Source organism: Paenibacillus aceti, from assembly GCF_003614185.1.
Lineage (GTDB): Bacteria > Bacillota > Bacilli > Paenibacillales > Paenibacillaceae > Fontibacillus > Fontibacillus aceti.
Window position 1 is genome coordinate 3,414,433 of record NZ_KZ987724.1, and the last position, 98,623, is coordinate 3,513,055.

Annotated in this window: 86 protein-coding genes, 4 pseudogenes, 2 riboswitches and 1 other annotated feature; of the genes and pseudogenes, 21 read left to right on the top strand and 69 right to left on the bottom strand. The window is 50.2% G+C overall.

From position 1 onward, the window contains the following. Window positions 1–127: 127 nt before the first annotated feature. Window positions 128–1,012, bottom strand: a sequence feature (16S ribosomal RNA rRNA prediction is too short). A 353-nt stretch (window positions 1,013–1,365) separates the two neighbouring features. Beyond that, window positions 1,366–2,235, bottom strand: coding sequence for a nucleotidyltransferase-like protein (locus tag BFJ94_RS15290; RefSeq protein WP_120463433.1), 870 nt, complete (start codon window positions 2,233–2,235; stop codon window positions 1,366–1,368). Window positions 2,236–2,382: 147 nt separating this feature from the next. Between BFJ94_RS15290 and BFJ94_RS15295 the strand changes: the two genes are divergently transcribed. Beyond that, the gene (locus BFJ94_RS15295) at window positions 2,383–2,760 is read left to right on the top strand and encodes a YgzB family protein (RefSeq protein WP_120463434.1); all 378 of its coding nucleotides are present in this window, start codon (window positions 2,383–2,385) and stop codon (window positions 2,758–2,760) included. 102 nt (window positions 2,761–2,862) lie between these two features. On the opposite strand, the gene BFJ94_RS15300 is transcribed toward BFJ94_RS15295, so the two are convergent. From BFJ94_RS15300 to uptA, 19 genes are all read right to left on the bottom strand, one after another. Next, on the bottom strand, window positions 2,863–4,413 hold the full coding sequence (locus BFJ94_RS15300; protein ID WP_229717191.1) for a glycosyl hydrolase family 18 protein: 1,551 nt from the start codon (window positions 4,411–4,413) through the stop codon (window positions 2,863–2,865). 342 nt (window positions 4,414–4,755) lie between these two features. Beyond that, window positions 4,756–5,184, bottom strand: a complete 429-nt coding sequence (gene perR / locus BFJ94_RS15305; protein WP_120463436.1) for a peroxide-responsive transcriptional repressor PerR — start codon at window positions 5,182–5,184, stop codon at window positions 4,756–4,758. Between the two features lie 157 nt (window positions 5,185–5,341). Beyond that, entirely contained in the window at window positions 5,342–7,165 is a 1,824-nt protein-coding gene (locus tag BFJ94_RS15310) for a DUF4097 family beta strand repeat-containing protein (protein ID WP_120465261.1), read from the bottom strand. A gap of 155 nt (window positions 7,166–7,320) precedes the next feature. Then, window positions 7,321–7,791: a GNAT family N-acetyltransferase gene (locus BFJ94_RS15315; protein WP_120463437.1), complete on the bottom strand. Its 471-nt coding sequence runs from the start codon at window positions 7,789–7,791 to the stop codon at window positions 7,321–7,323. A 76-nt stretch (window positions 7,792–7,867) separates the two neighbouring features. Next, on the bottom strand, window positions 7,868–9,307 hold the full coding sequence (gatB, locus tag BFJ94_RS15320; protein WP_120463438.1) for an Asp-tRNA(Asn)/Glu-tRNA(Gln) amidotransferase subunit GatB: 1,440 nt from the start codon (window positions 9,305–9,307) through the stop codon (window positions 7,868–7,870). A 30-nt stretch (window positions 9,308–9,337) separates the two neighbouring features. After that, a complete protein-coding gene (gene gatA / locus BFJ94_RS15325; protein WP_120463439.1) occupies window positions 9,338–10,792 on the bottom strand; it encodes an Asp-tRNA(Asn)/Glu-tRNA(Gln) amidotransferase subunit GatA in 1,455 nt (484 codons plus the stop codon). Window positions 10,793–10,833: 41 nt separating this feature from the next. Next, window positions 10,834–11,121, bottom strand: a complete 288-nt coding sequence (gene gatC / locus BFJ94_RS15330) for an Asp-tRNA(Asn)/Glu-tRNA(Gln) amidotransferase subunit GatC (protein ID WP_120463440.1) — start codon at window positions 11,119–11,121, stop codon at window positions 10,834–10,836. 133 nt (window positions 11,122–11,254) lie between these two features. Continuing rightward, window positions 11,255–11,638 carry an ATPase gene (locus BFJ94_RS15335; RefSeq protein ID WP_120463441.1) on the bottom strand — a complete coding sequence of 128 codons (384 nt, stop codon included), beginning with the start codon at window positions 11,636–11,638 and terminating at the stop codon, window positions 11,255–11,257. A 133-nt stretch (window positions 11,639–11,771) separates the two neighbouring features. After that, on the bottom strand, window positions 11,772–12,434 hold the full coding sequence (locus BFJ94_RS15340; RefSeq protein WP_438803720.1) for an MgtC/SapB family protein: 663 nt from the start codon (window positions 12,432–12,434) through the stop codon (window positions 11,772–11,774). A gap of 157 nt (window positions 12,435–12,591) precedes the next feature. Next, window positions 12,592–13,371 (bottom strand): ABC transporter permease, encoded by a 780-nt coding sequence (locus BFJ94_RS15345; protein WP_120463442.1) that lies wholly within the window; start codon window positions 13,369–13,371, stop codon window positions 12,592–12,594. After that, window positions 13,368–14,294 (bottom strand): ABC transporter ATP-binding protein, encoded by a 927-nt coding sequence (locus BFJ94_RS15350; RefSeq protein ID WP_188831515.1) that lies wholly within the window; start codon window positions 14,292–14,294, stop codon window positions 13,368–13,370. The genes BFJ94_RS15345 and BFJ94_RS15350 overlap by 4 nt, the downstream gene beginning before the upstream one ends. Then, window positions 14,291–14,491 carry a PLDc N-terminal domain-containing protein gene (locus BFJ94_RS15355; RefSeq protein WP_120463443.1) on the bottom strand — a complete coding sequence of 67 codons (201 nt, stop codon included), beginning with the start codon at window positions 14,489–14,491 and terminating at the stop codon, window positions 14,291–14,293. Before BFJ94_RS15355 ends, BFJ94_RS15350 begins: the two co-directional genes overlap by 4 nt. A 10-nt stretch (window positions 14,492–14,501) precedes the next feature. Then, complete coding sequence (locus BFJ94_RS15360) at window positions 14,502–14,741, bottom strand: sigmaY antisigma factor component (protein ID WP_120463444.1); 240 nt, start codon at window positions 14,739–14,741, stop codon at window positions 14,502–14,504. Further along, entirely contained in the window at window positions 14,738–15,076 is a 339-nt protein-coding gene (locus BFJ94_RS15365; RefSeq protein WP_120463445.1) for a DUF5345 family protein, read from the bottom strand. Before BFJ94_RS15365 ends, BFJ94_RS15360 begins: the two co-directional genes overlap by 4 nt. Then, window positions 15,066–15,596, bottom strand: coding sequence for an RNA polymerase sigma factor SigY (sigY, locus tag BFJ94_RS15370; protein WP_120463446.1), 531 nt, complete (start codon window positions 15,594–15,596; stop codon window positions 15,066–15,068). The genes BFJ94_RS15365 and sigY overlap by 11 nt, the downstream gene beginning before the upstream one ends. A 356-nt stretch (window positions 15,597–15,952) precedes the next feature. Beyond that, window positions 15,953–16,174: a hypothetical protein gene (locus BFJ94_RS15375; protein ID WP_120463447.1), complete on the bottom strand. Its 222-nt coding sequence runs from the start codon at window positions 16,172–16,174 to the stop codon at window positions 15,953–15,955. Window positions 16,175–16,362: 188 nt separating this feature from the next. Further along, window positions 16,363–16,989, bottom strand: a complete 627-nt coding sequence (locus tag BFJ94_RS15380; RefSeq protein WP_438803721.1) for an MBL fold metallo-hydrolase — start codon at window positions 16,987–16,989, stop codon at window positions 16,363–16,365. Between the two features lie 6 nt (window positions 16,990–16,995). Then, entirely contained in the window at window positions 16,996–17,562 is a 567-nt protein-coding gene (locus BFJ94_RS15385) for a thioredoxin family protein (RefSeq protein WP_120463449.1), read from the bottom strand. Continuing rightward, window positions 17,559–18,176 carry an undecaprenyl phosphate transporter UptA gene (gene uptA / locus BFJ94_RS15390; protein ID WP_120463450.1) on the bottom strand — a complete coding sequence of 206 codons (618 nt, stop codon included), beginning with the start codon at window positions 18,174–18,176 and terminating at the stop codon, window positions 17,559–17,561. Before uptA ends, BFJ94_RS15385 begins: the two co-directional genes overlap by 4 nt. Before the next feature lie 150 nt (window positions 18,177–18,326). Between uptA and BFJ94_RS15395 the strand changes: the two genes are divergently transcribed. After that, window positions 18,327–18,644 (top strand): dehydrogenase, encoded by a 318-nt coding sequence (locus BFJ94_RS15395; RefSeq protein WP_120463451.1) that lies wholly within the window; start codon window positions 18,327–18,329, stop codon window positions 18,642–18,644. Here BFJ94_RS15395 and BFJ94_RS15400 read toward each other — a convergent pair. The 5 genes from BFJ94_RS15400 to yyaC form a co-directional block, all read right to left on the bottom strand. Then, complete coding sequence (locus tag BFJ94_RS15400; RefSeq protein ID WP_120463452.1) at window positions 18,641–20,905, bottom strand: O-antigen ligase family protein; 2,265 nt, start codon at window positions 20,903–20,905, stop codon at window positions 18,641–18,643. The two genes, BFJ94_RS15395 and BFJ94_RS15400, sit on opposite strands and share 4 nt — an antisense overlap. Window positions 20,906–21,132: 227 nt before the next feature. Next, window positions 21,133–22,302 (bottom strand): class I SAM-dependent methyltransferase, encoded by a 1,170-nt coding sequence (locus BFJ94_RS15405; RefSeq protein WP_120463453.1) that lies wholly within the window; start codon window positions 22,300–22,302, stop codon window positions 21,133–21,135. Between the two features lie 384 nt (window positions 22,303–22,686). Continuing rightward, window positions 22,687–23,334, bottom strand: a complete 648-nt coding sequence (locus BFJ94_RS15410; RefSeq protein WP_229717193.1) for a DUF6483 family protein — start codon at window positions 23,332–23,334, stop codon at window positions 22,687–22,689. A gap of 100 nt (window positions 23,335–23,434) precedes the next feature. Next, on the bottom strand, window positions 23,435–24,223 hold the full coding sequence (locus BFJ94_RS15415) for an alpha/beta fold hydrolase (protein ID WP_120463454.1): 789 nt from the start codon (window positions 24,221–24,223) through the stop codon (window positions 23,435–23,437). Window positions 24,224–24,257: 34 nt separating this feature from the next. Then, complete coding sequence (yyaC, locus tag BFJ94_RS15420) at window positions 24,258–24,770, bottom strand: spore protease YyaC (protein WP_120465265.1); 513 nt, start codon at window positions 24,768–24,770, stop codon at window positions 24,258–24,260. A 193-nt stretch (window positions 24,771–24,963) separates the two neighbouring features. Here yyaC and BFJ94_RS15425 point away from each other — a divergent pair, with 193 nt between their 5' ends. Continuing rightward, on the top strand, window positions 24,964–25,188 hold the full coding sequence (locus tag BFJ94_RS15425; protein WP_120463455.1) for a hypothetical protein: 225 nt from the start codon (window positions 24,964–24,966) through the stop codon (window positions 25,186–25,188). Window positions 25,189–25,288: 100 nt separating this feature from the next. Here BFJ94_RS15425 and BFJ94_RS15430 read toward each other — a convergent pair whose 3' ends face one another. From BFJ94_RS15430 to BFJ94_RS15445, 4 genes are all read right to left on the bottom strand, one after another. After that, entirely contained in the window at window positions 25,289–25,786 is a 498-nt protein-coding gene (locus BFJ94_RS15430) for a DUF948 domain-containing protein (protein ID WP_120463456.1), read from the bottom strand. A 129-nt stretch (window positions 25,787–25,915) separates the two neighbouring features. Continuing rightward, complete coding sequence (locus tag BFJ94_RS15435) at window positions 25,916–26,488, bottom strand: hypothetical protein (protein ID WP_120463457.1); 573 nt, start codon at window positions 26,486–26,488, stop codon at window positions 25,916–25,918. Window positions 26,489–26,590: 102 nt separating this feature from the next. After that, window positions 26,591–27,595 (bottom strand): C40 family peptidase, encoded by a 1,005-nt coding sequence (locus BFJ94_RS15440; RefSeq protein WP_120463458.1) that lies wholly within the window; start codon window positions 27,593–27,595, stop codon window positions 26,591–26,593. Between the two features lie 441 nt (window positions 27,596–28,036). After that, window positions 28,037–28,936 (bottom strand): cation diffusion facilitator family transporter, encoded by a 900-nt coding sequence (locus BFJ94_RS15445; RefSeq protein ID WP_120463459.1) that lies wholly within the window; start codon window positions 28,934–28,936, stop codon window positions 28,037–28,039. Between the two features lie 257 nt (window positions 28,937–29,193). Here BFJ94_RS15445 and BFJ94_RS15450 point away from each other — a divergent pair, with 257 nt between their 5' ends. After that, window positions 29,194–29,379, top strand: a complete 186-nt coding sequence (locus tag BFJ94_RS15450) for a hypothetical protein (RefSeq protein WP_120463460.1) — start codon at window positions 29,194–29,196, stop codon at window positions 29,377–29,379. A gap of 82 nt (window positions 29,380–29,461) precedes the next feature. On the opposite strand, the gene BFJ94_RS15455 is transcribed toward BFJ94_RS15450, so the two are convergent. The 6 genes from BFJ94_RS15455 to BFJ94_RS15475 all read right to left on the bottom strand — a co-directional run bounded on the left by BFJ94_RS15455 (window position 29,462) and on the right by BFJ94_RS15475 (window position 41,316). After that, window positions 29,462–31,087, bottom strand: coding sequence for an ABC-F family ATP-binding cassette domain-containing protein (locus BFJ94_RS15455; protein ID WP_120463461.1), 1,626 nt, complete (start codon window positions 31,085–31,087; stop codon window positions 29,462–29,464). Between the two features lie 130 nt (window positions 31,088–31,217). Beyond that, window positions 31,218–32,168 carry an MBL fold metallo-hydrolase gene (locus BFJ94_RS15460; RefSeq protein WP_120463462.1) on the bottom strand — a complete coding sequence of 317 codons (951 nt, stop codon included), beginning with the start codon at window positions 32,166–32,168 and terminating at the stop codon, window positions 31,218–31,220. Between the two features lie 113 nt (window positions 32,169–32,281). Further along, entirely contained in the window at window positions 32,282–32,383 is a 102-nt protein-coding gene (gene cydS, locus BFJ94_RS26325; protein WP_438803723.1) for a cytochrome bd oxidase small subunit CydS family protein, read from the bottom strand. Window positions 32,384–32,388: 5 nt separating this feature from the next. Then, entirely contained in the window at window positions 32,389–33,420 is a 1,032-nt protein-coding gene (locus tag BFJ94_RS15465; protein ID WP_120463463.1) for a cytochrome d ubiquinol oxidase subunit II, read from the bottom strand. Next, complete coding sequence (locus BFJ94_RS15470) at window positions 33,417–34,766, bottom strand: cytochrome ubiquinol oxidase subunit I (RefSeq protein WP_120463464.1); 1,350 nt, start codon at window positions 34,764–34,766, stop codon at window positions 33,417–33,419. Before BFJ94_RS15470 ends, BFJ94_RS15465 begins: the two co-directional genes overlap by 4 nt. A 922-nt stretch (window positions 34,767–35,688) precedes the next feature. Next, window positions 35,689–41,316 carry a 5'-nucleotidase C-terminal domain-containing protein gene (locus BFJ94_RS15475; protein ID WP_240431915.1) on the bottom strand — a complete coding sequence of 1,876 codons (5,628 nt, stop codon included), beginning with the start codon at window positions 41,314–41,316 and terminating at the stop codon, window positions 35,689–35,691. A 303-nt stretch (window positions 41,317–41,619) separates the two neighbouring features. On the opposite strand from BFJ94_RS15475, the gene BFJ94_RS15480 reads away from it, so the two are divergent. Next, a complete protein-coding gene (locus BFJ94_RS15480) occupies window positions 41,620–42,921 on the top strand; it encodes an IS1380 family transposase (RefSeq protein ID WP_120463466.1) in 1,302 nt (433 codons plus the stop codon). A gap of 427 nt (window positions 42,922–43,348) precedes the next feature. On the opposite strand, the gene BFJ94_RS15485 is transcribed toward BFJ94_RS15480, so the two are convergent. From BFJ94_RS15485 to BFJ94_RS15500, 4 genes are all read right to left on the bottom strand, one after another. Beyond that, on the bottom strand, window positions 43,349–44,302 hold the full coding sequence (locus BFJ94_RS15485) for an ABC transporter permease (RefSeq protein WP_120463467.1): 954 nt from the start codon (window positions 44,300–44,302) through the stop codon (window positions 43,349–43,351). Further along, a complete protein-coding gene (locus BFJ94_RS15490; protein WP_120463468.1) occupies window positions 44,286–45,362 on the bottom strand; it encodes an ABC transporter permease in 1,077 nt (358 codons plus the stop codon). Before BFJ94_RS15490 ends, BFJ94_RS15485 begins: the two co-directional genes overlap by 17 nt. Then, window positions 45,355–46,887, bottom strand: a complete 1,533-nt coding sequence (locus BFJ94_RS15495; RefSeq protein ID WP_120463469.1) for an ABC transporter ATP-binding protein — start codon at window positions 46,885–46,887, stop codon at window positions 45,355–45,357. The genes BFJ94_RS15490 and BFJ94_RS15495 overlap by 8 nt, the downstream gene beginning before the upstream one ends. Window positions 46,888–47,150: 263 nt before the next feature. Then, window positions 47,151–48,263, bottom strand: coding sequence for a BMP family lipoprotein (locus tag BFJ94_RS15500; protein ID WP_120463470.1), 1,113 nt, complete (start codon window positions 48,261–48,263; stop codon window positions 47,151–47,153). Window positions 48,264–48,552: 289 nt separating this feature from the next. Here BFJ94_RS15500 and BFJ94_RS15505 point away from each other — a divergent pair, with 289 nt between their 5' ends. After that, window positions 48,553–49,686 (top strand): conserved virulence factor C family protein, encoded by a 1,134-nt coding sequence (locus tag BFJ94_RS15505; RefSeq protein WP_120463471.1) that lies wholly within the window; start codon window positions 48,553–48,555, stop codon window positions 49,684–49,686. Between the two features lie 196 nt (window positions 49,687–49,882). Beyond that, window positions 49,883–50,079: riboswitch (Lysine riboswitch) on the top strand. A gap of 209 nt (window positions 50,080–50,288) precedes the next feature. Beyond that, complete coding sequence (locus BFJ94_RS15510; RefSeq protein WP_120463472.1) at window positions 50,289–51,770, top strand: amino acid permease; 1,482 nt, start codon at window positions 50,289–50,291, stop codon at window positions 51,768–51,770. Between the two features lie 57 nt (window positions 51,771–51,827). On the opposite strand, the gene BFJ94_RS15515 is transcribed toward BFJ94_RS15510, so the two are convergent. Further along, window positions 51,828–52,949 (bottom strand): transglutaminase domain-containing protein, encoded by a 1,122-nt coding sequence (locus BFJ94_RS15515; RefSeq protein WP_120463473.1) that lies wholly within the window; start codon window positions 52,947–52,949, stop codon window positions 51,828–51,830. A 285-nt stretch (window positions 52,950–53,234) separates the two neighbouring features. Here BFJ94_RS15515 and BFJ94_RS15520 point away from each other — a divergent pair, with 285 nt between their 5' ends. Beyond that, window positions 53,235–53,432 carry a hypothetical protein gene (locus tag BFJ94_RS15520; protein ID WP_120463474.1) on the top strand — a complete coding sequence of 66 codons (198 nt, stop codon included), beginning with the start codon at window positions 53,235–53,237 and terminating at the stop codon, window positions 53,430–53,432. A gap of 424 nt (window positions 53,433–53,856) precedes the next feature. Here BFJ94_RS15520 and BFJ94_RS15525 read toward each other — a convergent pair whose 3' ends face one another. The 3 genes from BFJ94_RS15525 to BFJ94_RS15535 all read right to left on the bottom strand — a co-directional run bounded on the left by BFJ94_RS15525 (window position 53,857) and on the right by BFJ94_RS15535 (window position 57,512). Further along, on the bottom strand, window positions 53,857–54,192 hold the full coding sequence (locus BFJ94_RS15525) for a BC1872 family protein (protein ID WP_120463475.1): 336 nt from the start codon (window positions 54,190–54,192) through the stop codon (window positions 53,857–53,859). 282 nt (window positions 54,193–54,474) lie between these two features. Next, the gene (trxB, locus tag BFJ94_RS15530) at window positions 54,475–55,425 is read right to left on the bottom strand and encodes a thioredoxin-disulfide reductase (RefSeq protein ID WP_120463476.1); all 951 of its coding nucleotides are present in this window, start codon (window positions 55,423–55,425) and stop codon (window positions 54,475–54,477) included. Window positions 55,426–55,577: 152 nt separating this feature from the next. Further along, entirely contained in the window at window positions 55,578–57,512 is a 1,935-nt protein-coding gene (locus BFJ94_RS15535; protein ID WP_120463477.1) for a heavy metal translocating P-type ATPase, read from the bottom strand. Window positions 57,513–57,838: 326 nt separating this feature from the next. On the opposite strand from BFJ94_RS15535, the pseudogene BFJ94_RS15540 reads away from it, so the two are divergent. From BFJ94_RS15540 to BFJ94_RS15550, 3 genes and pseudogenes are all read left to right on the top strand, one after another. Further along, window positions 57,839–58,147, top strand: a pseudogene (locus BFJ94_RS15540) (PadR family transcriptional regulator); the annotation flags it as partial. A 10-nt stretch (window positions 58,148–58,157) separates the two neighbouring features. Next, complete coding sequence (locus tag BFJ94_RS15545) at window positions 58,158–58,712, top strand: HAAS signaling domain-containing protein (protein ID WP_162944298.1); 555 nt, start codon at window positions 58,158–58,160, stop codon at window positions 58,710–58,712. Next, complete coding sequence (locus tag BFJ94_RS15550; protein WP_120463480.1) at window positions 58,709–59,797, top strand: DUF4097 family beta strand repeat-containing protein; 1,089 nt, start codon at window positions 58,709–58,711, stop codon at window positions 59,795–59,797. The genes BFJ94_RS15545 and BFJ94_RS15550 overlap by 4 nt, the downstream gene beginning before the upstream one ends. 73 nt (window positions 59,798–59,870) lie before the next feature. Here BFJ94_RS15550 and BFJ94_RS15555 read toward each other — a convergent pair whose 3' ends face one another. The 12 genes from BFJ94_RS15555 to BFJ94_RS15610 form a co-directional block, all read right to left on the bottom strand. After that, window positions 59,871–61,163, bottom strand: a complete 1,293-nt coding sequence (locus BFJ94_RS15555) for a homocysteine synthase (RefSeq protein ID WP_120463481.1) — start codon at window positions 61,161–61,163, stop codon at window positions 59,871–59,873. A 146-nt stretch (window positions 61,164–61,309) separates the two neighbouring features. After that, entirely contained in the window at window positions 61,310–62,170 is an 861-nt protein-coding gene (locus BFJ94_RS15560; protein WP_120463482.1) for an ABC transporter ATP-binding protein, read from the bottom strand. After that, window positions 62,157–63,020: a hypothetical protein gene (locus tag BFJ94_RS15565; RefSeq protein WP_120463483.1), complete on the bottom strand. Its 864-nt coding sequence runs from the start codon at window positions 63,018–63,020 to the stop codon at window positions 62,157–62,159. The genes BFJ94_RS15560 and BFJ94_RS15565 overlap by 14 nt, the downstream gene beginning before the upstream one ends. Beyond that, entirely contained in the window at window positions 63,004–63,621 is a 618-nt protein-coding gene (locus tag BFJ94_RS15570) for an RNA polymerase sigma factor (protein ID WP_120463484.1), read from the bottom strand. The genes BFJ94_RS15565 and BFJ94_RS15570 overlap by 17 nt, the downstream gene beginning before the upstream one ends. A gap of 19 nt (window positions 63,622–63,640) precedes the next feature. Next, window positions 63,641–64,363, bottom strand: coding sequence for a hypothetical protein (locus tag BFJ94_RS15575; protein WP_120463485.1), 723 nt, complete (start codon window positions 64,361–64,363; stop codon window positions 63,641–63,643). Next, on the bottom strand, window positions 64,360–66,516 hold the full coding sequence (locus BFJ94_RS15580; RefSeq protein ID WP_120463486.1) for an ABC transporter permease/M1 family aminopeptidase: 2,157 nt from the start codon (window positions 66,514–66,516) through the stop codon (window positions 64,360–64,362). The genes BFJ94_RS15575 and BFJ94_RS15580 overlap by 4 nt, the downstream gene beginning before the upstream one ends. Continuing rightward, complete coding sequence (locus tag BFJ94_RS15585) at window positions 66,509–67,462, bottom strand: ABC transporter ATP-binding protein (protein ID WP_120463487.1); 954 nt, start codon at window positions 67,460–67,462, stop codon at window positions 66,509–66,511. The genes BFJ94_RS15580 and BFJ94_RS15585 overlap by 8 nt, the downstream gene beginning before the upstream one ends. A gap of 329 nt (window positions 67,463–67,791) precedes the next feature. Beyond that, on the bottom strand, window positions 67,792–68,463 hold the full coding sequence (deoC, locus tag BFJ94_RS15590) for a deoxyribose-phosphate aldolase (protein WP_438803711.1): 672 nt from the start codon (window positions 68,461–68,463) through the stop codon (window positions 67,792–67,794). 182 nt (window positions 68,464–68,645) lie between these two features. Then, the gene (def, locus tag BFJ94_RS15595) at window positions 68,646–69,227 is read right to left on the bottom strand and encodes a peptide deformylase (RefSeq protein WP_120463489.1); all 582 of its coding nucleotides are present in this window, start codon (window positions 69,225–69,227) and stop codon (window positions 68,646–68,648) included. A 172-nt stretch (window positions 69,228–69,399) separates the two neighbouring features. Next, on the bottom strand, window positions 69,400–69,657 hold the full coding sequence (locus tag BFJ94_RS15600; protein WP_120463490.1) for a YqkE family protein: 258 nt from the start codon (window positions 69,655–69,657) through the stop codon (window positions 69,400–69,402). A 51-nt stretch (window positions 69,658–69,708) separates the two neighbouring features. Then, window positions 69,709–70,278: a TetR/AcrR family transcriptional regulator gene (locus tag BFJ94_RS15605; RefSeq protein WP_120463491.1), complete on the bottom strand. Its 570-nt coding sequence runs from the start codon at window positions 70,276–70,278 to the stop codon at window positions 69,709–69,711. A 1-nt stretch (window position 70,279) separates the two neighbouring features. Next, window positions 70,280–71,020 carry an MBL fold metallo-hydrolase gene (locus BFJ94_RS15610; protein WP_120463492.1) on the bottom strand — a complete coding sequence of 247 codons (741 nt, stop codon included), beginning with the start codon at window positions 71,018–71,020 and terminating at the stop codon, window positions 70,280–70,282. A gap of 180 nt (window positions 71,021–71,200) precedes the next feature. Between BFJ94_RS15610 and BFJ94_RS15615 the strand changes: the two genes are divergently transcribed. Beyond that, complete coding sequence (locus BFJ94_RS15615; protein WP_120465266.1) at window positions 71,201–71,503, top strand: hypothetical protein; 303 nt, start codon at window positions 71,201–71,203, stop codon at window positions 71,501–71,503. Window positions 71,504–71,600: 97 nt separating this feature from the next. After that, window positions 71,601–72,872 carry an MFS transporter gene (locus BFJ94_RS15620; protein WP_120463493.1) on the top strand — a complete coding sequence of 424 codons (1,272 nt, stop codon included), beginning with the start codon at window positions 71,601–71,603 and terminating at the stop codon, window positions 72,870–72,872. 522 nt (window positions 72,873–73,394) lie between these two features. On the opposite strand, the gene BFJ94_RS15630 is transcribed toward BFJ94_RS15620, so the two are convergent. Continuing rightward, window positions 73,395–74,327, bottom strand: coding sequence for a manganese-dependent inorganic pyrophosphatase (locus BFJ94_RS15630; protein ID WP_120463495.1), 933 nt, complete (start codon window positions 74,325–74,327; stop codon window positions 73,395–73,397). Between the two features lie 207 nt (window positions 74,328–74,534). Between BFJ94_RS15630 and BFJ94_RS15635 the strand changes: the two genes are divergently transcribed. Further along, window positions 74,535–75,221: a response regulator transcription factor gene (locus BFJ94_RS15635; RefSeq protein WP_120463496.1), complete on the top strand. Its 687-nt coding sequence runs from the start codon at window positions 74,535–74,537 to the stop codon at window positions 75,219–75,221. Then, entirely contained in the window at window positions 75,218–76,735 is a 1,518-nt protein-coding gene (locus tag BFJ94_RS15640) for a sensor histidine kinase (RefSeq protein ID WP_188831503.1), read from the top strand. Before BFJ94_RS15635 ends, BFJ94_RS15640 begins: the two co-directional genes overlap by 4 nt. 80 nt (window positions 76,736–76,815) lie before the next feature. Here the strand turns inward: BFJ94_RS15640 and hflX are convergent, their stop codons facing one another. Continuing rightward, window positions 76,816–78,096, bottom strand: coding sequence for a GTPase HflX (gene hflX / locus BFJ94_RS15645; RefSeq protein ID WP_120463497.1), 1,281 nt, complete (start codon window positions 78,094–78,096; stop codon window positions 76,816–76,818). Window positions 78,097–79,075: 979 nt separating this feature from the next. On the opposite strand from hflX, the gene BFJ94_RS15650 reads away from it, so the two are divergent. Then, on the top strand, window positions 79,076–79,504 hold the full coding sequence (locus BFJ94_RS15650; RefSeq protein ID WP_120463498.1) for a DUF2500 domain-containing protein: 429 nt from the start codon (window positions 79,076–79,078) through the stop codon (window positions 79,502–79,504). Between the two features lie 53 nt (window positions 79,505–79,557). On the opposite strand, the gene BFJ94_RS15655 is transcribed toward BFJ94_RS15650, so the two are convergent. Further along, a complete protein-coding gene (locus BFJ94_RS15655) occupies window positions 79,558–79,746 on the bottom strand; it encodes a hypothetical protein (protein WP_120463499.1) in 189 nt (62 codons plus the stop codon). Window positions 79,747–79,952: 206 nt separating this feature from the next. Further along, window positions 79,953–80,126, top strand: a riboswitch (M-box (ykoK) riboswitch). 334 nt (window positions 80,127–80,460) lie between these two features. Between BFJ94_RS15655 and mgtA the strand changes: the two genes are divergently transcribed. Beyond that, window positions 80,461–83,121, top strand: coding sequence for a magnesium-translocating P-type ATPase (gene mgtA, locus BFJ94_RS15660; RefSeq protein ID WP_120463500.1), 2,661 nt, complete (start codon window positions 80,461–80,463; stop codon window positions 83,119–83,121). Window positions 83,122–83,247: 126 nt separating this feature from the next. Here the strand turns inward: mgtA and BFJ94_RS15665 are convergent, their stop codons facing one another. The 3 genes from BFJ94_RS15665 to BFJ94_RS15675 form a co-directional block, all read right to left on the bottom strand. Beyond that, the gene (locus BFJ94_RS15665) at window positions 83,248–85,485 is read right to left on the bottom strand and encodes an ATP-dependent helicase (protein WP_120463501.1); all 2,238 of its coding nucleotides are present in this window, start codon (window positions 85,483–85,485) and stop codon (window positions 83,248–83,250) included. A 173-nt stretch (window positions 85,486–85,658) separates the two neighbouring features. Continuing rightward, window positions 85,659–85,919: a metal-sensitive transcriptional regulator gene (locus tag BFJ94_RS15670; RefSeq protein WP_120463502.1), complete on the bottom strand. Its 261-nt coding sequence runs from the start codon at window positions 85,917–85,919 to the stop codon at window positions 85,659–85,661. Between the two features lie 92 nt (window positions 85,920–86,011). Next, entirely contained in the window at window positions 86,012–86,428 is a 417-nt protein-coding gene (locus BFJ94_RS15675) for a rhodanese-like domain-containing protein (protein ID WP_120463503.1), read from the bottom strand. 268 nt (window positions 86,429–86,696) lie between these two features. On the opposite strand from BFJ94_RS15675, the gene BFJ94_RS15680 reads away from it, so the two are divergent. After that, on the top strand, window positions 86,697–87,695 hold the full coding sequence (locus BFJ94_RS15680) for a ketoacyl-ACP synthase III (RefSeq protein WP_120463504.1): 999 nt from the start codon (window positions 86,697–86,699) through the stop codon (window positions 87,693–87,695). Window positions 87,696–87,759: 64 nt separating this feature from the next. Here BFJ94_RS15680 and BFJ94_RS25435 read toward each other — a convergent pair whose 3' ends face one another. Together BFJ94_RS25435 and BFJ94_RS15685 are read right to left on the bottom strand one after the other, a co-directional pair. After that, window positions 87,760–87,930 (bottom strand): hypothetical protein, encoded by a 171-nt coding sequence (locus BFJ94_RS25435; protein ID WP_162944299.1) that lies wholly within the window; start codon window positions 87,928–87,930, stop codon window positions 87,760–87,762. A gap of 80 nt (window positions 87,931–88,010) precedes the next feature. After that, the gene (locus tag BFJ94_RS15685; RefSeq protein WP_120463505.1) at window positions 88,011–88,556 is read right to left on the bottom strand and encodes a hypothetical protein; all 546 of its coding nucleotides are present in this window, start codon (window positions 88,554–88,556) and stop codon (window positions 88,011–88,013) included. Window positions 88,557–88,699: 143 nt separating this feature from the next. Here BFJ94_RS15685 and BFJ94_RS15690 point away from each other — a divergent pair, with 143 nt between their 5' ends. Continuing rightward, complete coding sequence (locus BFJ94_RS15690; protein ID WP_120463506.1) at window positions 88,700–89,176, top strand: DsrE/DsrF/DrsH-like family protein; 477 nt, start codon at window positions 88,700–88,702, stop codon at window positions 89,174–89,176. Between the two features lie 399 nt (window positions 89,177–89,575). Then, window positions 89,576–91,074: pseudogene (locus BFJ94_RS15695) on the top strand (aminotransferase class V-fold PLP-dependent enzyme). Window positions 91,075–91,108: 34 nt separating this feature from the next. On the opposite strand, the gene BFJ94_RS15700 reads toward BFJ94_RS15695, so the two are convergent. Genes BFJ94_RS15700 through BFJ94_RS15710 form a run of 3 tightly spaced genes read right to left on the bottom strand, consistent with a single transcriptional unit; the run spans window position 91,109 to window position 93,360 of the window. Further along, on the bottom strand, window positions 91,109–91,945 hold the full coding sequence (locus BFJ94_RS15700) for a class I SAM-dependent methyltransferase (RefSeq protein ID WP_120463507.1): 837 nt from the start codon (window positions 91,943–91,945) through the stop codon (window positions 91,109–91,111). Window positions 91,946–91,976: 31 nt separating this feature from the next. After that, a complete protein-coding gene (gene panE, locus BFJ94_RS15705) occupies window positions 91,977–92,900 on the bottom strand; it encodes a 2-dehydropantoate 2-reductase (RefSeq protein ID WP_120463508.1) in 924 nt (307 codons plus the stop codon). Window positions 92,901–92,931: 31 nt separating this feature from the next. Next, window positions 92,932–93,360, bottom strand: a complete 429-nt coding sequence (locus tag BFJ94_RS15710) for a MarR family winged helix-turn-helix transcriptional regulator (RefSeq protein ID WP_120463509.1) — start codon at window positions 93,358–93,360, stop codon at window positions 92,932–92,934. A 155-nt stretch (window positions 93,361–93,515) separates the two neighbouring features. Here BFJ94_RS15710 and BFJ94_RS15715 point away from each other — a divergent pair, with 155 nt between their 5' ends. Next, a complete protein-coding gene (locus tag BFJ94_RS15715; protein WP_120463510.1) occupies window positions 93,516–94,994 on the top strand; it encodes an MFS transporter in 1,479 nt (492 codons plus the stop codon). 92 nt (window positions 94,995–95,086) lie between these two features. Here the strand turns inward: BFJ94_RS15715 and thrS are convergent. The 3 genes and pseudogenes from thrS to BFJ94_RS15730 form a co-directional block, all read right to left on the bottom strand. Then, window positions 95,087–96,814 (bottom strand): annotated as a pseudogene (gene thrS, locus BFJ94_RS15720) (threonine--tRNA ligase); the annotation flags it as partial. 216 nt (window positions 96,815–97,030) lie between these two features. Further along, window positions 97,031–97,171, bottom strand: a pseudogene (locus BFJ94_RS15725) (IS200/IS605 family transposase); the annotation flags it as partial. Window positions 97,172–97,303: 132 nt separating this feature from the next. Next, window positions 97,304–98,497: a transposase gene (locus BFJ94_RS15730; protein WP_016311143.1), complete on the bottom strand. Its 1,194-nt coding sequence runs from the start codon at window positions 98,495–98,497 to the stop codon at window positions 97,304–97,306. Window positions 98,498–98,623: the final 126 nt, after the last annotated feature.

Here is a 98,623-nt window from a genome sequence, read left to right on the forward strand (position 1 = left end):
ACCGGTCATTCAGATGTCAAGACCTGGTAAGGTTCTTCGCGTTGCTTCGAATTAAACCACATACTCCACTGCTTGTGCGGGTCCCCGTCAATTCCTTTGAGTTTCAGTCTTGCGACCGTACTCCCCAGGCGGAATGCTTAATGTGTTTACTTCGGCACCAAGGGTATCGAAACCCCTAACACCTAGCATTCATCGTTTACGGCGTGGACTACCAGGGTATCTAATCCTGTTTGCTCCCCACGCTTTCGCGCCTCAGCGTCAGTTACAGCCCAGAGAGTCGCCTTCGCCACTGGTGTTCCTCCACATCTCTACGCATTTCACCGCTACACGTGGAATTCCACTCTCCTCTTCTGCACTCAAGCTACCCAGTTTCCAATGCGACCCAAGGTTGAGCCTTGGAATTAAACACCAGACTTAAATAGCCGCCTGCGCGCGCTTTACGCCCAATAATTCCGGACAACGCTTGCCCCCTACGTATTACCGCGGCTGCTGGCACGTAGTTAGCCGGGGCTTTCTTCTCAGGTACCGTCACTCCGTTAGCAGTTACTCTAACGGACGTTCTTCCCTGGCAACAGAGCTTTACGATCCGAAAACCTTCATCACTCACGCGGCGTTGCTCCGTCAGACTTTCGTCCATTGCGGAAGATTCCCTACTGCTGCCTCCCGTAGGAGTCTGGGCCGTGTCTCAGTCCCAGTGTGGCCGTTCACCCTCTCAGGTCGGCTACGCATCGTCGCCTTGGTGAGCCATTACCCCACCAACTAGCTAATGCGCCGCAGGCCCATCCGTAAGTGACAGATTGCTCCGTCTTTCATTATCTCCTCATGCGAGAATATAAATTATCCGGTATTAGCTAACGTTTCCGCTAGTTATCCCAGTCTTACAGGCAGGTTGCCTACGTGTTACTCACCCGTCCGCCGCTAACTCTCTGGAGAGCAAGCTCTCCATCAAGTCCGCTCGACTTGCATGTATTAGGCACGCCGCCAGCGTTCGTCCTGAGCCAGGATCAAACTCTCCAATAAAGTTGTTACTCATTGAAAAGAGCGATTAGCTCATTTTGAATCTGACTTATTTCTTAGATTTCACTTGACGTGAAACCCGCTCACTCGTTGTTCAGTTTTCAAAGATCAACTTCATTTTCGGTGTCGCTTTCGTTCTCAGCAGCGACCTTTATAATATATCATGTTCGCCTCGTTTATGTCAAGATGTTTTTTTAGTTTTTTTCGTTTGCCTCACTCAGCAACTTCTTGTTTTTCAGGGGCGAGATATAATTTATCATAGAATTGCCTAGGGCGTCAAGTATTTTATCATATTAATTTTATTGGGAAAACTTTACACTCAATTCAAGGTAATTTTCGCCCGTCAACTTATGCCTTATAACGAATCTCTCTACCCTCTCCATAACCATCCACAGCGGCCAATGTGACCTCTTTGATCAGAGCATGATGTACCAACTTACTAAGTACGAGCGGGAGATCATCGCTAGCATGATTCAGTTCAGGTCGCCGCGCCAGCTCATAGACACTCCAAGTCTCTTTACCGCTCTTTAATACACGTAACAGTGGCGAACAGCAATCCTCCATTTTAGATACGATCGAGAATTCACTCGTTAACAACAACAATTCAATTCTTTGACTCAAGGTCTCCCTGCTATCGGTAAGCTCATGGAACAGTTTATATACGACTGGATTTAGAGAATGCATCTGTTCCCAGGTTACACTCTCCGGCAAGATGCCCTGCTCAATCAGCTCGATATTGGCATAGTGCTTCAGCGCCTGCATAACACTGCAATAGGCATCCATGAAGTCCGAGGCCTGCTCGTGGTACTTCGCTTCAGTATGCGTCCGCAGCAATCTTGAATACTCCTTGAAGAGCCGCCGACTCCGTAGCTCCCCTCTAAATTGAATCAGATCGGAACGAAATTCCGCCAATTCCCCTTCTACATCCCAAATGACGTCCCCCCGCAGGAAACACTGCACAATATCCGAATTATCCCCGGAGACGATGGACCGACGCAAATAGTTCTTACCTACCTGCAATAGTTGATAACGTACTTCTCCATTGATAAAATGCTCGAACCTGACTTCATCATCAAGATCATGGCAAATCGCGATGATCAGTAAATTAAACTCATTAAGCAATGGGGAATGATACTCCCCGTTATGGCGATAACCAACAGCTCCGATTGCCCCAGGGCAATTCTCTGTATCCGGAAAAGAAAAAATGGTCGGCTCCACAATACCCTCCTACCTTGGCGTATCCCTGCCAATTCGATATAATATAGTTCTACACCATATTCAAGTTTCCTTCTTCCTAGAGACGATCGTTTCAAACTCTTTCATCTATATAGTTCAAATTTAAAATAAGAATAGGGGTTGCTGCCTATGTTTTTCAAATCGAGCAAAATTAATGAATTTCGCTTATGGGGCCTGCTTCTGACGATGATTGGAATGGGGCTAATGGTGCTGGGAACGGCAGGCATCGTCTTCTGGGGACAATCCGGCAAGATTATCGCCGGTATAGGTCTGGTCATCGGGCTAATCGCTATGTTGGCCAGTCTGGCGGTCTATTTTTGGGCCGGAATGCTCTCAACATCCGCTGTACAGTTAGAATGCCCAGAATGCCATAAATTAACGAAAATGCTCGGCAAGACTGACCGCTGTATGTTCTGCAAGACGATCCTAACCCTCGATCCTGAGCAAGCCACGATTACGGCAGATGAACTGAAGCAGCAGACGACTGCCGCTACAACTAACAGATAGGCATTTCTCCACTAATTAAGCAACCACCTAGAATCTACATAAAGCAAGGGCCCCAAACTCCACATCTAGTGGAATTTGAGGCCCTTTTTATAAAGCCATATTCTACTTGGAATCAGATACTTCCTTCAATACCTCCCAAGCCTTATCCGAAGCCAAATTACGGTTCCAGGACGCGACTCCCCCAAGCTTAAGTGACTTGACCAGTTCTACTCTCGCTTTTAAGGATACTTCATCCTCCAGCCAGATCCGGTACCGTACGCCATCTTCCTTATACTCTGCATAATTCTGCCCGGTCTCTTCCGAGAACACTGGCTTAAGCTTCTTCTCTTCAATCATTTTCCTTGCTTTGTTCATTCCGATCGCCTTCGACTTCACCTTTACCTTGCCGTCTTCCTGAGTCTCCGACCATACCCGGGTATACATCGGAACAGCAAGAATCAGCTTCTCGGCAGGCACCTGATCCTCGTCGAGAAGCCGTCTCGCCGAAGCCTCAACCCAAGGCAGCGAAGCGACAGAGCCCGCTACCGGGCTCGCCGCCCAATGCTCATCATAAGCCATAAGTATCATGTAATCTACAATCTCGCCAAGCGCTTGACGATCCAGGAAGGCAGACCACATCTCACTGTTCGATTTTGGTGTAACATCAATAGATACGACGAGGCCGTATTCTTGGGCAAGCGGACGCAGTTCCCTCATGAATTGGGTCAGATTATCTCCATCCTTGGTGTGTACATTCTCATAATCGATATTAATGCCATCGAGATCATACAATTTAGCATACTGCAGCATTTGGAGAATCGTCGTCATACGACTCTCGAAGCTGGACAACGCCCCGGAGGTTATATCCGGATCGAAGCCGTTGTTGAACAAGCCCCATACCTGCATACCCCGCCCATGAGCCCATTTCACATAATTGATATCGGCCTTGCTCTTCACGTTTCCCTCACCATCAATCAGCGAGAACCATGTCGGACTTACCACGTTCACCCCAGGCAGTTCACCGATATTCGCTGGCTTGGGCGCTACTTCATATACCGCTTCCCAGGTCAGATTGACCGTCCTCGATTCCCATTTCTGCTTAGCTGGCGACAGATCTTCCTTGGTCTGCGGGATATCTACAGATTCGCCGATCCCCACATGCTTCGCCTTCAGATACCCGGTATAGCCGTTGTCCAATTGCACATGATACCAGCCATCCGCCTCCTGCAGTATACGGAATGTCGTACCTGGCTTCACGTCCGCCACAATCGGCTTATGAATATTCGGCTCTACCCGCAGAGGAAATTTCGTGCTCTCCTTCGGCTTGGCAGGGCCAGACACTTCACCCTTCTGGACACTCTCCCCGGCCGTATACAGCAGCACCGCTCCTGAGGCCGCATCTTCATGGATTTCTATGCCATACAGTTCCTTAAGTAAATGAACAGGCAAATACAGCACTCCGTCCTTCTCTTCAGAAGAGAATCGCAGCTTGATTGGCTTATTGTTCACCTTCGCTGTCTTCTCATCTGTCTTCAGGAAGACCAGCTTCTTAGGCGTCGTTAAAATAACGGATTTACTCTCTTCCTCATAACGGATATGCGGATCAATAATTTCCTGAATCACAGGCAGAGGGAGCTTCAGCGCGTCCTCAGAACCTAATGCGGAATAATCCATAACCTCCCCTTGGTAGAAGATGGGCTTGTCGAATTTCCCTATCCACTCCGGGTCAATATGTTGACGATTGGGTAAAAATTCAGAAGAGACTAAATAAACGCCAACAACAATGAGAATGAGTCCAAATAGCCATTTTATGCCACGCCTCTTTCGCCGCCTGCCTCCGTGATATGCGCTTCTTGTGCTCTTCAAAATAAAAGTACCTCCGTTAACGTTAATAATTCGAATTTAAAAAAGCGGATTATTTGAATTACCTAATCCAGATAAGAGTACCTTATAAAAATAAAAACGTGAAGGATTCCCCCAAGGAACCCCGCACGTTCTCTCAAACATCAGGTGAAATCAATGATTACGACGGCAATCCTTACACACGCCATATAGCTCCAGTCGGTGCCCATGTACTTCAAAACCGGTTATTTCTTCAGCTGTACGCTCCACATCCTCTAACGAGGGGTAATTGAAATCTTCGATTTTTCCACATTTTTCACAAATGATATGATAGTGATTTGAAACATCGGCATCGAAACGGCTTGAGCTATCGCCATACGTCAGCTCTCTGACCAAGCCAGCCTCAATGAACATTTTCAGGTTGTTATAGACCGTAGCCACGCTCATATTCGGAAAACGCGGCTCCAATGCACGATAAATCTCATCCGCAGTAGGATGGCCCATCGTTTCCATAAGATAGCTAAGGATGGCATGACGCTGCGGCGTAATGCGGACACCGTTCATTTTCAGTTGTTCTAACGCATGTTGAACGCGCGAAGCCATTATGTCCACCGCCTTTTTGTTAGTGCAGAAGAACTACCCCTGCAATGTTATTGTACGTTTAGGTTAAAACGTTTGTCAACGCGACTTTCATCGTGTATTCAAAATGTACGATTTTCTATGCAAATTCGGTGCCAACATTTCTCCTGAGCCGCTACAGTCATCTTGTATTCACGAACAGATCGCTATTGCCCTCTACCTGAATCACATGCTCACCCATGCCGACAGTACCTGAGATTTCTTTCCCATTGACCATAAAAGGGAGACTACTTGTAATATTCCCATAACCGCTCGAACCGATAATCATATAATCGCCGGTTTCTGGCAGGGCCAGGTTTATTTCTCCAACAGCACTGTATACATTCCAATCGCCACCGACCATCGCTGATGATATTTGTATTTTACCGTTAAGCGACTCGGCCTTGAGCTTCTCAGGGACAATATCAACCTGTATATTCCCGTTCTTGGTGGACACATCGATATTCCCTTGCGAATTAAACAGTGAAATATTACCGACCATCGTAGAGAGAGCCACATCCCCCGCGATCCCTCGGGCCTTTAAATTACCGCCCTGTGTATCCACATGCACATTGCCGAAGATCCGACTCAGCTCCGCGCCGCCATTCAAGGTTCTGGCCGAAATATCGCCGACGATATTCCAGAACTTGAAGCTGCCGCCTCCCGTCTGCAATTTGAATTGATTCATCGCCTGTAGACCGGTCAATGTAATCGAACCGCTGGTCGTGCTGATATCCAGATCCAAGAAGCGGTTCTGCGGCACGATCACCGTTATATTCACACGCGGATGACGCCGGCCGCTCTCACCGTAGGTATGGTCCTGCACGGATAAATCCAAGTTGCCACCTTCTTTGACCGTGATGGAGGTATCATCAGCAATATCTCTCGCCTCTTCCGTAGAAAGCTGATCGACCCACACTGTCGATTTAACGATCACCTCATTGATCTCCGCACTCTTCACATCGATATCCCCGTTCACCCCGTTAAGAACGATCTTATCCGTATCCAGATCAATCGGAATCTCGATATCCCGCTTATCCTGCCTATACCCTGCTTCACCACTGAACTCAGCCCCCGCCGAGGCTAAATCCAGACTAACCCGGTTCCATAAATGCATGTAATGATCCTGCTGCGTAATCGCAAAGACCGAGGCCGCGATGAATACTGACAGCACTAATCCCTTGAAATCTACACGCAGTCTTCGAAGGGGCCTTAACACTCTCTTACGGCTCCACCATGCCAACGTCAGAATCAACTCTGCTCCACATATCACAAGCAGCAGCGGCCACCATTTAAGCAAGAGCAGCATGTAATCCTGTCCACTGCGGATATCGACCAACATAATCACTGCAACAGTCATTAATAAAATAGCTGCGCTGAAGCGGCCTGTGCGAATACTCCGCCGTCTTCCTTCTCTAATCATCCAGATCAGACCGGTCACCAGCAACACTACCGATACCGCATAGCTGCCATATTGCTGAAACAGCCCTTCCAGCCAGACAGGCTTCATTCTAAGAATGAAAGCAACCATCCCGCCGCTGATCAGAATGATCCCGGATAAGGCGCCCACCTCTGATCCCATATCATCCGCTGCACCCGCAGGCTCCGCCCCCGCGCCGGACTCATTTCTCTTTAGATTGGCATTTACGAAATCCGTAGTTTGAAGAACATCGTAGATGCTGTAAAAGTACACCACCGGAACCAATAGCCCAAGCACAAGCAGCAACGGCAGATTAATCCCCATACGAACCGAAGAGAAATAGACGAGCAAGGCCACATCAATCAGGAAAAAATCTATAAACAGACTGCCTTTCACGAATTTCCTTAAATATAAATGCCCGAAGCCCGGGAATAAAGCCGATAGCAGACAAGCGATGAACTTTCTTTTTCGGCGTCTTGGCTGATAACCTTTAGGGTGAACCTGTACAGGCTCTTCCGGCTGAATCAACGGATTTGAGGGTTCCATCTCGATCATCTCCTCCCCTCTTAGATTCATTGTAACCGATCGCACAGCTCCTGTAATTTGTAATAATTTCACTTTACATAAACCTGACTTCATTTAAAAATAGCACTCCCTGCCCGCTTGCGCGGACAAGTGTGCTATTTGGATCAAAAAGCAATCTAGCGATTAAGATGAAATAGCGTTAAATCGACACCGGCCACAGATTTCATCGTCTCCCCCGGCATAAAGCCGAGTTTCCGGTACAGAGCTACAGCAGGCGTATTCAGCGTCCCTGCCGTCACTGTAAAGCGCCGGATGTCGTCACAGCTGTCTAGCACATATTGAACCAAGGCGGTGCCGATTCCCTCACGTAAATGCTGAGGATGCACCATCAACCGTGTGATAGACAGACTGCCAGACGAATCTGTCGACACGGAGATCACGCCGAGCAACTCCTCGCCGTCCTCCGGCCCATCGGACAGGTACCCATAGAAGCTCTCCTCGCTATTCCTGATCGAATCGAAGGTATCACGCAGAGGCGGGTAAGAGGTAAGTCCCAGCGCCAGCGCTTCAAGACGGTAAGCGATGTGCTGCAAACTCCATATCTGCTCGACCACATCCGGGTCCTGAAGAGATAATAATCTGATCACACCGCTTCCCATCCTTTTCGAGGCCAGAATATTGTTACTTCAATACAACCGACAGCCGACAAGACTGTCTGTCGCTCTATTTCTTCAACACTTCAACCAACAGCTTATTCACCAGGCCAGGGTTAGCTTTGCCCTTGCTCTGCTTCATAACTTGTCCAACGAGGAAGCCGATCGCCTTCTCCTTGCCAGCCTGATAATCCTGAACGGAGGCCGGATTCGCCGCGACTACCTCTTGAACAATGGCCATGATAGCTCCTTCATCGCTAATCTGAACCAAGCCTTGCTCCTCAACGATCTGCTGTGGAAGCTTGCCGCTCTGCAGCATCTCCTTGAAGACCGTCTTGGCGATCTTGGAGCTAATCGTTCCCTTGTCGATCAGATTGATCATCTCGCCCAAGCCCTGTCCAGTCAGCTTAACCTCAGCCAATTCCAGGCCATTGCTGTTCAAATAGCCGAGCAACTCGCCCATCATCCAGTTGGATACCGACTTGGCATCCGATGTATGCTTAAGACTATCCTCGAATAGATCGGCCAGCGGCTTGGAGGACGTAATCACACCGGCGTCATAATCCGGTAGACCGTATTCCTTCGTATACCGCGCTTTGCGGGCATCCGGCAGCTCTGGAATCGTGGACCGAATCCGAGCCTTCCAATCTTCATCGATATACAGTCTAACCAAATCCGGGTCTGGAAAATACCGATAATCATGCGCTTCTTCCTTACCACGCATCGAGAATGTCTTGCCTTGCGCATCATCCCAGCGCCGAGTCTCCTGTATGACTTCCCCGCCCTCGTCCAAAATTTCGGCTTGACGGTACTGTTCATACTCCAGACCGCGCTGTACGCCGCGGAAGGAGTTCATATTCTTCAATTCGGCACGAGTCCCGAATTCCTTCTGTCCATGTGGACGCAGACTGACGTTGGCATCACAGCGCATGGAGCCTTCTTCCATCTTCACATCAGATACATCGCAATACTGCATAATTGCCCGCAGCTTCTCCAGGTAAGCCTTGGCTTCCTCTGGCGAGGAGATTTCCGGCTCCGAGACAATCTCCACGAGCGGAGTACCCACGCGGTTGAAATCGACCAGAGAAGCGTAGCCGCCATCCACATGAGTCAATTTACCCGCATCTTCTTCCAGATGCAGACGGGTAATTCCAATCCGCTTCGTATATCCGTCCACCTCAATATCGATATAGCCGTTCTGGCCGATAGGCTGATCATATTGGGAGATTTGATAAGCTTTTGGTGAATCCGGGTAGAAATAGTTCTTGCGGTCGAACTTGCAGACATCGCCGATCTCGCAATTAAGCGCCATCGCCGCCTTCATCGCATAGTCTACTGCCTGACGATTGAGCACCGGCAATACGCCGGGATGTCCAAGACAGACCGGACAAGTATGGCTGTTAGGCGGTGCGCCAAATTCCGTAGAGCATCCGCAGAAAATCTTCGATTTCGTATGCAGCTCCACATGCACTTCGAGTCCGATCACCGTTTCATATTTAGATGTTGACATATCGATCCTCCTGCTAACTTTAATGTGCCATTACAGCGACGGGCGTTGTTTATGGTGATCCGTATGCGCCTCATAAGCATGAGCCACACGCAGAATCGTGCTCTCGTCAAAAGCCTTACCGATAATTTGCAGGCCGACAGGCATTCCCTCAGCGAAGCCGCAAGGCACGCTCAAGGCAGGAACTCCCGCCAGACTCACCGGAATCGTCAGAATATCGTTAAGATACATCGTCAGCGGATCATCCACCTGCGAGCCCAGCTGGAAGGCTGTTGTCGGAGCAGTAGGCCCGATAATCACATCATATTTCTCAAAGGTTTGGTCAAAATCCTGCTTAATCAAGGTGCGCACCTTCTGCGCCTTCAAATAATAAGCATCGTAATAACCGGAGCTGAGGGCATAAGTCCCGAGCATAATCCGGCGCTTCACTTCCGGCCCGAAGCCTTGGCTGCGTGAATCCAGATACAGATCGAGCAAATTACCGCCTTGCTCCGCGCGTACCCCATAGCGTACCCCGTCAAAGCGCGACAGATTGGAGGAAGCCTCCGAGGAAGCCAGCAAGTAATAAGCAGCAACTGCATATTCCGTATGTGGCAGCGATACTTCCTCCCACTCGGCGCCGAGTCCTTCCAATACCCGCAGCGCCTCTAATATGGAAGCCTTGACCTGAGGATCGACCCCATCCAGATATTCCTTAGGAACCGCGATTTTAAGTCCGGAAATGTCACCGCTCAAAGCACTCACATAGTCAGGAATGTCCACATTCGTCGAAGTGGAATCCTTCGCATCATGCCCCGCAATGGCTTGCAGCACATAAGCCGCGTCCTCGACATTCTTCGTGATTGGTCCGATCTGGTCGAGAGATGAGGCAAAGGCAACCAAGCCGTACCGCGATACAAGCCCATAAGTAGGCTTCAATCCGACCACGCCGCAGTAGGATGCAGGCTGGCGAATTGAGCCACCGGTATCAGATCCGAGTGTGAAGTAAGCTTCCCCTGCTGCAACCGCCGCCGCCGAGCCACCGCTGGAACCGCCGGGAACCCGGCTCAAGTCCCATGGATTACGTACCGGATGGAAGCTTGAATTCTCATTAGAGCCGCCCATGGCGAACTCGTCCATATTCAACTTACCGATCGTCACAGCTTCAGCCTGCTTCAACTTGGTTACGACCGTAGCATCATAGATCGGGTTATAATTGGACAGGAACTGGCTGGCGCAAGTGGTTCTAAGCCCCTCCGTCACCATATTATCCTTAATCCCTACTGGCAGACCGAATAGCAAGCCTTTGGCCTCGTCGCTGCCAAGCTTGTTATCGAGACGAGCTGCTTCAGCACGGGCTCCCTCTTCATTTAACGTCAAATAAGCACCTACGCGCTCATCATGCTCCTTAATTTTGGCGAACGCTTCTCCTACTAAGTCCGTCACGGACAGCTCTTTCTTGTTGAGCTGATTATGTAGTTCCTGTAAGCGCAAATCAAATAGCGTCACTCCATCTTCCTCCTTCCAAAATTCGCAATAATTATCGTCAGTTACTCCAATATAGCTGGAACCTTGAATTGTCCGTCCTCTTCATCCGGCGCATTGCGGAATACTTGCTCCTGTGTCAAGCTCTCATGAACCTGATCCTCCCGCATTACATTACTAAGCGGAAGAACATGAGTCGTCGGCTCCACATTTTCCGTATCCAGCTCATTCAATTTCTCGGCATATTGTAAAATCGCATTCAATTGTCCTGTGAACATTTCCCGCTCCTCATCACTTAATTTCAAGCGGGCCAGTCTCGCTACATGCTCCACGTCCGTTGTTTGGATGCTCATAGTCGTCCTCCTTCTATATAGATGAATAAAATTATATTGTAGAATGGGGTCCAATTCAATCCGTTAACGCGAAACCAAGAAGAAGTCCAGCATCAGGAAAAGAAAAAAAGAGCTCGACACTAGGCCGGCTCTCTTATATCCAAGCTCTCAGATTCACTTGTTTAATGAACTCCGCCTGCGATAAAGGTTCCTTTGTAGAATCCTCTTGCTCCTCCGCTTCTTCCATATCGCCGTTCATAATATGCATGAACAGCTGTTCATTGTAAGTAGCCAGAGCATAATCGATCAGAGCTTCTCTTGTAGTCAACTCTACTTCTTGCTGGGTTAGCAGTTCTTCGGATTCGATATCACTCGAAGGGACGAAATAATTCCGTCCTGTCTTCGGAGACCGGACTAGATAATCAAAGGCATTGTCCGGATTACGGTCGTAAGCAATGACGTAACCATATTCCCCAACAGGAAGATTCTGCTCAAAAGCATCGCCGACGATTACAATTTTCTCTCCCAAAGGTAGCATCGTCTTACCTCCCTGATTAAATACTTAAGAATTAGGAGAACTTCCTATGAAGTCTCTCTCTTACTTTTATATAATCCTACTAGAAAACAAAGAGAAGGGCAAGATATCTCTCTTTTGAATCATTATATCATTTTTACCCGATTTTCATTCTTTTAACAACGTTCTCTTCTTCCATTAATGACAATAGCTCCTCGACATCCGAGCCTGCCTTAAATTGAACGGTCAGATGCAGTACCACCTCATCACCTTTGCGCTCTGCTTCGAATCCGTTAACGGTAATACGGCGTTCGGACAGCCGACCCATAAATTCATGAATAATGCCCTCATCATTATCCGCAACGACCAGCAGCTTCTCTGTCTTGGGCGAGGCCAGCCAGCTGAACCGCCCGTGCAGCACAATCTGCCCGATCACGATAATAATCATCACGCCGATTCCGATCAGATACATCCCAGCGCCAATCGCCATCCCTATTCCCGCCGTCGCCCATATGCCGGCAGCTGTAGTCAGGCCCCGAACCGTATTCTTCTGCATGAAGATCATCCCGGCCCCAAGGAATCCGACGCCGCTCACTACTCCGGCAGCTACCCTGGACGGATCGACCGACAGATTGCTCCAGCCGATCTGGTCCTGGAAACCATACTTGGATATAATCATCATCAGCGCTGCACCGACCGAGACGACAAAATGAGTCCGTACCCCGGCTTCCTTCATCCGATTCTTGCGTTCAAAACCGATCGTCACTCCGCAGATCCCGGCGATAAGAACCCGAAGCAGCAATTCGAAATTCATATTCATACGCTCACCTTCCTGCTGACTAGTTACAATCATCTGGAAATACAAGTATAACAAAGTCAAGGTGAGTTGTGGAGAAATCGTGAGGAACAAAAAACATCTATCCGGCAAGTGAAGCTGTTCGCCGAATAGATGCCCTGTCCATCTAATTATACCCTGCTCAAGGCTGATCCTGTATAACCTGGTGACGCATAATATAAGAAGCTCCCGCGACACATAACAGAATAGCGAGCGCCGTCAATAGCAGCGGTCCGGAAATGTTCACGCTGCCGCTCCCACTGAGCAGATTCATCGCAGCGGCCGCCAGTCGGGCCGGATTCCAGCCGAACCAGGAAGGGAGCAGACTATTCGTCATGGACAGTATGACCAGGAACAGGATGGAAGCAAGCGCAGCAGCTCCCCCTTTCAGTACTGTACTGAATAGAAAGACAATAGAGGCCGCCAGCAAAATCCAGCCTAAATAGATGGCTCCCGCTTGGAGGGTCATTCCCCATGCCAGGCTGCCCTGCAGGATACTGCTATAATACCAGGCCGCCAAATAACTAAGCGTATAGGAGATAACGATAAGCGTAATATGACCTAACCACTTGGCAACGATAAACTGAGTAGAGCTGACACTTCTGACTAATATTAAGGCGGACGTTCCTGAGTAGCGCTCTCCAGCAACGATATTCATCCCGGCGATCACGACGAGCAGAATACCGATCGAGTTGTATTGGTTCAGCACTTGTGCCATAACTTCGGCGGCGCTCGGCACTGTGATCGTGCTCAGTAGCTCCGGCGGTATATCGCCAGAAGCGGCAAGCAACTCCGGTAGATAATACATCATAACCGGCTGCAGAACACCGAGCAGGATGAACACGACAGGAACCCACAGTAGCTTGTAGCTCCGACCCATCTCCAGCATTTCCTTGCTATATAGCAACAGTATATTCCTCATGACTGAACCACCTTCATGAACATTTCCTCCAGTGTGGATGTACCTGCCTCAAAGCGCTGTAGAGGGATATGCCGCTCCGCTGCTTCGGATAAAATGACCGCCCTCGCTTCTTTGATATCGCTGACGGTAATGGCCGCGGAGCCTCCATGCTGCTCATATTCCAATACAAAGGGGCGCTCGCGGAGCGATCTCAACCAATTCACTGCACTCGGATTGCTGTGATATTCTAGCTGCAAATTCAATACTGGCAGGCTATATTTGTCCAGTAGATCGGACAATTCACCATTCTCGACAATTTCGCCCTCTCTCATCATCATAACGCGATCACAAACTTCCTCGGCATCATGAAGCACATGTGTGGACAAGAGGATCGTCGTCTCCCCTTTCAGCTCCTGCAGCAGCTCCATCACCTCTCTACGTCCCACTGGATCGAGCGCCGAGACCGGTTCATCGAGCAGCAGCATATCCGGGTGATGGACGAGCGCTTGCGCCAGACCAAGGCGCTGCTTCATACCGCCGGAGTAATCCGAAATTCTTCGACGGGATGCTGCCTGGAGACCCACCCGCTCCAGAACGGCTTCAGCTTCTTCCCTCGCTTCCTGCTTGCTCATTCCACTTAGCCTGGCTGCATAGACGACGAACTCCATACCACTCATCCATTTATAGAAGGACGGGTGCTGCGGCAAGTATCCGATCTGATTCTGTTCGGAACGCCGTCCCTGGTTCTGGTCCTGGCCTAATCTTGTAATTTGCCCACTAGTTGGCGCCATCAGTCCCGCCAACATTCGTAATGTAGTCGTCTTCCCCGCTCCATTGGGGCCAAGCAGCGCTGTGCAGCTGCCCTTCTCCAAAGCGAAGGATATGCCCTTCACCGTGGTGCGTTCCCCGAACTTTTTCGTTAACTGATGAACCTGTATGATCATGCTGCATATTCCTTTCTGCCCATCGCAAAATAGGCGATGCTGCCGATAATACTTCCGCCCAGAATAATGAGAACCCACAGCAGCTTAGGCCCACGGATCGTCTCCGCCTTCGCTCTGGCCAAAGATACGAGCGCAATGACGACTAATATCAATTGCAGCAAAATAATAGGCGCAATCAGCTTCCACTGAATATCCATTGACTTCCCCTCACTTCTTCGTCCTTATCGATCTACCAGTCTTCCTCCTCCGGCGATCCAACCCTATGACGGCAATCAAATAAACGATAGACGGCAGCGGGAAGCTCGTAAGTCCCCAGAATCCCCACAACCAGGCGAGCCATGGTTTTTTCCCTCTACTTCGTGCATCCAGGAAGATCCAGGTCGCCTGGATTAACAAGGTCAAACCGACTAATATCCAGCCCCACAGTGGCAAATGATCAAACTTCATTCACGCCCCTCCCTCCAGAGCTTTGGCGTTGCCCATGCGATAATGCCAAGGCCGATGACACCTGTTATCACCTGAATCATAATGAACAGCAGCGGCTCACGGTAAATGACCCAGCCCCCGCCAAGCATCAGCATAAGAGCGACGGTAACGAACAACGCCGTCTCCCAATGCTTCCAGCGCCTGCGCTCTTTACGCTTATCGCGGACGATCCCCTCCCAGGTATCCAGATCAAAGTTCTGGCTCGGCGCTACAGCCTGATCTATTCTTTTCAGATCTTCAAGCAAACCGGCAAGCATTTGATCTTCTTCCTTATCGGTAATGTTGCTATGTCCCATTGTTTGTAAGCTCCTTTCGCAGCGCGCTTAGCCCGTAGGAAACGCGAGATTTGACCGTACCCGGTGAAACTCTCAATATATCTCCAATCTCGTCATAACTGTATCCGTAGTAATGCTTGAGCAAAATGGATATCCGCTGCTCGTAAGGCAGCCGTGACAACGACTCCAGCGCATCCGACCAATCCTCCTGAGCATGAGACATCTGCCAGTGTAAAGAGCGCGCTTCCCCTTGCCTCTTCAGCCATTCCCGTTCCCTCTTCTTGCGTCGGGTACCGTCTATAAACAGACGTATAGCAATTGTGATCAGCCAGGAGGAAAACGCCGAGGTGCCGTCATAATACTCCAGCCTCTCTATACACCGCAGCATCGTATCCTGCGTCAAATCTTCGGCCAGCTTCGTGTCCATCGTCACCTTCACCAAATATTTAAATACGAAGGAGTAATGCTCATGAATGAGCAAAGCCAGGGCTGCATCATCCCCATTTTGCGCCTTGATTATCCGTTCTTTCAGCTGCTCCATCCAAGCACCCCTTTTGTTTTACCGGTAAACATCTATATTACGACTAGCTCCCCTATTTCGTTCAATCGACTTGAAAAAAACTTATGCTCACGCTGAGGCGGAGCAGGTAAATCCGCAGAAACGAAGAAATTTCAGGTAAATAAGGACTATTTTAGCATAATACGCTTAAAAAGATGCATTTTGGCAGGAATGATCGGATGTCGAGAGTTAGCACAGTTACTTGTAAAACACAACAAAGACACGTCTGGAATATCAGTGATTACGCTGTTATTCTAACGTGTCCTATGACGATCTATTAGCTAATGTATGCTGTAGTACCATATGTAAAGAGTAAATGTAACTAGCGATCTAACGGCTCACCAACGTCTATCCCTCCGGATTCTGCCCAGCTTATCATGCCAGGGCTGCCGGATCACCCCGGAGTTTAGCTCCAATTGATCCCATAAGAGTAACCTCTGTTTATAGCGCATATCTTTATCCGATTCTCCAGAGTCAGGCTTCAGCTTCCTCCCCTTATTACCGCTACGACCCTCCGAAGAATGACCCGCATCTGTAGTAAGCAGTGATCGACTTTTCATAGATACCCTCCTTCTATAAACAAAAAAAGAACGCAAACCGGGAATACTCCTCAGCTTGCGTGCTTCGCAAAAGTTACAAATATTTAATGATTACATTCTATCAAGTGAATGTATTTTTGTCCAGTATCTTTGGACTTTTGTGTACAAAATTGTTGCAATTTCTCTGCTTGAGTCGTTCCCTGCCTGACTTATGTCAAATAAGGATTGTTAGCACGCTCGAAGCCAATCGTCGTCTTCGGCCCATGTCCCGGATAGACGGTTACGTCTTCTGCAAAGCGGAACAGCTTGCCGCGAATCGAATTGTAGAGGTCGACCTCTCTCCCGCCAGGCAAATCGGTACGTCCCACGCCCATACGGAAGAGCACATCACCGGAGAACAAATCCTTGCCACACAGGAAGCTTACGCTGCCTGGAGAATGTCCCGGCGTATGATATACCGTAAACTCATGGCCAATCAAATTTAATTTTTGCCCCTCTGCCAGCTCATATTCAGCCGGTTCGAGGGCGATCGGGCCGCCGACTTGCGGCCAGAGTAATGAACCGTTCAGCTTCGGCGTTGTCAGCCACTCGCTCTCCAGCGAGTGCAGATAAACCGGACATTTCTTCAGCTTGCGAACCTCGTCCACACCGCCAATATGATCAAAATGGGCATGGGTTAGCAGAATCGCTTCTATCTCCAGCCCTTCAATCCTGCGCAGCAACGGTCCAGGGTTCATACCCGGATCGATGATAATCGCCCGTGTCTCGTCTTCTCCCCGCAATAAATATGCATTTGTCTGCAGTGGTCCCAGAGAGATTGTCTCGATCTTCAACATGATGTTTTATAAACCGGAAATGAGTGCGCGCAGTTCAGATACAACCGACGCATTCACCCCGCCTCCTTCCTTATATTTCTCAGCCATCTGCTGCCTGACTACACCGATCTTCTCCGCATAATCAGGCGCTTCCCGGTCCGGGTTAGCCTGTTTGAATTGAATCATCAGCTCCTGCACATGCTGTGGACGAGGTCCCCAGCTGCCAAGCACATGCCCGCCCGTATCCGTAAAGATAATGATCGGCACAGAGCGCCCGCCCATCGTCAGGAAATGATCCATCGTGTCCTGATGCTCTTCAAGAATGAGCACCTCTGTCTCCAGACCGGACTCCTCTAACGCACGGAAAACAACAGGAACATTGCGTACAACATCGCCACACCAATCGGCTGCTAGAATCAATACTCGCAGATCATCACGGTAATTCAAGCTTTTGAAAAAGGCCTGATCTTCTTCGTGCATCCATTTGAAGGCTTCATACCCCGCCGCGAATTCGGCCTTATTCTGCTGCATCCCCTCCATAAATTGCCGGGGAGTGATCCCTTGTCCGAACTTATGCGCCAGATTTATACTCATTTTACATCTCCTTTCTTCCTGGAAGTTCCAAACCACTTAATAAGTAGATATACGATAAGTAGAGCGAGCGCAACTAGTAGAATTGGCATGATATAAGGGCCTGCCTTCTCATCGACATGCTTCCATTGATCACCTAGCACCATACCCAGATATACAAATAATATTGTCCAAGGAATAACCGCCAGCGTGGTCAGAGTAATAAACTTGCTGATTGGCATTTTGGCCATTCCTGCCGGAATCGAAATCGCATGTCTTGCCACCGGAATGAACCGGGCGCTAAAGATAACGCCTGGGCCATATTTCAGGAACCAGTTCTCGGCTACGTCGATATGTTTTTTGTTGATGAAAATATACTTCCCGTATTTCTCCAGAATAGGTCTTCCTCCATATCGCCCGATCCAATAAATGAACAGCTGGGCAATCACACCACCGACAACGCCGAAAATCACGGCTCCGATAAAGTTAATCCGGCCGACATGCACCAGATACCCTCCGTATGCCAGTACGATCTCACTGGGAATAACCTCGATCATCAGACCAAACATAATGCCGAAGTACCCCAGTTGCTGGACCCAGTCCAACAGAGTTCCTACCACATTAGAAATCCATTCCACCGTACCGTCCCTCTCCTAACATGTCCTTTTTTTCTAATCTATTCTATCATAGGCGGGGACATGCATTCTACTTCACCCCTTCAACCGCTTCGCGTCGGTGTCGCTTGCCACCAATGACGCATATGTTGTGGGAGAAGGAGGCCTATACCTATGAAAGATTCTCCCGGAAAACAAAAACATAGCACCTCTCTGCCAACGCCGCGGAAAATTCGCCGGGGCTGCAGCAAGGAGCTATATAGAACGGTAAAAAGACTGGACATCTATATCCCGCAGGAGAAAATCGCCGAGGGAGAGACCCTGTACTACAGGAAAGTGATCGAAAACCTGCTCTGGATCGCTGAGCAGAGCAGCAATCGCAAGGCGCTGGCCGATTGGTGGGATGAGGCGGTCAGCGAAGAGCTGGCGGAGCTATGGCAGGTCGATCAGAATAATCTGAAACGAGCTTTCCGGCAGGCATTTGGAGGTTAGTCCGCAGCAAACTCATATAGTTCCTGGCCTCTGATTCTAGCTGCTAAGGTTAATCTGAATTGGCGATCATTGCGCCATGCAGGATGACTGGCAGCCTGCTCAGCTAAGCTGGCATAATCGCGATAAAGGGCATACCCTGTCGCTGCGGCCATTCTAGCTTCCATCGTCCTCTTATCCTCTCTTAGGACTCTGGCAAGCTGATATATTTCCTGCAGCGCTTCTGTCTGGACCGCTCGATTGAAGCGGTCCAGGGCTACTGCCCTCTGCAAGGCCGAGAGGGCGGTCAGGTCTCCGCGCTGCGCTGTTGCTCTGCCCAGCGCAGCCAGCAGTTCGGGATTCTCCCGTTCATAGTGCAGTCCCTGCTGTAGGAGCAGGGCGGCTTGATGCGGGAGAGACCGGGCCGCCAGAGCAAGGCGGGCGGCCGTATTGGCAGGCGATGCGGCAAGCGATCGCTGCAGCAGCAGGGCCTGGGCTGGCCCTGCTGTCGCTTCGGCGCGCGCGAGCAGCAGCTGGCCTGCCGCCAGGCGCAGGCCAGTCAAGCTTGCCGTCAGCATTAGGACGGCAAGCAATGCGGTCACGGCCAGGCGCGAAGCTGGCCTGATTAAATGGCTCGAGCGGCGGACAGGCAGGCGCAGGCGATTGACTGCTACGGATTCGGGCACGGGCGCAGAGATTGCCTTGCGATGCTGAAACTGTCCAGGTTCACATGAAGGTAAAGGTGTAATCGTTGCGGTGGTCAGCATTAGAATTAGCACCCAAAAGAGGCCGTAGCTCATATCAAAATCGATGATGCTATGTAGGGTCAGTATGATAAAGGGCGGTAGTAGCAGTCGTCGTGTATGGAGCAGGCGCCAGGCGAGCGCCCCAAGCCAGAGGCATAGAATCAGCAGCCCGGCAAGCCCCAAGTCGAGCGCGAAGTCGATGAAGCCGCTATGGACCTCACTGCCGACATAAGGCTGGCTCTGGGTGCTGCGGAAAGCTAGCTTCCAGCTGTCGCCGCCCTGTCCGATCCAGGGCGAGCGCAGGAAGAGCTTCCATGCGTCGGCATACATGCTCCAGCGCGCGGACAGCGTAGCGAAGCGTAGTCCGCGCGCCAGCAGCAGGGGGAGCGCCAGAGTCAGGCCCAGGCCCGTGATCCACAGGGCCTTGATCCCGGCTCGGGCGCTCTTCCCTGCCGCCCCGGCGGCGGCGGGGCTCTGCGCCCGCCCGCCGCGGAGGGCACGCCCGGACAGCGCCAGCGCAGCCGCCATTACGGCGGCTAGCAGCAGCAGTCCGGGCAGCGGGGACGGCGCCAGTTGCGCTGCGCTCAACTGGCGGGCAAGCAGCGCAGCGGCGGCGAGGGATACGCCGCTTAGCTGCACGTACCTGCTGCGCTCCGCACCGCGCAGCAGCAACCAGCCTGCTGCCCAGCCGACCGCGCCGGCCATGTACGCGCCGCGCGACTCCGCCAGCAGCAGGCAGAGCGATAGCAGTAGCACCTGCGCGCCATTCCAATAGCCCCTCCAGCCCGCTACCCGCGTGAAGTCAGAGCCGGAACGGCGCACCGTGAACAGCAATCGCTCCATCAACAACGCAGCCATCACCGCCCCAAAAGTGTTCGGATACTGCAGCAATCCTCCCAATCTCGCTCCTGTTGCGCTGATCTCACTATCCCCTGTGTGCAATATCGCATGAGGTATAGGCAGAAGTCCATATATTGAAGCGAGCGCAGAAAGAGTTAACAACCATATAACTATGGAGTAGCTTAGGCCGATCATCCACCTGCCTCTCTCCGTCTGGTTCAGCCGATATAATGAGAGCCCAAGTAGAGCGTAGAACAGCCATTCCAGCGTAGAAACTAGCGTTGCCTGTATTGATAATCTATTAGACAGGAGCAAATGTAGACTGTATAGTGCTGCGATCGCAAATGGTCCAGTCACAATCCATAATTGTAGAATTGAGGAGCGTTCCAGCCGAGAGAAGCGGGGCATCACACTTGTTCGAGACCTCCATAGTTGACTGATCGTTACAATCAAGGCGCTAAGAAACCATACCGACATCAAGCCTAAGGATAAAAAACTCCCCTTGAAGAACATCCCTTGATTCAGGCATGTTAATAGAACTGTTCCAACAATAAACAAGCCGGGCAGTGTTAAGCGCTGGCTTGGTCTGCCTATCCTGAGATCAGCATGCTTCCATTCTTCGTGGTTCAGCCGACCGCCGTCATGCAGCGAACTCTCAGACATTCTGCTGAACATCACATTATCTGGCAGCCTTCGCATCCTCCTTCTCCTCCCTTCCTATGCCCCTCAAACCGAACGCATCCAACCCACGGATTCCCCCCACCAATATTCCAACCATACAAAAAAGGCCAACACCTCTAGTGTTGACCTCAAACTACCTTAACAAACTACAATCCGCCGCAGCAAATTACTTATTCAAATTCAAGCGTTCCCTTTCTAACTCTACTCCCTCTGCCAAAAACAATTAGCAAGACCAGCCCAAACACTTACTTCTCGGTCGGCAGCAAATCCTGACACGCCTTCTCCAGGTACGGAGAAGCATTAAGGAAATCGCGGAAAGCCGTGTATTCACGCCATAGCGGTTCGATATTTCCTCCCGGAGATTTCACCGCACGGATCAGAATATTCTTCGGCGTATGCTCCATATCGATGAATTCAAGGAGCTGCGTCTTGTACCCGAGAATATCGAGCAGCTTGGCCCGGATCGCATCTGTAGCCAGGGCGGAGAAGCGTTCCTTCAATATGCCGTGAGCGAGCAGCGGCTCCATCACCTGATTCTCAACCTGCCCGAACAGTTCATGCTGGCAGCAAGGCACAGACAGAATTACGGATGCCCCCCAACGGACCGCTTTCTCCAAAGCAGCGTCGGTCGCCGTATCACAGGCATGCAGCGTAACCACCATATCTACCTTGCTTAATTCATCATATTCGGCAATATCGCCTACGAGGAAGCGCAAATCATGATACTCCAGCTTATCCGCCAGCATGCTGCAATACTCGATCACATCCGCTTTCAGGTCAAGCCCGACAACCTTCAATTGTCTGCGCTGTTCTACCGTCAGATAATGATAGAGAGCAAATGTCAGATAGGATTTGCCACAGCCAAAATCCACAATCGTAAGCGGACGATCTTCTGGCAGATGAGGGATAACGTCCTGAACCATCTCCAGAAAGCGATTGATCTGCCTGAATTTATCGTACTTCTTAGCCAGCACCTTCCCTTCCGGGGTCATGATGCCAAGTGCGACCAGAAAAGGAACAGGCCGTCCTTCCTCCAAAATATATTCTTTGCGCCGATTATGAAGCAGTGATCCCGGCTTCTTGCTAGGCGATTTCGTCAAAATCGACACTTTGTATTTCTTGCTGATCAAGACCTGATAATCAGCGGCCTCTGTACAGAGCAGCCCTTGCCGGAAGGTCTCTTCGAACAGCTTCATCATCTGCTCCGGCCACTGTTCAGCCGGTATATTCTCATGGGTCACCTTGTTGCTATAGTAATAAGTGAACTGATAATGCAGTCGCTGCTTCAACATTGCGGGCTTGATCGTAACCTTGCTGTATTCCGTCTCACCAGGCTTTCGCCGCTGGCTCAGCGTCGCAGTAATCAAGCTGCCCTCTTGCGCAATTTGGTGTATAAGATTTCTCAATGCTTCCATGGATCAGTAACAGCTCACTTTCATTCCAAATATACAGGCTGTTGAGAACCCGACCTCGGAAAAAGCCTGCAAAAATGCAGGAATTTCACAGATATTCCGCTCCGAAACCATAAATTTCTGCGAAAATGCAGGTTTTTCCTACGAATGAGCCTGATTCCGGACAAAATAGGGCGAAAGCCTGCATTTCTGCAGGAATTTTCGCTGAGTACCTGCAGAGTACCTTCTGTGCATCTCACAAAACGCTCCCAAACTCCTCAGATCGCCCCGATTTCGCCGAACTCTACGTGATTTCATCCGGTTTTCGGTTTTGCAGAGATTTCCACTATGCCCCGCCGGACTCTCAACAGCACTAATAAAATGTATTTATATTTATACTACTCCCTACTACCGTCTCTGTACTTCGGCCAGCCCTTCGCGGACCTCATCCAAGGGAAGACCGCCCTGGCTGAGACGCTCTGGATCATACTGCAGCAGCCGCTCATAGAAGGCGACCGCCTGCTCCTTGGAGATCGCCTCCAGCTCAAGCAGACGATATAATGCGTCCTCGGCCTTGTCGAAGCGTCCATGTGCTTCTTCATAGTCCAGGAGTAAATGCTCGGTGTCTGCTGGAAGGCGATACTGGCGCAGCCGCGCCAGCAGCTTGTCGGTCTCGGTCTCCAGATCCCATAGCGAATGATCCGCACCATGCAGGTCTGCCGCCAAATAGAGATGGAGGGACTTCATAAGCCGGAATATCCCCTCATCCTGTCGGCCCTGGGCGATATATATATCCCCTTCCTCCTGCAGCAGGCGGGCCAGGCTCTGCAGCTTATCCGCCTCCACCTTCCCACCGGTGCGGAATATCTCGACAATATCCCGAGCCGAGAGCGAGCCGATCATCCGCGAATTTAGCCCGAACTGCTCTCTATACAGATCATCCAGCTTCCATAACGCTTCGATCAGCTTATTTTGCTGCTTCAAACCGAATACTTGGAAGATGACATCCACCATTTCTTCAATCATGCGGACCAGATAATCCTTCCTCAGCACCATATTTATTCCCTTCCCCGGACAATCGATCCGGAAAATACTTTTCTATCATAAATCATGTACTTACAGCCGACAAAATCGACATCGCCAGCCTATCCATGTGCTACGCCAAGCTTCTCATGAAATCGCGAATAACCGCGGCCAGTTGTTCAGGCGCTTCGTACATGCTCATATGGCCAGCGCCCTTAATGATCGTCTTCGTGACATGATTCCCCTCGGTCGTAAAGGTGCGCTCTGCGGGAATAACCGCATCATTCTCCCCGGCCACCAGCAGAATCGGCAACGAAGACCCGGAGAGAACCTCACGGCGATCTCCGCGCTCACGCATAGCCAGAGACGCGCCCTGCGCTCCCTGAGGCGGAGTACGATAACCGAGCTGCTTGGCATGCTCAATCTCTTGCTCCATCGCTTGCCGCAGATCCGGGGCGAACAGCCCTGGCACTAGTCCGTCTACAAAGGTCTCGATCCCTTCATCACGGATCTTGTCCACTGCCTTCAGCCGCTTCTCCTTCCCTTCTGCGCTATCCGGGTACGGGGTAGAATGAATCAGCCCAAATCCGTTCAAGCGGGAGGAATAACGCTCCGCCAAAGCCAGAGTGATATAACCCCCTAGTGAGTGACCCAGAAGCGTATATTTCGCAACTCCCATCTGTTCCATCAAGGCAGCGATATCTTCGGCCATTTGTTCAATGGTATACGGGCCAGCTGGGGCTTCAGATCCGCCATGTCCACGCAGGTCGGGCATGACGATATGATACTCCGGGGATAATCGTGGCGCAAGTTTCTCCCAATAGCCCGAGCTACCACAGAAACCGTGCAGCAATACGATCGTCTGCCCCTGTCCTTGCTCCTGATATGCTACGCTTATTCCATTTGCTGATATGCTTGCCATAATAAATCCCCTCTCTATTGTATAATCATAGCGCTCATGACTTAAACGCCATGAGGATAGCGGCTGTAATCTCCTCCGCCATCTGCATCACCTTATATAATGAGGTCATTTGCAGTGTCCAATACGGCTTCGGCCCCTTCACATTAACGACCCCGGCTACGCTGTAATGCCCTGCCGCTGGCAGCGAATGGCCTACCGATTGGGCTGGAAACAGCGGCTGAGCGGATACAAGATAGTTCCCCACCGAGGTGGAGGCGCCCAAGCTGGCATCTATCGCTATAATAATATGATCCGCCGGAATAGCAGCCAATCGCTGTTCCAAATTATCAGCATCGCAAGGATACTCCAAGGTTCCGACCACATGCGCGAAACCATGTTCCTCAAGTCGAGAGCCGACTAGCGGACCGAGCGCATCACCTGTAGAGCGATCCGTTCCTATACATAGGAAGGTGATCTTCTCCTCTTCATGCCGTCTGTGAATCTCCCGAAAAAAATCAACCAACTCGCCGCCAGCAATTCTTCTTCGCTCCGTTTCCAGGACTGACATTTCCAATGAACCACTGCGTCCCACGCTCCGCCCCCCTATCTCCTACCGACTTACACTGATTGTACATTACCCGCTCTTGAACCGCAAAACACAAATAAGGCTAATTCCAGCCTTCCCGAATAAGCAACCGGATGAACAGGGCAGAAATAATAAGGAGGTTACGATCATTCATTCTTATGAAGGAGGAATTCACATGCGAGACAAGACTGCGGAAGATTGGCAAGGGGAGTATGTGATGAAACAGATCGTCAATGCGGCAGAAGGAGAATATCCCGAGCATAAGTCTGTTGAAGAGGCCGAGAACGGGTCCATGGTCAATGATATGGAGGATCTTGTCCAGCTTGGAGAGGATATGGAACAAATGAAGACAAGCTATGAAGATGAACAGCACGGGCTAAAACAAGACCCGGAGCAATAGGCAATATAAATCAACGTCCAGACGCTCTCACCATCACAAAAGCAGCTCCGATCCCGCCTTAATTAAGGTGAGCGATCGGAGCTGTTCTTATAGATCTATATCAGGAACGATACTTCTGCCAGACGCTGGCGGCGACATCTATCCATTTCACCCAGCCCGGCGGCTTATCCGCTGAACCTGCGGGCAGAGCGGGTGCCGCTTCTGCGGCCGGTGCAGCAGCAGGCGCTGGAGCCACCTCTCTCGCTTGCTTCGATCTCTTCGCAACTCGGGGCGCTCTCTTCATTCTGTCGAACAGAGCCGTCGACACCTGCTTGGTGGCCAGCGTAACCTCTGTCAGAACCTCTCCGACATTTTTGACGGACTCCAGAACAGGATCTAATTGATCCATCTTGTGCTGCAGATCGCCTGTAAGATCGTTAGCCTGCCTGACTACGCCTTTAACTTCCGTACTGAGCTCGTTAACTGTCTGTTTGATCTCCTGCAATGTCTCCGTTGTCTGATTCAATGATCGCTGCGCCGATTGCAGCGTCCTAATCAAGAAGATAACCAGAACGACGAAGGCCACTGCGATCAGAGCAACGCTAATTTGCCAGATCATCTCTCAACCTCACTTTCCGACGGATGAACTCCTTCAATATGTATGAGTTCCGAGAGCCCACATCGGACTCTCACATAACACTATACATTATTTTACTATGAAGAGGAGAACAATCTCGTGAATTTTCTTTTAAGCGGGTCGAAGAGAATTAATAAGCTCAAGCCAATCGAAGGAGAACTTGATACGCACTATTTTACCAGGAAAATCAACCTCATCGATCGTAACTCCCTGCGGGAGGTAGCTAGCGACATCAACATGCATCGGCTCCAATCCGAACTGCTGCGGTGGAATGGAAATATGGCGCACCTTCACGGAATCTGGCTGCAGTGCCAGAACTCCATTGGAATAATGGATCTGATAATGTACCTCAGCCCCAATATCGAGGAATTTCCAGGCGCCGTTCAGATTCGCGGTCACCTGATTCCCGTCCAGACTGAACTCGGCTCCTGTCACCTCTATCGGTAGTTCATGCTCGGCTATATATTCGGTAATCCCCCGTTTGGCCAGATTATTAATATCACTTTCCGAGAGAATAAGCTCGGTATTCCGATTGCTGACCATTTGACTCAGCTTGTCCTTCCAATCCACTTCAGAGTATTGCATGTCCAGTGTACGCGATGGTCTGACATACAGCACTGCCGCAATAATGATAACGACTAGAAAAATCAAGATACCGCCTATGATAAATCTGCTCTTACGCATCTTTGAAGCTCCTCTTTCTAACGATGAATTTATAATCAGGATTATACTACAAATAAATAGCCGCCGGGAAATATCCCGACAGCTATTAAAGGGGGTAACTGCTTATTTCAGCACGCTTCCTCCGAACAGGAAACGGAACTTCCAGGCGCCGTCAAGCTTATCAATCCGAACTCCGCCAGAAGCTTGGGAATAGGTATGCAGCATCTCCCCGTTACCGAGGTAGAGAGCCACATGAGTAATCGTCTCCTTGCTCTTGTCCACATTTTTATATGCCGATTCCGAGGAGCCTTTGTAGCTCATAAAGAAGACAAGATCCCCCGCCTTCAAGCTGCTGATGCTGGACTTCGCGGTTCCGTTATCCTTCACCCATGTCCCTTGCTTGCGTGAATCACTCGGAAGGGTAATCCCCAGCGCTTCCTTATAAGCTTGTCTGACAAAATCGGAACAATCGAAGGTCTTCGTTGTATTCCGGTCCGAGCCATACTCGTATGGCGTGCCCAGATACTTCTTGCCCGTACTGATCACCTTGGCAATTTTCGTCTGATTAGAGCTGGTCGACCCCTCGTTAGAGCTTGAGCCATTCCCCTTCAGCTGCAAATATTTACTGGAGCTGCTTACATAGCCAACCTGCCCGCCAGCAGTTTTGATCTTGTAGAAATCGCCGCTCTTCTCCAGAATCGTCACCACTGTTCCCTTCTTGAGCATAGTGATGATTTTGCCGGTAGAGGTGGATGGGGCGGTACGCAAGTTCACACCATAGATTACACTCGCGCTCGTCTGCTCTGATGCAGCATTTCCGCTGCCAACAGAAATATATTTACTGGATGAACTGACATAGCCTGTTTTCCCGTCTGAGGTCTTGACCTTATAGAAATAGCTGTTGCTATTCTCCAAAATAGTCACGGTCGCCCCCTTCTTCACCAGCTCGATAATTTTGCCGGAGGTGGAAGGCTTGTCACGAAGATTCACACTGCTTACGATTTGTGCCTTGGTCGCTGTCTGGGCTGTAGCTGTAGCGGCCAACGCACGGTTCTGCTCTGCCGTAGCTGCAAATGAGGTAGTCAATAAAATTGCGCTTAGTACCAGGATAGTCGTGCTGCGTTTCATAGTTGCCTCCTTGTGGATAATATTGGATTCTTTAGATGATTATTATCTAACTTCACCTTACTCTGGACTTGTCCCCATTATATCCCTTATCGAATTTTGTCTAAATCCGTCGATTTTCGTGTTATCCAGGAACTTCACGACCAAATACCTAGCTACCTTCCACAAGAACAAGGACATATTACCCACGCACGATAACTCTAACGAAACACCATATCGTTATTCAGACAAAATACAGCCTTTAAGCCCTTGATTTGCCTCAATAACGATACCCTGTTTCGTTACGATTTCCGAAGGATCTTTTTGGCGTAAATAGCGATACCACGTTTCGTTAGAAATCAAGCGGGACGCGAGAGAACAGAAAAGGGTCGGGCTCAGGTGCACCCCCACCCTGAACTCGACCCTTATTTTAAAACAGTCTCATCGCTTATCTGCCATGCAGCTTTATCGATCCGCTGTTTCGTCCTTCTCTTCCCTGTCTTCCTTAGGCTCCACATGAACATGGACATGCATCACATTCTTGATCCGGCTCATCCGTTCTTCCACCGTGTCACAGATTTTATGACCTTCCAGGACAGTTAGCTGCGGATCGACCTCGATCACGACATCGACGAGCACATGGTTGCCATGTACGCGCGCCTTCAAATCCTTAATCCGCTCTACTCCGGGAATCCGCGAGATCGTCCCGCGCAAATCTCCGAGCTGCTCCTCGTCGAAGCCGTCCGTTAACCGATAGGTTGAATCGCGGAAGATGTCCCAAGCGGTCTTGCAGATTAAGACCCCGACAGCCAGAGCGGCTACAATATCCAGCCATGGCAGGCCGAATTGCGCCCCGATGATCCCCACCGCTGCACCGACACTGACCAGAGCGTCAGACAGATTGTCCTTGGCAGCAGCCATCAAAGCCTGATTATTAATTTGCTGAGCCAGCCCGCGGTTGAATAAATATACGCCGCCCATCACCACTGCACAGATGATCGCTATCGCCGCCGACCATAGATCCGGCTTCGTCTCATGCCCGGCAAACAAGGAACTAATAGCCCCGATAATGACCTGAATCCCGACCATCGCCATAATAAAAGACGCTATCAGCGCCGCCACGGTCTCCGCGCGAAAATGTCCGTAAGCATGATCGGAATCCGGCGGTTTCTGAGAAATCCGCAAACCGATCAATACGGCGAGCGAAGCTACGATATCTGTCAAATTATTAAATCCGTCTGCGAGCAGCGCGCTCGAAGCGAACAGGTAACCACTAATCAGCTTAAAAGTAGACAATATAACGTAGGCAGCGATGCTTACCCAAGCCCCGCGTTCACCCTTGCGTATATCTTCATATACATTCAAGCTCCACACCTCCACACTACTTCCTTGCAATAAATAACAATATTATCTAAATGGCTACTACATCGTACCAGATGAAAATCGTGTGGGTCTAGAGAAACAGTGTTGTACCAAGTAAAGTTCAGCGGAATTTCTCGAAGGTTACCTGCTCCCCCCTGTTTACTGTACTTTTCAACTTAAATCATCATTCCCGTTGTCCTTGTTTTTTAAAACGTATAAAATAAGAGCATGCTTGTTCTTGATCAGAGGAGATGATATCGATGACAGAAAATAAGGAGTCGCGAAAAATTGATTTGGCCGAAGCGATGCGGCAGAGATTGCAGCAGAAAAAGGAGCAACAGGCGGCCAATAAGCCAGGGGCCAAAAATGCCAATCAAATAAAGACACTCAAAAGCCAAAACAACAAGAAGCCTAACAATCAGCGCCGCCGTACCGGCGGGTCATAAGAAAGCTCCACTCCGCATAAAAAAAGAGCCGCTTCCCTGTCTATTAAAGACGGTTGCGGCTCTTTCTTTTGGATATATTAGATTACTCCTCTTCAGGATACATGCTCTTGCGTAGCGCTTGAATCTCTTCGCTCTCCAGATACTCATCATAGCTCATCACACGATCGATAATTCCGTTTGGTGTAATCTCGATAATGCGATTGGCAATCGTCTGGATGAATTGATGGTCATGGGAAGTGAACAGAATCGTTCCGTCAAAATCAATCAATCCGTTATTCAGCGCTGTGATCGATTCCAAGTCAAGGTGGTTGGTCGGCTCGTCGAACAGCAGCACGTTAGCACCGTTCAGCATCATCTTGGCCAGCATGCAGCGCACCTTCTCGCCCCCGGACAATACCGAAGCCTTCTTGAGCGCCTCCTCACCGGAGAAGAGCATGCGACCGAGGAAGCCGCGCAGGAAGGTCTCATCCTGATCATTGGAATATTGACGCAACCAATCGACCAGGTTCAAATCGACACCGTCGAAATAGCTGGAGTTATCCTTAGGGAAATAGGCCTGAGATGTCGTTACGCCCCAGCTGTATTCGCCGGAATCCGGTTCAAGCTCGCCCATAAGCACTTGGAACAGGGTCGTCTTCGGCAGACCATTTGGTCCGACAAATGCGATCTTGTCGCCTTTATTTACGACGAAGTTGACATTGTCCAGCATCTTCTCGCCTTCGACGGTCTTCGTAAGGCTATCCACCGTAAGCAGTTGTTTGCCTGCCTCACGTTCCCCCTTAAAGTGCAGGAACGGATATTTACGGTTCGAAGGACGGATGTCATCGAGTGTAATTTTGTCGAGCTGCTTCTTACGGGAAGTCGCCTGCTTCGATTTCGAGGCATTCGCCGAGAAGCGCTGAATAAAGGCTTGCAGCTCTTTGATCTTCTCTTCCTTCTTCTTGTTCGCGTCGCGTTGCAGCTGCTGCGCGAGCTGGCTTGATTCATACCAGAAGTCGTAGTTGCCGACATAGAGCTGGATCTTACCGAAGTCGATATCGGCAATATGCGTACATACTTTGTTCAGGAAGTGACGGTCATGGGATACCACGATAACGGTACCTTCATAATCCATCAAGAAATTCTCCAGCCACTGAATCGATTCCAAGTCCAAATGGTTAGTAGGCTCGTCAAGCAGCAGATTATTCGGGCGTCCGAACAACGCTTGAGCCAGGAGTACGCGGACCTTCTCATTCCCGCTGAGCTCCGACATTTTCTTATCATGCATTTCACGTGGAATACCGAGACCGATGAGCAAGGCAGCCGCATCCGGTTCAGCATCCCAGCCGTTCAGTTCGGCAAATTCACCTTCCAGTTCGCCGGCTCGCATTCCGTCTTCTTCAGAGAAATCTGCCTTCGCATACAGGGCATCCTTCTCCTTCATAATCGAATAGAGGCGTTCATGCCCCATAATCACAGTCTCCAATACAGCGAACTCATCATATTCATAATGGTTCTGCTTGAGGACCGCCATCCGCTCATTCGGCGTCATGAACACTTCGCCCTGATTCGGCTCAATTTCGCCGGACAGGATCTTCAGGAACGTTGATTTACCCGCCCCGTTCGCACCGATCAGACCATAGCAGTTGCCTGCCGTGAATTTTATATTTACATCCTCAAAAAGTGCTCGTTTTCCGTAACGGAGCGTTACACCGCTGGTACTTATCATTTAGGCATTACCATCCTTTTTAAATAATGACACTACTGGTTCAACATTATAACATAGTTCCTTACATAAGTTGAGAGATACAGTACGGGAATGGCTGCGAAAGGCGGCAAAAAAATAAGGCAACCGCTCTTTACGGCCACCTTAATGTCTCTCCATGCTGCAACACGCGAATCTTCTCCTCTGGTATGCCGCGGCGCGTCCGGTCTGCTTCAAGCCGGTCCAGCGCCTCGCGCGCTGTGTCATCCGCCAGCCGGAACGTACCGTAATGCATCGGCACCATCAGCTTCGCTCTGACGTCCTCGAACGCCTGCAGCGCCTCCTCCGGCGTCGTATGCTGGGGCGTCATGAACCATTCCGGCTCATAAGCGCCGATCGGCAAGAGGGCGATATCGATCTCGAAGCGCTGGCCAATCTCTGCGAAGCCCCGGAAATATCCGCTATCGCCGGCAAAATAGACAACCGGATGCTTCTGTGCCCTCGCCTCCGCCGTCTCACCGCATAGCTCGAGGACGAATCCGCCCCAATGTGATGTGTTCGTATCCCAGGGTGTGCGGCGCGTCCAATGCTGGGTTGGCACGAAGCTTATTTTCACGCTATCAAACTCCAGATGCTCCCACCAGCCAAGCTCATAGACACGCGCGAAACCCTTGCGCAGCATCTTGCGCTTAAGCCCGATCGGAACGACCATCATAGTATTACTTCCATACAATTTGCGGAGCGAAGCCATATGCATATGGTCATAATGGGAATGGGAGAGGAGAATCACATCGATCTCCGGCACCTCGTCCAGCGGTATCCCGGGTGTCCCTAATCTGCGCTGAAATCCCATCCGCTTGGCCCACACCGGGTCAGTGATCACATTCAAGCCTGCATATTGAATCAGGAAGGTCGCATGACCAATCCAGGTGACAGATAGCTCAGTACGGTTCTCCTTGAGAAAATCAAGATCAGGGGGGAAATTGGGAATAACATATGAATAATCCTTCTTTTTTCTGCGGCGCTCGTCACGCCACTGCTTGAACTGCTTAAGCGTCCTGTCTGTCTTGATATCATCCAAATTGCTATAACGCTGCCTTGCCATCTTGTGGTGGCTCCTCCTTCCAGTCCCCTTCATTCTCTGAGAACCCATTCAAGTCTACCTGCATTGTTATCCCCATTGTAAAACAACTATCCCCGCATTCCAAATAGAAAACTTCAGTCCGAAGGGTCTTGATAACGAAAAGAATACAGGAAGAGAAAAGCGACGGCAAGCACGATAACCAGCTCAGGAGCTATGAAAATAATAAATTTCTCCATCTTTGCTATCCTTTCTTCGGCGAGCTGCCGCGAACATATTTGGCGTCAAACAGGAACAAGCGCAGCAGGATGATCAGCGAGGGAATCAGCACGAACAAGCCGGCGATAAAGACAATGATCAGCGCTACGGCCATCGTCTCGTTCGTGAAGCTCTCATGGATGCTGACCTGCTTATATAGAATATATGGCAGATGGGAATGCCCATAGCCGTACCAGGCGAAACCGAATTGCAGCATGACGAGGATAAAGCTTACGCCAAGCCTTCTCCGCTTCCAGACTAGGTAGACAGCGATCAGGAAGCAGATCAGTGAGAGGATAAACGCCCAGGCGATCGTCAGCATATTGCGGAAATGCTCGGGATTCTGCCGATTGATCTGGAAGAAGGCGAACACGCAGGCGAGAATCGTCGGCCCGCTCCACCAGAGCGCATAGCCGCGCAGCACCTCGAAGGCCGGACGATCCCCCGCTTTATCAGCATAGTAAGCCAGGAACATCGCCGAGATATAGAGTACAGACACGAGGGCCAGGATGATGACCGACCAGGTATACGGATTGCTGAAGAAGGAGCCCCAATTCAGATTGACTTGACCATTTATCTCGGTAATGATGCCACCTTCGGAAATGGCCAGAATCGTAGAGAGCGCCGCAGGGATCAGCAGGCCGGTCGCGCCATAGATAGCTATATATATTTTATTATCTTCCTTACTGCTCCCATAGGTGTTATATGCGTAATAAGCCCCTCTAAGAGCAAGCAGCACCGTCACCAAACTGCCGGGGATGAGTAGCGCTGTGCCATAATAATAAGCCGAGTCGGGAAAGAAACCGACCAGTCCGACGACGAAAAAGATCAGAAACACATTCGTCACTTCCCATACCGGAGACAGATAGCGCTGGATGATGCTGTGTACTTTATTCTGTTTTCCGGTGATTACACTGTAATAGCTGAAGAAGCCCGCCCCGAAATCTACGGAGGCGACGATCAAGTATCCGAATAGAAAGGTCCATAGCACTGTGATGCCCAGTAATTCATAGCTCATCTAACGTCCTCCTTCATGCCTAGCTCCCGCATTTCATCAGCTACATCCTTGTTGCGGAACAATCGGGCTAATACGATGACGCATGAACTGCATAGCACGATATACAGAACCGCGAACATGAGCAGCATAGCGCCGACATGGTTCGAAGTCGTAGCCGCGTCCCCTACCTTCATATAACCGCGCACAATCCAGGGCTGACGGCCGAATTCGGCGAATAGCCAGCCCAGTTCAATCGCCACTATAGACAGAGGGCCGAGCAGCATGATTCCTAGCAGCAGCCATTTCGGATAGCCCCCCTGCCGATTGCCCGGCAGCATGCGTCTGATCAGATATAGGAACGGAATCAGGACGAGCAGCATACCGATCGCCACCTTCAAATCGAACAGATAGTGAATGAATAGCGGGGGCCGCTCATCCTCCGGAAATTCATTGAGTCCAATCACTTTCGTGCTCGGTTTGTTCCCAGCCAGTATGCTGAGGGCATAAGGGATCTCAAGACCATATTTCACCTCATTGTTCTGATCCAGCACCCCGCCAAATATTAATGGCGCCTCCGTTCTCGTCTCGAAATGCCATTCGGCGGCGGCGAGCTTCTCCGGCTGATACTTGGCCAGGAATTTACCGGAGAAGTCCCCGATAATCGCTGTAGACAGGGCAAATATGAAGGCGGATATTACCGTTAGCTTCAACGCTTTTTTGAAGTAGATTTCCTTACGTCCCATCAGCAAGCTATAGGCCGCGATCCCTGCCAACACACAAGCACTTACCGTATAGGAAGAGGCCAGTACATGCGATACCTTGGTCGGGGTAGCCGGATTGAACATGGCGATCAACGGATGCACGTCGGTGAATACTCCATTCTTCAGCGTAAAGCCCTGCGGTGTATTCATAAATGCATTCAGCGTGGTGATAAAAAAGGCCGAGGTGGATGAGCCGATCGCTACGGGAATCAGCAGCAGTAAATGCAGCATCGGGCGCTTGAAGCGATCCCAGGTGTACAGATAGATTCCGAGAAAGATCGCCTCTACGAAAAAAGCGAAGGTCTCCATAAAGAGCGGCAGAGCGATAGCATGTCCGGCCACGCGCATAAAGGTCGGCCAGAGTAGACTAAGCTGGAGCCCGATCGACGTCCCGGTAACGACCCCGACGGCCACGGTGATCACGAAGCCGCGCGCCCATCTGCGGGCCAGCAGGGAATAATGGGGGTCCTTCGTCTGAATCCCCCTCCACTCCGCCAGGGCAATGATCAGCGGAACGCCGACGCCAAGCGAAGCAAACACGATATGTACGAACAGGGTCAGTCCGGTAAGCATACGGCTGAGCGTGACCGGATCATAGGACATGATGATCTTCCTCTCTAGTTGAACATAGTGATCAGGTTGAAACCTGCAGTCTGGTGATGGCGAGCGATATGGTAATGACGAGCAATATGGCGATGCCGAACCCCCATCAGTTTCCGTTATCCGTATCCATATCTACTCTACATGCCGCCAGTGGCTTTTAGTAATAGTTCAGAAACCTAAGCAGGCTCTTGATGAAGGCATACAGCATAATGACCGCAATCACGAGGCTGAGCAGCGCCAGCTTTTTCTCCTGTCTTTTCGAACTCAATGCCCATCGCCCCCTTAAATTTCCATGGGCTTATTGTGTCTTGCCCGTTCCTTTTTATTCCTTAGGGTGAGGGAATTGAGGTCTCTTATGCATCCTCACGCCGCACTCATATTCGCATTTGATTCATAGTTGCAGTAATAGTTGCAGAAATACACTTATCTCGGACAAATGAGCTTGAAATTAGAAAATAACTGAAAAAACACAACTATTTCCTTATTCGAAGCCTCAAATGTGGAAAATACTCCCAAATAGATGTATAAAAGCAGCTATTTTCTCTATGAAGGGCTTAAGGTGCCAATATAGTTGCACATATGCACTTATCGTGTGAAAGTACCTGAGAGCACCGCCGTATCTAGCCTCATTGGGAGTATAATACCTGTATAAAGTACAACTAAAATCTCATATAATAGGCTCTGGCTTCACTTTAATTGCAAAAAGTACAGTTAAATAACGGTTCCTCTTGATCCGTGACAAATGGGAGATTCTAAATGTACAAAATACAGCTAAAAAAGCGAATCCCCACTCAATCTCAAAACTAAGTGTATGATATGCAATTAAACTGGCGCGATTTGTTCCGCAGATAACTCAAAAGACAGCGACAAAAAAACAGCCCTGGGATATCCACGAATATCCCAAGGGCTGTTCCACTTTATATCCTTATTTTTCGTACGTCAGTTTCTCAAGCATGCGGTTTAGCATAGCGGCGCTCTCGGCCCTTGTCGCATTCGCCTTCGGTGCGAAATGGTTGCGGCTGTCGCCTCTTACGATGCCGAGCCCTTTCAAGGTCTGCACCGCAGCTTGCGCCCATGCGCCGGTAGTGGCTCCATCGACGAACTCAGCTGGCGAAGCAGTACCATGCTGGTATCCGGCGTATTCCAGCGCCTTGAATGCCATTACGGCCATCTCTTCACGGGTAATCATCTGATCCGGACGGAATGTACCGTCCGCATATCCGCTGATAATTCCGGCTTTCACGGCCGCTTGGACCTTACTGGCATGCCAGTCGGATGCCGATACGTCCTGGAAGGAGTTTGCCCCGGCTGTGGCTGGCAATCCCAGCGTCCTGACGATCAGCGCCGCGAATTCGGCACGGGTCACCGGAGCATTCGGTGCATAGTTCTGCTGTGCGCGCCCGGTTACGATCATCTTGGCAGCTAGAGATTCAATATCCGCCTTGGACCAATGGGAAGCGATATCCTCGAAGGTGACCGGGTTCTGGAGGATCAGATAAGTCCCGTTCAGCTTACTGTAGATATCAATCCGCTGACCATCGACCTTGAACGGCACTGGCGTATAGCTATTGCCATCCAAGCGAACCACTGCAAGCGAAGCCGCTGAATCCAGCTTATCCAAGTTGATTGATCTTTGCACGTAAGAGCTATATTCACTGAGAGATACTGTCTTGCCATTGCCTGCCTGAGCGGTTACAGCGAAATTCACCGCTTGCAGGGCGCGATAGCCTTGGGCTTTCGCCGCTGCGATAGCATCCGCATCCACAGCCAGCTTAATCATCAGCTGAATGTCGGCATTAGTAGTATCTGAGCCTACCTGCTTCGCCAAAGCTTGAAGATCGACTTCCTTCTGTGGCAGAGCATAGCTTCCGTAGGACGTTACGACATTCAGTACCCGGGCATCTGCCTGAGCAAGCCAAGCTTGAAGCGCAACGTTATCTACAGTAATCGCAGCGGACTGATACGACTCTTTACTGACTGCTTCAATTGTAATCTTGCCGCCAGTAGGCTGCTTCAACGCGGCCTTCATCGCCTCGGCCGTCACGGAGCCAGTCGCCTCGCCTTGCTTAACTTGAAGCTGCACCTCAATTTTCCCCGGTTCTGTCGGTGCTTTAGGCTCTGCAGGCTTGTTCGAGCCTGTTGAACTCGATCCACTCGAACTGCCCGATGTGCCTCCTGGGCTGCTTCCTCCTGGTTCTCCAGGCTGCCCTGGCTCTCCCGGAAGCGGCGCCCCCTTCAAGTCGATAATTCGACCTTCTACAGCCGAAGTTTTATCCGTAATCGTACCTACCTTTTTCACATATTCTGAGAAAACCTCGTAGTCTGGCAGATAGAGCAGGTTGACACGTCCCTCCTGGTACGCCTTTTCGAGCGAGCTATAGAAGTCGCCGCCCTTCGCCGTGAACACATTCGTAGCTACCTCGTACGACTTGTCCGGGTTCAGCGGCTCATAGCCGTTCTTGCCCTTCACCTCGATACGGAGGACCCGCTCTCCTTCCTTCTTGGTAGAGTCATAGTAGAACTTCATTCCGGCAATATGCGGGAAACGTCCATCCTGAGCAGGAATCTTGGACACGCCATTCTCCATGGCTTCCTTGATTTCTTTGCCTGTCAGCGTAATGGTGACCAGATCATTATTGAATGGTAGGACCGTCATCACGTCACCCATCGTAATTTTACCAGCAGCGATGGATTCGCGGATACCTCCCCCGTTCTGTAAGGCGATCACGGCATCCGTCCCTGCTGCCCGGGCTGCATCGAGCATACCGTCGGCAATCAGGTTCCCGAGATTGGTCTCCTTCGTCCGCACATCGGCGCGCACCCCGTTCAGCATTACTTCGGTCAGACCGACCTCGATCTGCTTCAGCTCTTCAATGCCTGGTTTGTATTTCGTATTCAGAATCTCCAGCGCTTCCGGATCCGGCTGGATGACATACTTCCCATTCGCGTCCTTCTCGTCAATAGAGATCAGGCGGCTGTCCCAATCCTGGAGCACGCCTTCGTCGTCAAAGACCACTTCGAGCCTGCCGAGGAATTGCCCCTTCTCACCAGTCTGCACGATCAGCTTCGGCTCACTGCCGCTGCGGTCCACGACCGCCTGATCCAGCTTAGTATGACTGTGACCGCCTACGACAATATCAATCCCGTCGACCGCTTGAGCCAGCTTGACATCCACATCATAGCCGAGATGCGTTATGGCGATGATTTTATTGACCCCTTCACTTCGCAGCATGGCGACGGTATCTTTGGCTTTCTGTACCGCATCATCGAATGTAACCAAGCCTGGCGATGAAATATTGGCCGTATCCTCCGTCGTCAGACCGAACAGGCCAACCTGTTGACCGTCCACTTCCATAATTACCGCTGGATAGACGCTACCGGCTTCCGGCTTCCGCGAGATTTCGTCCTTGAATTTCCCCTTTAACAAAGGATCTGCTGAGAAATTCACATTCGAGGATATGAACGGGAAGTCGGCATGCTCTATGAATTCGTTCAGCACCTCCGAGCCTTTATCAAACTCATGGTTGCCGAAGGTCATCCCATCATATTCAACCAGATTCATAAACTCCAGATCCGCCAATCCAAAATATTTATTGAAGTACAGCGTACCGGAGAATACATCCCCTGCATCCAGAAGCAGCGGGTTGACTGCGCTTACCTTCTGTTCACGAATGGCGGCGACCCGCCTTGCAATATTATCTGGCGCACTTACGGTATCCAGATGGGCATGCGTGTCATTCGTATGCAGAATCGTCAGCGGGAACCCATCTACCTTCTGCGGCTGCAGATCGATCCGGGCCACGACCGGGTCATGGTCGGACACGCGGCCTTTCGTAGGTGAGAAATCCGCATTGAGATGGACGACATCGACCTTAGCCGCCCGAGTCAGATTCTTGCTAACCAGAATATGATCAAGTACCTGCGAGTTGCCATCATAGGTGTATGTGTATTGCTCTTCCAACGGCAGAGTCTCGATCAGATTGTCCAGTTCATTTCCTTTCAGAATCTGCGCCGTGTCTGTAAATTGAAAATCATTCAAATCGCCTGTCACGATGATATTCGACTGCGGATTCCCCTTCAGCACATCCTTGACGAATCCATTGACGACAGCAGCTATCTGATGGCGCTGGGCCTCACTGCCGAGCACCGGTGGCTGCGTACTGCCAAACGGCCCCTGGTCTCCCGACTTCGAATTGAAGTGATTCGCTATGACGATCACTTTCTCACCGCGGAACTCGAACTGGGCTGCCAGCGGCTTACGTGACTCATGAAATGCGCTATGGTTCGGCTCGATCCGGCCCGGATTGAAGGTCAGCTGATCCTTGTCTGCATCATAAGCTACCGCATCCGTTGAAGAACCCTTCTTGCCCTGCACACTGTCCGACAATTGGACACGCTCGGCATTGTAGAGGAAGCCGACCCGGATATTTCCCCCCGGCGCTCCGCCGTCACTATTATCGACCGGCGCGATATCTGTGAAGCTGTAGGTTGGGCCGCCAGCTGCACGAATCGCATCGATCAGAGCTTGATAGCTCTGGTCCGCCGCTACTGTACCATCATCCTTTTGCCCATTATTGTCCTGGACTTCGACCAGACTGATAATATCTGGCGATTTCATATTGAGGACGATGGACTCCGCCAGTTTGTTGATTTTAGCGGAACCTACACCCGGGTTGAAATTCTCAATATTATAAGTAGCTATTCTTAATTGATCATCCTTCACTTCAATCGTAGATACTTCCTGCTCAAAGGAACTACTCTCGATATCAGGCAGTCCATCTTTCTCTGGAATCACTTTGAAATTCCCGTTATTGTAACCGATAACCCCGATCACATCATCAGCGAATGTATCACCTGTGCTCACTTCTGTGCCAGGATCTCCATAGGCAATAATGAGACGCTGCGGGTTGAAGTTTCCTTGTTCCTTCAGCACCAGGCCACCAGCCGGTGTGATCACATCGGGAACATCATTCTCAACGCGAGTGGCAATATTGTAAGTACCGCTGCTCGTCCAATAAGGACTGATGATCGTTGGCTCAGGAAGTCTGACCCGCATCCCTTCCAGTGATTCATAGAAGTCTATGGCGTCTTCCTCTGGATCGAAGATCTCGAATCCGTCATTGTCAATAATCGACGTGGGGATTGGACGACCGCCCTTGCCAAGTGTGATCGGCTCTGGCAGTGGCTGATTCTGATCGATGACCCTATAATTTTGAAGCTCAATCTGCGTAGACGTCAGATTACTTGCATTTCCCTCGTCATATTCGGCTACTTTACCATCAACGGATACAAGATCGCCCACCTTAGGCTGTTCGCTGCGTGTAGTGTAGACGAAGATGGCATCCGAAGTATTAGGATTTGCATCCGGGGTAGGGTCTTGGATGTAGAAGCCTTTAGTTTTTCCATTAGAGAAGGTATAACCGGATTGCGTGACAACCCCCTCGATATTCTCCACCATCTGGCCATTATAAGGAGAGATATGCCCTTCGCCCTGAATATCCGCGATCCGCGGCTGTTCAGTAGCTGTATAGACGAACTCAAATACTTGGCTTATTTCCGCGCCAGAGGCGGCGATCGCCTTGATGGTGATATCGTGATCTATCTGGATCGGCGCGCTATAAAGTGTGCTTGCCGTCGTAGGCTCCGTTCCATCTACGGTGTAATAGATCTTGGCATCCGGAGTTGGGCTGGATAGTACAACCTTACTCCCTGTAATGATTGGACCTGATCCCGGACTGGCGATTACAGAGAATAGCTCCTCGATCAGAGCCTCATCACTCAGCGGAATCAATTCATAAATCTTGCCAAACTGCTTCACCACACCCGTCACACGGCTGAAGGTTTTGCCCTCTTGCAGCTTAGGTGAACTGGAGTAAATGATAAATTCATCTCCGCCCTGAACGGCTGTATACTCCCCTGGCCGGTTCAGAGACTTAATAGAGATATCCTCCAGATAAACAAGCCTTGCTTCAAAAGCTTCTCCATGATCTGCGGCCAGGTCTGCTCCGCTAATTTGAATAGCCTGCGGAAGTCCGACATTTCTGCCTGTTACCTCAACCGGCAGAAGAGGATGCGGTTTAAGCTCCTGAAGATTTTTGTAAATCTCCATGACCCCGGCCACGCTGACCCGGTCCCCCACGCCTGCATCAAGCGAATAGCCGTATAGTACGATGCCGGCTGTATCATCTTGAATGTAAGTTTCTTGGCCTGCAACATGGGTGATAATCCCTTCCGTCCAGGCATTCTCAGTCCTTTCCTTGCTGCGTGCTTCGGCAACAGAAGTCTCCGTTAGAATGTCATATTGGAAGGAAGCTGTCGGCCCATTAACACCATCGACGCTCGCATAGGCATCGATCTGAATCGGCTCATTCAGCACGATTGGACCATTTACAGGCAGGAATTCTGTGCCTGTCTCGCCTAACGAATTAACATTCGCATAGACAGCTGCACTGACTGAAGGAGGAGCCAGCGTAATCTCTGTCCCTGCTGGCCAGGCATTCGGTTCCGGGGAAGCCGTTACTTCCCCCACCTGGGCGATCTCAATTTGATCCATTTGAGGTGAAGCTTGTACCTTTTGCATAGGACTGATAGGAAGGATTGTGCTTAAGAGCATTATGATAGCTAATAATAAGCTGATCGGTTTACAGAATCTTCTATATCGTGCGCGCATTCTGTTCATTCACTCCTCTATCAAATTTTCATAGCCTCACTCACAGCATAATCCGCAATTGTTATGACAGAAGTAATCCTGAATTTCGAAAGTAACATCGTCTGAAAAACAAGAAAAGGGCTCCAATTCTTTGGTAGAATGGTGTTTGTCCAGAACATCACCTACAAAGAAAGGAGCACCTTTTAGATGAAGTCTACCACACCCGTCAGCAAAATCAAGACCGAATTTACCTTGCAAAACGCCTCAAATGTTGGAGGAAGCAAAATCTTTCTGGAATATCTCGAAAAAATCAAGCTCGGTAAGGCTTTGCAGAATTTAAATTGTACCAAGCAAGGCAATTCCCTGTTCCCTGTTTTCCGCATCCTGCTCTATCTCATTGTCGGCTGGATACTCGGATGCGAACGCCTCTTTCATTTCCGCAGGCTGCAACATGACGCGCTCATCCGGCGGTTTCTCGGCGGGCGCTGTCCGCATCACACCCTGCTGTATAAGGAACTGGATCGACTCAGCAAGACCCGCCCAACCTTAACGCTGGATTTGCGAAAGCTGAATCAGCAGATTATTGCACCCTGTCTGCCTTCTGAACTCATCGTGGACCTAGACTCCACGGTAGAAACGGTATACGGTCACCAAGAGGGGGCGGCAGTCGGCACGAATCCCCACAAACCCGGACGTAAAAGTTACCATCCGCTGATGGCGTTTGAGGGCCAGTCGCGCCTGTGCCTGAATGCAGTACTGCGTGCTGGGAATACGCACGCTTCCACCGATGCAGCCGCCTTCCTCCGTCAGATCTTTGAGTTGCTTGGTGACCGTCCGGTAAAGTACGCCCGGTTTGACAAGGGATTTGGCGGCGAAGACTTCTACAGCCTATGGGAAGCCAAGCGAATCGGGTATGTCGGGAAATTGAAATGGACGCAGCGACTTCAGGCCGAAGTAGGGCGATGCCGCTACTGGAAGCGGTTTGTCGATGAGGATTGGGTCATCGAGGGGATCACCCTGATCTACCAAGCCACCTCATGGAAGAAACCGCGCCGCGTTGTGGTGATTCGTAAAGCGCAGGTGTTTGACGGCGATCAAGCTCGGCTTCTCCTCGATACGGACTGGCATTACGAAGCGATCGTCACCAATCTCGAGTGGGAGCCGATCGACCTTTGGCGCTTTTACAACCAGCGTTGCTGCATGGAGAACTATATCAAAGAAGCCAAACGCGGCTTTTCCATCGATCGAATCGCTACCGGTGACTTTACCGCTAATGAAATCGACCTGCTCATCAAGCTGCTCGCCTACAATCTCTACGAGAGATTCAAGCGAGACTGTTGCGAACCGGTCCATCAAGGGTATACGATTGCCCGGTTCCGTCTAGAGTTTTTCCACTGTGCAGCTACGATGATTCAGCATAGCCGACAAGTCGTTCTGAAACTGGCTAAAGATTTCGCGAACCGCTGCGCCTGGCAACGTATCGCCGCCAAAGTCGCTGCCTTAGAATGACGTTTACCACAAATTAACATGGAAACCGTTTAGCCCTGTCTTATGGGGAGGGGGAAAGACTACCCTCTTTTCAGAATCGTCGCGTAATCCACTGGGTATTTCCCTGTTTATTACAGTTGTTGCCTACTAATCCTGCTACAAACTGGCCACCATTATGGGCTTTCGAAATTCAGGGTAATCATAGGTATGACTTGTGTAAAAAGGTTCCAGACCCGCCGACGAAACTATTAACTTTTGTTTACTCCATAAAGTCGAACTATAAATGTGAAGATACAAGCACCAGGTGAAATGTTAGATTACCACTACAGCCCCCTTTCTGATCTTTTTTTATAGCGCAAATACCCCCTTACGGGTTCTTGCCTTCTGAGCCTGAACTAATGTAAGGGGGTATTCTACTATTGTGTATAGGCGTGTGAATGGTGACCGTCTAGCGCTTCCCGGAATCGAATGGTTCCCCTACGGCCTTCGGCGCATTAGAGGATTTCGAGAAGATGACCAGAGCGATCAATGTTACTACATAAGGGAAAATCTTCAGAATCACCGGCGGGAATACGGCCAGGGACGGAATGACCTGCGATACGTTAGCTATCGTACTGGCAAAGCCGAAGAAGAACGTGGCCAGCAGGATACCAAGCGGCTTCCATTGACCGAAGATCAGCGAAGCCAGAGCCAGGAAGCCGAGTCCCGCCACATTCCCCGTAAATTCACCGGAGTAGGTCAGCAGAATCGTTGCTCCCCCCAGTCCGGAGAATGCCCCGGAGGTGATGACACCGAAATAACGCATGGATCTTACATGGACACCCGCCGCTTCAGCGGCATGCGGATGCTCACCGCAGGAGCGCAGGCGCAAGCCAAATGGTGTCTTATACAGCAGCCATGCACTGAATAGAAGAATGGCTAAGACCAGCAAGGTCGATGCATAGACTTTCGTAAAGAATAGATCTCCAATGATTGGAATCTTGGATAAGATCGGGAAATCAAAGGGGGCAAAGCCCTGCTTCACCCGAATGTTACCGCTGCCGGTCATATTCCGCGCCAGGAAGATCGTCAGTGCACCAGCAATCATATTGATCGCCGTACCACTAATAATCTGGTTGGCACTCAGGTTGATGCTTGCAAATGCATGCAGCAAGGAGAACAGCGCACCCGCTACCGCAGCCGCCAGCAGCCCTACCCATAGAACCCACCAGGAGCCGGCATAGTGTTCCTGTAGCTTGGATACCACAAAGGCACCGATAAAAGAACCGACAATCATCAATCCATCGAGACCGATATTCGTGACCCCGCTCCGTTCACTGAATAGCGCGCCCAAGGCGGTTATCAAAAGCGGGATAGTGAACACGATAGCATACGGAAAAATCTGTTCAAGCGTTGTCCACATGGTCTTGTTCCCCCTGCTTTTTATTTGCGATACGACGCACCTTCAGCTTATGAATGAGACGTTCGATCAGAATGCTAGTCGCTGCAAAGTAGATAATGATAGCGATAATAGAATCGGCGATTTCCGGCGGAATCTCGGTCATCGCATTCATGAAGCCCCTACCGGAATATAACAAGCCGAAGAAAAGAGCGGATGCGAATACACCGAGCGGCGTATTGGCTCCCAATAGAGAAACAGCAATACCGTCAAAGCCTTGTGTCGGCAAAATACCGATCTGAATGCTGGAAGCATTCCCCGTATATTGAGCAACGCCAGCTAAACCAGCGATACCGCCGGAAATGAACATCGACAGGACGATGCTGCGCTGCACGGCAATACCTGCGTATTCTGCTGCGTGACGGTTGAAGCCAACCGCCTTTAGCTCGTAGCCGAGCGTCGTCTTATTAATTATGAAAGCGACAATTAATACCGCGATAATCGCGATAAAGAACCCTAGATTGACGTACGATCCCTGGAACAGGTCGCTCAGCCATTGCTGATGCAGCATAGCATCCGGCGGAAGCTGACGTGATTCCGTCTCCAGGCTCGCCCCTTTGAAATAGGCCGGGACTACGTAGTATACGGTCCAATAAGCGACCCAGTTCATCATGATCGTGGAGACAACCTCGTGCACATTATATTTCGCCTTCAAAAAGCCCGGGATCACCGCCCACAGAGCTCCGCCGACGAATCCGATGAGTATCATCAAAGGCAGGAGAATCCCGCGTGGCAGATCCAGCGAGAGACCTATAGCTGTCGCACAAAAGCCGCCAAAGAGCATCTGACCCGCTGCACCGATATTAAACAGCCCTGTGCGGAAGGCAAATGCCACCGACAGCCCTGTCAATACAAGTGGAGTTGCTGTCGCCAGAGTGTTGCCGATTCTCTCCGGGTTCTTGAGTCCGCCCTGGATCAGATACATATATCCTTCAATCGGATTATGGCCGGTCACCAGCATAAGAATGGCCCCTGCGATCAGTCCGAACAGAACGGCAAGCAACGATTTGATGCTGTTATTCATGCGCTGCCTCCTCCTTCCGGTAACCGGCCATCATCAGGCCAAGCTCTCTTTCGTTCGTCTCAGAGGATTTGACGATGCCTACCAATTCGCCGTTATTGATGACCGCGATGCGGTCCGACAGATTCAGCACTTCATCCAGTTCCAGCGATATGAGCAGAACGGCCTTGCCCTTATCCCGCTGCTCCACCAGACGTTTATGGATGTACTCGATCGAACCCACATCCAGTCCACGAGTTGGCTGAACCGCAATCAGGAGATCGGGATCTCGCTCCACTTCACGACCGATGATCGCCTTCTGCTGATTACCTCCGGACATCGAGCGAACGATTGAGCTACCTCCGGTGCCTGAACGCACATCGAAGCTCTGAATAATATGATCCGCATGCTGGCTGATCGCTTCCGATCTAAGCAGCCCCCGCTTGGAATAAGGCGGCTGATTGTAGACCTCGAGAATAAGATTCTCTTCAAGTGTATAATCAAGCACGAGTCCCCGCTTCTGCCGGTCCTCGGGAATATGAGCGATCCCACTGTTATTACGCTGACGAATGGACAAGCCATTCAGTTTTTTTCCTTTCAAGACGACTGTCCCGCTCTCAATAGGGCGAAGACCTGTGATGGCTTCCACCAGCTCGGTCTGCCCATTGCCGTCTACTCCGGCTATACCCAAGATCTCTCCCGCATTGACATTCAGGCTAAAGGACTTGAGCGCGTTAACCTTCTTGCTGTTCTTCACGTTAAGCGACTCAATCTCCAGCACGACATCGCCCGGATGTCCCTCAGTCTTGTCCACTGTAAAGGAAACGCTGCGGCCCACCATCATCTCAGCCATCTCTTCACGGCTCGTCTCGGCTACATCCACTGTCCCGATCGTCTTACCGCGCCGGATAACCGTACAGCGATCCGCTACCGCTTTAATCTCCTTCAGCTTATGGGTGATAAGAATAATGGATTTGCCTTCGCTTACCAGCTTCCTCATAATCTCCTGCAGGTCATTGATCTCCTGTGGAGTTAATACCGCGGTCGGCTCGTCGAAGATTAATACTTCTGCATCACGATACAGCATCTTGAGAATCTCGACTCTCTGCTGCATGCCTACTGAAATATTTTCTATTTTGGCATAAGGATCTACATTAAGACCGTATCTCTGTGATAATTGCTCTACCCGTTTGGCAGCGGTTCTAATATCCAGTCCAAAGAAATATTTGCGCGTCTCACTGCCCAGAATAATGTTCTCGGTCACGGTAAATGGCTCAACCAGCTTAAAGTGCTGATGCACCATCCCGATGCCGAGCCTGTTCGCTACGTTCGGATTCGAAATCCGCACTTCTCGGCCGTTCACTTTAATCATTCCGCGGTCAGGTTGATACATACCGAACAGGATGCTCATCAATGTCGATTTGCCCGCCCCGTTCTCGCCTAGCAGGGCATGGATCTCTCCCTTTTTAAGCCTGATCGTAATGTCATCGTTGGCCACGATGCCCGGAAATTCCTTACGGATGCCCACCATCTCGACAACATAGTCCATGGTTTTGGGATCTCTCCTTCTTAACATAGTAAGTAATCTGTGTGTTTCGGAAGTTCACCGGAAAAAATGCCCTGACTTATCCTTCAAAAGCAAGTCTGCGGCAAATCATTGGTTACATTCGCCCGCGATATCGAAAAAGCAAGACTTGTGTCGCCTTCTTCCACTTGTGATCTTAAAAAAAGACGGAGGCAACTCCGTCTTTTTTTTAAAATGCGATACCGCCACTCACATCAATCTGTGGATTCATAGGACCGTGATTCGAACTAGTCGATCAAATCTCCTTTTTCTCCAGCAACCTTAATATCACCGGACTTGATCTTGTCGAATACTTCATTCACTTGCTTAATGATGTCTTCGCTCAGGTTCGGATTTTTCTCAGGCAGGCCAACGCCATCGTTCTTAGCATCAATGGTGATGCTCTGTCCGCCTGGGAACTTGCCTTCGATTTCCGCTTTGATCATATCGTAAGCTGCTTGATCCACTTTCTTGACAGCGGAAGTCAGGATAACCGATTTATCTCCTTCATACACGCCATCCTCGTATTGGTCTACGTCAACTCCGACAACCCATACTTCAGAACCGTTCTGTGCACGAGTCTTAGCTTCGTTGATCGCGCCAACGCCAACGCCACCTGCCGCTGCGAAGATCACATTTACACCGCGGTCATACATCTGTGCAGCCAGCTGGCTACCTGCCGCTACGTCATCAAAGGAACCTTGGTATACTACGTTTTCTTTGTTGATGACAAGCTTCGTTCCCAAATTCTCATTGGCATAATTCACGCCCTGCTGGAAGCCCCAGTTGAACTTTTCTACTGGCGGGATCTTCATACCACCGATAAAACCAGCCTGGCCGTCCTTCACATGGAGAGCCGCTGCAATACCAGCCAGGAATCCAGCTTCATGCTCTGCGAAGTAGATGGAGACGGTGTTCTCTTTGACAACCGGCTCTGCGTTCTCTTCTCCGGAATGAGGGATTCCGTCGATCAGAACGAACTTCGCATCGGTAAATTTATCTTGCGCTCTGAAGATAGCGGTTTCAAACTTAAAGCCAGGTGTGACGATAAATTTAAAGCCTGCATCATACAGGTTACCGATTTCCTTCGAATAGTCTGCTTCGGTTGTTCCGGCCGGTTTCAAGTATTTATACTCCATCTTGAAGTCCGCATTGGCCTTCACAATCCCCTCATAAGTACCTTGGTTGAACGACTTGTCATCGATCGTACCAGCGTCCGTAACCATACCTACCTTAAAGTTCGCTTTCGGCGCATCTCCGCCGTTGCTGCCACCAGACTCTGCTGCCGGTTTTGCTCCGCATCCCGCCAGCAAGACGACAGACATCATCATACTGATTAAAGCTATGACCCCTTTTTTCATTAAGGACAACCCTCCTATAAATGTATGCCCGAACCATAACTCAAGATGCTCGAATCATAGATCGTGCTACCTCCAATATATTAATAAAATTTACACTTTTCAACATAAATTCGCGTTATTATAGCAAATTGCATCTGTGCCGCGGTAATTCATTAAGCTGTTAACCTACCTGAAGCTTTCATGAACAGGCTTGGGATTAACGCCTTCTTAAGGTAGAATAAACATAAATAGCTTCGAATTCAAATAATCCGATTTTGAACTACCTCTGAGAGGAGATGTATGACGAATCATGAAAATTGTATTTATCGAACCGACCCCCAGCCCTAACTCGATGAAGCTCCATCTGGACGAGAGTCTGGAGCCGGGAATTCGTAGAACATACACGCTGGATAACGAACGCTCTGCTCCGCGCTGGATCAGGCAGATGCTGCACATTCCTGGCGTGAAGAGTGTGTTCCACACCGCCGACTTCGTAGCATTGGATCGCAAGGGCGGCGCGGATTGGGCCGCGATTCTGGCCGCTGTCCAAGAGCAATTCGGACAGGATCATGTCGAATCCGCCTGGAATCCGGAAGATGGCGAGCCCCATGGGTTCGGTGAAGCGCAGGTATTCGTGCAGTTCTTCCGCGGCATACCGATGCAGATCCGCGTTAAATCCGGCATCGCGGAGGAGCGGATCGGGCTGGCCGAGCGCTTCGTTGCGGCCGTAACTGAGGTGGCCAGCGCCACGCTGATCAAGGAGCGCAAGCTGGTTGACTATGGCGTGCGCTACGGAGAGCTCGCCGAGATCGCCCGCGAGGTAGAGCAAGAGCTCGAGGCCGCCTTTCCAGCGGAGCGGCTGCGCGAAATTGTCAGCCAGGCGATTGCGCATGGGCGCAGCGAGGCGGAATTCGTCGAGCATCGCCGCGTGCTCAGCCTGGCCGAGGTCACAGAGCAGATGCAGGATAGCGACTGGCATGTGCGTTACGCCGGGCTGGAAGCCCTGCAGCAGCCCGGCCCGGAGGCCTTGCCGCTCATGGCGGAGGCGCTGCGCGATAAGCAGATGCAGATTCGCCGCCTGGCGGTCGTCTACCTCGGCGATATCCGCACGCCAGAAGCGATGGAGCTGCTCTATGAGGCGCTGCGCGATAACTCTGCAGCTGTGCGCCGTACCGCAGGCGATACGCTCTCCGACATCGGCGATCCTGCGGCGACAGGGCCGATGATCGCAGCGCTGCGGGATAAGAGCAAGCTGGTGCGCTGGCGGGCCGCCCGCTTCTTGTACGAAGCGGGCACAGACGATGCCCTCACGGCACTGCGGGAGGCCGCCGATGATCCCGAATTCGAGGTCAGCCTGCAGGCCAGAATGGCCGTGGAGCGGATCGAATCCGGGGAGCAGGCCGCCGGAACCGTCTGGCAGCAGATGGCGAAGCGCGAGCGTTGAGAGATCGGCTGCAGTGCAGCCCTAACGGAAATGAGCGCCTTTATTTCTGTTAGCAGCCAAGTTCATTTTAGCCGGTTGCGTAATTGGGAACTCCGCTATAGTTAATTTTTAGTGGTTGCCCTGGGGGATGGCATACTATATACTTAGCTAATATCATAAGAATCATTACAATCAAATAATTTAACCTCATCATTTCAGGTGAGGTAGAGGTCGCAACTGTGAAGAGTATACCGGAGGAGGCGTATGAAGCCGCCTGTGAATCCGGAAGAAAGGCACCGTTGCCGAAGCGTTCAATCAGCTTCTATCCGATTGAGTCGCTGGGGCTGTCATCGAAAGGGACAGAACTGTCACAATGACCAGACCATGTGGGAATTGTGTTGAGCTATCTTCATGAAGGAATGGTGCGGAGATTATATGTATAACATGACTATAACAGGACCGCGGATATTCTTCCGTGGTCTTTTTCTATTTTCAACAGCTGCGACCTCTGAGATCGGGTAATTGAAGAAGTGTTCATCCCTGAACCTTCCACAGAATTTTCTCAAAAACCCGAATGTAAATCACGACATTATGGAACATTCATCTTAAGGAGTGCTGTTCAAATGAGTAATCAACATCGTAAGACACAAGATTCATCGTCTCTAAAACCGGGACTGAAGGCTAGACATATGACGATGATCGCCCTCGGTGGCTCCATCGGAACAGGTTTGTTCCTGGCCAGCGGCGGTGCGATTGCATCCGCAGGCCCTGGAGGGGCCCTGCTCGCTTATGCGGCAGTCGGCATTATGGTTTATTTTCTGATGACCAGCTTGGGCGAGCTCGCCACTTATATACCGGACTCCGGGTCCTTTGAAACCTATGCTTCCCGCTTCGTCGATCCGTCCCTGGGCTTCGCCTTGGGTTGGAATTTCTGGTACAATTGGGCGATTACGATCGCTGCCGAGCTCTCAGCTGCTACACTAATCATGAAATACTGGTTCCCGGATAGCTCCTCCTTCCTCTGGAGCGTGCTATTCCTCGCCCTGATTTTCGGACTGAACGTCTTGTCTGTCAAAGGTTATGGGGAATCGGAATACTGGTTCGCAATTATTAAAATCGCGGTCGTAATCGTTTTCCTGATTGTCGGAGTTATGATGATCTTCGGTATTCTGGGAGGTGAAGCGGTCGGCTTCAAGAACTTCACGGTCGGGGACGCACCGTTCCATGGCGGATTCTTCACCTTCCTTGGCGTATTTATGGCGGCGGGGTTCTCCTTCCAGGGCACCGAGATGGTCGGGGTCGCTGCCGGAGAGAGCCATAACCCGCGGGAGCATGTGCCCCGGGCGATTCGCCAGGTGTTCTGGCGTATTCTGATCTTCTATGTGCTGGCCATTCTTGTAATCGGGCTCTTGATCCCGTACACCAATCCGAGCCTTCTCAAGAGCGGCATCGACAATATTGGAGTCAGTCCATTCACGCTCGTATTTGAACGGGCTGGTCTGGCCTTCGCCGCCTCGGTTATGAATGCGGTCATCCTGACCTCGGTGCTATCCGCCGGCAACTCGGGAATGTATGCCTCCTCGCGAGTCCTGTACTCCCTGGCCAAACGCGGGAAGGCTCCCTTGTTCCTGGCCCGGCTGAATCGCCATGGCATTCCGATGAATGCTCTGCTGCTGACTACGGCGGTAGGCATGATCGCCTTCCTGGCATCGCTGTTCGGAGATGGTGTCGTCTATACTTGGCTGCTTAATGCCTCCGGGATGTGCGGCTTCATCACCTGGCTTGGCATCGCAATCAGCCATTACCGGTTCCGCCGCGCCTTTATCGCTCAAGGCCATGACTTGAACGAGCTGCCTTATCGAGCAAGATGGTTCCCCTTCGGCCCTATCTTCGCGCTCATTCTCTGTATCATCGTCATACTCGGACAGAGCATGTCTCTCGTATCAGACAGCGGCGTTGACTGGCATGGCATGATCGCTGCTTATTTTACAATACCGTTATTTTTAGTTGTCTGGCTTGGTTATAAATGGACTCACCACATCAAGGTGATCCCGCTCAAGGAATGCGACCTGTCCTCTCCAACCCATGGCAAAAAACAAAAATAAAAGAGCAGCCTATGCCTGAGCTCCAAACCAAACTCAGCAAGCTGCCCAACTATTAAGCTACTCCCAGTGAATTTCGACTTGAAGATCATCGGTCCCCTCTAACGGGGAAGAGAGATAACTAATATTATTTAATTGCAACTCATATAAACTGACAAGATCCTGAAGCAATTGCCTCTCCGAGCCGTCATAGCGCACCGTTACGGTGCTCTCCCCGGCTTGAAGGCTTTGCTTCACTTTTTTTTGCATGGCCGCCGAATCGGTGATCACAGCATCAGGATAATACAGGTCATAGCCAAGCTGTTCCTCCAGCGCCTGATAGCTCTTACCCTCGACTCCCTTCTGCACAGCCATAGCCCGCAAGCTGTCTCTATACAATGTAGAAGCCTCAGGATACTGCTTCAGCCATTGATGATCCTGTCTCATCTGCTCATCGGTGAGCAGGTAATAGTTATACCTGACTCGTCCCGGATTATCCGGAGAGGGGTCGTCCCAGGTCGTATCGAGGTGATACCACTTACTATCTATATTTACGAGATTCCACGCATGGAGCTGATCTCCGGCGGTGCCTTCCACGATCATATTATTGAACCCGGCTGTCTTTAACAGCTGATAGGTCAGCAAGGAATAACCTTGGCAGACCGCTTTACCGGTTCGCAGTCCCTCGTAAGCTGTATATTTCTGCAGATCGCGATCATATTTAAGATTCAATACGACATAGTCGTGGATCGCCTTGACCTTCTGATGAACGTTCATTCCAGGTTGAATGATCTCCCGCAGTATCTCCCGTACCCGTCGTTTCACGTAGGCAGATTGCCCCGCTGTTTCCCGATAACTGACCTGCAGAGTAATTTTGGCATAGCCTGAGGTTCCCTTCCAGGAATAGGTGTAACGATCCACAATATATTTAGTGTATGGATCACTGTCCAGGGCACCGTTCACGGCCTGCTTGAGCAATTGCTCCAGCTCTTTGGTCGGTCCTTTATATTTTAAGGTGATAGAGGCTTCTCTTGCTCCCAATCCTTCGGCAAGCTTCAACTGTAGATCCTCTGACGATGTAATATAGACCGTATCTGTGGCAGCATGCACATGCAGCACTCCCCAATACGGCGGAATCACGCCGAGAAGTGCGGCACCCAATAGCCCTGTTGCTATCCAGCGTCTAACATTGCTTCGTCTCATGCCTCCTATGCCCCCTTTTGCCAAAAAAATAAATGACTCAAGTGTTGGCCAACCCTTATATAAGCACATTGTAACATAGCCTGTACTGCAAAGGTTTTCTAGTTTTGTCGAGCATTAACGAATGGCCCTCGCCGTGATCATGGCAATAATTTCAATAATATGACATGAAATTTGCGGAATTTTCTACCTAATATTGCTGAAGTTTTGATATAATAAAAAAGTTATTAAATGTGATATATGTCACTGCAAACCATAAGCGCAGTAGATTGGGGAGACATTCTAATTATGACTATTGTGGACCTTTCGGATATATCGGTCGAAATGTTCGTTACCGTCATGCTCTTTCTGCTCCTAATTGCTCCACTTGTCAGTCTGGGAATTTTACGTCTATTTCAGGGCAAGAAGAAGATCGGCTTCGGCTTGATCGGCGGCGGAGTTTTGGTATATCTCGTGTTTCAGACCGTTATGTTGCTGATTAACTAATTGGTGATTGAATCTCGTTGGTGAGGGGGATTAAGGAGATCTCACTCAAAAAATAGCAAAATTTGCGTAAAATAACTTCGAGAACGCGAAACCGAGGTTGGTTGCCCTTCTAACGAAACCAGATATCGCTATTTGCATCAAAAGACGCGATTTCAAAGTCTAATGAAACAGGGTATCGCTATTAGGGCAGATATGGGGCTATATGATGGATTTTTAGCGAAATAGCGATATGGTGTTTCGTTAAGATAGAGTGGACGCTGATTTCACTGAAATAACGATATGGTGTTTCGTTAGAGCTCGGGAAGCTCCCTGTGGTTTTTAAACAGCCTGTGATTATGCTCGAGTATGCAGGCTGTTCGCGTAGATTTCCTCCATAGAGGCACAAGCGTCTGCTTCAACCAGGTAGGAGGAAACTCTTAATCTATCAGGATTCACTCCTAGCTAGTAAGGCCGCCTTACATATAGCAATTTCAGCTGTAACATCTACAACGCTGATATTATTCTTTTCGTCCACATGAAACGTTGCCTTCCACTGTTCCCCTGTATTGGTTAAAGCGAAACCCCAACCCTTTTTTCTCATTTCCTTTACAACGTCAAATGCCGCATGTACATCTCTACTGTAATCTCTCGGGCAGAACGATGTATCGCCTCGCAGGAAGCTCCCAGGTCTATGCGTATCAGGTTGATACTCGAACACCTCTAATGCAACAGTGTAATTTAAATCTTCCAGTCTTAAGTCTAATATCTCATTACTTGTCATGCTTTTTCCTCCTTTTTCGGTATCAGATCAGCTTCAGATTCAGCCACGCATACACTGCATGGGATGAATTTAAGCTGTCCAAAGATGTACTTCGCAATCGCCGTGATACCTGGGTCACATTTCACCCTCCTCAAATAGTATCCAACTTCTCGATGGCACGATCATTTTCCGGGAATAAGTGTATTTCTGCAACTAAAAGTAAAAGAAGGACGGATCACCCGATCCGTCCTCCTGTGTCTGCTCATAGCGATCCGCCCAGTCCAATGCTGAACTTGGTGGATGTTACTTCGCGGTAAGCTCCTTCTGTTCATGCTCAAGAGCTTCGATATATTTCTCACAATCGATAGCTGCCATACAGCCGCTGCCAGCAGCAGTAATCGCTTGGCGATAACGTGAATCCTGAACGTCGCCACAAGCGAACACGCCGGGGATGTTGGTCTCCGAGGTACCTGGCTTAACGAGAATATATCCATTCTCATCCGTATCGATCTGACCCGCAAGGAAGCCGGTATTCGGCGTATGCCCAATCGCTACGAACACACCAGTGGCCGGGATAATCTCGTCTTCTCCAGTTGCGTTGTTGCGAACCTTCAGACCGGTTACCCCCATCTCATTCGTTATGACCTCGAGCGGTGTACGGTTCAGCGCCCACTCTACCTTCTCATTGGAACGAACGCGATCCTGCATAATCTTCGAAGCGCGAAGTTCATCGCGACGGTGAACGACGGTAACCTTGGACGCAAAACGAGTCAGGAAGCCCGCTTCTTCAAGCGCGGAATCTCCGCCGCCGATCACGATGATTTCTCTGTTGCGGAAGAAGAAGCCGTCACAGGTTGCGCAGGTACTTACCCCGCGCCCCACATTGTCCTGCTCGCCTGGAATGCCCAGATATTTGGCCGAAGCGCCTGTCGATAGTACCAATGACTCGGCCTCCAGTTCACCCAGTCCATCGACCTGGAGCTTGAATGGACGCTTGCTCATATCCACGCTGTTCACCCAGCCCGTGCGGAATTCTGCACCGAAGCGCTCCGCTTGCTTGCGCATATTTTCCATTAATACCGGACCCATAATCCCTTCCGGAAATCCCGGGAAGTTCTCTACATCCGTCGTAGTTGTCAATTGGCCACCAGGTTGTGGACCTTCAATGACCAATGGCTTCATATTGGCTCTGGCCAGATAGATCGCCGCCGTCAGCCCCGCAGGACCGGTACCTATAATAATAGTCTTATACATCAATAATTCCTCCTTCATCAGGATACACACGACACAGTTCAATCTAATTCTGTTATTATCCCTAATTATCTTATTAAAGGTGAGGGAAAGTCAATGTTCCTGACAGATAGGTTCAGTGAAGGTTACATGAAGGAATGATGAATTATTATCACTTAGCGCAGCAAGCGCAGACCATTAAGAATGACCAGGATCGTGCTGCCTTCATGACCGATAACCCCCAGCGGCAGAGCGATGCCCTGAACAAAGTTACTAACTACAAGCGTTAAAATCACACATCCAGCAAAGATAAGATTCTGTCTGACGATCCGTTTGGTCCGGCGAGCCAGTGAGAACGTATCGGCAACCCGTTCCAGATTGTCATTCATCAGCACGATATCAGCGATTTCCAGCGCCGCACCGCTACCTCCTCCCCCCATCGCGATCCCGACGGTAGCCGCCGCCAGTGCTGGAGCATCATTCACTCCGTCTCCGACCATAACAACATGACCATATTTATTTCTAAGCTCGGAGACATGAGAGACTTTATCCTGGGGCAGCAAATCCCCAAATACATAATCAACTCCTGCCTCGCTGGCGATCGCCTGCGCCGTAGCATTCCTATCCCCGGTCAACATCGCTGTAGCAATCCCCAGCTCACGCAGTCGGCGGATCGTCTCCCTGGCTTGCGGACGGATATTATCACGTAGCGCAATCAGTCCTACGTATTCTCCATCACATTGAATCAAGGAGACTGTATTGCCCGCCCCTGTCAATGCCCGCAGATGGCTAAGCAGCTCCGATGGCAGACCTGGATCATCCTCCTCCGCCTTGCCGATCCGCCATTTGCGACCCTCGACCAGCGCCTCGATTCCCCAACCTGGCAGATCCTGAAGCTCATCCGCCGCTCGCAGCACGATTCCTTCATCCATCGCTTTGCGAACGATCGCCCGGGCTAGCGGATGCTCTGACAGGCTCTCTGCCGCCGCACAGGCCGCCAGGACGCTCAGACGGTCATAGCCATCGAGCACGACCAGATCGGTAACTACCGGTGATCCAGAGGTCAATGTTCCCGTTTTGTCAAAGGCGACGACCTTCGCTTCGCTCAGTAAATCCATATGCGCGGCCCCCTTGAACAGAACGCCCTTTCTTGCACTTTTGGACATGGCTGATAATGTGGCCGGCATAACCGAAGCAACCACCGCGCAAGGAGAAGCGACGACGAGAAATACCATCGCTTTGTAGAAAGCATGGGACCAGGACCAGCCCAGCACTAAAGGCGTAAATACGATCAGCAGCACCGTAATCGCAACAACCGATTTGGCATAGACACCTTCAAGCTTTTTGATAAAACGCTGGGAAGCCGGAGTTTCATTCTGCGCTTGCTCTACCATCGTAATAATTTTCGAGAACAGGGTCCCTTCCGCTGGGCTGGTCACTTCTACATATAACGCGCCCTGACCATTTAAAGTACCTGCATATACTTCATCACCCATCGCCTTATCCACCGGTATCGACTCGCCTGTAATCGTCGCCTGATTAACGGCCGAGCCTCCGCTCTGCACTACACCGTCAGCCGGGATGACCTCACCTGGCTTGACGAGCAGCAAATCCCCAACGACCAGTTCCTCCACCGTGACCTTAGTGATCCCATTCCCATCCACCTTGAGCGCCGTTTCCGGTCTTAATGCGATCAAGGCCGAAATATCCTTCATACTGCGCTCACTTGCGAATGACTCCAAAGCTCCGCTAAGAGCAAATATGAAGATCAGCATCGCGCCCTCATTCCAGTAACCGATGGATGCCGCTCCGAGCGCAGCAGCGATCATCAGCAAATTCACATCCAGATCACGTTCTTTAATCAGCGTCTCTATCCCTTCACGAGCTTTAATGAAGCCTCCAACAGCATAGGCAGCGATATATACGATGATGGATAAAGCTTGCGACCAGGTGCCGATCCCCCAGGCTGCTAACATAAGCACCCCGCTGCTAAGAGCAAAGACCATCTCCCGGTGCTTGAGCAACCGCATGAAGTTCATACGCGGCTTCTGATGCGGAGCTGGCTGATTCACCGAACTGACAGCAGACTTTGATTTTTGGATAGCTTGCATCTCAAATCCTCCTTTTTATCGTTCTAAATGAGAATGAATACTATTGTTAATACCCTAAAAATGGCACATGCTGCCCCGGGATAATCCCGGAGCAGCATGCAATTGAGAACGATAATCATTTTTGTAGTTATACAATTCTTTTTCCTTGACGAAACTTTAATTTAATTTTAAATCATTCACAAATATTTGTAAATACATTCTTGCATTATTGGACAGAGAAATTTATACTGTAATCAACTACTAGATAATATACACTACTGGATAAAAAACATTAGCCGACCTCTTTAGTCCCCCACAAAACATCAAACGCAGCGAGGTAAAAAGAAATGAATATTCAATTCAAAAAAGGAGCGCTGGAACTCTGTGTGCTAGTCCTGATCGCCAATAAAGATCAATACGGCTATGAGCTGGCTCAGAAAATCTCTGAGAAAATTGAGTTGGCCGAAGGAACGCTCTACCCCATCTTAAGAAGATTGACCAAAGAGAAGCACCTAACCTGCTATCTCTCCGATTCATCGGAAGGACCGCCCCGCAAATATTATTCCATCACCGACTCCGGCCGACTCCAGCTCAAGGAGCTGATCGAGCAGTGGGTGCCTTTTGCGAATGCGGTTAATGAATTCATTGCAGAAGGGACGGAAGGACATGCAACAAGCCGAGTTTATAGAGCAGATGGAGAAACTGCTGCAGAGCATCCCCCAAGCGGAGAGGAATGACATTCTGTACGATTATCGGGAGCATTTCGAGGCCGGCAAGCTAGCCGGAAAGAGCGAAGCGGAAATTATCGACAAGCTCGGCTCCCCTGCCTTGATCGCCCGCGAATTGCTGCTGGATTACAGCATCACTGCAGCCGAGAATGAGAAGAATCTACCCAATATTGTTCGGGCCGTGGGACAAATGGCCGGGCTGAATCTCATTAATGCCATATTCATCGCCCTCCCTGCATTGGTCCTGCTCATTCTTCTGGCTTCGCTCATCATTGTCACTGCCGCTTTAATATTAAGCCCGCTGCTGATCATCGTTAATATCCTCCAGCAAGGTTTCAATCTGTTCTTCTTCTACTTATTCGCCACCATGACACTCTGCAGCCTAGGCATATTACTCGGAGTAGGAGTCAAATCGCTGTCTAATCGCTTCTATAACGTGACGCTCAGGTTGCTAAGGTCGAAATTAGGGATGCAAAGGAGTGCTGTAATATGAGAAAAATAGTGATTTTCGCGCTGGCACTGCTAACGATCGGCCTGATCGGTACCATGATTACCATGCCTAAATCGAACACGCTTGCGGCAATCGGGCTTTTTCAGGAGAATAAGCAGACCCCTGCGCCCAAGCCGGAGCAAGATAGACCGCTCGATCCAGAGGAAAGGCTTGATCAAGCGTTGCAGGGTCTGGAAAACAGCATCCTCGACAGCACCACAGGAATGGTGAGCGGGATTCTGGACAGTACCTCAGATATCGTGTCCGATACCATGTCAGACATATCCGGTTACTTGTCTAACGAGGATTTTGGCAACTTTAGCGTCAAAAAGGGAAATGCCGAGACTAAAGAGATCGATCAAATCAGCCAACTGGATGCCAAAGGGATCAGCAATTTGAATATCTCGGCCGCGATCGCCAAAGTGGAGATCAAAGTAACCGATTCGAACCAGATTACAGCTCATCTGAAGGGCGAAGTAAGCAGTCATCTGGCCGACCGATTTACATTGAAAGCAGATCCCCAGGGCGATACTCTGAATATCAAGGCAGACATGAAGAAAAAATCCCTGACGACAGCTCACAACTACATCAATCTGACTCTCACCGTGCAAATTCCAGACCAATCCTGGAGTCTAGTATCCGCTGACGTCATCAACGGGAGCATCCACGCTGAGCAGATAGCCGCAAAAACAATCGATATCCAGGCGACGACCGGAAAAATCAAGCTCGAACAGGCCCAAGCAGATAAAATCAAGCTCAGTACAATGGTTGGAGAGATCCAAGGCCGCTCCTTATCGGGCGAGCTCCAAATTGAAGCTACCACAGGAATTATCAAAATTGACCAGCAAGATATTGACCTAGCTGGATCGATTCAAGCTACTTCCACGACTGGCTCAATCGATATAGCCCTTCGTCCCGGACAATCGGTATCGCTTCTGTACACATCGAATCTCGGCAACGGAACGGTTAATCTCGAAGGAATGACCTTGAGCGAGTCTTCCAAGCACAAGCTCGTCGGTACAAGCGGCGTTGGCAAATATTCGATCAAAGCTCATACGACGACCGGAAGCTTCAAGCTTCACGAATGAATAGATAGATAAACAAAGCCGCTACCCGGTTCCCCCGAATAGCGGCTTTGCTATTTACTATTATAATTTAAGACTAGTTCTGGCTAGCAGCGATCGCCTGCTCTAGATCGTAAATAATGTCATCAATAGACTCGGTGCCAACGGAGAGACGAATCAGTCCAGCGGTAACTCCTGCCGCTGCCTGCTCTTCGGCAGACAGCTGCTGATGCGTGGTGCTGGCCGGGTGAATAATCAAGGACTTGGAGTCGCCGACATTCGCCAAGTGAGAGAACAGCTTCACGCTGTCGATCAGCTTCTTGCCTGCTTCCACGCCGCCCTTGATGCCGAAGGTCATAATAGCGCCTTGCCCCTTAGGCAAGTATTTCTGCGCCAGCTCATAGGATTCATGGCTAGGCAGTCCAGGATAGCTGACCCATTCCACTTGCTCATGAGCTTCCAGGAATTTAGCTACTTGTAATGCATTCTGACTGTGGCGCTCTACGCGCAGATGCAATGTCTCCAGCCCCTGCAGCAACAGCCAGGCGTTGAACGGAGACAAGGAAGCACCGAGGTCGCGCAGCAATTGTACACGAGCCTTGGTAATATAAGCAGCGGGACCCAGTGCATCAGCATAGACAATGCCATGATAGCTCGGGTCTGGCTCGGTCAATCCCGGGAACTTGCCGCTCGCCTTCCAATCGAATTTACCGCCATCGACGATAATTCCTCCGATAGAAGTACCGTGCCCGCCGATGAATTTCGTCGCCGAATGAACGACGATGTCCGCCCCGAATTCGATCGGCCGCAGCAAATATGGGCTAGGGAATGTATTGTCAACGATCAGCGGAATTCCATGCTCATGAGCGATCGCAGCGACGGCTTCGATATCCAGCAAGTCGCATTTCGGATTGCCCAGCGTCTCAGCGTATAACGCCTTGGTCTTATCCGTAATCGCAGCGCGGAAGCTCTCCGGATTGGAAGCATCGACGAACCTGACCTTGATGCCCAGCTTAGCCAGGGTCGTTGAGAACAGATTGTAGGTCCCGCCATATAACGTCGAAGACGATACGATCTCATCTCCAGCACCGGCGATATTCAGAATGGAGAAGGTGATCGCGGCCTGGCCGGATGCAGTGGACAATGCCCCTACCCCGCCTTCAAGCTCGGCGACACGCTTCTCGAATACATCATTGGTCGGGTTCATAATACGGGTATAAATATTACCGAATTCCTTCAGGCCGAACAGATTGGCGGCATGCTCCGTATCACGAAAACCGTAGGAAGTCGTCTGGTACAACGGTACTGCTCGGGAATAAGTGGTTGGATCAAGTTCTTGCCCGGCATGAATCGCCAAGGTTTCTGGTGCAAATTTACGCTCATCAGACATGGTAACTCCTCCTTTATAACTGAGTAAATTTAAAAACAATCACATGAAATGTTTTTCATATTCTCTCATATAAAGTTCCATTTGAAAACCATAAATCCGATAATTTTTATGCGAATTATAAAAAAAGGGGCTTTCGCCCCGAAAAATCACTTGCTTCGCGTAAATTTACGAATGAAATAAGCGTCCTCCATCGTGGGCGGAACCGCCTTCCAGCCATGGAAAGGGGGCTCCTTGGAAACGATCCGCAAATCCATCTTCCCGCCTTCCGCTTCGCGGAACTCTATCATGTTGCGATCTGTATCGAAGTATAACTGAAACTGCTCGCGTGTAATCTGACCGACCCACACTTTATATGGGAGATCCGCCTTCCATTGATGCATATTGCCATAGAATCCAGCTTGACCCTGATCCATCCAGAGCACCCGGTCACCGGCCGCCTCCCACTCGTCAAGCTCGTGAATCGCGGTCACAATCGTCCGCCCCTCCGCGTATTTATTCAAATAGGCGATGATCAGCTTGCGCTCGGCCGAGTCCATTCCATTCAACGGCTCATCCAGGAATAGAAATTGCGGGGATGCCAGCAAAGACTGGGCGATGGCGACCCGCCGTTGTTCTCCCCCGGACAGACGCTTAATGCGGACATCCCGGTAAGGTGTTAAGCGAAAATCCGTCAGCAGAGACTCAATCCGTTCAAAATGGTACATTCCTTTGAGCTCGCCTAAATATTTTAGCAGCTTATACACCGTCATATCCTCATAGAGCTCGATATCGGAAGGAACATAACCGATCTGGCTGCGCAGAAGAGGCAGATCATTCTGAACGGAACGCCCGTCATATTGAATGCTCCCCCTGCGCGGAAGCCGTACCGTAGCCAATAATTCCAGCAACGTCGATTTACCCGCTCCGTTCGCTCCTACGAGCAAGGTAATTCCCCGCGAGATCCGCAGTTCATGAATCCGCAGCGAGAATTCTCCGACCTGCTGCTCTAAATTGTCAATCGCAATCATAGCTGCCCTCGGCTCCCCCTGCTCCCGAACGGATAATTTTGCTGCGATAATAAGAACGAACCAACAGGACCAGGCCGATCAACAGCATAATTCCGTCTAGCGCGGATCTGTAACTCACGGGGTAGATGGTTGCATGCATATACTCGCTCACTATGAACCAGCATACGTACACTGTGCTGGAACATAAGATAGCCAGCTTCATGCCTTTGCGAAACAACACATACATGGCAATTCCGCCGATCAGCAGCGAGATCCCGAGCCATTGCAGCAAAAAGGGGATGAACGGCAATTGATATTCCCCCGCCACGGCGATCCGAATGCCTACGATCGTCGAGCTGACCAAAGCCCAGCTCAATATAAAGCCCATTACCATTAACATCCTGCTATACAGCACTAATGCGGGCGGATAAGGGGTTATGCTCTCCACCGCCCTCATCCCCGGATTCCACGAACGGTAGCTGGACAGCATGCAGGCGATGAGCAGGAGCGGTGTAATAACGGGAAATAAGCTGTTCGCCGAAAGAGATGGTATTAAGAAATTGTTGAACGGCCGCTCCGGGTCCACCAGCAGAATCAACATCAGGAACACCGCAGATCCCGTCAAGACAATCGTCTTCCAGTTCATCAGGAACTGGCTGCGCAGAAGTCTCCACAAGGAGGGCTCTTCCACCTGTGTATTGAATTCCAGGGAAGACATATGACTGGCCCGCATCGCATCAAATTCAGGTTGCAGAGCAGCGATCAAGGATGCTGTTTCCGCTGGGGAAGGAGGCGGTAGTACCGCCTGGCGAAGCGGCTCGGACAGTTCTTGCTCCAATTGCTCTATTTCCTGATCAATGGAGGGTCTCATGCTGAAGCACCTCTCTTTCTTGTTTTTTCATAGGTTCTCTGTATTCCGATAAAATAATCTCCTCGCGCTTGGCCAGCACACGCTTCAATTTGCGCAGCGCGCCATATAAATGCGATTTGACAATACTGAGCGGTATATCCATTAACTCGGCGATTTCCTGTAATTTGAGATCGTGAAAGAAACGCATGCGAACAACCTCTTGCTGGATCTCAGGTAGCCGCTCCAGCGACTCCGCTACCAGTTGTGCCTGCTCCTGCTTCTCAAGCAACTCATCGGCGCTAGGAGCCGGATCCGCCTCCTCCGGCATTTCTAAGGCGGCTGTCTGCTCGGAACGGTAGGATGCCGTACGCCAATAATCCCGGCATAAATTCAGCGCTACCTTATATAGCCAGGGCCGAAGCTGCTCCAGCTCGCCATACCTCTGCAAATGCCGGATCAGGCGGATAAATGTCTCTTGCACAATATCCTCCGCCTTGGCCCGATCCCTAAGCTGCTGGGTCACATAGCTGAGTAGCGGCCCGTGATAGCGCGTCACCAGTAGCTCGAATGCCCCCTGATCTCCCTCAGCCATTTGCTGAGCCAATTGTTGATCGGATATCATTTCTTTCCCCCTCTTCTCCTTACTCTTCTTCCCTCCCGATCCATCGTTCCCTATAGCCGATCAGCCATAGAGCCAGACCTAGCAAGAGCACTGAAACGAGCAGCATCGTTACCCGATTCAGCGGGAAGGAAGCCTCTCTGGGCAGATAGGCCGTATACAGCGTGAACGATGCCAACAGCCTCCCCCCACTAATCGTATCTAAAATCCATATCGAAAAACCTGACAATAACCCTCCGTAGATGCTGCGAAACACGATGATCCCCACCAGCGTTAATGAGGCCAGTAACAGATAAGCCGGTAGAGCTTGCAATAGCAGCTCCAGTATGCCCCCTGAACGAAATACCGCCTCGCCGCCATTCCACGGATAGAATTTGGTTCGTATCATCCCATATTTATAAAGATAAACCGACATCCAAATTAGACTAGCCAGCAGCGACAATAGTACAGCGCTCAACCATTTGCGCCAAGCAATAAGCCGCAAGGATACCGGGTAGGTCGCGATGATCTCCATCCCTCCCCCGCCGATCTCATGCTGGAACATCATGGTGGTGAACATTATAACGAGCGGGAACATGCCCATTTCCGCATAATAACTTACGACTCGTGGTTTATCCGCTTGACCCGTAACGATGCTGATCAGGTAAAGCAGCAAAAGAAGGATGGCCAATATCGCTACTGGCTGCTTATGGAGCCTCCAGTCAAATTGAAAGCCGCGGCAGAGACGCTCGAGCTCCGTTCTCATTCACCCATCACCTTCTCCCATTGCTCTTCCCAAGCCGCATAAGGGATCGGACGATTCTGTTCCGTTGCAAGAGCTTCCTGCTCGCCTACCCACGGAATCTCTAACCCCTGGACATAGAAGTGTTTTAGCAATATTTTGACCTGATCAATCTTACCTGCCTCCAAGGCTTGATCCACCTGGCTACGTATATACTCCCCTACTCGATTATTGTCTGGGGACCAATTATTCCTATATAACTCGGATAGCATGTATCCATAAGTGCCATCTTTGAGCAAGCCTTTCTCGTAGTAATAAACATACCATATGAGTGCTCTAAGCTGCAGACGTATGTCATCCTGGGCAGTCTCTATCAGATAATCGCCGCTCCTTGTTCCAAGCAGCATCTTATTCACTAAGATCCCGGCCATATAGTCCTGATCGATACTAATATAGTTCAGCATATATGCATGGTTCTCAACATCATGATTGACATAGCTCTGATTCGGGATATAGAGCAGTTGCTCGACTCTCCGTGAGTCGATAGGCAACCAAGCGCCGAAATAGCTCTCCAGGTCATAGATTTTCTGAACGACCTGTTCCGTCCATAGCTTGTTGTACGGAGTATACACTACACGAAGCGATGTTAAGGGTGCATTGTTACTAGCTTCTTGCTCCTCTAATCCCCCACCGAACAAGGAAACGCCGTCCTGAACTTCTCCGGAATAAATCTGCTGATCGTCTTCACGGGATACTTCCTTCAAGCTCGTGTAGATCGTTTCCTCGAATCCACGGACGGTCAGCGTGAAATTTGATCTTGGGAAGCCTAAATATACAAATGTCGCTCCCAGCTCGATATTCTGACTATCCTTCAAGTAAATAGGCTGATCCCCCGGTAAAGGATACCAGGCGAGATAACCGGGCAGGAACACATTCTCATCCGTGACAAAAGCATAATATCTCCCCGTGCCGTGAAGGGACCGCGAATAATCCATCACCTTCCCTGAATAGCTCATCTCAACCGTGAGAGGTCCATTCACCACCTGAGGCAATTCAAGGTTCAGCTTCTCCCCTCGCCGATCCCATGTCACTTCCTGCCCATTCACCTTGACCTGGCCGATCTGGAACATACGGTTCAGGGTAAAAGGCAGCTCTCCCTTGCCGCTTAAATCATCCGCTGGAATTTCCATCGTCACTTTAGCTTGTAGGGTACCATCCTTAAGCTTCTGCAGATGAACATCATAACTCTTAATTTTGTATATTTCCTGCCTTCGAGGGTAGGTAATATCTTCTAACTTATAGATTGAGGGGTCGGCCAATCTTTCATTATCCGCCGCATAGCGTTCTTGCCAGATCATCACATAGGGGATGAATGTCGCGACCGCCAACAGCACCGAGCCAATGGCCAGCGTCCATGTACGCCGATGGTGCTTGCTTGGACGTGATTGCTGCAGGATCATCACTCCGATCACGAGCAGCATAAGTGCAAAGGCCAGGACGAATCGCTGTGAAACTTGCAGTTCATTCTCGATCAGAGAAAGGCCCCATGTATCTGTATAATAACCACTGCTCACGAACAGTTGGCTCAGATGGAAAGTGCGCAGCATATCCAGGCGGTACCGATCCAGAATGAAGATTTCCATGAAAAAGGTCCCGAACATCCAGGCACAGAAGCCGATTAAATAGACGATCCGGTTCGGAATACAAATTGCCAGCAGCATGGCCAGCGCTAAGGTTACCGCATAAGACACCTCAAACGCGGTCGTAAAGAACAGCATATATTTGATACTAATGCCTACCGTGACATACTGGATGGAGAACCAGAAATAGATACCGCTGGCCAGAGCCGTAAAGCTCGTGAAGTAGAGCAGTCCAGCTGCATATTTCGCTGAGATGATCATCCCGTAGGAGACCGGCAGCCCCGCGCTCCACTCATAGGAAGGACGCCTGATATCCCTGCGGATCGTCAGAATGCCCAGCAGCATCACAATACCCAGGCTCATCGTATGAAGCAGTGAATAGAAACTGTAGGAATCAGCGAATATATTCCCCTCCGGCTTGATGCTGCTGATACTCCACAATAGCAGGGCACCGAACACAAAAGGCAGGGCAAGCATAGAGAGCCGGTGCACAATCATCCCGAGTTCAAAACGGAATTGGCGAAGCCATTTATACATGAATCGCTGCCCCTTTCCGCTCCGACATACCGTCGCCAAGCAAAGCTAAATAGCCATCCTCCAACGTCGGGTTAACCCGCCTCATCCTTGAATTCACCGGGGCCTCAGCAATGATCTTGCACAGCATCCCTTCCTCTGTACGACGAGTTGAGACGATGGACAGCGGGTCTAGCTGACCATACTCCTGCTCGGTTAAGATGCCTTCCCACACTCTTCCTTGTCCCCAGGCCTGCAATTCAGCGAGTTCCCCCGACATGCGCACTCTGCCCTGGTCGAGCACGGCGATCTGGCGGCAATTGCTCTCAATATCGGCTACGATATGTGTCGATAGCAGGACAACTCGCCCCAGGCTGAAGCGGGTAAGCAGATTACGAAAGCGTACCCGCTCCTCTGGATCAAGCCCTGCCGTCGGCTCATCAACAATAAGCACCTGCGGTGAACCGAGCAACGCTTGGGCGATGCCGAGCCGACGCTTCATTCCGCCAGAATAAGTGCGGATCTTCTTTGTCGCTTTATCCTGCAGATTCACTTGCTCAAGCAGTTTGGCAACTTCCTGAGTTCGCTGCCTTTTGCTGCTGATCCCCTTCATCACCCCAACATAGTCCAGAAATTCCGCTCCGGTAAGCTGAGGATAAACCTGAAACTGCTGGGGTAAATAACCGATGATCTTGCGCACATCCTCCGCTTTATGCAGCGGAATCCCGTTAATATACGCTTCACCAGAGGTAGGCTTGGCCAAGGTAGCCAAAATCCGCATCAGGGTTGATTTTCCGGCACCATTGGGGCCCAGCAGACCAACCATCCCTTCTGAAAGGGTCAAGTTCACATCATGCAGCGCCCAATTACCACGGTGATCCGCTTCTGTAAGTCGATCTCTTTTATTCTGATCGCGCGATGCCTTCCAGCTTCCGCCATATTTTTTGGATAATTGGTTGATTTCTATCATCGATTCATCCTCATTTCTTACGTTTTTGGACAGACCCGCGCGGTGTATCCATCGTATCTGTACCTGTAACGTAAATATGCTCCAAAAGGTTGGAGTCTGAGTCTCCCAATATTGCTCTATTGTTGCCGACAGACGATGCTCGATGGGGTTGGTGGGCTGATTTAAGCCCCGGAGATTAAAAAGCCCGCAGATTTCGCGGAAATAACGATATGGAGTTTCGTTAGAGCTCGATATCTACGAAAAAAACCTGCAAGAGCTGCAGGCTTTAAGGGTTGTATCTATTTTGTACTTTGATCAAACGGTTCGGGGCAAGACGGTTCCCTTAAGCTTCAGTAGCTTCCTTCACTGCGCTCCCCTTGCGCGATCAAGACGCCAGCGCTCGTCCCGAGACGGGTAGCACCAGCTGCGATCATAGCTTCAGCATCAGCCAGCGATCTTACGCCGCCGGAGGCCTTGACGCCGATTCCCGGACCGACGGTCCGCGCCATAAGCGCCACGTCCTCTACAGTAGCCCCTCCCGTGGAGAAGCCGGTCGAGGTCTTCACGAAATCAACCCCAGCCGATAGCGCCAATCGGCAGGCCTGAACAATTTCCTCCGGGGTCAGCAGGCAGGTCTCGAGAATCGCCTTCACGAGCGCTTTGCCTTCAGCTGCCTCAACCACGCCGATCATATCACGGACTACCAAATCATGATCTCCACCTTTAAGCGCGCCGATATTTATAACCATATCGACCTCATTCGCGCCTTCAAGAATCGCATGGGACGCTTCGAAGGCTTTAACTTCCGGCTCGGACGCTCCCAGCGGAAAACCGATTACCGTACAGACCTTGATCTGTGGCGAATCCTTAAGCCGCTCGGCAGCCGTCCTCACCCATACCGGGTTCACGCATACCGAAGCGAAGCCGTATTGTCTGGCCTCATCCGACAGCTTGAGGATATCCTCCTGACGCGCATCCGGCTTGAGTAAAGTATGATCGATTCTGGAGATAATGGACTTCATTCCCGACATTCCCCCGTTTTTTCGCGAAGCATCCTTCCCTTTTCCCCCGAATCTGTCGGGTCAGGAAGGACACTCTCATGCAATAATTGTTCCTGTTATCATACCAAGACCGCCAATCTGTTGCATAGTATATTCTTCATCTAGCGACCAGGAAAATGATTCCATGAGATCCGTGGCCGTTCTTAGTACAAACTCTCGATCGGTACGCCTTCCGGCAGCTTGAACGGATTCTCACTATTAATATGATCGTAAAACATAATTCCGTTCAGATGATCCATTTCATGCTGAATCACGATCGCGTCGAAGCCTTTGAAGCGCAGCTTAAGCTCCTTGCCCTCGCTGTTATAGGCTTTGACGGTTACTTTCTCATATCTCGGTACAAAGCCTTGGATCGCCCGGTCCACCGACAGGCAACCTTCGCTCTCCGGCAGATAGGTCATCGATACGGAAGTGCTCACAATCTTAGGATTGAAGAGCGCGATCTCCCGGTCATTGCCGTCATTATCGGTAAGCAGCGCCGCAAACATCCGTTTGTTCAGACCGATCTGATTCGCCGATAATCCAACCCCCGCCCGCAGCTTATATTTCTTCGATAGCTCCGGGTCCTGGCTGTTCTTCAGGAACAGCATCATGGAAGCCATCTCTTCACGATCCTCCTCCGTCGGCGGAATGCTGACTGGCTCGGTTACCGTCCGAAGGATTGGCGCTCCCTCACGCACGATGTCATCCATCATAATAATGTAGTCGCTTGTAAATTTACTCATAGTCTATCTTTGTCCTCCCTGCTTCTTGTAACAGAACTGAAAAGGCACCCTGAAGGTGCCTTTCATAATGAAAGACCATTTCGCAACAGTTGCTCTAATTGTCACTACTTCATAAGTATGGTCCATGTTTATTTTTTATTTATGCAAGTTCAAAAAGTTTGGTACCTCTATTTTATTTGTATTTCTGCCAATCCATGTTGCTCTTATTAAGTAGATATTCAAAATCATTCTCCAATTTCTTACGTTCAGCCCGCTTCGTTTCCTCGGCCTGAATCCGCTCCTCTTCCTTGCGCTGCTCCTCTACACGCTTCAGCTCGGTGGCTTGTGCCTTCAATTTGGAGAGCGTCTCCTCATTCAGGAGATCCTTCAGCGTAGCCGGTTTATCCTGTGCACTGGCGGCTGGACGCGGCTGTGCCTTTCTCTTCGCCATCATTGATCACCTCTGTTTCAAGCCTACGGTAGCATATAGTCAAAAACAAAGTCAACTTCGATTTGCCTCTAGCCCGGCAAATAATAAATCAAGATTGTATTCGAAGCTGTCCCTGACCTCCAAGGGAATGCCAAACCCCGACATCCGCTCCAGAGATATGAAGCCATGAATTAGGCTTCTAAGTCCCCTCACGGCATGAATCCCCTGGGGCTCCGGCAGCTGAAAAGGCTCTAGCATATCGAGACATAGCTGAACGAGCTGCTCGCTGGGCTGCTTAATCTCCTCCTCCTGCAGCGCGGTCAGGCTCTGGACCGTCTCGTATAAGCCCGGGTGTTCTCTGGCAAAGCTCATGTATCGGTGCGAAAAAGCCCGCACGGCCTCCTTACCGCATAAGCCTTGCACCGCCTCACCGAGCTGCTCATTCAGATTGCGCAGGGTGTAGGCAGCTACCATCGCCCGTAATTCCTCCAGGCTGCCAATATGATTGTATAGCGATGGCGGCTTAATTCCTAACGCCTTGGATACGGCGGCGATGGTTACCGCTTCCCCGCCTTCGGTGTCGGCGACCTGCACCGCCGCCATAAGCACTGCTTCCCGGGTGATTCTAGCTCTGCGCGCCATGCTACATCTGCTCCTTCGTGGCTGAGCGGGACGAGCGGGACAGGGACCGCTCAGCCTCTGTAATAGCCCGCGCGATCAACTGCGCGGGGTGCACTGCCATCCGGCCATGTCCGACCGCCAGCAGCGCTGGCTTCAAGCTGGCCACCTTGCGCGCGCTGGCGAGCGCGCTCTCCTTATGCCAGGTCGCCATGGCCGGGAAAGGGAACAGCGGTACCAACGTACCGCTGACTGCAATGCCGCCGCGCGCTTGAAAAGCGTCGCCGGCGATCAGGGCCCCGCTGCGGGTGTCCAGCAGCGAGATCGAGCCCGGTGTGTGCCCGGGCGTGGAGACGACCTGCAACGAACCGATGCGGTCGCCCTCCGCCAGCAGCACATCCGGCACGGTCTTGATCCGCTTCGGCACGCTGCCGCGGATCTTGAACGGCGGCTCCCCGGACTCCAGCGAAGTGTCCCCGCGCAGCAGCTTCGCATCCCGGACAGAGATGCTCAACTTAACCTCCGGGTACATCTCCTTCAATCCGTCCAGGGCCCCTACATGATCACCATGCGCATGAGTCAGCACAATATTCGCAAGCGGTTTGCCAAGCTGGCTCACCGTCTTGCTGATCCCCTTCACGCTATAAGGCAATGCCGCATCAATCAGCGTGAGGCTCTCTTCCTCTTCGACCAAATAACAGTTCACCGGAAATATCCGCGGCATGAACGATAATTGCAGCAAATGATCCTGACGGGTAATCCTCATAGATAGCAACCTCCCCAAAGTAACTAATACCATTAGTCATAATATAAACTAATATCATTAGTTTAGCAAGGGTTATTTTCCTGGTTACCAATATTTTAAATTTACGGATCTTTTGTTCCCATTTTTCACTCGTATGGTATAATTATTCGTCAGAACAATGGAAGGCAGATGATGAACGACATGGCTTTTGGCATACGCCGAGAAGAATTGAATGCTTGGAAGAAAGCCGTCTCCCAGGGCGAAATCGCCTATCTTACACACTACTGGCTCGACCGTAGATTTCCGGGGATTACCACGGTGACTAAGGTGGGCTGTGACGATCTGGACAAGCTCGCCGCCTGGTGTGTAGAGCATGAACTCGATCCTGAATATATCCATAACCGCTCCCCATTCCCCCATTTTGACCTGATCGGTCCGAAGCAGCGGGAAATTCTGGAGGAGCAGCAGCTATGGGATCAGATTAGACGATTTAAATTAATTTAATTTTTCCCTTTTCATATATTTCTAAATGCCTTATTCTTTAAGCTGTATACCTATCCATAGAAAGAGAAAGAGAAAACCATATTTGGAGGAAAACCCGATGTCAATTGAAGCTAATGCTTCACCTGCCGCATCCGACAGCTTGTTCAGGAACCGGTTTTACCAGACCATCTTGATCTCAAATATCTTCCTGCAGATCGGAATCTGGGTCAGAAACTTCGCGATCCTGATGTTCGTAACTGAGAAAACCAACAACGACCCGTTGGCAATCTCACTGATCTCTGTCGTAGAATTTGCGCCTATCTTTGTGTTCGGCTTTATCGGCGGCGCCTTTGCTGACCGTTGGAGGCCGAAGCGAACGATGATCTGGTGTGACTTCCTGTCCGCCGTTTCCGTCTTCGCCGTATTGATCACTTTGCTATTTGAATCTTGGGAGACCGTATATTTAGCAACCTTCGTATCTGCTATTCTATCGCAGTTCTCCCAGCCCTCAGTCATGAAGATGTTCAAGCAGCATATTCATCCAGATAAAGTGCAGCAAGGAATGGCGCTGTTCCAGTCCTTGATGGCGATCTTTATGATTCTTGGGCCATCGCTTGGTATTTTTGCATACCATCATTTCGGGATCTATGTCTCCATCGGGGTAATGGGCGTGGCCTTCCTGATCTCGGCCCTGGTTCTGTTCCGTCTCCCGCCGGATGCGGAAGAGAAGCAGGTGGAGAAGCGCGAGTCGAAGATTATGAAGGAGTTGGCCGATGGTTTCCGTTATGTCTGGAACAACCCCACCCTACGGGTACTTGGAGCTACCTTTGCTATCGCCGGTTTTGCGGTAGGCATTGTTCAGACGCTGGGAATCTTCGTGGTGACCGAACGGCTGGGCAAGCCGAAGGAATTCCTGCAGTTCCTGCTCATCGCGAACGGAATTGCTATGTTAATCGGAGGCGCTCTGGTGATGTCCTTTGCCAAGAAAATAGCGCCGCAGGTTCTGCTGGCAATCGGTATACTGGTCAGCGGTCTCTGTATCTTCGGAATCGGCTGGTCAACCAGCATTCCGCTGACGATCACTCTGCAGTTCATTAATGGGCTTACCCTGCCCTGCATCCAAATCGGTATCAATACGATGATCCTGAAATGGACGGAGCAAGCCTTCGTAGGACGGGTCAACGGGGTGCTGAGCCCGATGTTCACCGGGATGATGGTCATTATGATGTCGTTAGCCGGTGTTCTTAAGAAGCTGTTCCCGCTCACGGGGATTTATTCCACTTCCGGACTGGTGATGCTGCTCGGTGCGCTGATTCTCGTGCCGATCTTCAAGAACAAGCCGAAGGAAGAGAATGCCGCAGCTGCGGCCGTTGAACCTGAGACCCCATAGCAGGCCTGATCTCAGATATATTCAGTCATGGACGAGTAAGGGGCTGTCTTTCAAGTCGATCTTCCGACTTGAAAGACGCCTCTTTTGCGTGCCCAAACTTGCCCAGAGATGTGAACATCCCCTGTTTTGGCCGGATCACTCGGACAAGGACATAAATGTCCGTTAGCGTTGATTTTGTAGCACCTCGCCCCTGTAACGGACATAAATGTCCATTACAAGGAAAATAGCCGCGAAAAATGAAATTTTATGCTTCTAAGGGTCAAAAATGTCCGTTAGAGGCGCGTAATAGCTGCTTTCAGGCTCTAACGGACATTTTTGACCGCTACCCGACCGACTGTGTTTATCACTTGCGCCACGCAAGCTTAATAGATGGTACAAGGATAGAAGCCGACTCCGACGCGAATAAATACGGAGTTTGGGATTCTGGCTTTGCCCACAAAAAAAGTCGGACGGAAAACATGACGTTTTTCCACCCAACTTTTTATTTTAAAGCTTATTGGACAGCGTTTCTTGATCGATTCATCAGCGTTTGTTGAAAATATCCGTAAGCACCGGAACGATTTGCGATTTGCGGGACACCACGCCTTTGAGGACCGCCGTGTTGTTCTCAAGCTTCACATTGTAAGCTTGTTCAACTGCATCGGCAGCATTACCAACAGCCAGGCCCACAGAATCATTATTAAGGATATCTGTTACGACGAACAGGAACAGAGCAAGTCCCTTGCGATCTACAATATTCCCAAGCGCAGCCTCCAGCTCAGCCTGACGGGACAGCACATCGTTGACGTCCACCGCATTGACTTGCGCGATCTCCACTTTGGAGCCGCCCATATCAAATTCCTTGGCATCCAGTGTGATCAATTGCTCGATGCTCTTATCGCTGAGGTCTGCACCAGCCTTAAGCATCTCCAAGCCGTACTCTTCCGCATCCACGCCAGCGATTTCCGCCAGCTCGCGTGCCGCTGCCACATCCTGCTCCGTGCAGGTAGGCGATTTGAACAGGAGCGAATCGGAAATGATCGCCGATAGCATCAGTCCGGCAATATTGGCCGGTACAGGAACACCGTTCTCCTTGTACATTTTGTTCAGAATAGTCGCAGTGCAACCCACAGGCTCAGCACGGTAGTACAAAGGTCCGCTTGTCTCAAAATTAGCAATACGGTGATGGTCAATGACCTCAGCAACCCGAACTTCAGCGATATCTGCAGCACTTTGCTGACGTTCGTTATGGTCGACCAGAATAACGTCCTTCACTTCATTAGCCACCGTCTCAACCACACGGGGCGCCTTGAAGCCAAAACGATCAAGTGCAAATTGGGTCTCCCCATTAGGAGCACCCAGAGCAACCGGTTCAACATTCCAGCCAAGCTTCGCCTTCAAGTCCGCATAGGCAATCGCCGAGCAGATCGTATCCGTATCCGGATTTTTATGTCCGAAAATCAACACTTTTTCCATTTGTTAACTCCCCTTTACCTTATTCGCTTAGAAAAGTATATCCCAGAAACTGACCGACAATCAAGGGTTTATCCGCAATTTGCTAGTTTTTTACTTTTTATAACTTTATGAGATCTTGGTTATATTTTCAGCGAATATTCAGCCAAATCGTAGATAATAGATAATAGGTAAATCAGTAGCTTCGTTTATTAACAGGGGGACCCATTCATGAGAAATGTAAAAGGCGTGAGAATATTACTGGTCGATGACGAACCGAACATTATTCAATTCCTTGAGCTTGGACTCAGCAACGAGGGCTTCGAAGTCCGTACTGCCCATGATGGAATGACGGCTGTCAATATAGCTCATACGTATCGGCCCCATATCGTCGTGCTTGACGTTATGATGCCGGGTATGGATGGCTGGGAGGTATGCCGACTGCTGAGGAGAGAATTGAGCCCTATCTCTATTATTATGCTTACCGCAAAGGATGAAGTGAATGATCGGGTCAAGGGCCTGACGATCGGTGCCGACGATTATGTGGTGAAGCCGTTCAGCTTCGAGGAATTGCTGGCCCGAATCGGCGCGCGCTTGCGCAATCAGTTCCCTGCCCTGTTCGGAGAAGTGTCCTATGGCCCTTTTCGAATCGATGACCGCAGGAAAGAAATCATCTATCAGGAGCAGGTGCTGGATCTGTCACCGACCGAGCATGAGCTGCTTAAATATTTGCTCATTAATCACGGGATCGTACTCAGCAAGACGACAATCCTGGATCAGGTATGGGGCTATGATTTTGGCGGGGAAGAGAATATTGTAGAGGTCTATATACGCTCATTGCGTGAGAAGCTGAACGACCGGGAGCATCGGCTCATTCGCACCCTCCGCGGCGCTGGCTACCGGGTTGATCTGCCATGATCAAGCGAGGGCTTCAGATGCTGAAGAACGCGGTATCCCCCCGCTCTCTGCGTGCTCAGCTCTTATCGCGTTCCCTGTTCATTCTGGCCGCATTACTGATTCTGATCGGCGCGCTACAATACTTCCTGATGCTGAACTTCCTATTTAAGAACCAGGCTGAATCAATGGGGTCACAGATTCTCAGATTTCCGAAGCAAATGATGGAGAAGATGGAGCTGTACCCGAGACCTTTTGCAAATTATGGGGATTCTGCAAGTCCAACACGTCCTAATGCGACCACCCCCGACAAAAGCAAGCGCGGCCCGTTCCTGTTCCTGCCGGACACTTCCCTGGCGATCATTAACGCGGAGGGCGAATTTATCCCACGCTCCCAGCAATCAGGCTTGCCTGCTCCCCAATTGACCGCCGAGGAATATAATGAGATTCGCGAGAATTGGCAAAGTCGACAGCCTGAGCGTTACAGGGTTGCCAAGGACGGTGCCGGGAACGAACAGTTGATTGTGTTCCGGCCCCTGGCGGACTCGAATAGCTGGAACGGCATGATCCAATTAGGCGTACTGACCGCCCCGATCAAAGCGATCGCGCTGCGCCAATTTTTCATATTCATCATCTTGGCGGCGCTGGCCTTGCTTGGCGGAATTATGCTCTATCTGCCCGTACTTAAGCGCACCTTAAAGCCCCTGGATCAGATGATAGAATCCGTTGAGGAAATCGATGCGGGGAATCTCGATCATCGCTTCCCGACCTCGTCCGGGCAGACAGAAATCGACCGCTTGGCCGACTCCTTCAATGGTATGCTGGAGCGTCTGGAGGGCTCGTTCAAATCGGAGCGGGAGGCCAAGGAGCATATGAGGCGCTTCATCGCCGATGCCTCCCATGAGCTGCGGACGCCGCTGACATCGATCCACGGCTTCCTCGAGGTGCTGCTGCGTGGTGCAGCCGAGCGGCCGGAACAGCTCTATCCGGCCCTCAACAGCATGCTGAGTGAGTCCACACGGATGAAGAAGCTGGTGGAAGACCTGCTATTGCTGGCCAAGCTCGACCGTACCCCGGTCGTTCAGCGCACGGACACACGGCTGGATACGTTAATCCTGGAAATGGAGCCGCATCTGCGGATGCTTGCCAGGGAGCGAACGGTTAACTTCCGTGTCGAGCCTCAGATCCACGCCATGTGTGATGCCGATAAGATCAAGCAGGTTGTGCTCAATCTGTTCCTGAATGCCGTGCAGCATACGGATCAGAACGATGGGGTAATCACTGTTACTCTATCCGGTCATTATAAGCGAGCGATCATTACCGTGCAGGACAATGGAGCGGGCATTGCTGATGAGCATCTGCCCTATGTGTTCGAGCGCTTCTATCGCAGCGACTCTTCCCGCGCCCGCAAGCATGGCGGATTCGGGTTGGGATTATCCATTACTCAATCCATCATCTCCGCCCATGGCGGCGACATTCAGGTGAAGAGCGAACTGGGACAAGGGACGGCCTTTGAGGTACATCTCCCCGCTCTATAAATAAGAGCCGGACCGTCGCTCAGCGTATAGAAGCAGCGCTGAGCGATGATCCGGCTCTGGTTTATTTTAATAAAACAAGCTTACTCCGTTCCTTCTATAACGTACTGCTTATACTTCCCATAATCACTCAATCGGCATTCCATATACAGCTTCGTTCCTTCCTCTTCATAGGAAGTTTCGAGAATATTGGCTTGCTCATTCAAATAGGATACGACCGCTCCCTGATCATACGGGATTAACATGTAGCAGCGAATATAGTCCTTGAAAATCTGCCGCCGAATTTGCTCCACCAGCTCGGGGATTCCGATTCGACCCTTGGCGGACATGTATACCTTATCCCCCTGCACCTCAGGGATGCTGTGCTCCGTCAAATCTGCTTTGTTATAGGCATAGATTGTCGGGATATCCGTCACACCGATTTCCTTCAAAGTCTCATTCGTAATCTGGATCAGCCGTTCAAACTCCGGATTGGCATAGTCCACGACATGAATGAGCAAATCCGCCTCAGCGACCTCCTCCAGTGTGGAACGGAATGCCTTCACCAAATGATGGGGCAACTTACTGACGAAACCGACCGTATCGGTAAGCAGGAATGACTTGTTATCCTGCAGCGGGATGCTGCGCACGGATGTCTCCAGAGTGGCGAACAGCATATCCTTCTCCAGCACCTGCTTCTCCTGCGCCGGATTGTAAGTCTCCAGCATCGCATTCATAATCGTCGATTTGCCTGCATTCGTGTATCCAACGAGAGAGACGACGGGAATATCGCTCTTCTTGCGCTGTTTGCGCTGAATTTGGCGATGGGCGGCCAAGGCCTCCAGCTCCCTGCTCAGCATCGTTATCTTCTCTTCGATCCGTCTGCGGTCCAGCTCAAGCTTCGTCTCCCCTACACCGCGGTTCTTCGTACCGACCCCGCCGCTCTGACGCCCGAGTGATTCACGCAGCCCCACCAGACGCGGCAGCATATATTTCAGCTGGGCCACCTCAACCTGAAGCTGGGCCTCCCTCGTCTTGGCACGCCTTGCGAAGATATCCAGTATGAGGATCGTCCGGTCGATGACCTTGCATTTCAGATCGGACTCTAGATTGCGAATCTGGGATGGGGACAGTTCATCATTAAAAATAACGAGATTTCCCTCATTCCCCTCCAGCAGCGCGACTACCTCCTGAATTTTCCCCGTCCCGATGTAATGGGATGGGTTCACTTTGGGCAGATTTTGCGATAAGGTTGCGACTACCTCCACCTCGCAGGCCTCCGCCAAATTCGCCAATTCTTCCATGGAATATTCAAAATCATCCTGATCATTCAGGTTAACGCCCACCAGGACTGCCTTCTGTTCTAATTGCACCAGTTGTTCCATATATCGTATTCCTCCCTTTTTTCAGATAAAAAATTCTTATCAAAAGCGGACTTTTTAAACCACCTCTAAAATTAAAAAAACACAGTCCTCTGGCTGTGCTATGGTACAAACGGTGCAGCAAACAAGAAGACACCTGCAGACCTATCTCTGCAAGTGAATCTCAAAGCGGCATATTCTATTATAAAGTTAAGGTTCCCTTTATGATAGCACACCTATCCCGTTCGCCCTGCACAGAACAGAGCCTTTGAGCAGTATTCAATTAGCCGCGCAAAGTTGTAAGACGGATTTTAATGTACAACACTAGGAACCCTCCGTTCATGTAAATTATGTACATATTAACATACTTTAAACCTGCGTACAACGATGCTCGCTGGTAAAGATGACTATAATCAAGTGTGTTCATGCCTACCTGGACAAAGTCGAAAACTGCAAATAGACAGGCTTTTGGGTCCGAGACCGGCTGTTCTAGGAAAATTCCTGCGAATATGCAGGCTTTATGAGCTTTTTCTGTGGAATCAGGCTGATGCGGAGAAAATAACTGCCTTTTCGCAGGAATTTATCTTCAAGGGGCCGAATATGGGTGAAATAACTGCATTATCGCAGGCTTTTTGGGGAACTCGGAACTGGGCTGGCAACTCGTACGATCTCCAACGATCTCTAATGTGCTATAACGAACTCTAACGAAACGCGGTATCGCTATTCGCGCCAAAAAGGGCCTTTGAAAATTATAACGAAACAGGGTAACGTTATTTCGCCCAAATAATCGTGTAAAGCCTGGATTTTGCTCAAATAGCGATATGGTGTTTCGTTAGATTTGAACAGGGCCTGTTTTTGAGTAAATAGCGTTATGGTGTTTCGTTAGAGAGATCAACGGTTGGATCGCCCGCAGGCTTTCGACGGATACAGGGTAAATATGGTATTCTATGAACAGTTCGAATTTCATTCCATAACGTGACATGTGATTGGAGGTTATCCAACAATGGTAACAGGTTTCGACGGCTTCGGAGGTTCCCCGTTCGGGGGGATAGATCATTTCATGTTTAGCGCTGTCCCAGTCATTATTGGGATCATCTTCGTTGCCGTTATCATTACGTTGATTGTCAACGGAGCGAAGTATGTCAAGAACGCCACCTCTGAGAAGGAATCCAACTACGTCAGAATCGTGTCCAAGCGAATGGACGTCCGCCACCACTCGAATATGAATGACCAGAATTCATTCTCATCTTCTCACACTTATTATTACATCACCCTGCAATTTGAGAACGGGCAACGCAAAGAATATTTGGATGTCAAAAACCTGTACGGCCTCGTCGCCGAAGGGGATGAAGGCTATGCCGCTATTCAAGGTGACTGGATCGTCGCCTTTGAACGGAGTGTGCCTCAGGCTGAGCGCTCATCCCGGTTTTAAATCCGGTGCTAAAGTCATGACACCCGTTGGGCGATCAGAATTAGCTTCTCACCTTATCCAGCACTGATAAATTGAATAATACCAATGACTATTAACAATAAATACAAACCTGCAATGATCAAAAGGATCTTTTTCACAGTTTTCCATCTTTTATTTTGAGAAGATAGCTGCTTCTCGACTTGGTCCAGGCGATTTGTGATTTCTTTGACATCATTATGATTATTTTCCTCAAAAGAACTCATAATTTCGCACTCCTCCCTATTTAGATCATTCCTTATTATGAATACATAACCATATAGTTCCTATAAAATCAAGGGATTGCAAAACAGCACACGATGATCTGAATTTCGCTCAAAATGACAGAATGAAGAATTTACCTGAAAGATTTTGCAGCATTTTCTGTAAGGCGGGTTGACAAATCATTAGAAGCACTTCATCATTGTAAATAACAAGACCTCGTTAGGTGAGGCTCCTATACAAACATAAGCCACTGCCCAGAAATATCGAAAGATGCCCATGGGTGGAACAGGAATTGCCGAACTAAGGCTTTTCATAATGTGGCTAAGACGAGATAAATCGTCTTTACGTTGTATAGTGCCAAAACTCAGGTTAGGGGCTGCGCATCATTGCGTTGACTTAGTTTTCTATGGCCTCCTACCCGGGAGGCCTTTTTATTTGAACCCACAAAGGAGGGACAATTTCCATGGAAGACAGTAGTCAGTTATGTAGTCTGTCATGTAATCAGTTATGTCATCAGCAATACCCATCTAAATATTACAGCGGAGAGAAACTGCGCTTATCTCCAAGGATTGTCCCGGATTCCCTTGCCGATCGATACCCATCCATCAGGCTTATTTGAATCTGCCCATCATCTTTGAGATAAGAGCTGATAGATCACGAACTCTCCCATGAGGAGAGTTTTTTTATTTCCCTCCGCTGCATTGGAGGCGAACACGATGTTCAAGAAGAATACTACTCAACCGATCCAATCGGAAAAAATGAACGAACGGCTCATCGAAGCATCTATCTGGCATCTTGATGATGTTATGGAAATGCTCGAGACTACACCGGAAGGGATTAGCGAGGCAGAGGCCCAACAAAGAATCGAACGGCTAGGCAGCAATGAAATCCAGCTTCACCGCAGACCCGCCTGGTATGTCCAACTCCTGGGCTGCTTCAAGAACCCGTTCATCCTGATTCTGTTGGGACTGAGCCTGTTCTCCCTTCTGACGAAGGATTATGATGCAGCGATCATCATCAGTGTCATGGTATCCATTAGCGTGGCCATCTCTTTCACCCAGGAATACCGCTCACAGAAAACCGCCGAAGGGCTGAAGAATCTTGTGAAAACGACAGCAGCGGTAATCCGCCAATCACCCGACCGCGAAATTGCGGTGGAACAGATCGTTCCTGGTGATTTGGTTCACCTGTCTGCCGGAGACCTGGTGCCTGCAGATATCCGGCTGATCACTTCCAAGGATCTGTTCGTCAGTGAATCCTCATTAACGGGTGAGGCGCTGCCTATAGAAAAAGAGGATGTGCAGCTGGTATCCGGAGGCCGGAGATCTCATCCTCAGCAACAGGGGCTAAGCAGTAGAAGCCGCCGGAAGCTGAATCCGCTTGAGCTCAGTAATATATGCTATATGGGAACTAATGTGATCAGCGGCTCCGCCACCGGCATCGTGATTGCAACCGGAAGAGATACCTGCTTCGGCGCCATGGCTGAGACGCTCGGCGGCGCGCGGCCGATGACCAGCTTCGACAAAGGTGTGAACAAGGTCAGCTTCCTGCTTATCCGCTTCATGCTGATTATGGTCCCGATCATCTTTTTCATTACCGGATTTACGAAGGGAAACTGGACGGATGCCCTGCTGTTCGGTATGTCCGTTGCCGTCGGCTTAACCCCGGAGATGCTTCCGGTTGTCGTTACTTCTAATCTCGTTAAAGGCGCCGGCACAATGGCTCGCAACAAAGTCATCGTCAAGCAGCTGAATTCCATTCAAAATTTCGGAGCGATGGATATTCTATGTACCGACAAAACGGGAACCTTGACCCAAGACAAAATCACGCTCAAAAAACATCTCGATATCTACGGTCACGATAATAACGAAGTGCTGAAGCATGCCTATCTGAACAGCTATCATCAGACAGGACTGCGGAATCTGCTGGACAATGCTGTGCTGGAACATGCCGAACTGAAGCAGGGGCTAAATCTGGAGCAAGACTATGAGAAGATCGATGAAATCCCCTTCGACTTCAACCGCCGCCGCATGTCGGTCGTGCTGAAGCAGCAGAACGGCAAGCACCTGCTAATTTGTAAGGGTGCGATGGAAGAAATAATGAGCATATCTGATCAGGCCTATGATGACGGGAGCAGCGTGCCGCTTACTGAAGAAATGAGGACCCGTGTCCAGTCCGTCGTACATGAGTTGAATACCGATGGATATCGCGTCGTTGCCGTAGCTGTAAAAGAATTGAGCGAGCATGCTGAACATTACTCCGTGCAGGATGAGCAGGACCTAGTCCTGATCGGTTACATCTGCTTCCTCGATCCGGCTAAGGATAGCGCGGCTCCGGCGATTGAAGCGCTGCGGAACAGTGGCGTCGCCGTCAAGGTATTGACCGGGGACAATGAGGCGGTTACCCGCAAGGTATGCCATGATCTCGGCTTGAACACGGATCATATCCTGCTCGGGCAGGACATCGATGATCTATCCGATGAGAAGCTGGCGGAGCTAGCCGAGCAGACGACGATCTTCGCCAAACTGAATCCATTGCAGAAATCAAGGATCGTCCGCGCGCTGCAAAGTAAAGGACATACGGTAGGCTTCATTGGCGACGGTATCAATGACGCTGCGTCATTGCGTCAGGCTGATGTAGGCATTTCTGTAGATACAGCAGTAGATATCGCCAAGGAATCGGCGGATATTATTCTGCTGGAGAAGGATCTGATGGTGCTTGAAGACGGCGTTATTGAAGGACGCAAAACCTTCGGTAATATTATCAAATATATTAAAATGACGGCCAGCTCCAATTTCGGCAATGTATTCAGCGTACTCGGCGCGAGCGCTTTTCTGCCTTTCTTGCCGATGCTGCCGCTGCAGCTCTTGATTCAGAATCTGTTCTACAGCATCTCACAATTGTCGATTCCGTGGGACAATGTGGATGATGAATTTCTGGCCAAACCGCGTAAATGGGATGCTGGCTCCATCGGGCGGTTTATGATCTTCATCGGGCCGATCAGCTCGATCTTCGACTATGTTACTTTCTTCGTCATGCTCTATGTATTCAAGGCTGATACGCTGGCTAGCCAATCCTTGTTCCAATCGGGCTGGTTCGTCGTCGGCTTGCTGTCGCAGACGCTGATCGTCCATATGATCCGTACGCATAAAATACCGTTCATCCAAAGCCGTGCCAGCAGACCCGTACTGCTGTTGACCGGAGCGGTGATGCTCGCCGGCATTTGCCTGCCGTTCAGTGCATTCGGTGCAAGCATCGGGCTGCAAGCACTTCCGCTGGTCTATTTCGCTTGGCTTGCCGCCATCCTGCTCGGATATTGTCTGCTCACGCAGGCTATCAAAAACTGGTATATCCGCCGCTTCGGCGAATGGCTGTAAAAGATGGAAAACCAAGATGCAGACCCGTCGTCATGGCTGAATTCAAACTGCAACACTGAACAAAAAGAACCTTCAATATACCTCCCAGAAGTAGGGAAAGTATCTGAAGGTTCTTTATTTTCTTCTCTATATGTCCTCCACTACCCGCTCAAGCAACCCCATTTCGAGACAGGCCTTAACAGATAGCACCTTATCCCCCGCTTCGAACTGGATCTCTAGCCTATCCTCATAGACTTTGGTGATCACCCCCTCGTCAAAGCGGGCATGCTTGACTCTCTTGCCAACAACGAAGTCATTCGCACTTTGGATCGCGTTCGGACGATAGACGATCTTCGGCTTCTTCAACTTCACTGTAGACTTCTCCCCCTGCACGATCCGGGGTGCTGCCGGATTCACAATCCTCCGGATGTCATTTACAAAGCGGGATTCCACAGCCTTCTTGCCCTCCCGCTCTTGATAAGTTACCAAATTCAGCGTACGCTTCGCCCGTGTCATACCTACATAGAACAGACGGGTCGCTTCCTCCATCTGGGCAAGCTCCTCAGATGAATCCTTCAGATCCTCGTAGGAAGGCAAAATGCCATCGACCAGATCGATCATGTAGACGCGATCGAACTCCAATCCCTTGGCACTATGCAGCGTAGACAAGGTTACGACATTCTGCCCTCTCCGCCGCTTCGCCGTCTTCTGAAGCGACTCCAGATATTTAAGCCGGGCAGCGAACTCCTCCATGTTTGCTAGAGGAGCAGCGATCTGCTCCAACGTGTTCAGAATACCGATCAGCGTATCTTGACGGAAGCCGAGCCGTTCGCACATTTTCTCCAGCGCCTTCTCATAGCCGAGACGACTGCGGATCACCTGGATCGCTGGCTGCGGAGGCATTCCTCGCATCTGCTGGAAGGTCTCCTTGCTCTCCTGCAACAATTTCACTTGATATTCCTGCAGAGGTACATGGTTAAGCAGATTATCAAAGACCGATTCATGATTATGAATTTGCTTCACCTCTGCCATCTGCCGCTTGCTGATATAACCATTGAATTTCATATGAATCTTCTCGAAGACATCCACCCGTTTATCGGTGAACGTCAGTCGCATGAAGTTCAACACATCCTCAACGACCCAGTGGGAGAAGAAGCGCAGATTGGAGTCCTTCAAATAGAAAGGTATCCCGGCCAGGTCAAGTGCATTCATGAGGCCGACGGAAGATGAATTGTTGCGGTATAGAATCGCAATCTCCGCCAGATTGTCCTGCCCTGCAATCTCCCGCACCAGATAGTCACCCTGGGAAATATCATCGGCCAGACAGGTAAAGCGGATCGGCTCATGCGGAGGATTATGGGTGAACATGTTTTTGTTATACCGCTGCTTGTTGCGTTTAATGAAGCGGTTAGCCGCGTGTACAACATCCCTGGAGGAGCGATAATTCTGCTCCATATACAAGATCTGCGCCCGGGGAAATGCTTGTTTGAAATCTAGCAAATAACCCGGCTCAGCCCCTCGCCAGCTATAGATCGACTGATCGTCATCAGCAACAACACATAAATTGTGATGACATTGCACCAGCTTCTCGATAATAGCATGCTGTACTAGCGAGGTATCCTGGCTCTCATCGGTCAGCACATAATCATATCTCTGTTGATACTTCCGCAACAGGGAAGCATCCTCCTCCAAGGCTCGATTCGCAAGCGTCAGCATATCATCGAAGTCAAGCAGCAGCCTTGCTCTATCCTGACGCTTGAACTCCTCGTATGCCCGCAGGATCTGCTCAGCCCCCGGTACATCAACCTTGACCTCCGCCCACTTCTCCGCAGGCAGCATTTTATTTTTAATATAGCTAATATAGGTTGTTAGCTCGTCCATCTGATCATCTGTGATGTTATCCGAATGAATGGATTGATAGATTCTCCGTAAAATAATTCTCTTGTGCAGCAGCAACTGCTCTGCCTCGGCCCCCTCTTCCTCCTCCGGATCGATATGTCCTTCAATGATCTGAAAGTCGATTCGACATTTCCGTAAATACTCTCGGACTACTTCAAAGGCAAAGCTATGTATCGTGGAAAATTGTACGGGAGCAAGTTCTGGAAAAAAAGCGCTGAACCGCGACTTCATATCCTGAGCAGCGGCCCTGCTGAAGGTCACCGCCTTAATACGTGCGGGGTGTACCCCCTTCTCGGCAATCAAGTAGCCGATGCGCATAATCATCGTCGTCGTCTTGCCTGATCCGGGCGAAGCCAGCAGCAGCAACGGTCCTTCGGTAAGAAGAACCGCCTTCCGCTGCACCTCATTCAGTTGAATGCCCAGCTCAGCCTGCTTGCGATCTATATAAAGGCTATGATTTTTTTGATTATTCGAATGGTTATTCATAGAGCACTCCACACGGCTTGATTATTTTGAACACAAAAAAGTACCCCATCCATCCATATTTACTGAATGAAAAAGGCACAGTCAATTAACAATGAACATCCATTATTATAGCATATCCCTTATACCGCAGAAATAAGCACGATACCGAAGCTGCGCTCCCTGATCACGCGACGTCAGCGGCTCTTGACCAGCAATTCCACAGCCTGATGAACCACCTTGCTGTTATCTCTGCCCGCTTCCTCCTCGGCAAGGATGCAATGCTCCAGATTGGAGGCTACGATATAGGCCATCGCCTTATCGATCGCGCTGCGGATCGCGGACAATTGACAGACGACGTTCTGGCAGTCCTGCCCTTCCTCCATCATTTTCAGCACGCCGCGCACTTGGCCCTCTGCACGTTTCAATCTTTTCTTAATATCGTCATCGTACTGCATAGCTATTATCTCCTCTACGAACACATGTTATATCTATTATTTCCGATCTTTAGCCGAAAAACAACGTGCCTGGCAAGTACCTAAGGAGCAAATTAAGCGCATGGGTTGCTGCATTTACACTTCTGTGCGATCAGTTCTTTGAAGCATGGGATCGACAAGAACTCATCGCTGACCAATGTCAGATGCTTATACCCGCATTGTTTCATAATTCTCGCAGCCTTTTTGCCTTGAGCCTTCGTAGCGGAAATAATAATAATTTCATCTTCAAAATATAAGTCATTCTTCCGTACATACCGTAATCTGCCCACCGAGATGTTGAGCGCTCCCGGAACATGTGCCTCGTAATAATCTACCTGATCCCGCACATCCAGCAGCTTGAACCTATGTATCTCCCCCTTCAGCAGCTTGCAGAACTGGTCTTCGTTAATATAGCTTAGTCCCCGGACCGGTCTGCTCCGCCAGGCGATAATCGCAATAATCATGCATATCATAGAATAATAGATCGCCAAAATAACGACCTCCCGTTTGGTTTAGTCAATATCTCCTGACCAGGCGGACATACCGCCGACCATATTTATAACATGATAGCCGAGTTCTTTATAAGAGCCGTTCATCCCTGATTCCTCCCGAGCCTGAGTATATGATAATACCCCTAGGGGTATATAGATAATTTATAATGTTTTTCCCTCTGCGTCAACTTTAATTATAATTTTGCATATGTTTAGTACCAGATACTAATACTTAGTGCTATAATAAAAATAAAAAAGAGGTGATCCCATGAAAGCTCAGTTCTCTCAAGCACGTATAACCGCTATTGGCACCTATGTTCCCGAGCAGCGGCTGACCAATGATGATTTATCCAGACTGGTGGACACGAATGACGAATGGATCGTACAAAGAACCGGCATGAAGGAACGCCGGATTGCCGCGGAGCACGAATTCACCTCAGATCTCTGCATTAAGGCGGTACAGAACCTGGCAGAGCGCTATGACAAAAGACTGGACGATGTTGAAATGATTATTGTGGCGACGACAACGCCAGATCATCCTTTTCCGAGTGTAGCTACTAAAATTCAGGATCATTTCAGGATCAGCAGCACGGGAGCATTCGATCTGAATGCCACCTGCGCAGGCTTCGTGTATGGGCTGCATCTGGCCAATGGATTAATTACGGCCGGGCTTCACAAGAAAATTCTCGTCGTTGCCGGTGAGACGCTATCCAAGGTGACTGACTATACCGACCGCTCCACTTGCATTCTGTTCGGGGATGGAGCTGGCGCGGTGCTCGTTGAATACGATGAATCCCATCCCGGGTTCATCTCCTCGATCCAAGGCACGAACGGAGAAGGCGGCATTCATGTCTATCGCTCAGGCTTGTCGCACACATTTAAAGGAACAGAGCTCGCTGGAAACGGAAAAATGGTGCAAAACGGCCGGGAAGTGTATAAATGGGCAGTTCAGACCTTATCCACTGGAATTAAGCAACTCTTAGAGCAAGCGAATCTGAATGTCGATGATATCGACTGGTTCGTTCCGCATAGCGCCAATCTACGCATGATTGATTCCATCTGCGAGAAATCCGGTCTACCGCTGGAGCGGACATTATACAGCATGGAGTATTTCGGTAATACCTCGGCGGCTTCCATCCCGCTGGCCCTTGATCTCGGGGTACGAGACGGACGACTAAATTATGGGGATACCCTGATGCTATATGGTTTTGGAGGCGGACTCACGCATAGCAGCCAGATCATCAAGTGGGGCGTGCCCCGCGTATAATCAAGCGACAAAAAACCGGTGAAGTGGTGGGCTATAGCACTTTTTCACCGGTTTAATTATTTATCTAATGATCTGCGTTCTTCAAGGCCTGCTCCCAGCTCGGAAAATAGAACAACGCGCTTCTCATCAACTCGGGATCATGCTGCTTCACCTGCTTCTTGCTGATAGGCTCTCCATTGCTCTGAAGCTGCTTGATGCGGTTAATGACCTCATCCGCGCCCATTGAAATTTCCATCCTAATCCTCCTTTCCAAGAAGCCGTTTCCTCTATTTTCCACAATTATGCCGTGAAATATTCACCTCGGTAAGTATTTGTCTATCCTCTTCGCCTTCTTAACCATAGATACCACCCGGCGATACCAAGGATAACTGCGACGATAGCTGAACCCCACACGATATAAGATCTGCTAGCATGAATCGGCATAGCTCCTTCTGTGCCATCAACTGTAAGCTGCAATTCTCTAGCATCGAGAAAAGTGAACTCATCACCGCTTATATCAGCTACTTTCTTCGTTGGTGCGCATAATGGATTCACCCAACCTTGCCCTTCCTCGTAATTAAGAAAGAACAGATACTCTTCGTGAAGAACGCTTGGTCCCGACAGAGCCCCCCAGAATTTATCCTCGAAAATATCTAGCTTCTCTTCTTTAATCCCCTTGAAACTCCTCATCACAGATAGCTTGACCTGATTGTTCTGCCTTTTCTCCTGAACGCTCACTACCCGCCCGATGACTACGCCGTCATATTTCTGGTAGGCCTCGGGGATGGTGGGGATCTCCACACATGATAAGGCGGATGCCTGTATAGATGTGAACAAATTCAGGATCAGAATAAAGAATGCGATAACTCCGATTCTCTTCATAGTATCCCTCCTATTGCTGTAAAGACGCTGCGAGAAGTAGGAAAGGTTGCAGTACGTGCAAGTCTAACAATAGGTGAACAAGCATAGAACCCGCTTGATAGCCTCATAATAGGAACATTCCAAATTGAAGAAGGTGCATTAGGATGGGCAAAAAGCTGAGCCTGCTCATGTTCAGCGGAGAGTATGATAAAGCGATGGCCGGGCTGATCCTGGCGAATTCGGCGCATGATATGGATATGGAAGTGACGATGTTCTTCAGCTTCTGGGGGCTGTTCCTGATCAGAGATCCCGAGAAGATGACGACCGAGGACAAATCGCTGTACGAGAGAATCATGACCTTAGCGACACCGAAGGGTCCCGAGCAGCTGCCGCTATCCAAAATGAATTTCAGCGGACTGGGCAAATGGATGCTTGAGGAGATGATAGAGGATCAAGAGGCACCGAAGCTGATTCATTTCCTGAAGGGCGCGCGCAAGAAGAACATTAAGTTCTCCGCCTGCAAGCTATCTGTAGAGATCATGGGGATCAAGCCAGAGGAGCTATTGCCGGAGGTCGAAATTGTGGATGCTCAAGCCTATTTGAGGGATGCTCTAGAGTCGGATGTTCAGCTGTTTATTTAGGTAAAAGCGCGGATTCCTTTCCGCTCTTCCCTTCAGGGGAGCTAGACATTCGGGTCACCCGTACTTGATATTGCACGGTACTTGCTAATAACTGCAGAAATACAATTATTTTGGCCCCTCTATTAGAGGGAAATCCGTCTAAATAGATGTATAAAAGCAGTTATATCCTCGGATGGAGGGGTAAAGCGCCAATATAACTGCATATTAGCACTTATCAGCCACTCCCTCCCCATCCCCCATCAATGGAAGCGACAGCCCTTCCCACCCGGCTGAACTATCTAAGTGCAGCTATAAATATTTTCATAAAAACAGCATCTAGGCATTCGCCTTCCTCACTGTCCTCTGCATATACTGTGTCATCAATGATATGAGTGAGGATCTAAGACTATGTTAAAGAGCATGACTTATGCAGACGATAAGACTGGCGTTAACGAGCAGGAGTACCTTGAAGCACATTTTTTTCCTTTCCGGCGGGCAACGATCGGCATCCAGCAGCCCTACCTGACCCCATACGGAGAACAACATATGATCTATGCCGATTGGACCGCCAGCGGAAGGCTGTATGAACCGATCGAGGCGGCGATTGCCGGGAAATTCGGTCCTTATATGGCCAATACCCATAGTGAGTCCAGCCTGACCGGACAGACGATAAGCCAAGCCTATAGAATGGCGCGACGGATCATCAAAGAGCATGTGAATGCCGGTCCCGATGACCTGCTGATGCTGACGGGTTCAGGGATGACCTCCGGCATTAATAAGCTGCAGCGGTTGCTCGGCTTGAAGATCCCGGAGTGGCAGAGGGTGTCGATCAGATTAAGCGAAGCGGAGCGACCGATCATCTTCGTCACACATATGGAGCATCATTCCAACCATATCTCCTGGGCGGAGACGGTGGGAGATGTCGTGATGCTTGAGCCCGGACAGGATGGAGAAGTAAGTCCCGCTCAGTTAGAGCAAGCGCTAAATAAATATCGGCATCGCCGTTTTAAAATCGGGGCATTTACAGCCTGCTCCAATGTGACCGGAAGAACGACCCCCTATCATCAACTGGCCAGAATCATGCATCAGCATGACGGACTATGCTTCATTGATTTTGCGGCTTCGGCTCCTTATGTGAAGATCGATATGCATCCGAAACAGCCTCTGGAGCAGCTGGATGGTATCCTCTTCTCCCCGCATAAGTTCCTCGGCGGACCGGGCACCTGCGGCGTGCTGATGATGCACAGTTCTCTATGCAGCAGTCCGATTCCCGATCATGTCGGCGGCGGTACGGTGGAGTGGGTGAATCCCTGGGGCACGAGGCGCTATGTCCGAGATGCGGAGAAGCGCGAGGATGGGGGTACGCCAGCGATTATTCAAGCTATCAAAACCGCCCTATGATCAAGCTAAAAGAGAAGATGCAGCCAGAGCGGATTCAAGCCCGGGAGCATCATTTGACCGTCCGCCTGCTCCGCGGTTTACGGCATATTCCTGGCGTAATCGTGCTGGAGCGGGAATGTGAAGACCGCTTGGGTATCGTCTCATGGATCATCCCCGGTTATCACTATAATCTGGTCGTCAAGCTGCTCAGCGATCGCTTCGGCATCCAGGCCCGCGGCGGCTGCTCCTGTGCCGGGCCCTACGGACATCATCTGCTTGGCATCACCCCGGAACTCTCGCGTATGATCGAGCAAGCGGTACTAAAGGGAGATTACTCCTCTAAGCCCGGCTGGGTGCGCACCTCGCTGCATCCAGTCATGACCGTACAGGAAGTAGATTATATCCTGTACGCCGTCACAGAAATAGCCCGTCATATTGAGACCTGGCGGCATGATTATCTATATAATCCGCTCACCAATGACTGGTCTCATATGCACGGGCAATCCATACCGGATGTAGCTGCCATGTTCGAGCTGTAGCGGTCAGCGATGAATCTTCCTGACGCGCTGCCGCTTATTTGATCCCAAGACGCATCCTGTAGCTTAAGAGGATTTGCTTCGTCTCACTGTTGAAGTATTGCTCTGCGCTCCTGCGGAAAGCGGCAAGATCCTCATTCAGCTCGGTCTTGCCCAGCTTCAGCACGCTCTGCAAGCCACCTTGACTGAGCATCAATCCAACATAGCGTTCAGCATCACATTGCTCACGATGATGGAATACGACCTCTCTCGTATACCGAAAAACTCCGCTTTTCTGCAAATGCAGCAGATGTTCATCCTTATTGCGTTTCAGGGCCTGTGATTCCTTGGCTACTTCCCGCTCCAGAATCTCATCGCACTTATGATACAGCTTCATATATTGCTGCTCCAACGGCCAGCTCAGCGTCGGCGGCCAATCGCAGTCATAGGCAGCGAAGACGCCGCCCTCCCGCAGAACTCGTTGGGCTTCCTGCAGAGTGCTTACCGGCTCCATCCAGTGAAAAGATTGCGAGCAGGTGATGATATCGACCGAAGCGGACTCCACCTCAAGCTGGTTGGAATAACCGGACACGAAAGAGATATGATCCTGCGCCCCCTCCCGAAGATGCTGGAGCTTGGAGATCGCCTTACTGCGCATATCCCCATTAGGCTCTACACCCAAGATCCGCTCCGCATGCCCGTTCCAGATCAAGGTGGACAGACCCGTTCCGCAGCCTAAATCGATCACGAAGGCTGGCCTGCGCTCTAAATAACGGGTCAGAATCTCTACCACCATTTCCGGGGCTTCAGGGCGATATGAATCATACACATCCGCGAACCCCGTGAAGCGCTCGATATTGCTCTGTAAATTTCCCTCTGGAATCTCTGGAACCATCCTATCCCCTCCATCTCTATATCTGCAATGATTAAGCCTGATGCTGCATAAGCTCATACACTTGCAAATGACGGTGAATCACCTTCAGCAAGGGAGAGTCGATCCCATACTTTTGGGCCAAATGTAGCAAATACCCGTGAAGATGCTGGCCTTCGATCGGCAGTCCTTTCTCCATATCCCGCAGCATCGAGGCCTTCATGGTATCATCCGTCCTCTCCATAGTAATCATATGCTTCTCGACAATCTCCTGATCCAGGGGCGCACCATGGGCCAGCATAATGGCCTGGCCTTCCAGGAATAGGGCCCGGATGAATTCACGACCGTCCTCACTATCCCTGATCGGCCCTAGCGGCGCCCGCATCAAGGTCGTCACCCCGGCGATCACGGTAATATATAAATACTTATGCCACATATCCTGCTCGATATGAGAGCTGCGCATGAAGGAGGCTCGGGTTCCACTCAGGGCTTCTTCAATTTTGCGAATCCGCTCCGTCTCCTGATTTCCGAACTCTCCGAAGCGGACATAATGGCCTTTGCTCGTCTGCACAATATGGCCCTGCTCATTAAGCGTAGTCTCGATGAAGCATAAGCCCCCGATGACCTTATCCACTCCGAATTCTCTCTGTAATTGCTGGATATGTGCCACCCCGTTCAGCAGTGGCAGAATGACGCTCTTCTCGCCTACGAATGGCTTGACATCCTGAATCGCAGACTGCAGATGATAGGCCTTGGTAGAGAATAAGATCAAATCGAATGCTTCCGCTTGATCCTGGGTCGTGATCAGCTTAGGCTGAATCGTCAGATCTCCGTTCACACTGTGGATCGCCAGCCCCTCTTGCTCAAGCTGCTGTCTACGACGCTCTCTGACAAGAAAGGTGACATCCTCCCCCTTCTCAACTAAGCGACCGCCGAAATAACCGCCTACTCCTCCGGCACCAAGCACTAAAATCCGCATCTGTTCCTTCATCTCCCCTGCATGAATGATTTTATTTATTCTGAATGTAGTTGTCGTACACCTTCTGCAGCAGCATCCTTAGCTGCTCCTTCTCCCCCTCGTCCAAGCCTTCGGCAAGATTATAGTTGGCTTCGGCCAGAATCGAGGTCAGCCTAGGCTCGAATTGCTTCGCCTTGTCTGTGGGATATAATCGATAGGACCTGCGATCATTATCATCCACGATCCGCTCCACATAGCCCGCCTCCTCCAATTGCTTAAGACAACGGGTCGTCGTGGCCTTATCAAATTTCACCTCACAGGTCAGCTGATCCTGATTCAACCCGGGATTCAGCAGGATCGTCTTCAGATAGCTGTGATGACCGCCCCCGCCTATATTATATTGTTTCAGTTTGGCAGCCAGTTCCTTCTGATTAACTCGGTTAATAAAAGAAATAAGCTTACCGATCGAGTTCATGTTCATTTCCTTGCCCTTCTTTAATTGTGATTATGCATACTTAAAATTCTATCGCAAGTTTGTTGCATACGCAACTAATTTGGAGTACACTTGTAAATGTCGATTTAGTTGTAGGTGCAACAAATAGGAGTCTATCGCATTTATAAAGTGAGGTTATCAGCATGAGTCCAAATCCAGCATTAACACGACAAACCTATCAGGACAATCCGGATGTACAGAAGCGGCGCTGGTTAATCCTGATTGTCATTAATTTATTTACCTTCATGTCCACTCTGGACGGCAGCATCGTCAACATTGCTCTGCCGGTCATCTCCAAGCAGCTGAATTTACCGGTAGCCCAGACCCAATGGGTGGTGACCAGCTATTTGATGATGATCTGTGCAGCGATTCTATTCTTCGGCAAGCTGGGGGATATCGTCGGCAAAATAAAAATTTTCAAGCTTGGCATGATTATATTTACGATCGGATCGCTATTATGCGGATTTAGTTACAACTTGACCTTCTTGATTGCATCGCGGCTCCTGCAAGCGCTCGGCGCCTCGATGACGATGGCGAATAATCAAGGGATCGTGACCGATATCTTTCCGCCGAATGAACGCGGCAAGGCACTAGGTTTTATCGGAACCTTCGTGTCCCTGGGCAGCATTGCTGGTCCAAGTCTGGGCGGTGTCATTATTTCCAGTCTCGGCTGGGAATATATTTTCTGGGTCAATGTGCCGATCGGTATTATCGCCTTCATCATCGGCGTCAAGACGCTGCCACAGGATTTGACGAAGCTGCGGGTGAAGATCGATGTAGCAGGCAATCTATTGTTTACACTGTTTATTCTTGCCCTTTTCTCAGGGCTATTGTTGGGCCAGCAGCTCGGTTACGGAGATTACCGTATTATCACCGCTCTGGTCGTTTCATTGGTTGTCTTCGTCGCTTTTATTTGGGTGCAGATGCATAAGCAGGAGCCGCTGCTCCAGCTCTCGCTGTTTAAGAATCCTCTGTTCTCATTAAGCATCCTATGCGGATTTCTCGTCTTCGTGGCCAACTTCTGCTATAACATTATCGCGCCCTTCTATGCGCAGAGCATTCTGAACCTGTCACCGTCCCAGGCCGGCTTCCTGCTCATGATCTTCCCGATCGTGATGGTCATTATCGCGCCGCTTAGCGGCAGTCTGTCGGATAAGATCGGCTCGGAGCTATTGACCTTCATCGGACTGATCATCATGGTGATCGCTCAATTCGGGCTCGCTTCATTGCACGATGGAAGTTCTATCGCTCTGGTAGGGGTATGGATCGCAATGCTCGGGCTTGGCAGCGGGATCTTCATGTCGCCGAACAATTCGCTCGTCATGTCCAAAGTGCCACGGACCCAGCTTGGGATTGCCGGCAGCATCAACGGCCTGATCCGCAACATCGGGATGGTCGTCGGTATTACGGTGGCTACCACGACTCTGTTCAGCGTGATGAGCCATAAGGCTGGCTATCGCGTTACCGGGTTGATCCCGGATCGCCCGGATATTTTCCTGAGCGGAATGCATGTCGTCTTCCAGACCTCGGCGACGATCTGTCTGATCGCTGCCCTGTTGACAGGTTGGCGGCTCTGGTCCTCAAGACGTTCGGTGCAAAATGAGCCTGTTCAATCCAATTAACCTGAATCGTAACAGAAGCTCCACTGCTGAGGCAGTTGGAGCTTCTTCTGTATTAGCCTAATGAAACATATTGTCAATCAGTATCGTTCGAATCACTGCGCCCGCTCATTGATCTTCCCTTTTAGCATAGTAATGAAGGCATAAAGTTCATAGAGCTCCTGTTCCTTCTGCCCGTAAGCCCGAACCTGGACACTTCCATCGGCTATCTCCGCGTCCCCGACGACGAGCGTATAAGGGATCTTCTGCACCTGCGCCTCGCGAATTCTGTAGCCCAGCTTCTCCTCGCGGCAATCCGCTTCCGCCCGGATTCCCAGGTCTGCAAAGCGGTCGCGTAATTCCTTGGCATAGGCCGCATGCGCTTCGGCTACCGGGATAATGACAGCCTGCACAGGGGCAAGCCAGATTGGGAACGCTCCGCCATAATGCTCAATCAGGATTCCCAGGAAACGATCGATAGAGCCGTAAATGGCGCGATGGATAACGACCGGAGTTTGTTTATTATTTTGCTCATCTATATAGGAAAGTCCAAATTTCTCCGGCATTTGAAAGTCCAGCTGAATCGTTCCGCACTGGTGGCTGCGATGCAAGGCATCCTTGATATGAAAATCTATTTTTGGCCCATAGAAGGCCCCGTCCTCCGGATTCAGACTATACTTCGCACCCGATGACTCCAGTACTCTCAGCAGCGCACTCTCAGCCATCTCCCATTGCTCGTCACTGCCCATAGAATCGAGCGGTCTAGTTGATAATACCAGCGTATACTCGAAGCCGAAGATGCCGTAGATCTCCTTGATCAGATCGATCGTATGCATGATCTCCTCTTCTATTTGCTGCGGAGTAACGAAGATATGTGCATCATCCTGACAGAAAGTCCTGACCCGGAACAAGCCATTCAGCGCGCCGCTGAATTCATGGCGATGAACCTGACCGAACTCGGCATAGCGGATCGGCAGATCTTTGTAGGAATGCAGGCTGTTCTTGTACATCAGCATATGTCCAGGGCAATTCATCGGTTTCACCGCGAATTGATGATGATCCAGCTCAGAGAAATACATATTGTCGCGATAGTGATCCCAGTGTCCGGATTGCTCCCACATTTGCCGATCCATCATAAACGGCGTGCGGATTTCCTCATAGCCATATTTTTGTAAATATTCCCGGGACAAGCCCTCTAATTCATTACGCAAAATAGTACCTTTCGGCAAATAGAACGGCATACCAGGAGCCTCGTCAGCGAACATGAACAGCTTGAGCTGCTTGCCAAGCTTGCGATGATCCCGCTTCTGTGCTTCCTCCTGCCAGCTTAGATGTTCAGCAAGCTCCTGCTTGCTGGCGAAGGCAACGCCCGAAATTCGCTGCAGCATCGGGTTCTGGCTATCCCCCTGCCAGTAAGCGCCGGACACATTAATCAGCTTGAAGAAGGGGCGGGCTTGATTTAAAGACTGGGCTATATTGTGGGCCAGCTCCTGGCAGTTCACGTCTGGATCTGCTGAAGCACTTCCCGGATAGATATCGATGTATTCTCCCAGTTCAATCAAGAGCATGGCAGCCGCGGCGGGCTCTTCCTTCAGTATTTCTACCTTCCACTTCTCCCCTCTGGCCTCAAATAACCGAATCGCTTCATCCCGAGCGACAAAACGGCAGCTCAGCGCATCCTTCTGCTTGGCAAGCTGCTCCATATCCTGTTGAATAATCGCCACATCTTCCTCACTAATCGGCTCCACAGCGTCAAAATCATAATAGAAGCCTTGGGCCGTATCGGCAAAAGCCCCTAGCTTAGCCCCCTTACATCTATGCTGTACCGCTCTTGCCATCAGCAGGGCTGCGGCCAGTCTCACTGGCTCCTGCTTCGAAATTGCAAGTTCCATCATCCTAAATCACTCCTAAATTTATTAATCATGACCACCCGTCCAACGGGTGGTTTGCACTTGGGGTATAACCCCCTGTTGCCAAACTGCGCCTAAAGACGCTAGCCTGACCACAAATCTGTTCAGGCTCAGTGTAATTTGTCACTTTCACTAACCAGTTAAACTGGTTTATTTCTTTTTGCTCCTGTTACTGCTAAACGGATCTTCGTACTCTTTTACACTCAACTTATCTATTGCTTGGTCATGTGCTTCTTGTTCACGAATGTATTTTGCTACGGTTGCTTCATTTAGGCCCACTGTACTTACATGAGTGTTTTGCATAATTCCGTTTCAGAGAAGAAGCGATAGCATATTCACTGTCGTTAAGGGGTAATTTTCGAAAATGGTATTATATGGGTGAAGAAAAGGGCAGACTTGCAGAATTTTAGAACAGCTCGTTTTTTAAGCGGCAGCCCGTTTTGAATGATGAGAAACGGCGAGCGCAGATGCAAGCAGAACAATGGCATTCAAATACTGGTGAGTTGTGACTTTCTGAATGCCCCGGACATGTGCGGCGTCTGCCGTCAAATAGGTTTTCAATCGGGAGTTGCAGCGTTCTACGCTGGTTCGTTCATTGTAAAGTTCCTTCCAACGCTTTGTATCCCGATGAGGGATGCTGTATCGCCGGAGATCATCCTTCGCATTTACTTTGACGACCATTCCATAGTTTGAAGACGAGCAGGCAGCCATGCCAAGCGGACAGTCGACTTTACCCGTGGCATGCGGGCAGCGAAATTTATGCATATCGCCGTCAACTCCCCAGTATGTCATCGCATAACCCATGGAACAGCACGGTGTTCCGTTCGAGGTCATGCCAGCAGGCGGTTCCTTCTCCCCCCGCAGATTAAGGGGAATGATGGCTTGTGCCTTGACGTTGCGGGCGGCCTCATAAACTTTCATTTGGTCGTAGCCCGCATCGAGTATGAAAAATCGTGTGCTCGTCCTGGACGCTGTTTTCTCGATCAGGCCCGGCGCCATTTCTCCATCATTGACATGCGCCGGCGTTACTTCCAAGGCGATCGGCAATTCACTTTTCGTATCGACCGCCAGATGAATTTTGTAACCAAACCATGTGATTTTATTGCCGAAGGAATCAATTTTTGCGCCCCAGTTCGCATTACCCGTTTGCTCGCTTTTGCGTTTGGGCTGCTTTTTCTCGTAAGCGCGGAGAGCGGCGCTGTCTATGGCGACGTTACTGCCTTCTATGATACCTTCCTGCTGACAGCGTGTGACCAAATCCTCAAAAAGCCGTTTTGCCAAGTCCTTTCTCGTCAGTTCTGAGAAAACTCGGCTTAATGTGGATATGGAAGGAGCTTCTCGATCCAGCGGAAGACCACACTGATAACGAAACCGGAGATCCGTATCCAAACGCTTATGCAACCCTGAAAAGGTACTTATTCCTTCAAGCGGCGCAGCCAAGAGTGCTCGTAGAATACCTTGTCTGCAGTATCCCTCAGCGCCTCGGGGTGAACGGCTTCTCAGTTCCTTGGCATACGGTCTCAGATCGAGAGAACTGAAGAAGATCGGCAATCTCTCCTTGGGTTGAATTTTTAAAAGTTCTTCGAAGGAAAACAGACATTCTTGGAGAATATACAAAGTGACTTCCTCCATCCTTGAGGTTTTTGGGTTTGGTCACTTGAAAACTTCTCCAAGTTGGGGTGAAGTCCCTTTTTTATGTCCGAAAATCCTTACGGCTCAAGGCCTCAGATTACTGCAAAACGC

Excerpts from the sequence above, each read along its gene's own strand:
- BFJ94_RS15355 (WP_120463443.1), bottom strand. The coding sequence starts at position 14,491 with ATGGATATTCAGTGGAAGCTGATTGCGCCTATTATTTTGCTGCAATTG.
- BFJ94_RS15685 (WP_120463505.1), bottom strand. The coding sequence starts at position 88,556 with ATGAAGAGAATCGGAGTTATCGCATTCTTTATTCTGATCCTGAATTTG.
- BFJ94_RS15385 (WP_120463449.1), bottom strand. The coding sequence starts at position 17,562 with ATGAGTATAAATCTGGCGCATAAGTTCGGACAAGGGATCACTCCCCGG.
- BFJ94_RS15620 (WP_120463493.1), top strand. The coding sequence starts at position 71,601 with ATGTCAATTGAAGCTAATGCTTCACCTGCCGCATCCGACAGCTTGTTC.
- panE (WP_120463508.1), bottom strand. The coding sequence starts at position 92,900 with ATGCGGATTTTAGTGCTTGGTGCCGGAGGAGTAGGCGGTTATTTCGGC.
- BFJ94_RS15365 (WP_120463445.1), bottom strand. The coding sequence starts at position 15,076 with ATGGGACATAGCAACATTACCGATAAGGAAGAAGATCAAATGCTTGCC.
- BFJ94_RS15565 (WP_120463483.1), bottom strand. The coding sequence starts at position 63,020 with ATGAGACCCTCCATTGATCAGGAAATAGAGCAATTGGAGCAAGAACTG.
- BFJ94_RS15410 (WP_229717193.1), bottom strand. The coding sequence starts at position 23,334 with ATGGTGCTGAGGAAGGATTATCTGGTCCGCATGATTGAAGAAATGGTG.
- hflX (WP_120463497.1), bottom strand. The coding sequence starts at position 78,096 with ATGGAACAACTGGTGCAATTAGAACAGAAGGCAGTCCTGGTGGGCGTT.
- BFJ94_RS15400 (WP_120463452.1), bottom strand. The coding sequence starts at position 20,905 with ATGCGAAGGCTGCCAGATAATGTGATGTTCAGCAGAATGTCTGAGAGT.
- BFJ94_RS15495 (WP_120463469.1), bottom strand. The coding sequence starts at position 46,887 with ATGGACTATGTTGTCGAGATGGTGGGCATCCGTAAGGAATTTCCGGGC.
- BFJ94_RS15560 (WP_120463482.1), bottom strand. The coding sequence starts at position 62,170 with ATGATTGCGATTGACAATTTAGAGCAGCAGGTCGGAGAATTCTCGCTG.
- BFJ94_RS15700 (WP_120463507.1), bottom strand. The coding sequence starts at position 91,945 with ATGGTTCCAGAGATTCCAGAGGGAAATTTACAGAGCAATATCGAGCGC.
- BFJ94_RS15545 (WP_162944298.1), top strand. The coding sequence starts at position 58,158 with ATGCAACAAGCCGAGTTTATAGAGCAGATGGAGAAACTGCTGCAGAGC.
- BFJ94_RS15505 (WP_120463471.1), top strand. The coding sequence starts at position 48,553 with ATGAAAATTGTATTTATCGAACCGACCCCCAGCCCTAACTCGATGAAG.
- BFJ94_RS15435 (WP_120463457.1), bottom strand. The coding sequence starts at position 26,488 with ATGCGTAAGAGCAGATTTATCATAGGCGGTATCTTGATTTTTCTAGTC.
- BFJ94_RS15630 (WP_120463495.1), bottom strand. The coding sequence starts at position 74,327 with ATGGAAAAAGTGTTGATTTTCGGACATAAAAATCCGGATACGGATACG.
- BFJ94_RS15515 (WP_120463473.1), bottom strand. The coding sequence starts at position 52,949 with ATGAGACGAAGCAATGTTAGACGCTGGATAGCAACAGGGCTATTGGGT.
- BFJ94_RS15615 (WP_120465266.1), top strand. The coding sequence starts at position 71,201 with ATGGCTTTTGGCATACGCCGAGAAGAATTGAATGCTTGGAAGAAAGCC.
- BFJ94_RS15605 (WP_120463491.1), bottom strand. The coding sequence starts at position 70,278 with ATGGCGCGCAGAGCTAGAATCACCCGGGAAGCAGTGCTTATGGCGGCG.
- BFJ94_RS15460 (WP_120463462.1), bottom strand. The coding sequence starts at position 32,168 with ATGGCAAGGCAGCGTTATAGCAATTTGGATGATATCAAGACAGACAGG.
- yyaC (WP_120465265.1), bottom strand. The coding sequence starts at position 24,770 with ATGTCAGTCCTGGAAACGGAGCGAAGAAGAATTGCTGGCGGCGAGTTG.
- BFJ94_RS15600 (WP_120463490.1), bottom strand. The coding sequence starts at position 69,657 with ATGGCGAAGAGAAAGGCACAGCCGCGTCCAGCCGCCAGTGCACAGGAT.
- BFJ94_RS15550 (WP_120463480.1), top strand. The coding sequence starts at position 58,709 with ATGAGAAAAATAGTGATTTTCGCGCTGGCACTGCTAACGATCGGCCTG.
- BFJ94_RS15710 (WP_120463509.1), bottom strand. The coding sequence starts at position 93,360 with ATGAACATGAACTCGATCGGTAAGCTTATTTCTTTTATTAACCGAGTT.
- BFJ94_RS15570 (WP_120463484.1), bottom strand. The coding sequence starts at position 63,621 with ATGATATCCGATCAACAATTGGCTCAGCAAATGGCTGAGGGAGATCAG.
- BFJ94_RS15640 (WP_188831503.1), top strand. The coding sequence starts at position 75,218 with ATGATCAAGCGAGGGCTTCAGATGCTGAAGAACGCGGTATCCCCCCGC.
- BFJ94_RS15485 (WP_120463467.1), bottom strand. The coding sequence starts at position 44,302 with ATGTGGACAACGCTTGAACAGATTTTTCCGTATGCTATCGTGTTCACT.
- BFJ94_RS15555 (WP_120463481.1), bottom strand. The coding sequence starts at position 61,163 with ATGTCTGATGAGCGTAAATTTGCACCAGAAACCTTGGCGATTCATGCC.
- mgtA (WP_120463500.1), top strand. The coding sequence starts at position 80,461 with ATGTTCAAGAAGAATACTACTCAACCGATCCAATCGGAAAAAATGAAC.
- BFJ94_RS15480 (WP_120463466.1), top strand. The coding sequence starts at position 41,620 with ATGAAGTCTACCACACCCGTCAGCAAAATCAAGACCGAATTTACCTTG.
- BFJ94_RS15350 (WP_188831515.1), bottom strand. The coding sequence starts at position 14,294 with ATGATCATACAGGTTCATCAGTTAACGAAAAAGTTCGGGGAACGCACC.
- BFJ94_RS15585 (WP_120463487.1), bottom strand. The coding sequence starts at position 67,462 with ATGATAGAAATCAACCAATTATCCAAAAAATATGGCGGAAGCTGGAAG.
- BFJ94_RS15490 (WP_120463468.1), bottom strand. The coding sequence starts at position 45,362 with ATGAATAACAGCATCAAATCGTTGCTTGCCGTTCTGTTCGGACTGATC.
- BFJ94_RS15300 (WP_229717191.1), bottom strand. The coding sequence starts at position 4,413 with ATGGATTATTCCGCATTAGGTTCTGAGGACGCGCTGAAGCTCCCTCTG.
- gatC (WP_120463440.1), bottom strand. The coding sequence starts at position 11,121 with ATGAGCATCCAAACAACGGACGTGGAGCATGTAGCGAGACTGGCCCGC.
- BFJ94_RS15440 (WP_120463458.1), bottom strand. The coding sequence starts at position 27,595 with ATGAAACGCAGCACGACTATCCTGGTACTAAGCGCAATTTTATTGACT.
- BFJ94_RS15580 (WP_120463486.1), bottom strand. The coding sequence starts at position 66,516 with ATGTATAAATGGCTTCGCCAATTCCGTTTTGAACTCGGGATGATTGTG.
- BFJ94_RS15395 (WP_120463451.1), top strand. The coding sequence starts at position 18,327 with ATGAAAGATTCTCCCGGAAAACAAAAACATAGCACCTCTCTGCCAACG.
- BFJ94_RS15295 (WP_120463434.1), top strand. The coding sequence starts at position 2,383 with ATGTTTTTCAAATCGAGCAAAATTAATGAATTTCGCTTATGGGGCCTG.
- BFJ94_RS15510 (WP_120463472.1), top strand. The coding sequence starts at position 50,289 with ATGAGTAATCAACATCGTAAGACACAAGATTCATCGTCTCTAAAACCG.
- BFJ94_RS15520 (WP_120463474.1), top strand. The coding sequence starts at position 53,235 with ATGACTATTGTGGACCTTTCGGATATATCGGTCGAAATGTTCGTTACC.
- BFJ94_RS15525 (WP_120463475.1), bottom strand. The coding sequence starts at position 54,192 with ATGACAAGTAATGAGATATTAGACTTAAGACTGGAAGATTTAAATTAC.
- BFJ94_RS15610 (WP_120463492.1), bottom strand. The coding sequence starts at position 71,020 with ATGAGGATTACCCGTCAGGATCATTTGCTGCAATTATCGTTCATGCCG.
- BFJ94_RS15335 (WP_120463441.1), bottom strand. The coding sequence starts at position 11,638 with ATGCTACCTTTGGGAGAGAAAATTGTAATCGTCGGCGATGCTTTTGAG.
- BFJ94_RS15715 (WP_120463510.1), top strand. The coding sequence starts at position 93,516 with ATGAGTCCAAATCCAGCATTAACACGACAAACCTATCAGGACAATCCG.
- BFJ94_RS15425 (WP_120463455.1), top strand. The coding sequence starts at position 24,964 with ATGCGAGACAAGACTGCGGAAGATTGGCAAGGGGAGTATGTGATGAAA.
- BFJ94_RS15450 (WP_120463460.1), top strand. The coding sequence starts at position 29,194 with ATGACAGAAAATAAGGAGTCGCGAAAAATTGATTTGGCCGAAGCGATG.
- BFJ94_RS15405 (WP_120463453.1), bottom strand. The coding sequence starts at position 22,302 with ATGGAAGCATTGAGAAATCTTATACACCAAATTGCGCAAGAGGGCAGC.
- deoC (WP_438803711.1), bottom strand. The coding sequence starts at position 68,463 with ATGAAGTCCATTATCTCCAGAATCGATCATACTTTACTCAAGCCGGAT.
- BFJ94_RS25435 (WP_162944299.1), bottom strand. The coding sequence starts at position 87,930 with ATGGAAATTTCAATGGGCGCGGATGAGGTCATTAACCGCATCAAGCAG.
- BFJ94_RS15455 (WP_120463461.1), bottom strand. The coding sequence starts at position 31,087 with ATGATAAGTACCAGCGGTGTAACGCTCCGTTACGGAAAACGAGCACTT.
- BFJ94_RS15635 (WP_120463496.1), top strand. The coding sequence starts at position 74,535 with ATGAGAAATGTAAAAGGCGTGAGAATATTACTGGTCGATGACGAACCG.
- BFJ94_RS15575 (WP_120463485.1), bottom strand. The coding sequence starts at position 64,363 with ATGAGAACGGAGCTCGAGCGTCTCTGCCGCGGCTTTCAATTTGACTGG.
- def (WP_120463489.1), bottom strand. The coding sequence starts at position 69,227 with ATGAGTAAATTTACAAGCGACTACATTATTATGATGGATGACATCGTG.
- BFJ94_RS15465 (WP_120463463.1), bottom strand. The coding sequence starts at position 33,420 with ATGAGCTATGAATTACTGGGCATCACAGTGCTATGGACCTTTCTATTC.
- BFJ94_RS15360 (WP_120463444.1), bottom strand. The coding sequence starts at position 14,741 with ATGAAGTTTGATCATTTGCCACTGTGGGGCTGGATATTAGTCGGTTTG.
- perR (WP_120463436.1), bottom strand. The coding sequence starts at position 5,184 with ATGGCTTCGCGCGTTCAACATGCGTTAGAACAACTGAAAATGAACGGT.
- BFJ94_RS15340 (WP_438803720.1), bottom strand. The coding sequence starts at position 12,434 with ATGAATATGAATTTCGAATTGCTGCTTCGGGTTCTTATCGCCGGGATC.
- sigY (WP_120463446.1), bottom strand. The coding sequence starts at position 15,596 with ATGGAGCAGCTGAAAGAACGGATAATCAAGGCGCAAAATGGGGATGAT.
- BFJ94_RS15680 (WP_120463504.1), top strand. The coding sequence starts at position 86,697 with ATGAAAGCTCAGTTCTCTCAAGCACGTATAACCGCTATTGGCACCTAT.
- BFJ94_RS15345 (WP_120463442.1), bottom strand. The coding sequence starts at position 13,371 with ATGAGGAATATACTGTTGCTATATAGCAAGGAAATGCTGGAGATGGGT.
- BFJ94_RS15310 (WP_120465261.1), bottom strand. The coding sequence starts at position 7,165 with ATGGAACCCTCAAATCCGTTGATTCAGCCGGAAGAGCCTGTACAGGTT.
- BFJ94_RS15500 (WP_120463470.1), bottom strand. The coding sequence starts at position 48,263 with ATGAAAAAAGGGGTCATAGCTTTAATCAGTATGATGATGTCTGTCGTC.
- BFJ94_RS15665 (WP_120463501.1), bottom strand. The coding sequence starts at position 85,485 with ATGAATAACCATTCGAATAATCAAAAAAATCATAGCCTTTATATAGAT.
- BFJ94_RS15415 (WP_120463454.1), bottom strand. The coding sequence starts at position 24,223 with ATGGCAAGCATATCAGCAAATGGAATAAGCGTAGCATATCAGGAGCAA.
- BFJ94_RS15690 (WP_120463506.1), top strand. The coding sequence starts at position 88,700 with ATGGGCAAAAAGCTGAGCCTGCTCATGTTCAGCGGAGAGTATGATAAA.
- BFJ94_RS15535 (WP_120463477.1), bottom strand. The coding sequence starts at position 57,512 with ATGCAAGCTATCCAAAAATCAAAGTCTGCTGTCAGTTCGGTGAATCAG.
- gatB (WP_120463438.1), bottom strand. The coding sequence starts at position 9,307 with ATGTCAACATCTAAATATGAAACGGTGATCGGACTCGAAGTGCATGTG.
- BFJ94_RS15430 (WP_120463456.1), bottom strand. The coding sequence starts at position 25,786 with ATGATCTGGCAAATTAGCGTTGCTCTGATCGCAGTGGCCTTCGTCGTT.
- BFJ94_RS15475 (WP_240431915.1), bottom strand. The coding sequence starts at position 41,316 with ATGGATCAAATTGAGATCGCCCAGGTGGGGGAAGTAACGGCTTCCCCG.
- trxB (WP_120463476.1), bottom strand. The coding sequence starts at position 55,425 with ATGTATAAGACTATTATTATAGGTACCGGTCCTGCGGGGCTGACGGCG.
- BFJ94_RS15670 (WP_120463502.1), bottom strand. The coding sequence starts at position 85,919 with ATGCAGTACGATGACGATATTAAGAAAAGATTGAAACGTGCAGAGGGC.
- BFJ94_RS15375 (WP_120463447.1), bottom strand. The coding sequence starts at position 16,174 with ATGAAAAGTCGATCACTGCTTACTACAGATGCGGGTCATTCTTCGGAG.
- BFJ94_RS15650 (WP_120463498.1), top strand. The coding sequence starts at position 79,076 with ATGGTAACAGGTTTCGACGGCTTCGGAGGTTCCCCGTTCGGGGGGATA.
- BFJ94_RS15655 (WP_120463499.1), bottom strand. The coding sequence starts at position 79,746 with ATGAGTTCTTTTGAGGAAAATAATCATAATGATGTCAAAGAAATCACA.
- cydS (WP_438803723.1), bottom strand. The coding sequence starts at position 32,383 with ATGGAGAAATTTATTATTTTCATAGCTCCTGAGCTGGTTATCGTGCTT.
- BFJ94_RS15380 (WP_438803721.1), bottom strand. The coding sequence starts at position 16,989 with ATGTTGAAGATCGAGACAATCTCTCTGGGACCACTGCAGACAAATGCA.